114 protein-coding genes, 2 tRNA genes, 3 rRNA genes and 1 riboswitch are annotated in these 115343 nt (G+C 41.9%); of the genes, 50 read left to right on the plus strand and 69 right to left on the minus strand.

The features are described 5' to 3' along the window. The 6 genes from AC4E92_RS01875 to pulA form a co-directional block, all read right to left on the minus strand. On the minus strand, positions 1–1062 hold a 1062-nt coding region (locus AC4E92_RS01875), incomplete at its 3' end, for a sensor histidine kinase (protein WP_490238893.1). A 166-nt stretch (positions 1063–1228) separates the two neighbouring features. After that, positions 1229–2068 (minus strand): carbohydrate ABC transporter permease, encoded by an 840-nt coding sequence (locus tag AC4E92_RS01880; protein ID WP_490238894.1) that lies wholly within the window; start codon positions 2066–2068, stop codon positions 1229–1231. An 11-nt stretch (positions 2069–2079) separates the two neighbouring features. Beyond that, entirely contained in the window at positions 2080–2946 is an 867-nt protein-coding gene (locus tag AC4E92_RS01885; protein ID WP_490239178.1) for a carbohydrate ABC transporter permease, read from the minus strand. 52 nt (positions 2947–2998) lie between these two features. Further along, complete coding sequence (locus tag AC4E92_RS01890; RefSeq protein ID WP_490238895.1) at positions 2999–4297, minus strand: ABC transporter substrate-binding protein; 1299 nt, start codon at positions 4295–4297, stop codon at positions 2999–3001. Between the two features lie 225 nt (positions 4298–4522). Further along, a complete protein-coding gene (locus tag AC4E92_RS01895; RefSeq protein WP_490238896.1) occupies positions 4523–5140 on the minus strand; it encodes an HAD family hydrolase in 618 nt (205 codons plus the stop codon). A 17-nt stretch (positions 5141–5157) separates the two neighbouring features. After that, complete coding sequence (gene pulA / locus AC4E92_RS01900) at positions 5158–7689, minus strand: type I pullulanase (protein WP_490238897.1); 2532 nt, start codon at positions 7687–7689, stop codon at positions 5158–5160. A gap of 137 nt (positions 7690–7826) precedes the next feature. On the opposite strand from pulA, the gene AC4E92_RS01905 reads away from it, so the two are divergent. Beyond that, positions 7827–8603, plus strand: coding sequence for an MBL fold metallo-hydrolase (locus AC4E92_RS01905; protein ID WP_490238898.1), 777 nt, complete (start codon positions 7827–7829; stop codon positions 8601–8603). Positions 8604–8785: 182 nt separating this feature from the next. On the opposite strand, the gene AC4E92_RS01910 is transcribed toward AC4E92_RS01905, so the two are convergent. Then, entirely contained in the window at positions 8786–9550 is a 765-nt protein-coding gene (locus AC4E92_RS01910) for an N-acetyltransferase (protein WP_490238899.1), read from the minus strand. Positions 9551–9793: 243 nt separating this feature from the next. On the opposite strand from AC4E92_RS01910, the gene AC4E92_RS01915 reads away from it, so the two are divergent. From AC4E92_RS01915 to AC4E92_RS01940, 6 genes are all read left to right on the plus strand, one after another. Next, positions 9794–10819 carry an ABC transporter substrate-binding protein gene (locus AC4E92_RS01915; RefSeq protein WP_490238900.1) on the plus strand — a complete coding sequence of 342 codons (1026 nt, stop codon included), beginning with the start codon at positions 9794–9796 and terminating at the stop codon, positions 10817–10819. A gap of 3 nt (positions 10820–10822) precedes the next feature. Beyond that, entirely contained in the window at positions 10823–11641 is an 819-nt protein-coding gene (locus AC4E92_RS01920) for an ABC transporter permease (RefSeq protein WP_490238901.1), read from the plus strand. 100 nt (positions 11642–11741) lie between these two features. Beyond that, positions 11742–12521, plus strand: coding sequence for an ABC transporter permease (locus AC4E92_RS01925; protein WP_490238902.1), 780 nt, complete (start codon positions 11742–11744; stop codon positions 12519–12521). Between the two features lie 9 nt (positions 12522–12530). Next, positions 12531–13604 (plus strand): ABC transporter ATP-binding protein, encoded by a 1074-nt coding sequence (locus AC4E92_RS01930; protein ID WP_490238903.1) that lies wholly within the window; start codon positions 12531–12533, stop codon positions 13602–13604. Next, positions 13601–14350 carry a nucleoside phosphorylase gene (locus AC4E92_RS01935; RefSeq protein ID WP_490238904.1) on the plus strand — a complete coding sequence of 250 codons (750 nt, stop codon included), beginning with the start codon at positions 13601–13603 and terminating at the stop codon, positions 14348–14350. Before AC4E92_RS01930 ends, AC4E92_RS01935 begins: the two co-directional genes overlap by 4 nt. A 127-nt stretch (positions 14351–14477) precedes the next feature. Further along, positions 14478–15986, plus strand: coding sequence for an adenine deaminase C-terminal domain-containing protein (locus AC4E92_RS01940; protein ID WP_490238905.1), 1509 nt, complete (start codon positions 14478–14480; stop codon positions 15984–15986). 3 nt (positions 15987–15989) lie between these two features. Here AC4E92_RS01940 and AC4E92_RS01945 read toward each other — a convergent pair whose 3' ends face one another. The 5 genes from AC4E92_RS01945 to AC4E92_RS01965 form a co-directional block, all read right to left on the minus strand. Then, the gene (locus tag AC4E92_RS01945) at positions 15990–16730 is read right to left on the minus strand and encodes a tetratricopeptide repeat protein (protein WP_490238906.1); all 741 of its coding nucleotides are present in this window, start codon (positions 16728–16730) and stop codon (positions 15990–15992) included. Between the two features lie 79 nt (positions 16731–16809). Beyond that, positions 16810–17046, minus strand: a complete 237-nt coding sequence (locus tag AC4E92_RS01950; RefSeq protein WP_490238907.1) for a thioredoxin family protein — start codon at positions 17044–17046, stop codon at positions 16810–16812. Between the two features lie 16 nt (positions 17047–17062). Then, positions 17063–18151 carry a permease gene (locus AC4E92_RS01955; protein WP_490238908.1) on the minus strand — a complete coding sequence of 363 codons (1089 nt, stop codon included), beginning with the start codon at positions 18149–18151 and terminating at the stop codon, positions 17063–17065. 252 nt (positions 18152–18403) lie between these two features. Next, positions 18404–19993, minus strand: a complete 1590-nt coding sequence (locus tag AC4E92_RS01960; RefSeq protein WP_490238909.1) for a sensor domain-containing diguanylate cyclase — start codon at positions 19991–19993, stop codon at positions 18404–18406. Between the two features lie 29 nt (positions 19994–20022). Next, positions 20023–20883: a DMT family transporter gene (locus AC4E92_RS01965; RefSeq protein WP_490238910.1), complete on the minus strand. Its 861-nt coding sequence runs from the start codon at positions 20881–20883 to the stop codon at positions 20023–20025. Between the two features lie 147 nt (positions 20884–21030). On the opposite strand from AC4E92_RS01965, the gene AC4E92_RS01970 reads away from it, so the two are divergent. Then, on the plus strand, positions 21031–21756 hold the full coding sequence (locus AC4E92_RS01970) for an SDR family NAD(P)-dependent oxidoreductase (RefSeq protein ID WP_490238911.1): 726 nt from the start codon (positions 21031–21033) through the stop codon (positions 21754–21756). 1 nt (position 21757) lies between these two features. Here the strand turns inward: AC4E92_RS01970 and AC4E92_RS01975 are convergent, their stop codons facing one another. Both AC4E92_RS01975 and AC4E92_RS01980 read right to left on the minus strand, forming a co-directional pair. Further along, positions 21758–23281 (minus strand): sensor domain-containing diguanylate cyclase, encoded by a 1524-nt coding sequence (locus AC4E92_RS01975; protein WP_490238912.1) that lies wholly within the window; start codon positions 23279–23281, stop codon positions 21758–21760. Further along, positions 23282–23413 (minus strand): hypothetical protein, encoded by a 132-nt coding sequence (locus AC4E92_RS01980; protein WP_490238913.1) that lies wholly within the window; start codon positions 23411–23413, stop codon positions 23282–23284. A 139-nt stretch (positions 23414–23552) separates the two neighbouring features. Between AC4E92_RS01980 and AC4E92_RS01985 the strand changes: the two genes are divergently transcribed. From AC4E92_RS01985 to AC4E92_RS01995, 3 genes are read left to right on the plus strand one after another with little or no spacing between them, the layout of a single operon-like run. Next, positions 23553–24458: an ABC transporter substrate-binding protein gene (locus AC4E92_RS01985; RefSeq protein ID WP_490238914.1), complete on the plus strand. Its 906-nt coding sequence runs from the start codon at positions 23553–23555 to the stop codon at positions 24456–24458. After that, positions 24439–25188: an ABC transporter permease gene (locus tag AC4E92_RS01990; RefSeq protein WP_490238915.1), complete on the plus strand. Its 750-nt coding sequence runs from the start codon at positions 24439–24441 to the stop codon at positions 25186–25188. The genes AC4E92_RS01985 and AC4E92_RS01990 overlap by 20 nt, the downstream gene beginning before the upstream one ends. Then, positions 25172–25858: an ABC transporter ATP-binding protein gene (locus AC4E92_RS01995; protein WP_490238916.1), complete on the plus strand. Its 687-nt coding sequence runs from the start codon at positions 25172–25174 to the stop codon at positions 25856–25858. The genes AC4E92_RS01990 and AC4E92_RS01995 overlap by 17 nt, the downstream gene beginning before the upstream one ends. Here AC4E92_RS01995 and AC4E92_RS02000 read toward each other — a convergent pair. Then, a complete protein-coding gene (locus tag AC4E92_RS02000; RefSeq protein WP_490238917.1) occupies positions 25851–26219 on the minus strand; it encodes a GIY-YIG nuclease family protein in 369 nt (122 codons plus the stop codon). The genes AC4E92_RS01995 and AC4E92_RS02000 overlap by 8 nt on opposite strands. Before the next feature lie 73 nt (positions 26220–26292). Between AC4E92_RS02000 and AC4E92_RS02005 the strand changes: the two genes are divergently transcribed. The 3 genes from AC4E92_RS02005 (at position 26293) to AC4E92_RS02015 (ending at position 29339) form a co-directional block, all read left to right on the plus strand. Beyond that, entirely contained in the window at positions 26293–26769 is a 477-nt protein-coding gene (locus AC4E92_RS02005) for a metallophosphoesterase (protein ID WP_490238918.1), read from the plus strand. Between the two features lie 206 nt (positions 26770–26975). After that, a complete protein-coding gene (locus AC4E92_RS02010; protein WP_490238919.1) occupies positions 26976–28550 on the plus strand; it encodes a bifunctional aspartate carbamoyltransferase catalytic subunit/aspartate carbamoyltransferase regulatory subunit in 1575 nt (524 codons plus the stop codon). An 18-nt stretch (positions 28551–28568) separates the two neighbouring features. Next, entirely contained in the window at positions 28569–29339 is a 771-nt protein-coding gene (locus AC4E92_RS02015; RefSeq protein WP_490238920.1) for an SDR family NAD(P)-dependent oxidoreductase, read from the plus strand. A gap of 2 nt (positions 29340–29341) precedes the next feature. On the opposite strand, the gene AC4E92_RS02020 is transcribed toward AC4E92_RS02015, so the two are convergent. Then, on the minus strand, positions 29342–30286 hold the full coding sequence (locus AC4E92_RS02020; RefSeq protein WP_490238921.1) for a dipeptidase: 945 nt from the start codon (positions 30284–30286) through the stop codon (positions 29342–29344). 81 nt (positions 30287–30367) lie between these two features. Beyond that, the gene (locus AC4E92_RS02025) at positions 30368–30760 is read right to left on the minus strand and encodes a GNAT family N-acetyltransferase (RefSeq protein WP_490238922.1); all 393 of its coding nucleotides are present in this window, start codon (positions 30758–30760) and stop codon (positions 30368–30370) included. A gap of 208 nt (positions 30761–30968) precedes the next feature. On the opposite strand from AC4E92_RS02025, the gene AC4E92_RS02030 reads away from it, so the two are divergent. Continuing rightward, the gene (locus AC4E92_RS02030; protein ID WP_490238923.1) at positions 30969–31454 is read left to right on the plus strand and encodes an adenosine-specific kinase; all 486 of its coding nucleotides are present in this window, start codon (positions 30969–30971) and stop codon (positions 31452–31454) included. A 60-nt stretch (positions 31455–31514) separates the two neighbouring features. Here the strand turns inward: AC4E92_RS02030 and AC4E92_RS02035 are convergent, their stop codons facing one another. Further along, the gene (locus AC4E92_RS02035; RefSeq protein ID WP_490238924.1) at positions 31515–32771 is read right to left on the minus strand and encodes a hypothetical protein; all 1257 of its coding nucleotides are present in this window, start codon (positions 32769–32771) and stop codon (positions 31515–31517) included. A gap of 198 nt (positions 32772–32969) precedes the next feature. Between AC4E92_RS02035 and AC4E92_RS02040 the strand changes: the two genes are divergently transcribed. Next, the gene (locus AC4E92_RS02040; RefSeq protein WP_490238925.1) at positions 32970–33137 is read left to right on the plus strand and encodes a hypothetical protein; all 168 of its coding nucleotides are present in this window, start codon (positions 32970–32972) and stop codon (positions 33135–33137) included. Here the strand turns inward: AC4E92_RS02040 and AC4E92_RS02045 are convergent. Continuing rightward, a complete protein-coding gene (locus tag AC4E92_RS02045; RefSeq protein WP_490238926.1) occupies positions 33128–33607 on the minus strand; it encodes a flavodoxin domain-containing protein in 480 nt (159 codons plus the stop codon). The genes AC4E92_RS02040 and AC4E92_RS02045 overlap by 10 nt on opposite strands. Positions 33608–33682: 75 nt before the next feature. Between AC4E92_RS02045 and AC4E92_RS02050 the strand changes: the two genes are divergently transcribed. Beyond that, positions 33683–34789: an MFS transporter gene (locus AC4E92_RS02050; RefSeq protein ID WP_490238927.1), complete on the plus strand. Its 1107-nt coding sequence runs from the start codon at positions 33683–33685 to the stop codon at positions 34787–34789. 46 nt (positions 34790–34835) lie between these two features. Here AC4E92_RS02050 and AC4E92_RS02055 read toward each other — a convergent pair whose 3' ends face one another. The 11 genes from AC4E92_RS02055 to AC4E92_RS02105 form a co-directional block, all read right to left on the minus strand. Next, a complete protein-coding gene (locus AC4E92_RS02055) occupies positions 34836–35720 on the minus strand; it encodes a hypothetical protein (protein ID WP_490238928.1) in 885 nt (294 codons plus the stop codon). Then, positions 35714–37492, minus strand: coding sequence for a cobalamin B12-binding domain-containing protein (locus tag AC4E92_RS02060; RefSeq protein WP_490238929.1), 1779 nt, complete (start codon positions 37490–37492; stop codon positions 35714–35716). The genes AC4E92_RS02055 and AC4E92_RS02060 overlap by 7 nt, the downstream gene beginning before the upstream one ends. Beyond that, positions 37489–37719 (minus strand): hypothetical protein, encoded by a 231-nt coding sequence (locus AC4E92_RS02065; RefSeq protein ID WP_490238930.1) that lies wholly within the window; start codon positions 37717–37719, stop codon positions 37489–37491. The genes AC4E92_RS02060 and AC4E92_RS02065 overlap by 4 nt, the downstream gene beginning before the upstream one ends. Positions 37720–37728: 9 nt before the next feature. Further along, positions 37729–38577, minus strand: coding sequence for a diaminopimelate epimerase (gene dapF, locus AC4E92_RS02070; protein WP_490238931.1), 849 nt, complete (start codon positions 38575–38577; stop codon positions 37729–37731). 85 nt (positions 38578–38662) lie between these two features. Beyond that, complete coding sequence (locus AC4E92_RS02075) at positions 38663–39571, minus strand: diaminopimelate dehydrogenase (protein WP_490238932.1); 909 nt, start codon at positions 39569–39571, stop codon at positions 38663–38665. A 63-nt stretch (positions 39572–39634) separates the two neighbouring features. Further along, complete coding sequence (locus AC4E92_RS02080) at positions 39635–41011, minus strand: hypothetical protein (RefSeq protein WP_490238933.1); 1377 nt, start codon at positions 41009–41011, stop codon at positions 39635–39637. A gap of 15 nt (positions 41012–41026) precedes the next feature. Beyond that, the gene (locus tag AC4E92_RS02085) at positions 41027–42316 is read right to left on the minus strand and encodes an FAD-dependent oxidoreductase (RefSeq protein WP_490238934.1); all 1290 of its coding nucleotides are present in this window, start codon (positions 42314–42316) and stop codon (positions 41027–41029) included. A 34-nt stretch (positions 42317–42350) separates the two neighbouring features. Beyond that, positions 42351–43805: a hypothetical protein gene (locus AC4E92_RS02090; protein ID WP_490238935.1), complete on the minus strand. Its 1455-nt coding sequence runs from the start codon at positions 43803–43805 to the stop codon at positions 42351–42353. Positions 43806–43821: 16 nt separating this feature from the next. Further along, on the minus strand, positions 43822–44256 hold the full coding sequence (locus tag AC4E92_RS02095) for a DUF6917 domain-containing protein (RefSeq protein WP_490238936.1): 435 nt from the start codon (positions 44254–44256) through the stop codon (positions 43822–43824). A gap of 5 nt (positions 44257–44261) precedes the next feature. Beyond that, complete coding sequence (locus tag AC4E92_RS02100; RefSeq protein WP_490238937.1) at positions 44262–44639, minus strand: RidA family protein; 378 nt, start codon at positions 44637–44639, stop codon at positions 44262–44264. A 13-nt stretch (positions 44640–44652) separates the two neighbouring features. After that, complete coding sequence (locus AC4E92_RS02105; protein ID WP_490238938.1) at positions 44653–45324, minus strand: helix-turn-helix transcriptional regulator; 672 nt, start codon at positions 45322–45324, stop codon at positions 44653–44655. A 235-nt stretch (positions 45325–45559) separates the two neighbouring features. On the opposite strand from AC4E92_RS02105, the gene AC4E92_RS02110 reads away from it, so the two are divergent. From AC4E92_RS02110 to AC4E92_RS02130, 5 genes are read left to right on the plus strand one after another with little or no spacing between them, the layout of a single operon-like run. Further along, positions 45560–46192, plus strand: a complete 633-nt coding sequence (locus AC4E92_RS02110) for a lactate utilization protein (RefSeq protein WP_490238939.1) — start codon at positions 45560–45562, stop codon at positions 46190–46192. A gap of 10 nt (positions 46193–46202) precedes the next feature. Next, the gene (locus AC4E92_RS02115) at positions 46203–47282 is read left to right on the plus strand and encodes a M20 family metallopeptidase (protein WP_490238940.1); all 1080 of its coding nucleotides are present in this window, start codon (positions 46203–46205) and stop codon (positions 47280–47282) included. A 4-nt stretch (positions 47283–47286) separates the two neighbouring features. Then, positions 47287–48669 (plus strand): pyruvate carboxylase subunit B, encoded by a 1383-nt coding sequence (locus AC4E92_RS02120; RefSeq protein ID WP_490238941.1) that lies wholly within the window; start codon positions 47287–47289, stop codon positions 48667–48669. After that, positions 48666–49472: a 2-amino-4-hydroxy-6-hydroxymethyldihydropteridine diphosphokinase gene (folK, locus tag AC4E92_RS02125; RefSeq protein WP_490238942.1), complete on the plus strand. Its 807-nt coding sequence runs from the start codon at positions 48666–48668 to the stop codon at positions 49470–49472. Before AC4E92_RS02120 ends, folK begins: the two co-directional genes overlap by 4 nt. Continuing rightward, positions 49445–49756 (plus strand): hypothetical protein, encoded by a 312-nt coding sequence (locus AC4E92_RS02130; protein WP_490238943.1) that lies wholly within the window; start codon positions 49445–49447, stop codon positions 49754–49756. Before folK ends, AC4E92_RS02130 begins: the two co-directional genes overlap by 28 nt. Before the next feature lie 24 nt (positions 49757–49780). Here AC4E92_RS02130 and AC4E92_RS02135 read toward each other — a convergent pair whose 3' ends face one another. The 5 genes from AC4E92_RS02135 to AC4E92_RS02155 form a co-directional block, all read right to left on the minus strand. Beyond that, a complete protein-coding gene (locus tag AC4E92_RS02135) occupies positions 49781–51031 on the minus strand; it encodes a Glu/Leu/Phe/Val family dehydrogenase (protein WP_490238944.1) in 1251 nt (416 codons plus the stop codon). Positions 51032–51295: 264 nt separating this feature from the next. After that, complete coding sequence (locus AC4E92_RS02140) at positions 51296–52543, minus strand: LeuA family protein (protein WP_490238945.1); 1248 nt, start codon at positions 52541–52543, stop codon at positions 51296–51298. 5 nt (positions 52544–52548) lie between these two features. After that, complete coding sequence (locus AC4E92_RS02145) at positions 52549–54489, minus strand: sodium:solute symporter family transporter (RefSeq protein ID WP_490238946.1); 1941 nt, start codon at positions 54487–54489, stop codon at positions 52549–52551. A 17-nt stretch (positions 54490–54506) separates the two neighbouring features. Next, positions 54507–55271 (minus strand): cyclase family protein, encoded by a 765-nt coding sequence (locus tag AC4E92_RS02150; RefSeq protein WP_490238947.1) that lies wholly within the window; start codon positions 55269–55271, stop codon positions 54507–54509. Positions 55272–55408: 137 nt separating this feature from the next. Continuing rightward, positions 55409–56107 carry a GntR family transcriptional regulator gene (locus AC4E92_RS02155; RefSeq protein ID WP_490238948.1) on the minus strand — a complete coding sequence of 233 codons (699 nt, stop codon included), beginning with the start codon at positions 56105–56107 and terminating at the stop codon, positions 55409–55411. 106 nt (positions 56108–56213) lie between these two features. Here AC4E92_RS02155 and AC4E92_RS02160 point away from each other — a divergent pair, with 106 nt between their 5' ends. The 4 genes from AC4E92_RS02160 to AC4E92_RS02175 are packed head-to-tail and all read left to right on the plus strand — an operon-like array spanning position 56214 to position 59391. Further along, positions 56214–56828, plus strand: coding sequence for a response regulator (locus AC4E92_RS02160; protein ID WP_490238949.1), 615 nt, complete (start codon positions 56214–56216; stop codon positions 56826–56828). Further along, positions 56812–57243 carry a potassium channel family protein gene (locus tag AC4E92_RS02165; protein WP_490238950.1) on the plus strand — a complete coding sequence of 144 codons (432 nt, stop codon included), beginning with the start codon at positions 56812–56814 and terminating at the stop codon, positions 57241–57243. Before AC4E92_RS02160 ends, AC4E92_RS02165 begins: the two co-directional genes overlap by 17 nt. After that, on the plus strand, positions 57240–57899 hold the full coding sequence (locus AC4E92_RS02170; protein ID WP_490238951.1) for a potassium channel family protein: 660 nt from the start codon (positions 57240–57242) through the stop codon (positions 57897–57899). Before AC4E92_RS02165 ends, AC4E92_RS02170 begins: the two co-directional genes overlap by 4 nt. Position 57900: 1 nt before the next feature. Continuing rightward, complete coding sequence (locus AC4E92_RS02175) at positions 57901–59391, plus strand: TrkH family potassium uptake protein (protein ID WP_490238952.1); 1491 nt, start codon at positions 57901–57903, stop codon at positions 59389–59391. Here the strand turns inward: AC4E92_RS02175 and AC4E92_RS02180 are convergent. Then, positions 59356–61287, minus strand: a complete 1932-nt coding sequence (locus AC4E92_RS02180) for an outer membrane protein assembly factor BamB family protein (RefSeq protein ID WP_490238953.1) — start codon at positions 61285–61287, stop codon at positions 59356–59358. The two genes, AC4E92_RS02175 and AC4E92_RS02180, sit on opposite strands and share 36 nt — an antisense overlap. Before the next feature lie 31 nt (positions 61288–61318). Further along, positions 61319–62461: an MFS transporter gene (locus tag AC4E92_RS02185; protein ID WP_490238954.1), complete on the minus strand. Its 1143-nt coding sequence runs from the start codon at positions 62459–62461 to the stop codon at positions 61319–61321. 127 nt (positions 62462–62588) lie between these two features. After that, a riboswitch (cobalamin riboswitch) is annotated at positions 62589–62756 on the plus strand. A 57-nt stretch (positions 62757–62813) separates the two neighbouring features. Here AC4E92_RS02185 and cobT point away from each other — a divergent pair. The 11 genes from cobT to AC4E92_RS02240 are packed head-to-tail and all read left to right on the plus strand — an operon-like array spanning position 62814 to position 71957. Beyond that, on the plus strand, positions 62814–63851 hold the full coding sequence (gene cobT / locus AC4E92_RS02190; RefSeq protein WP_490238955.1) for a nicotinate-nucleotide--dimethylbenzimidazole phosphoribosyltransferase: 1038 nt from the start codon (positions 62814–62816) through the stop codon (positions 63849–63851). Continuing rightward, the gene (cobU, locus tag AC4E92_RS02195) at positions 63848–64354 is read left to right on the plus strand and encodes a bifunctional adenosylcobinamide kinase/adenosylcobinamide-phosphate guanylyltransferase (protein WP_490238956.1); all 507 of its coding nucleotides are present in this window, start codon (positions 63848–63850) and stop codon (positions 64352–64354) included. Before cobT ends, cobU begins: the two co-directional genes overlap by 4 nt. Before the next feature lie 13 nt (positions 64355–64367). Further along, on the plus strand, positions 64368–65000 hold the full coding sequence (gene cbiR / locus AC4E92_RS02200) for a cobamide remodeling phosphodiesterase CbiR (protein ID WP_490238957.1): 633 nt from the start codon (positions 64368–64370) through the stop codon (positions 64998–65000). A gap of 9 nt (positions 65001–65009) precedes the next feature. Then, positions 65010–65735, plus strand: coding sequence for an adenosylcobinamide-GDP ribazoletransferase (locus AC4E92_RS02205; RefSeq protein ID WP_490238958.1), 726 nt, complete (start codon positions 65010–65012; stop codon positions 65733–65735). Next, entirely contained in the window at positions 65735–66643 is a 909-nt protein-coding gene (cbiB, locus tag AC4E92_RS02210) for an adenosylcobinamide-phosphate synthase CbiB (protein WP_490238959.1), read from the plus strand. The genes AC4E92_RS02205 and cbiB overlap by 1 nt, the downstream gene beginning before the upstream one ends. Next, positions 66636–67664: an aminotransferase class I/II-fold pyridoxal phosphate-dependent enzyme gene (locus AC4E92_RS02215; RefSeq protein ID WP_490238960.1), complete on the plus strand. Its 1029-nt coding sequence runs from the start codon at positions 66636–66638 to the stop codon at positions 67662–67664. Before cbiB ends, AC4E92_RS02215 begins: the two co-directional genes overlap by 8 nt. Next, the gene (locus AC4E92_RS02220) at positions 67657–69156 is read left to right on the plus strand and encodes a cobyric acid synthase (RefSeq protein ID WP_490238961.1); all 1500 of its coding nucleotides are present in this window, start codon (positions 67657–67659) and stop codon (positions 69154–69156) included. The genes AC4E92_RS02215 and AC4E92_RS02220 overlap by 8 nt, the downstream gene beginning before the upstream one ends. A gap of 30 nt (positions 69157–69186) precedes the next feature. Then, positions 69187–70116: a GTP 3',8-cyclase MoaA gene (moaA, locus tag AC4E92_RS02225; protein ID WP_490238962.1), complete on the plus strand. Its 930-nt coding sequence runs from the start codon at positions 69187–69189 to the stop codon at positions 70114–70116. A 2-nt stretch (positions 70117–70118) separates the two neighbouring features. Next, positions 70119–70598, plus strand: coding sequence for a cyclic pyranopterin monophosphate synthase MoaC (gene moaC / locus AC4E92_RS02230; protein WP_490238963.1), 480 nt, complete (start codon positions 70119–70121; stop codon positions 70596–70598). After that, entirely contained in the window at positions 70579–71037 is a 459-nt protein-coding gene (locus AC4E92_RS02235) for an MOSC domain-containing protein (RefSeq protein WP_490238964.1), read from the plus strand. The genes moaC and AC4E92_RS02235 overlap by 20 nt, the downstream gene beginning before the upstream one ends. A gap of 14 nt (positions 71038–71051) precedes the next feature. After that, positions 71052–71957: an alpha/beta hydrolase family protein gene (locus AC4E92_RS02240; protein ID WP_490238965.1), complete on the plus strand. Its 906-nt coding sequence runs from the start codon at positions 71052–71054 to the stop codon at positions 71955–71957. Positions 71958–71961: 4 nt separating this feature from the next. Here AC4E92_RS02240 and AC4E92_RS02245 read toward each other — a convergent pair whose 3' ends face one another. The 9 genes from AC4E92_RS02245 to AC4E92_RS02285 all read right to left on the minus strand — a co-directional run bounded on the left by AC4E92_RS02245 (position 71962) and on the right by AC4E92_RS02285 (position 80686). Continuing rightward, positions 71962–72807 carry a class II fructose-bisphosphate aldolase gene (locus AC4E92_RS02245; protein WP_490238966.1) on the minus strand — a complete coding sequence of 282 codons (846 nt, stop codon included), beginning with the start codon at positions 72805–72807 and terminating at the stop codon, positions 71962–71964. A gap of 12 nt (positions 72808–72819) precedes the next feature. Further along, positions 72820–74244, minus strand: a complete 1425-nt coding sequence (locus AC4E92_RS02250) for an FGGY-family carbohydrate kinase (protein ID WP_490238967.1) — start codon at positions 74242–74244, stop codon at positions 72820–72822. After that, positions 74241–75176, minus strand: a complete 936-nt coding sequence (locus AC4E92_RS02255) for a 1-phosphofructokinase family hexose kinase (RefSeq protein WP_490238968.1) — start codon at positions 75174–75176, stop codon at positions 74241–74243. Before AC4E92_RS02255 ends, AC4E92_RS02250 begins: the two co-directional genes overlap by 4 nt. An 8-nt stretch (positions 75177–75184) precedes the next feature. After that, positions 75185–76153 (minus strand): sugar-binding transcriptional regulator, encoded by a 969-nt coding sequence (locus tag AC4E92_RS02260; RefSeq protein ID WP_490238969.1) that lies wholly within the window; start codon positions 76151–76153, stop codon positions 75185–75187. Beyond that, a complete protein-coding gene (locus AC4E92_RS02265; protein WP_490238970.1) occupies positions 76150–76986 on the minus strand; it encodes a carbohydrate ABC transporter permease in 837 nt (278 codons plus the stop codon). The genes AC4E92_RS02260 and AC4E92_RS02265 overlap by 4 nt, the downstream gene beginning before the upstream one ends. Continuing rightward, complete coding sequence (locus AC4E92_RS02270; RefSeq protein WP_490238971.1) at positions 76986–77840, minus strand: carbohydrate ABC transporter permease; 855 nt, start codon at positions 77838–77840, stop codon at positions 76986–76988. The genes AC4E92_RS02265 and AC4E92_RS02270 overlap by 1 nt, the downstream gene beginning before the upstream one ends. Positions 77841–77888: 48 nt before the next feature. Then, on the minus strand, positions 77889–79124 hold the full coding sequence (locus tag AC4E92_RS02275) for an ABC transporter substrate-binding protein (RefSeq protein ID WP_490238972.1): 1236 nt from the start codon (positions 79122–79124) through the stop codon (positions 77889–77891). Positions 79125–79272: 148 nt separating this feature from the next. After that, on the minus strand, positions 79273–80055 hold the full coding sequence (locus AC4E92_RS02280) for a sensor histidine kinase (RefSeq protein ID WP_490238973.1): 783 nt from the start codon (positions 80053–80055) through the stop codon (positions 79273–79275). Next, on the minus strand, positions 80033–80686 hold the full coding sequence (locus tag AC4E92_RS02285; protein WP_490238974.1) for a response regulator transcription factor: 654 nt from the start codon (positions 80684–80686) through the stop codon (positions 80033–80035). Before AC4E92_RS02285 ends, AC4E92_RS02280 begins: the two co-directional genes overlap by 23 nt. A 108-nt stretch (positions 80687–80794) precedes the next feature. On the opposite strand from AC4E92_RS02285, the gene AC4E92_RS02290 reads away from it, so the two are divergent. From AC4E92_RS02290 to AC4E92_RS02335, 10 genes are all read left to right on the plus strand, one after another. Next, a complete protein-coding gene (locus tag AC4E92_RS02290) occupies positions 80795–81631 on the plus strand; it encodes a phosphate ABC transporter substrate-binding protein PstS family protein (RefSeq protein WP_490238975.1) in 837 nt (278 codons plus the stop codon). After that, on the plus strand, positions 81631–82497 hold the full coding sequence (locus AC4E92_RS02295) for a PstC family ABC transporter permease (RefSeq protein ID WP_490238976.1): 867 nt from the start codon (positions 81631–81633) through the stop codon (positions 82495–82497). The genes AC4E92_RS02290 and AC4E92_RS02295 overlap by 1 nt, the downstream gene beginning before the upstream one ends. A 4-nt stretch (positions 82498–82501) precedes the next feature. Further along, the gene (locus AC4E92_RS02300; RefSeq protein WP_490238977.1) at positions 82502–83305 is read left to right on the plus strand and encodes a PstA family ABC transporter permease; all 804 of its coding nucleotides are present in this window, start codon (positions 82502–82504) and stop codon (positions 83303–83305) included. Next, a complete protein-coding gene (gene pstB, locus AC4E92_RS02305; protein ID WP_490238978.1) occupies positions 83298–84053 on the plus strand; it encodes a phosphate ABC transporter ATP-binding protein PstB in 756 nt (251 codons plus the stop codon). The genes AC4E92_RS02300 and pstB overlap by 8 nt, the downstream gene beginning before the upstream one ends. 13 nt (positions 84054–84066) lie before the next feature. Then, the gene (gene phoU / locus AC4E92_RS02310) at positions 84067–84777 is read left to right on the plus strand and encodes a phosphate signaling complex protein PhoU (RefSeq protein ID WP_490238979.1); all 711 of its coding nucleotides are present in this window, start codon (positions 84067–84069) and stop codon (positions 84775–84777) included. A 143-nt stretch (positions 84778–84920) separates the two neighbouring features. After that, positions 84921–86429 (plus strand): ABC transporter substrate-binding protein, encoded by a 1509-nt coding sequence (locus tag AC4E92_RS02315; protein WP_490238980.1) that lies wholly within the window; start codon positions 84921–84923, stop codon positions 86427–86429. Between the two features lie 66 nt (positions 86430–86495). Beyond that, entirely contained in the window at positions 86496–87503 is a 1008-nt protein-coding gene (locus AC4E92_RS02320) for an ABC transporter permease (protein ID WP_490238981.1), read from the plus strand. Positions 87504–87535: 32 nt separating this feature from the next. Continuing rightward, complete coding sequence (locus AC4E92_RS02325) at positions 87536–88393, plus strand: ABC transporter permease (RefSeq protein WP_490239179.1); 858 nt, start codon at positions 87536–87538, stop codon at positions 88391–88393. Between the two features lie 6 nt (positions 88394–88399). Next, positions 88400–89368, plus strand: a complete 969-nt coding sequence (locus AC4E92_RS02330) for an ABC transporter ATP-binding protein (protein ID WP_490238982.1) — start codon at positions 88400–88402, stop codon at positions 89366–89368. A 13-nt stretch (positions 89369–89381) separates the two neighbouring features. Further along, a complete protein-coding gene (locus tag AC4E92_RS02335; RefSeq protein WP_490238983.1) occupies positions 89382–90374 on the plus strand; it encodes an ABC transporter ATP-binding protein in 993 nt (330 codons plus the stop codon). 89 nt (positions 90375–90463) lie between these two features. Here the strand turns inward: AC4E92_RS02335 and rrf are convergent. The 10 genes from rrf to AC4E92_RS02385 form a co-directional block, all read right to left on the minus strand. Then, a 5S ribosomal RNA gene (gene rrf / locus AC4E92_RS02340) occupies positions 90464–90580 on the minus strand. A gap of 41 nt (positions 90581–90621) precedes the next feature. Further along, positions 90622–94394, minus strand: a 23S ribosomal RNA gene (locus AC4E92_RS02345). 36 nt (positions 94395–94430) lie between these two features. After that, positions 94431–94506 (minus strand) — tRNA-Ala (locus AC4E92_RS02350). 5 nt (positions 94507–94511) lie between these two features. After that, positions 94512–94588 (minus strand) — tRNA-Ile (locus AC4E92_RS02355). Positions 94589–94633: 45 nt separating this feature from the next. Beyond that, positions 94634–96181 (minus strand): 16S ribosomal RNA (locus AC4E92_RS02360). The 16S, 23S and 5S rRNA genes sit together here with 2 tRNA genes alongside, the layout of an rRNA operon. Positions 96182–96400: 219 nt before the next feature. After that, positions 96401–97105 (minus strand): ABC transporter ATP-binding protein, encoded by a 705-nt coding sequence (locus tag AC4E92_RS02365; RefSeq protein ID WP_490238984.1) that lies wholly within the window; start codon positions 97103–97105, stop codon positions 96401–96403. Beyond that, on the minus strand, positions 97092–97862 hold the full coding sequence (locus AC4E92_RS02370; protein ID WP_490239180.1) for an ABC transporter ATP-binding protein: 771 nt from the start codon (positions 97860–97862) through the stop codon (positions 97092–97094). The genes AC4E92_RS02365 and AC4E92_RS02370 overlap by 14 nt, the downstream gene beginning before the upstream one ends. Positions 97863–97871: 9 nt before the next feature. Then, on the minus strand, positions 97872–98921 hold the full coding sequence (locus AC4E92_RS02375; protein ID WP_490238985.1) for a branched-chain amino acid ABC transporter permease: 1050 nt from the start codon (positions 98919–98921) through the stop codon (positions 97872–97874). A gap of 11 nt (positions 98922–98932) precedes the next feature. Continuing rightward, positions 98933–99811, minus strand: a complete 879-nt coding sequence (locus tag AC4E92_RS02380; RefSeq protein ID WP_490238986.1) for a branched-chain amino acid ABC transporter permease — start codon at positions 99809–99811, stop codon at positions 98933–98935. Positions 99812–99856: 45 nt separating this feature from the next. Next, on the minus strand, positions 99857–100975 hold the full coding sequence (locus AC4E92_RS02385) for an ABC transporter substrate-binding protein (protein ID WP_490238987.1): 1119 nt from the start codon (positions 100973–100975) through the stop codon (positions 99857–99859). A gap of 141 nt (positions 100976–101116) precedes the next feature. Between AC4E92_RS02385 and ltaE the strand changes: the two genes are divergently transcribed. Next, entirely contained in the window at positions 101117–102148 is a 1032-nt protein-coding gene (ltaE, locus tag AC4E92_RS02390) for a low-specificity L-threonine aldolase (protein ID WP_490238988.1), read from the plus strand. Between the two features lie 22 nt (positions 102149–102170). On the opposite strand, the gene rny is transcribed toward ltaE, so the two are convergent. The 13 genes from rny to AC4E92_RS02455 are packed head-to-tail and all read right to left on the minus strand — an operon-like array spanning position 102171 to position 113446. Beyond that, positions 102171–103703 (minus strand): ribonuclease Y, encoded by a 1533-nt coding sequence (gene rny / locus AC4E92_RS02395; RefSeq protein WP_490238989.1) that lies wholly within the window; start codon positions 103701–103703, stop codon positions 102171–102173. After that, entirely contained in the window at positions 103700–104152 is a 453-nt protein-coding gene (locus AC4E92_RS02400; protein WP_490238990.1) for a regulatory protein RecX, read from the minus strand. The genes rny and AC4E92_RS02400 overlap by 4 nt, the downstream gene beginning before the upstream one ends. Next, positions 104133–105182 carry a recombinase RecA gene (recA, locus tag AC4E92_RS02405; RefSeq protein WP_490238991.1) on the minus strand — a complete coding sequence of 350 codons (1050 nt, stop codon included), beginning with the start codon at positions 105180–105182 and terminating at the stop codon, positions 104133–104135. The genes AC4E92_RS02400 and recA overlap by 20 nt, the downstream gene beginning before the upstream one ends. Beyond that, on the minus strand, positions 105175–105738 hold the full coding sequence (gene thpR / locus AC4E92_RS02410; RefSeq protein ID WP_490238992.1) for an RNA 2',3'-cyclic phosphodiesterase: 564 nt from the start codon (positions 105736–105738) through the stop codon (positions 105175–105177). Before thpR ends, recA begins: the two co-directional genes overlap by 8 nt. Positions 105739–105741: 3 nt before the next feature. Next, positions 105742–106260: a CDP-diacylglycerol--glycerol-3-phosphate 3-phosphatidyltransferase gene (gene pgsA / locus AC4E92_RS02415; protein ID WP_490238993.1), complete on the minus strand. Its 519-nt coding sequence runs from the start codon at positions 106258–106260 to the stop codon at positions 105742–105744. Further along, on the minus strand, positions 106257–107549 hold the full coding sequence (gene rimO, locus AC4E92_RS02420) for a 30S ribosomal protein S12 methylthiotransferase RimO (RefSeq protein ID WP_490238994.1): 1293 nt from the start codon (positions 107547–107549) through the stop codon (positions 106257–106259). The genes pgsA and rimO overlap by 4 nt, the downstream gene beginning before the upstream one ends. Next, on the minus strand, positions 107470–108099 hold the full coding sequence (locus tag AC4E92_RS02425) for a DUF4416 family protein (RefSeq protein WP_490238995.1): 630 nt from the start codon (positions 108097–108099) through the stop codon (positions 107470–107472). Before AC4E92_RS02425 ends, rimO begins: the two co-directional genes overlap by 80 nt. Further along, on the minus strand, positions 108087–108656 hold the full coding sequence (locus AC4E92_RS02430; RefSeq protein ID WP_490238996.1) for a helix-turn-helix domain-containing protein: 570 nt from the start codon (positions 108654–108656) through the stop codon (positions 108087–108089). The genes AC4E92_RS02425 and AC4E92_RS02430 overlap by 13 nt, the downstream gene beginning before the upstream one ends. Positions 108657–108680: 24 nt before the next feature. Beyond that, positions 108681–109355: a deoxynucleoside kinase gene (locus tag AC4E92_RS02435; protein ID WP_490238997.1), complete on the minus strand. Its 675-nt coding sequence runs from the start codon at positions 109353–109355 to the stop codon at positions 108681–108683. Further along, entirely contained in the window at positions 109348–110007 is a 660-nt protein-coding gene (locus tag AC4E92_RS02440) for a deoxynucleoside kinase (RefSeq protein ID WP_490238998.1), read from the minus strand. Before AC4E92_RS02440 ends, AC4E92_RS02435 begins: the two co-directional genes overlap by 8 nt. Then, entirely contained in the window at positions 110004–110774 is a 771-nt protein-coding gene (locus tag AC4E92_RS02445) for an inositol monophosphatase family protein (protein ID WP_490238999.1), read from the minus strand. Before AC4E92_RS02445 ends, AC4E92_RS02440 begins: the two co-directional genes overlap by 4 nt. Then, positions 110771–112732, minus strand: a complete 1962-nt coding sequence (gene uvrB / locus AC4E92_RS02450) for an excinuclease ABC subunit UvrB (protein ID WP_490239000.1) — start codon at positions 112730–112732, stop codon at positions 110771–110773. Before uvrB ends, AC4E92_RS02445 begins: the two co-directional genes overlap by 4 nt. A gap of 42 nt (positions 112733–112774) precedes the next feature. Then, entirely contained in the window at positions 112775–113446 is a 672-nt protein-coding gene (locus AC4E92_RS02455; protein WP_490239001.1) for a lipid-binding SYLF domain-containing protein, read from the minus strand. 132 nt (positions 113447–113578) lie between these two features. On the opposite strand from AC4E92_RS02455, the gene AC4E92_RS02460 reads away from it, so the two are divergent. Beyond that, positions 113579–113761: a ferredoxin gene (locus tag AC4E92_RS02460; protein ID WP_041083937.1), complete on the plus strand. Its 183-nt coding sequence runs from the start codon at positions 113579–113581 to the stop codon at positions 113759–113761. Positions 113762–113938: 177 nt separating this feature from the next. Beyond that, a complete protein-coding gene (dnaA, locus tag AC4E92_RS02465) occupies positions 113939–115267 on the plus strand; it encodes a chromosomal replication initiator protein DnaA (protein ID WP_490239002.1) in 1329 nt (442 codons plus the stop codon). Positions 115268–115343: the final 76 nt, after the last annotated feature.

The following is a 115343-nucleotide window of genomic DNA, read 5'->3' on the forward strand; positions in this document are numbered from 1 at the left end:
TGCCATCTGCTCAAGTGATTTAGCCATCTGTGCCACTTCGTCTTTGCCTTTCGCTTCAAATTTCACAGTGAGATCGCCTTTACCAAACTCCACAGCTTTCGCCGCAAGAACTTTGATGGGTTTTGCTATCGATGTGCTCACAAATACTATCAAAACAGTTATTATTGCAATGAGCACCGCAAAAACTATCAAAACCACAGTTAAAAGCCTATTTGCATCAGACAGTACCTGACTTTCTGGAACACTCACAGCAAAAGCCCATCCAGAGGTAGCCTTAATTGGAGAATAAAAGGCATAATCAACCTGACCATCGGGTCGTGTGAATTTTGCAAAACCACTTTTTCCCGAAAGCATCTGCTGCGCTATTTGTTCAACACCTTTATAACCTTCTTTTGAAGCCTGAGTGATGTTGAGTTTCATTACAACTTCTTTGTTTGGGTGAGCAAGAACCAGACCAGTTGAATCCACCACCCAGCCATAACCGGCTTTTCCTATCTTTATACCCGCTGCGATTTCGCTTATTGTGTCAAGAAGTACTGTTACACCAAACAAGCCTATGGTTTTGTTGTTTTCATCTTTAACCGCCGCTGCTATGACAAAGATATTTTTACCGGTGGCTTTCGAAACCAGTGCATCACTTATCGCTATGTCTTTGTTTTGTTTCATAATCGCCATGAAATAACCCCTGTCAGAAATCTGTGCAACACTTCCAAGTGTAGTTGGTGCACTGCCATCCGGATAAGCTATTAAAGCCATTTCAAAATACGGTTTTTGTTTCAACCTTGGCGGCAGGTAATTTTTCATCAGATCATTCCAATCGCCACTTTTGACAGCGTTTATAACTGCATTGGTTTGAGCAAGCCATACAACTTCCTTTACAAGACCGTTGATCCACTCATTTACTATGTCTGATGCCTTGCTTGATACCTCACTTGCCATGTTTTCTACAACAGATGTCACTGTACTTTTGATTTGAAAGTAAGCTATGAAGGCTATGGCACAAACAAGGACTAAGACTGGTAATAAAATCAACACAAGCATTTTGCTTCTTAAAGTTTTCATAGCAAATATTCCTCCTTTTTGAATAATTTAATTTTTTAACTAATTTATACCTGACTTATAGTTTTTTTCAGCGTTTAAAGACACTGACACAAATTATATACCAGTTGAACTGGCAAGTCAATGAGTAAAAAAATTACGGCTCTTTGAGAAATTTTTTTAGACTATTCTATCCCTTTAATCCACTTCCAACAAGCGATTTGACAAAAAGATCCTGGAGGGCGAAAAACAGGATCAGGGTAGGAGCGAGCGCAATGACAGTACCAGCCATTATGATACCCCAGTTATTTGAGGATTCTGCGTTTATGATCATATTTATTGCGACCTGAACTGTTTTCATCCTGTCTTCCATAGCCACTATCAAGGGCCAAAGGTACATATTCCACGCGTATGTGAAGTTTATTATCGCCGCTCCCGCTATGATGGGTCTTGACAGTGGAAGGATGATTTTTACAAAATACTGCATCTTGGTAGCCCCATCTATCGTTGCGGCATCTTCAAATTCTCTGGGTATCGTTCTGAAGTGCTGCTGCATTAAAAAAGTATTTGTTGCACTTGCCATGAAAGGTATTGTCATTGCCCAGTAGGTATTCGTCCAGCCAAATTTGCTCACTATTTTGAACAGAGGAACTATTAAAACAATCTCGGCAGGGATGAACAAAGTGGCAAAAAGAATGTAGAAACTTACTTTATCTCCTTTGAAGCGAAAATTCGCATACGCATATCCGGAAAGTGAACCCGTCACCAGTTTGCCAAAGGTTATCAAAACGGCTATTATCGCGCTGTTCAACATCATCCTTGCAAACGGGACTATCTTGAAGGCATCTGAATAATTTTTCACATAAAAGCCTTGAGGCAGAAATTTTGGCGGATAGGCAAAAACAAATTCCGGCGGCTGAATACTCATCACAAGTGCAAGAAAAATAGGAGCAAAGATGAGCAGGCTAAAGATCAACAAAAGCACTTCAACGATTATCACTTTCAAAAGTTTTCTTTTTGATCTTCTCATTGCCAACACCTCTACTGATAGTGAACCTTTTTTTGACCGAATGCAAAGTAAATGACTGTTACAAACATCATCAGAGCGAACAGGATCACATTTTCAGCAGCAGCCAGACCTGTCTTTTGAAATCTAAAGCCGTCCATGAACAGCTTGTAGATCATATTCGTCGTATAACCTCCCGGACCACCTTTGGTCATCACATCGATGATGGCAAAAGACTGGAACATCGATGAGATTATACTCATTATGACAAGATAAAACGTGATCGGGGAAACCAGAGGAAAGATGACCTTCCATACTCGAGTCCATGAGCTGGCACCATCTATGATACTCGCCTCGATGACTTCAGAAGAGATACTCTGAAGAGCTGCAAGATAAAAAATCACGTTGAACGGCAATGTCTTCCAGATAGAAGCAAAGATCAAAGAATAAGCTGCGTATGGTTTTGTGGTCAGCCACTGTGCCTGAATACCAAACAGGATTCTGGATAGGTAGTTGACATGCCCGACAACGGGATTCAGTAAAAAACCCCAGAGAGCTCCTGCCACAGCATGTGAAACAGCGTAAGGAGCAAAGATCAGTGTCCTGTATATTCTCGCACCCGGCACCTTCTGATCGAGCAGCAGTGCGAGAAAAAAAGACAGAAAGATCGAAGCCACAACCGTTATAAATGTATAGACAAGCGTGAAATAAACAGCGCTCAAGTAGTCTTTGTCCTGAAAAAGATTCAGATAATTTTGAAACCCGACGAAGATTTTCCTGTTGCCAAAAACAGAGACACGATAAAAACTGGAGCTGAAAGATTCATAAGCAGGATAATATATGAACAAAACGATCACGATATAAGTCGGTATCAAAAGTAGATATGGCAAAGATTTTTTGATCACCAAAGCACCTCCAAAAATAAGGTGGCTGGCTTTTGCCAGCCACCATAAATCAAAAGTATTCTTTGATGGCTTTGTTTGCGTTCTTTTCTGCCTCATCAAGGGCTTGTTTTGGTGTTAGATCACCAGAGATCATTTTCTCTATGGCTGTTTCTATTGCATTTCTTACCTCTGGGAACGAACCGATTATGGCTCCATTTGTGTTGTAATTCTGCACACTGGTAAGCAGTTGCAGAATAGCAGTCAGATGATGAGGATTTTCCTTGTAATAACCCTGCGCCTGCAATTTCTGTATCGCATCAACTCTGATTGGGAAATAACCTGTTGCCTGATGCCAGGTGATCTGTGGTCCTGGTTCCGCAAGGTATTTCACAAGTTTCCATGCAGCATCGATCTCGGCTTGGTTTCTCTGTTTTATAATCCACAAACTTCCACCACCGATGATCACACCGCCACGTGCTGAGCCATCTGGAAGTGGCAGGAAAGCCGTGCCGAGTTCAAAGCCCTGCTTGGCAGACTCTGTCATGAGTAGTGCAACATCAGACGTTGAAGAAATCAGCATTCCGGTGGTTTGAGATATGAACAACTGTCTTGCCGCAGTCCAGTCGGCGCGTTTGGTGTTGATCATCAATCCTTCTTTTGTGAGAGTGTTCCACAGATTCAGGAAATTCAGACCAGCCTGATTGTTGAAAACAACCTTTGTCGCTTTGGAGGTTCTCCCGTTGTTGTTGTCCACAAGCGGTTGATTCTGCAAAGCCATGTACTCTTCAAAGAACCAGGAATAAAGAGGCCAGGTGATTCCGGTTCTGACGATATTGCCTTTTTCATCTTTTTTAACCAGTTTTCTGCAAGCCTCAATCAGTTCGCTGTATGTGCGCGGAGGATTGTTTGGATCCAGCCCGACTTCCTTGAAAAGATTTTTGTTGTAATAAAGAAGCGGTGTTGAACTGTTCCACGGCATTGAATACAGCTTTCCGCCGACTCTGTAATAATTCAAAACCTGCGGGAGGAACAAACCAACATCGAAGGACGGATCCTTATCGATCAGATCCTGAACAGGTACTATGACGCCGCTATCAACCATTTTCTGTGTGCTTATCTCGTTTAATTGAACAACGTGCGGTGGTGTACCAGCCTGAACTGCTGCGACGGTTTTTGAAAGGATCTCTTCGTAACTTCCGACATACTGCACTTCGACTTCAATGTCCGGGTTCAATTTCATAAACTCATTCACCATGTTCTGAATGACATCAATGCGCCAGCCACCCATTGCATGCCAGAACTGAATCTTGGTTTTTGCAAAAGAAAGAACTGTGAAGACAACCAGCAACAGCACAAAAGCCTTTTTCACCTTCAACCACCTCCCATTGAATTATAGTCCTGATTTTTCAAATATCTGTGAAAATCCTTAAAAAACACAAAAAACCATACCCCATTTCTGGGGTATGGTCTTCTCCAGGTCTCCGCCATACCCTCGTCCGATTCAATCTGCGTTAACCATTTTACCACAGATAAATTAATAACGCAAGCGTTTTGTTCACATTTACTTCATCAAAAGAAACATCTTCCAAAAACACTATACAATCTCACTTTTTTGTAGATCCATCAAGATGAAAAGTTTTTCCTTGAGCTGCCATGGATACGGCAAATGTATCGTTTTAAAACCAAATTCCTGTGCTGTTTTGATGTTTTCCCACTTGTCATCTATAAAAAGACTTTCCTGTGGTATCAGATTGTATCTTTTTATCAATTTGAGATATATTTCTCTTTCCGGTTTGATGGCTTTCACATCCGATGAAATTATCATCCCATCGAATAACTTGAAAAAATCGTACTTCTCATAGACCATTTTGAAATTGTTTTCACTGAAATTGGAAAGGACATAGAGCTTGAAGCCCTTTTGCTTGAGAATACCTGCAATTTCTACATTTTCCTCAATGGGTGTTAAAAGTTGTGGTGACTTTTCTTTCATGTGCAAAATATACTGCGCATACTCGGGAAGTTCTTCGATCTTTTTCTGCCATAGCTGGTTTTCTGAGATAATGCCTTTGTCCATTAACTGCCAGTCCTGATGCTCAAATATTTCTCTGTTGAGTTTATCTGCCACATCCTTTGGGAAATGTTTCAACATATACTCGTACGGTTCCCAGTTTATAAGAACTCTGCCAAGGTCGAAGACGATATTTTTTATCAAGCTATCTACCCTCCATCTCAATTTCTGTACATCACCATAGCAGACAGTGCTGGAATCTTTATATTTCCACTGACCGTGTAAAGCGTTTCCAATCCGGCATTTTCTTTATCAACAACGACATTCCATTCACCATCCGGCAAAGAAATACTCTGTTCATTGATGTCTCCATTGTAGATCACCAGAATCTCTTTCCACGGATCGTTGTTTGCATGATCGGTTATCATAAAGGCAACCATCTTTTTTGGTGTATCAACAAACTGTATGTGCTTTTTTATATCATCTGCTGTTCGCATTCTGAACGCAGGATGCTGTTTTCTGAGATTTATCAATCCCTTGTGATACTCAAAAACATCTATAAACTGGGCTTTTCTTTCATAATCAAGTGCATTCACAGAGATAGGTGCATTGTATGAGTTCTCGTTGAATTGCTTGGTTCTGCAAAAATCCTGACCTGCGTGAAAGAAAGGAACGCCCTGCGAAGTCAGCAATATGGCTGCCGCAAGTTTTTGAGCCGATTTTAATTCTTCTTCACTCCAGTCTCTTTTGTCAGATTTTGCAGCCAGCACATTTTTATCCCACAGTGTGTGGTTGTCGTGGCATGCGGCGTAATTGATTGTCTGTTCCGGACTGCTGGCAAAATCGACGATCAATTTATTGTCGTAGTTGATACTTCCAACCACACCTCTTTTGATCCTGACCTCTCTGCCTATGGATCCCATGACAAATCCCTTTGCCTTTGGATCAAAAACAGAACCCCTTATACCATCTCTTATACCGTCATTGAAAACTGCTATTCTCAAATCCAGTAGCTGTGATTTTCCAAACCTGGGCTGAACTCCCCATCCTCCCCACGGTTCACCATAGATGATCACACTCGGATTGATCTGTCTGAGAGTCTTTTCAACAAGCACCATGGTTTCACGGTCTATGAGCCCCATCTGGTCGAACCTGAAACCATCCACGTGGTATTCCTCGGACCAGTAAACAACCGCGTCAAGAATATACCTTCTCATCATGAGCCTTTCACTGTTTGTCGTGTTGCCGCAACCGCTTTCATTCAAATACTGACCCATTTTTCCGATTCTGTAATAATAATAAGGAACTGCCTGATCAAACACGGAAAGCTCTCCAACACCGTAAGTATGTGGAAAAACCATGTCTAATATCACACCTATACCATTTTTGTGAAATGCCTGGACCATTTTTTTGACTTCGTAAATCCTTGCCCTTGGATCCGAAGGATTTGAACTGTAACATCCTTCCGGTACCATGTAGTGATATGGGTCATATCCCCAGTTGTACTGATGTTCAAAATCCTTTTTCAGTTCATCACCTGTGTAGAAGTCGTAGATTGGCAATATATGAACATGTGTCACACCAAGTTCCTTGATGTGCTCAAAGCCTGTTGTAACACCACCAGGTCCATGCGTGTTCTCTTCAACAAGACCAAGGTATGAACATTTGTTTTTCACACCACTTGTTGGAGAACCCGTCATATCTGCAACGTGTATTTCATAAATTATCGCATCGACGTACGAATCCAGCTCAACGTAATGGTCTTTTTCCCATTCTGATGGATTGGTCTTTTTCATATCGACTATTGCACCAAGTTTTCCCTGCAGCGACAGAGCTCTGGCGTATGGATCAACCCCTTCTTTCTTGGAGCCATAGCTTTCATAGCGATACTTATAAAACCAGCCGTCCAAGTTGCCGTCGATTTTTGCATACCACACACCTTTTTTCTGCCTGTCCATTTTAAAAACAATCTCTGGTTGATCTTGTTCAGCCGTTCGATACAAAAGCAACTCCACCGATCTACTCACAGGTGACCACACATAAAATTCCGTATAAAATGGCGTGTAAATTGCACCCAAAGGACCATCATAATAGAGATGATCCAGAACTTCTACTGCAAAAACCCTTGATTTACTGAACCCATCGATTTGTAAAAAGATATCCTTCGATAGATCTTCTTCACGCAAAGGATCGGAAAGCTTCACCTTGAAATAGTTTGTTCTGGTTATATCAGTTGGGTCGGCTTTCTCAAGTTTAGAAACCGCAACGTACTGATCATCCACAGTGACCTTGACCTTTTCAATATATGTTTTTAGATCTATGGCATTTGTCGTGTAAGCTTCTATTGTTGAAAAATCCACTAATTTTGCGAAAAACACTCTTGGACTCGTATCTGGTTTTGAGGTGTAGATCTGTTCATCATTTTGAAGAATATAAACCTCTGCCTTGCCGTCTTTTATTTCTATAAACCTGTCTTTTGCCACATCCTTTTCCTCCCATTCTCTCAGTCTGACTATTATACCAACCTCGGTCAGATCAAGGGGTATTTCAACGGTTGCCTTTACACCAAAGTCATCCACTTCGGTGAATTGATAAGCCTTACCTTCAAAAGAAACAGGCTTAACGGGCCATATCCAAAGATTCCATCCTTCGTACTTTCCATCATACCTGTGATAGTGTACTACAATCGTCGTGGAGGCAAAAATCACCGCACAAAAACTCAGAAGAAACAAAAACAAGAACTTTTTCACCATCAAACCACACCTTTCTGAAAAATGAAGATGGGTGTACCTTTCATGCTTTCAAAACTATTTTAGCCTTTCTACTACGGAAAACAAAGAAGCTTGATCTGAAACAGAAAACAGGCTATGATACAGTCAGGTGATTGGAAATGATAAAAACCACATCGGTGAAATTTTCAATCCTGTGTGATGATAGATTGGCTGCACCGCTTTTTTCAGAGCACGGTTTTTCAGTTATTGTTGAGAAAGATCAGGATCCACCAATTGTTTTTGATACAGGTAGCAGCGATGTCTTCATAAAAAATGCCGAAATTCTTGGAAAAGATCTGACAAAAGTTGAAAAAATAATCATAAGCCATGGTCATTACGATCATGCCGGCGGGCTGAGATATCTTTCAAAGTTCGGCAAAAAGTTCAAAGTATACGTCAGACAGGAGATATTCACACCAAAATACAGCGATGAAAGATTCATAGGTCTGGATTGGAAAGATCTACGCGGATCATTTGAATTTGCAACAATCACGCAAAAAGTAACTGAAATAACCCGTGGTGTCTATGCTTTTGGTCCTGCAGAGATGAAAAATGATTTTGAACAGCCAGATACATATTTTTATATTCTCAAAGATGGACAAAAAATCAAAGATTTTTTCGATGATGAATTGAGCCTGGTTATAGATGAAGACGATGGCATAGTACTCATAACAGGCTGTGCACACAGGGGTATTGTGAACATTGTAGAAGATGCCACCAAAACTTTTGGCAAAAAGATAAAGGTTCTTATAGGAGGCTTTCATTTATACAAATCACCATTGTCGAAGATAGAAAAGACGCTCAACGCTTTGAAAGCTTTTGGTATAAAAAGGATAATGCCGTATCACTGTACGGGAGATCAGGCAATACAGATCATTAACTCTTTCAAAATGTGATACCAAAACAGACAAAGCTTCAGAAATTGTTGAATTTGCCCAATTCATAGCATAGAGGGCACAGAGAAATTAACAAAAGAATAAGCCATAAAATAACCACAACCATTAGATAAGAGCCATGTATAATTTGGCATAAGAAAGTTGATGTATGATCTGAAAACCCATGAAATAGCAGGAGAATTTTAAACAGTTTCTTTTTCTTTGTAATAGCTTTGATTTTGCAGAAGTTGCTCCTGTGGAACGTCTTTTATCTCTTTTGCAGGAATTCCTGCGTATACCTTTCTGGGCGGCACATTTTTTGTGACCACAGCACCTGCGGCGATCAAGGCATCCTCACCAATTTCCACACCAGGTAAAATAGTGGCATTTGCACCTATTCTTGCACCTTTTCGGATCGACGGACCCTTGAAATATTTCTTTCTCTCCTCAGTTCTACCGAGAAAATTGTCGTTTGTGAAAGTAACTTCTGGTGCTATGAAACAGTAATCCTCTATGAGTGACATAGCTGTGATATAGGCTTCTGTCTCTATTTTTACATATTTTCCTATCGTTGTTTTGTTTTCAATAGCAACACCTCTACCAATCACAGTGTGTTCACCAATTATTACATCCTCTCTGATGCTTGCAAGATCACCAACAAAAACATATTCTTTGAGAACTGCTCCCCGGTAAATAACACAATTGGCACCTATTGTTACATACTTTCCTATAACCAGTGGCGGCAGAGGTTTATTCTCGGTTGTCGCTGATATAGTGGCTCTGAATGGTTCCTTGCCCAGGATAGTGTTGTCTGAAATCACACAACCATTACCAATCACAGTATCTTTTTTGATCACCACATTGTGTCCGATAATCACATCATCATAAATAATCACACCATCTTCAACCACAACATTATAACCAAAGACCACATTTTCAGCAATTTTCGCGTTTGGTGAAATGTACATCCTCATCACCCTATACAGAATGATAACACAGGTTATCTGTGAAGATAAAAATGCTCATCACAGTTCCATGAGTAGAATGAAGACAGATTGTGTTTGAGAAATTTAATAATAAAACGGTAGTGGAGTAGAGGCTATAAAAAAGGATATTGCTAATTGTTTCACCAAAAGTCTGATATTGCCAACTCAATTTGTTTTTGATAAAATATCTATAAAGTAACTAAACTCCTGTGGGAGGTATGGAAAATGAGAAAAATTCTTGCTGGTATTTTTACCTGCCTGATCATTGTGAGTAGTTTTGGTGCCGCAAAGCTAAATGTCTCAACCTGGGGTTTCAACCTTGATTTGCTTGACAAGAATATCTCCAAACCATTCTTAGAAAAATATGGTATTGAAATTGTCAGAGAAGTCGGAAACAACTCCGTAAGGTTGACAAAGCTGATTTCTCAGAAAAACAACCCGGTAATTGATGTGGTCCATTTTGTTGATTATTATGCCATGCTCGCAGTCAAAGAAGGTCTTTTACAACCCATTGATGTGAGCAAACTAAAAAATTACGACCAGATATACGATTTTGCCAAAAACCCAATCGGAGGCAATTACGGAATTGGTTACACAGTTTACAGTATGGGCATAGTGTATCGAACCGACAAAATTAGAAGTCCAATTACATCTTGGAAGGACTTCTGGAGTAAAGAAGTAGCTGGTCACATAAGTCTACCAGATATAACAACCACACAGGGACCAGCTTTGATGATGCTTTTTAACGAAATCTACGGCGCAAATGCATATGATCCGGAACTAAAAACAGCATTTGAAAAGCTTCGCCAGTTAAAGAAAGACGTCGTTACTTTCTACAAGACTTCGTCGGAGTTAATCAATTTGTTCAAAATGGGTGAGGTCTGGATGGCACCTGTTTTGAGATTCTCGTGGGGTCAGTTCCTCGACACGGGTTTGCCCCTGGCATGGGTAACTCCCAAAGAAGGTATGCCCGGCTTTCTCAATGTGATCAGTATAATAAAAGGTGCCAAGAACCTTGAAGAAGCTTATAAATACATAGATTTTGTCATAAGCCAGGAAGTTCAATATGCAGAAGCAATGGACCTTGTGGATTCACCCGTGAATGTCAATGTTGTTGTACCTCAAGAAATAGCCGAGAAACTGACTTACGGAGCTGAACATATAAAATCACTCATTTTTTACAGGACGGACTTCATAATGGAAAATTACGACAAGTGGATCAACAAATGGAATGAGCTGATCGCACAATAAAAAATGAGAAAGTATATTGTCCTCCTTCCAGCACTGGTATTTTTGATAGTGTTTTTCATTCTACCTATTTTCTCAATAATAATTGAGAGCATATATCAACCGCAAAAAGGATGGATGGCTGGTAAGTATATTCAGTTTTTTACTCAAAGGATCTCACGCACAGCGTACACAAGAAGTCTTGTCATGGGTCTTCTTGTAACTGTCATTTCACTGGCGATTGGGTATCCATCAGCTCTGGCGATTGTCAACATAACGAATGATTCGCTCAAAAGTTTTTTAATGACTTTGGTAGTGTTTCCATTGATGACTAATTCTGTAGCAAGGACTTTTTCATGGCTTGCAGTACTCGGGCGTGAAGGTCTTATAAATAATTTATTGATCTTTCTGAAACTTACAGACAGCCCCAAAAGACTTCTTTACACTCCAGGGGCTGTCTTTTTTGGACTTTTACAGCTTTTTCTTCCTTTGATGATTATTTCCCTTGTAAGCGCTCTTGAAAATCTTCCTAAGGAAATACCACTTGCAGCAAAAAGTCTTGGAGCAAATACTTTTAATCTTTTCACAAAGGTTTATATTCCTCTCACAGTTGAAGGCATTGTTGCAGGATCTACACTGGTTTTCACTGGATGTATAACTGCATATGTCACACCGGCAGTGCTTGGCGGGAGTCGTGTAACTATGTTGAGTACCCTTTTGTACCAGAAAACCTCAGTAACTCTGGACTGGGGTATGGCTACTGTGATCGCTGTGGTTATGTTTACAACAACTCTTGCTGTAAATTACTTTTCCAGAAAGATAAGTAGTTTAGGAGTGAGTAAATAAAAGCTTATCGATTTTGTTAGACCTGGTCACGGTATTATGAGTGTTGGGAATTCCTGTGAAAGGAGGAAAAAGCGCAAAGGTATTTTTGCGCTGATGTTTGATGAAAACAAATAAATGGCTCATCTTTGTTTTGATAATAGCACTTGCCATTCTGATCGGACCATTTTTAGTGATTCTTTTTGCTTCCTTTGAACCTTCTTCTACGTTGCGATTCCCACCAACTGGATTCACTTTATCCTGGTTCAAAAAGGTCATATCCATGCCTATGTTTCAGAAAAGCTTTCTGTTTAGTTTACAGCTTGCTTTGTATTCATCTTTTCTTTCTCTACTGCTGGGAGTACCTGTTGCCTATATCACAGCAAGGTATGATTTCAAGGGTAAACGCATGATAGAACTTGTCACAACGTTGCCTATAATAATTCCGGAAATGGTTGCCGGGCTTGCGTTGTTAAGATTTTTTGTATTACTGAATGTATTCTCAGTTCAGACCACCCTGCTGATTGGTCATACCGCTGTCGTTTTACCCTACGTGGTCAGATCTACCTTAGCGAGCCTGGTAAATCTACCAGTCTCAGTTGAAGAAGCGGCACAAAGCTTGGGAGCTCATCCGCTGAAGAGCTTCTTTTTTGTAGTTCTTCCAAATATAAGGGTTGGCATAATCTCGGCTTTCATAATGACTTTTATAACTTCTTTCAATAATGTACCTATCTCTCTTTTTCTTACAGGTCCTGGTGTGAGTACTTTACCAATAATTATGATGACCTACATGGAATATTACTACAATCCAAGCATTGCAGCTCTATCAACATTATTAATAGGTGCTACATTACTGATTGTTCTGCTGGTTCAGAAAATCTTTGGTATTTCAAAACTTCTGTGAGGGATGAAAATGGCTTTTCTTGAAGTCGTAAATGTGTCGGTTGCTTACCAAAATAACGTATTAGTGTTGAAAGATCTCAATTTGAGTGTTGAGAAAGGTTTATTTCTATCACTGCTTGGTCCATCAGGATGTGGGAAAACCACAACGTTGAGAACTCTGGCTGGCTTTTTATCACCAGCAAGTGGAAAAATAATCGTGAACGGAAAAGACTACACGAGATTACCACCGCACAAGAGAAATATGGGAATCGTGTTTCAAAGCTATGCATTGTTTCCACACCTGGATGTTTTTAACAATATTGCATTTGGACTGAAAATGAGGAAGATGAGTAAATCAGAAATAAACGATAAGGTGAAAAAAGTAATAGAGCTTGTGGGACTTGCTGGATTTGAAAACAGGTTGCCGTCGCAGCTTTCTGGTGGTCAACAGCAAAGAGTCGGGATCGCAAGGGCAATTGTCATAGAACCTGATGTCCTTTTGATGGATGAACCACTGTCGAATCTGGACGCAAATCTGAGAATCGAAATGAGAAATGAAATAAGAAGAATCCAGCAAAAACTGGGAATAACTACTATTTATGTTACACATGATCAGTCAGAAGCTATTGCTTTGTCCGATCAAATTGCCGTTATGGACAAAGGCAGAATTGTGCAATTGGGTAGCCCAAAACAGGTTTTTTCAAGCCCTAAAACACAATTTGTGGCAAATTTCATGGGATTTCAGCAGATCACAAAAGGTGTCGTAGAAAAATCAGAAGGAGAGTTTGTAATGGTTAGAACAAAAGATAGGTTATTCAAAGCCCGCACGACTGTTGATTTAAAAGTGGCTGAAAAGGTTGTGTTGTGTGCCAGAGCAAAAAGAATGATAATTGACACACATGATGGTGATAACAGATTTTCAGCTCAGGTTATTTCAAAGATATTTCAAGGTGAAAATATTTCCTTAATTTTAAAAATGCCAGATGGCAATTTTGTCAGTGTTGAGGCAGAACCACCTAATGTGGAAAATCTTGTTGAAGGTGATAGAGTATTTCTGTATGTGCCTTTTGAACATCTTCTGGCAATCGAGGAGGAAAAGGAATGAGTATTCAAAAACATATCAGATGTAAAGAAAAAGATGTGGGGAAGTATGTCTTTATACCGGGTGATGAAGCAAGAGCTGCTAAAATAGCTGAAAGGCTCGAAAAAGTTCAGAAAATCTCGATGAACAGGGCTTATCATGTGTATACTGGAAAACTTTTGGATGAACCTGTAAGTGTTTGCTCAACGGGTATCGGCGGTCCATCAGCTTCAATTGCAGTTGAAGAACTGGCAAGGATAGGAGCAAAGACGTTAATTAGAGTTGGCTCTGCTGGAGGCAGGCAACCAGATATGCCAATTGGCAGCTTGGTAATAGCTACAGCAGCATACAGAGGAGACGGTACATCGTATGCTTATGCTCCTGCACCATTTCCTGCTGTAGCTGACTTGAGAGTCACACTTGCCTTAATGAGGGCTGCTGAAGAGCTGAAATATCAATATTATCACGGTATTGTTTTTACAAGGGATGCTTATTATGTTCAAGATGACCAGCTGAATAAATTTTTAACAGAATGTGGTGTCGTAGCAGCTGAGCAGGAATGTTCAACGGTATTTGTTCTCGGATCTATAAGACATCTGTCGACTGGTGCCATCCTTGCGACGGATTCAAATATCTGGCTCAATCCGCAGCCAACGCTGGAAGAAAAAGAAAAACTGTTTTACGAGGCAGAAAAGAAAATGATAGATGTCGCCGTACGAGCAGTCGAAATATTGATAGAGGAGGATCGTTCTGGAAGAAAGACTCTTTAAAAACGCAAAGATAGTCGATGTTTTTAGACAGCGAATTTTTCAAGGATGGTTTTTAGTAAGAAATAACAAATTTGAATTTGTAGAAGAAGGGCCAGTCACAAAAAACGAACCGATCGATGTTGTCGATTTGAAAAACAAATACGTGGTGCCAGGGCTTATAGACTCCCATATGCACGTTGAAAGCTCTCTTGTTAGCTGTGATAGATTTGCCCAGGTCGCTTTAAGACACGGAACAGTCGCTGTGTTGCAGGATCCCCATGAGATGGCAAATGTGTTTGGAATTAATGGGGTAAAGTTCATGATAGAAAATGGCAAAAATCAACCCTTGAAATTCTACACAGCTATTCCGAGTTGTGTTCCGACAACCCACAAGAAACTGGAAACACCGAATGCTTCCATCGAGCCTGAAGATGTTGAAAAACTTGCAAAAATAGACAACGTGATAGCCCTCGGAGAGGTAATGGATTATATAGGGGTACTGAATGGTGATGAAAAATTACTGAAGATCATTGAGATTGCAAAAAAGCACAATTTATTGATAGAAGGGCATTGTCCCACTTTGAAAGGAAAGGATCTATCAAAATATATAGCAGCTGGCATAGGATCAGATCATACTTTAACAAACCCATATAAGATCTCAGAACAGCTTTCAAAAGGCATGTGTGTGATGATTCAGAGAAAATCACTCAACCAGGAAAATGTTCAGACAATATATAGCTTAGAAGACAGATCACGCATATTGATCGTCACTGACGACACACCTCCCACAGAACTTTTAAAAGGCCATTTGAATAAAATCGTATCTATGGCAATAAGGCAAGGGTGGCCCACCTTAGATGCCATTGCATCTGCAAGTTTTAGGCCTGCTATTTATCTGAGACTACCAAATCTGGGGTCGATAGCTCCTGGAAAATATGCCAGCTTTTTCGTCACCGAAGATCTCGAGCAATTAGAACCTCTAACCACATTCATTGAAGGCGTTGAATATGAAAAACTCTCGTTTCAAGAACCTCAAGTAGAAAAGTTTTTGATAGCCTTTGATAAGAAAACTTTTAGCGAAAATGAGTTTTATCTATCGAATGTCAATGATGGGAGTAGAAAGCTGAATATAGTCGTTTGTAATGACCAAAACAGCTTCACAGAACTCGTTCAACAATCAGTTACCATCAGGAACGGCTTTGCCGTTGGAGATTACGTGAATGTAGCTGTAATTCAAAGAAAATCATTAAAGGGGCATGTTGGGCTTTTGAAGGGCTTTGGAATGGGAAGGGGGGCTTTTGCTTCAAGTTTTTCTCATGATTCTCACAATATCGTTGTGGTTGGAAAATGTGCAAAATGCATGAAAAAAGCCATTGAGGAACTTTTAAAAATCGGTGGTGGCATGGTTTACTGTGACGACTCTGATTTTGTGAGTCTGCCACTTGAAATTGGAGGAATAATAAGTACACAAAAATTGGAGGCGGTTGCTCAGAAATTTGAAAAAATCGAGAGATTACTCAAAGAAAACGGTGTTAAACACAAAAATCCCATGACCTTTCTTTCTGTACTTGCATTGAATGTGAGCCCGCTTTACAAATTTTCTGATCTTGGTATAGTTGACACAGAAAGAGCACAAATTCTTGAAAATCTCGCTTGATGGTTATTTGAGTTTTTCAATCTCCATCTGAGCGGTTTTGACTGCTTCTAAATGTGTCGCGACCAGTAATGGATGCGGTTCACTGTCGATGACCTTTTGAAACATCTGTTTTGCCTTATCTTTGTTGTTCATCTTCAGATACAGATATGCCAGTTCAAGGTAGATGTTGGAATAATTCGGCGTCAACTTCGATGCCAAAAAAAGCAGTTCTTCAGATTTTCTGTAGTCGTTAAGGGGCCATGGAACATCTCTGTATCTCATACCTGAAGCTATTAATGCGAATGTTTTATACAGTCTCTGTTCCTGATCATTTTCGTCCAGAAGGGATATCGCTTTGTTTATGTATCTATCAAAATCTCCAAGCATGAACAAGCTTTGAATAATTCCTTTGTACTGTGCAAGCCTTCCTATCGCAGCACCTGCGATGTAATTTGCCCTGCCGTTTGCATTATCCAGTTTTACGGCAAGCTCTGCGTACTTTCTTGCCTGCTCAAGTGTCTTTTCTTTCTGTTCCTTTGCAACACCCCAATCACCGTATTCAAGATAACAATCGGCAAGTATTGTGAGCAGTACAGAATTGTTTTCTAAATCACCATGCGATTCTATTGTTTTGATTATCTGCTCCATCTTTGCAATGTCTCTGTCTTTTCTTGCCTGATAGAACAGATCGTTCATCTGCTGTTCAAAAGATGCAAAAACACTAACCACAAGTGCCAAAATCACAAATAGCAGAAACTTTTTCATAAAATCCCCCCTTTGTTCATTTTAATCATAAAGAAAAACTCGCTGAATATAGAATGCAGGGCAACCAGCCCTGCAAATTTTACTGAAGCAGTTTTTTTACTTCCTCCAATGTTGGGACTTTCCCGTAAAGCACTATCTTTCCATCTACAGCTATTGCAGGTGTTGAGACTACACCTCTTGAAATTATCTGAGCTACATCTTCTACTTTTTCAACCACAGCGTCGATTTTCAGTTCTTCTAATGCCATTCTCACAATTTTCTCTGTTTGCTTGCATCTTGCACAGCCCTTACCCAGAATCTCGATTTTCTTTGCCACAGTCATACTACCTCCTTCAATTCAACACGCCATATATCATACCAAATGCCGTTGAAAATACCACCACAAGCGCAAAGTATGTGAAAGCCTTCTTTTTGCCGAGTAGTTTTGTGATGACTATCATGCTTGGTAGGCTCAGAGAATTTCCAGCCATGAGCAGCGACAGCGTTGGTCCTTTAGCCATGCCAAGATTCGTCAATGCCTGAACCACAGGCACTTCCGTCAGGGTTGCAAAGTACATGAACATACCTATTACAGAAGCTATAAAGCTTGACAGAAAATCGTTCCTGCCAAGCAGTGCTGTGACAATCTGCTGGGGCAGGAGTTTTGTCAGAACACCTGCAAAAAATACACCGATAAAAAGATACGGCAGGATCTTTTTTGCAAAATCCCATGTTTCAAATATCCACTGTTTTGTTTTATCTTTTTCAAATCCAAAAAATGCCATTGATAAGACGGATATTCCCAGTACAACCATTATGGAATATTTCACCAGGCTGTTGATGGCTATTCCGTTGAATATCAAAAAACCAAGTTGTAAAATGAAAAAGATGACGCCCTTCAAGCCATCTTCATCTTTTTCAGAAATCTGAAAACCACCTTCACCTTTCTCCTGATAGAGCAATTCCATGATCAGACCTATGAATATGGCGGCTACCATCGTTGAGATAAACCTTGCCAGTCCAAGATTCCATCCAAGGACCTTGGCGGTCAAAAATATGGCAGCGATATTTATCGCCGGTCCTGAAAACAAAAATGTCGTTGCAGGACCTATTCCCGCTCCTTTTTTGTAAATACCACCAAAAAGCGGCAAGATAGTGCAAGAGCAAACTGCCAGAATCCCACCGGATATGGCTGCAACAGGGTAGGAAATAATTCTTTTCGCATCTGGACCAAGCAGCCTGAGCACCGCTTCCTTTTTCAGCATTACCGTGATAGTTCCCGCTATGAAAAACGCCGGAACAAGACACAATAGAACGTGTTCCCGTGCATATTCCTGAAGTAGATAAAAACCATTGAGAATGCTCTGGCTAACTACTGCAGAATCAAATGGTATAAAGTAAAACAGCAGAAAAACCACAACAATTAGAAAAAATTGTGCCATTTATCTTCTCTCCTTTCCATGATGGTTTTAATCGGTGTTATTTTCAAACACTTTACTTTTTGTATAAAATAGATCCTGTTTCCTGTTAAAACTATAAGCCTGCCAGTTGCTGCTCCTGGTAGCGTATGAGAATACCGATAAACGGATTTTGAACTATTCTCTATTGATCAGAATAGTTGAAAAAAACTCATGCCGGAATGAATAACATCCAGCATGAATTTGCAGATTTATGTGGCTGGAAAAATTTTGAAATTACTGACAACCAACGACTCTGTTTTTGCCAGATTGTTTTGCTCTGTACATTGCTCTATCAACACTGATTAAAAGTTCATCTATCGTCCTGTGATTTTCTACACCGCATACTCCTATACTCACAGTGAGCTTTATATTTTCTGCAAAATTGTATCTTTCTACTTCAGATCTTATTTTTTCGCCAATAATCAGCGCATCTTTTTGATCAGTTTCAACGGATAAAACCAGAAATTCTTCTCCGCCCCACCTTGAAATCACATCTGAAGTCCTCAGCGTTCTTTTTAAGATAGCTCCCAGTTGCTGAAGTACTCTATCTCCGACTTGATGACCATACGTATCGTTCACTCTCTTGAACCAGTCTATATCTATCATGAGCAATGAAAATGGTCTTTTATAACGTTCCCATAGGTAAAAAGCTTTTCTTAGTTCTTCATCCATCTTGTGACGGTTGAACAAACCGGTAAGCTTATCAGTTATAGAGATTTTCTCAAGCTCTTCATTTATAACTTTCAATTCTTGATTTTTTCTGTAAAGTTCTTGCTGGGTCAATTTGAGTATATCGGTCGCTATAGCACCTATTTCGTTGTCGTCAAATTTATATGCTGATTGTTCATCAAAATCTCCTTTAATTATCTTGCTCACACTTTCTTTGAGTGCCGATAAAGGTGTCACGATTTTTCGACCAAATGAATTACTCATAAACCATCCCAGGATAGAAGAAGCTATGATGAACAGAAAGACCGTTGTTCCAATCCTACGAAAAATCGGTTTTATGACTTCGTCTTTGCTCACCACAGTTATCACAATCCAGCCAAGGTCTTTGATACGCGAATAATAAGCGATTTTTTCAATGCCTTCTAAGCGATACTCAAAACTGTCCTGATCCTTTTCAAAGCTAACAGGTTTGTTCAAAACATCGGACAAATTTTGATGTATATGCTGCTTTTCGTGGTGAATAATAATCTTCTGGTCTTCTCTAATCACATAGCTATGTAAAGATCTGTACCTTTCATCTGAGCCATAAAGGATGTTTTCAAGTTTTTTCAACGGCGTACCAATAGCAATTACTCCTGTCATTTCGTTTTCTTTTCCAACAAGAACTTTGCTCACCGATACCAGCCATTCTTTTGTCTTTATCTCCTGATAAGGCTCTCCCCAAGATATCTGTGGCTTTGATCTGATCGCGGCTGTGTACCAGGGACGAACGGTTGGATCATATCCTTCAGGAGGTTCATAGTCATTGATCAAAAGCATGCCGTTTTCATAACCAGAATAAATATAATTGATATCACTATCGGCTTGCTCAAACAGCTTATAAATTTCCAGAACAGCCTGACGAGCTCTTTCATCCAGATATGGTGCAAGTCGCACATTTTCGTAGTTGCTCAAAAATTCTATTGTTGTATAGAATTTCTTGAAATACCCTTCAATGAAATGAGTAACAGCTCTGTTTTTCTGTTTTATTATTTCACGGGCTGAAGATATTCCGCTGAAATAAAGAATGATAATTGATATAGAGCCGAATATCACAACTGTTGCGACTGAAAGAATCAAAATATTTATGAATAAATCTCTTCTTATAGATTTCATTTATCCCCACTCCCACGTGTATTTTTATTTTACCATTTACTTTGCTTTTTGATAGCTGTAATCAAAAGCGAGAGAATTATCAAAATCATGCCACAAATCTGCTGCAGCCCGACATGTTCGTTTCTGAAGGCAACACCGGCTATAACTGAAATAACAGTTGTGAGGTTTGAAAAAAGCGTGGTTACAATCGGAGAAGCCCTGTTGATCATGTAGTTCAAAAGAAAAAATGCTACAGATGAGGACAATACACCTAAATAAATGCCCGAACTTACAGTTTGAACATTGAGTTTTATCTCAAATTCGCCTTTTAAAACGCTTATAAGTGTGAAAAAAACTGCCCCTGCCAACATCATAAAAAAGGTTATTTCCACAGGTGAAAATTGTTTTGAAAATTTTCTTGAGTAGATACTGTACAGTGCACCTGACAGAACAGCTAAAAACATGAATGTCCTTCCTATCAATATCCCGCCTGAGAGATTGAATCGGACTATCAACACGATTCCCAGAAAACCCAGTCCAACAGCCACATAATGAAATGGATCGCCTTTTTCTTTCAACATGAATACAGCCAGAACGTTGACCACAATCGGAATTAGCGCAATGATCATTCCTGCTTCAGAAGAATTGATTTTCTGAACACCGTATGTTTCGAAAACAAAATAAAGTACTGGCTGAAACAGTATCAAAATGGACAGCTTCCAGTATGGTTTCTTTTCGAGCTTGATCACACCAAATATCAGCAATATCAGAAAAAATACAAAGGCAATGCAAAATCTATAGGAAAGAAAAGTCAGCGGAGAGAGATAATCAAGAGCGTTTTTCGTGAACAGAAACGAGAAACCAAAAATAATTGACACAAGAACACCGGCAAAAACAACTCTAAGCGGCATAAACGACCTCCTTTTGACTTTTTGATTTTATCAAAAAAATAAACACAGAAAACTTGACTTTGCCACACTTTGTACACAGACAGTCTCTGGTGAATGTTCTTGCTTATAATAATTATGAGATTTTACCGGATAAAGAAGGTGAGAAAAGTGAAACAGATAAAGGTAGCTGTAATAAGTGGAGGAGCCAAAAATATTGGCAAAGGAATTGCCCTTAAATTCTTAAACAACGGCTGGAAGGTGGGAATTATTGATTTAGATGAGCAGGCACTGAGTGAATTTCCCGTCAAAGACGGTGTCTTTCTCTACTCAGGTGATGTCTCAGACGAATGTGCGGTGAAAGAATTCTACGGTCAGTTGAAAATGAAATTCGGCAGACTTGATGTTGTTGTTAACAACGCGGCGGTTGGTGGGTTCAAAGATTTTTTGCAACTCACCGCAGCAGAATGGAGACGGGTTATTGATATTAATCTAACAGGTTATTTTTTAATGGCACGTTTCGGTGCACCTTTGATACTGGAAAATCCCGGCAGAGGTGCGATTGTAAACATTTCTTCTACAAGAGCACTGATGTCTGAACCGGGTAATGAAGCGTACAGTGCATCGAAAGCCGGCATAATCGGTCTGACCCATGCAATGGCAAACTCTCTTGGACCAGCTATCAGGGTTAATGCCGTGTGTCCCGGCTGGATCTTGCACGAAAATGAAGCCATCAGCCAAAAGGAGCACCAGCAGCATCTCACAGGAAGAGCGGGTACAATTGAAGATATAGCCAATCTGGTTCTTTTTCTTTCAGATGAGACAAAAAGTGGCTTTATAACCGGTCAGTACTTTGTAGTTGATGGCGGTATGACCAAAAAAATGATATACGTGTGAATTACCTAACCCTTGCACATATCAGATTGTTCTTTTTTGCATAGTACATCGCAGAATCTGCATTTCTTATAAGCTGGTCTATGTCTTCACCATCCTGTGGATACTCTGCTATACCTACGTTGGCAGAAACGTGCAGGATTTTACCGTCGATATTGATCGGTTCTTCAATAAGTTCAATCAAACGCTGCACAAAACGTTCGGCTTCAGCCGCCGAACAATCATAGAGTATCATGACAAACTCATCTCCACCGAATCTTGAAACAAGATCACTGCCTCTAATTGTCTTTTCCAGCCTGCTTCCTATTATCTTGAGCACTTCATCACCAAACTGGTGTCCATACTCATCGTTGATCTTTTTGAATTTGCACAGGTCCATGAACAAAACACTCGCTTTTTTACCTTCTCTTTTTGCAAGCGAAATCATTTTCTCGCCGAATTCTTCAAACATTCTTCTGTTCGCAAGTCCCGTTAAAGCATCATGAAATGAAATGTACTCCATCAGCTCTTGCTTTTCTAAAAGCTGTTTTTCAAGATTTATCCTCTGCGTAACTATTGCAAGGTGATTTGCAAACAGTTTTGCAAGTTTCACAGATTCTTCAGTGAAGGCATCTTCTTTTTCAAAGTTATCTAAATTGAAAAGAATCACAACTTCTGATTTTATCTTAACAGGTACTATGAGAGTGGTTTTTATTTCATCTATTCGCCCGAATTTTTTGAGAATTTCCAATCTTTCTGCCGGCACATTTGACTCATCGTACTGTTTCAAATTTTTTCTTATAAAAAAATCTTCAGAGGTCCAATGGGAGACTTCTTGAACGGTGAAAGAAATTTTTGAGAGTTCCTTTAGATCATATCCGACCGCAGCCACGTAAAAATACCGCTCATTTTCCCTGACAAGAACAGTACCACCCTGAGCGCCCGGCACGATGTCTATTGCACCTTCAAGCAGTACCTGATAGGGTTTATCTATCTTTCCTTCAAGGTATTTTCCCGTCAAATCCATGATGACTTCCAGAGCCTTTCTTTCTCTTTCTGCTTTTTTAAACAAAGCTCTATGGATAGAAAATTTAACTCTGATGTCGCTCCATATAGAATACAAGAAAACTATGATCGAGACCAGCAAAGAGTTCAGAAAAGAAAAAACATCCAGATCTGAAGTTGTACGCTGATATTTCAAGCCAAACACAAAATCTTTTCCTGATTTGCTGATTTTGATATTTTTGATACCAAGAAAATCGAGTATTTCCTGGGAATCTACAACCGCGAGCACCACTTTACCGGGCATATAGAGGCTGAGATCTTCGGTATAGATATTGAATCTGATCATCAGATTCTCATCAAATGTTTCTATTTGATATAGCCTATCAGTGTACTGATTGGTCTGCAAAATCTTGAGCTCTTTTATCTGAGAAAATTCTTGCTTTATACCTGTGAAAAGTTTTTCAATAGATTGTATATCGTTTTTGGAAAACAACTCAAAGGTATAGTCTCGCTGAAAATACATGGCGCTTATGTATTTAGCCATCTATTCCACTCTGGTCGAATAAAGTGTTTTTGCCAGCTCAAGGCTGTGCTCAAATCTCTGATGGTTCATCAAGGCAAGTACAGTGAGAGCAACTACAAAGACAATGACAAACAAAAAAACCTGTCGAATCATTCAAACACTCCCTACAATCTTCTCTCAAAAGTAATATACCACTATGCTAATATGGATGATTGCCAGCACATTTTTTAGACTCGAAAAACAGTGGTCAGTTTGCTTTGAACAATGATAAAATTAAAAACGAGGTGGTTTGATGAAAACATTTGTATTACTTACATTGCTTTTTGCGGTGAGTGCCTTTTCTTTGAATGTCCTTGTTCCTGCAGGTCCAACTGTGGTAAGTGTAGCGGCTCTGCTTGAAGGTAAAGTGAGTTCAAATGTTCCACTTAAAATCGACTTCTGGCGGACACTTGATCAGGTGAATACACAAATAGTTTCCAGATCAGCTGACATAGTAATTTTGCCGGTTTCGATCGGAACCAGTTTGTATTTGAAAAAAGTGGATTTGAGACTTGCCGCCGTGACACTCTGGAGCGGTTTTTACATAGTAGCGAAAGATATCAAACTGAATTCTGTTGAAGATCTCAGCAATCAGGAAATCTATACACCTCAAGGTAAAGGACAGACAGGTGATGTTTTAATAAGGTTTTTGGTGAACAAATTCAATCTTTCAAATACTTCCATAAAATATGCTGCCCAGAATGAAATAGTAGCACTCATGAGCGCTGGAAAGGTGAAGATAGCGGTACTTCCAGAACCATTTGTCTCACTCGCATTGAATAACGCGTCTGCATCGATCGCATTTGATTTACAGCAGATCTGGTCACAACTCACAGAAAGAGCGGCTGAAGTGCCTATTACTGGCATTTTCGTCAGAGGAGAGCTGGTTCAGGATGAAAATATCCTTCAGGCGCTTGAAGCGATCAAAAAATCGATAGATTATGCTGTGCAAAATCCGGTTGAGATTTCTCAGCTTTCTGCAAAATACTTGGGTGGTATGAGTCCAGAAATCATAGCACAATCTCTGAAAAGATCTCTGTACGAGTATCGATCTGCAAAAGATCAGAAGGAAAATATCACCTTTTATCTGAACACAGTCAAGCAGATCGAACCAGAGGCAGTGCCAGAACTTCCAGACGATGCTTTCTTTGCGTTCTAAATGGTTTTTATTTGGGATAATTTTTCTTTTATGTCTCTGGTATATAGCATCGATCCTTGTTGGATCTTCTTTAATTTTCCCGGGTCCAGATCTTGTTTTTGCACAGATTTTTAAGCTCGCAAAGACCGGGCAGCTGTTCGTCTATTTATGGCAAACTTTTTACAAAGCATTTTTAGGCATGTTACTGGCTTTACTGATAGGTTTGCTTTTGGGATTTGCGATAGGCATCTCACAAAAGCTGTATGAACTGTTTCGGCCGCTTTTGATGATTGTTCGATCTGTTCCAATCGTCTCATGGCTGAGTACGGTGATACTTCTGTGGGGTATAGGATGGAAAGGTGTGGTTTTCATTGTGTGTGTTACCCTGCTGCCCGGGGTGATCTTCAACATCGCCGAAGGTGTGAGATCGGTCGATGTCAGATTGCTTGAGATGGCAAAGATATATTCAGTTCGAAAAAGAAAGATTTTCCAAAAAATCTATCTTGGTTCGATCCTGCCGTTTTTGCTGTCTGCTATAAATGTTAGTATCGGTACTATGTGGAAGGCTGCCATTGTTTCTGAATATCTGATCGGTGACAGTGGTCTTGGATTGCAGATCTTTCAATCAAAATTCTACATAGACACTCCGTCGGTTTTTGCCTTTACCATCAGCGCTGTTCTGTTTGGACTTGCACTTGAATTGATTTTTTCGTTGTTCTGGGAGAGATATTTTGGTGAAAAAAGTTCTTGAACTGTCAGGCGTGTGCAAAAACTTTGGAAAATTAGAGGTTTTGAAAAATATCAATCTGACTTTATACGAAGGTCAGTCGGTGTCAATAGTTGGTAAATCTGGCTGTGGAAAAACCACGCTTTTGAGAATCATTGCCGGTGTCGAAAATCCGACATTCGGTGAGATCAAAAGGGATTTCAACAGTATCGGCTATGTTTTTCAGGAAGATCGTCTGATACCGTGGTGCACGGCTTTTGAGAATCTGCTCTTTGTCTGTGAAGATCACGAGCAGGTAATGAACGCACTCAAATTGGTAGGGCTTGAGCAATTTAAAGATTACAAGCCAAAAAAATTGAGCGGTGGCATGAAACAACGCCTGAACTTAGCACGTGCCGTGGTTAGAAAACCCGATTTGATGCTGCTTGATGAGCCGTTCCAGAGCCTTGATCTTGTGACCAAATCCAAGTTAATAGAAGATCTAAAGCGAATTTTAAGAGAGCTTCAGACAACTTATATAATGGTAACCCACGATATAAGAGAAGCTGCATGCTTATCTGAAAAAATATACATCCTTTCTGGACAGCCGGCGATGATAGTCAAGCAAATAGATCTGGACAGAAAGATCACAGATTTATTCGATCCAGAAATTTTGAAAATCGAGCAGCAGGTTATATCTTTAAGCTCTAAGTGATTTTGTACAGATCAATGAGCAGTGCTGCCAGTTTTTCAGGATCGTCTATCTTATAGAGATTTGTCTTTACAGGTAGATCACTTGACCCAAAACCTTCTGGACCGGTGAAGTGTTTCGCAAGTTCCTTGGAAAATACAAGCTCTTTTCTTTTGTCAGGGAAAATGAAAACTGACAAAACGATCGAATCTTTCAACAAATAATCGATGTGCCAGTGAAGCTTTTTGCGAGTGCTCAAGTGTCTACAGACTCTTTTTTGCAGGTTATTCATCGCTGAACCCACATAGACATACAGACCTTTTTGAATTTGCCATTTTTTTCCACAGTCGATCTGCAAATCTTTTTTAACTTTTATCAAAAGCATGTATGTGCCTTTCAGAAAAATCTCCCCGTATTTATACTACCATCGGTGATAAAATCTTCCCGGGGGTGTTAAGATGTGGATGGTAATTTCCGATACCCATGATAACCTTGAAAAGATCAGACACTTTGTCCAGGAAGCCAACAAAAGAAATGTCACTCACGTGTTTCATTGCGGAGATATCATTTCTCCATTTGCCCTTGCCGAATTCACAAAAGGTAATTTTGATTTCCATGGAGTTTTCGGGAACAACGATGGTGAAGTGATATTGCTCAACCAAAAGTCATCCGGAAGGGTCAGAAAAGGTCCACTTGAACTTGTTATAGACGGGTACAGAGTCCTTCTGATGCACGAACCATGTGCACTCGAAGCATTACTCGAGTCTAATTACTACGATTTCATTTTCTACGGTCATATTCACAAAGTCGATATCAGAAAAAGCGTCAAGACTGTGCTCATAAACCCCGGTGATGCAAGTGGTTATCTTTCAAATCAGGCAACTGTGGTATTTGTGAACCCGCAGACCAAGGAGATAGAAGTCTACCGCGTCTAAAACAGATATTGACTTTTGTGGATTGGTGAGATAATCTAAATATCGAATATGAAAACTTTGAAAACAGTAAAAATACCGTGCCTGTTTTTTGAAATTGAACAATTATTTCAAAAAGCACATAGTTGCCAGTTGTTTTTTATTTTCAAATTCTGCACTCGATAAAGGTCAGCGAAAGCTGACCTTTTTTATTTTATGGAGGTGCTGGTATGAAAAGTTTTCGAAGCCGAACCCTTGCGGTGATCAGAGATTTCACCGTCGATGAACAGCTCTTTGTTTATCAAAAGACAAAGGAGCTGAAGCAAAAATGGCTCAAAAAAGAAGATCTGAGCGAGTTTCAGATCAAAGAAGGTGTGAATATCTACATCGTCTTTGTTGAGCCAAGCACAAGAACAAAAGAATCTTTCATAAACGCGGCAAGGTTTCACAAAAATGCCAGGGTGAATATCTTCGATGCAGAACATTCTTCTTTCAACAAAAACGAAAGCTATGTCGACACATTCAGCATGCTGACAAGCTACGGAGATTATTCGATTTTCGTTGTCAGGACAAGGCTTGAAGGTGTTCCAAGACTTTTAGAAAGAAAAGTAGGAGAATTTGCACAAAGACATGGTATAGAAAAACCCGCTTTCATAAACGGTGGCGATGGAAGACATGAACATCCAACACAGGAACTGTTAGATGAATACACCTTTCTTGAACAGAACAATTTCGACAACTCACACATCAGGATTGCTTTAATAGGAGATTTACTGCACGGCAGGACTGTGCATTCGAAAGTGGATGGTTTAAGGGTCTTCAAAAACGTCGAGGTCGATTTAATTGCCCCGGAGCAGATTCAGATGCCAGAACACTATGTCGAAAAAATGAGATCAAACGGCTTTGAAGTGAGAAAATTTTCCTCTATAGATGAATATCTCTCAAGCACAGACACCGCAAAAATATGGTATTTCACCAGATTGCAACTTGAAAGAATGGGAGAAGATATTCTTGAAAAGGAACATATTTTGAGAAAGGCTGTAACTTTCAGAAAAGACATGCTCGACAAAGTAAAAGAAGGAACGAAATTCTACCACCCTCTGCCCAGACCCAAAGTAAACCCGGAGATACCAACTTTTCTGGACGAACTGCCTCTGAACGGCTGGGAAACCCAGGCGAGAAATGGTTTCTGGGTGAGAGTTGTTTTGCTGTCAATGCTCGGTGGAGCTATCGAAATGGAGTGCGATGAGCCATCAACTGTTCAGAAAGAGGAAGACGAATACGAATTCATAATACCGGCTCAGATAGTCCACGGAACAAAAGGCGTCGCAAAGGAAGGAAAGCGCGGTATCAAGCCCATTGAAAATGGAACTGTGATAGATCACATAGCCAAAGGGAAGAGTCCCGAGGAAATTTTCAACACAGTGGTAAAGATCAGAAAAATTCTAAAGCTCTATGATTGTGATAGCGCCGATGGTATTTTCAAATCTGCCGATGGAAGCTATAAGGGTTATATCAGTTTACCGGACAGATACCTGAGCAAAAAAGAGATCAAGAAACTTTCGGCAATCGCACCAAATACAACGGTCAACATCATAAAAGATGCTTCTGTGAAAGAAAAATACCGCATCAAATTGCCTCCAAGGATATACAACTTTGACGAAATCAGATGCAAAAACGAAAACTGTATAACCCACCCGAAGAACAACGAAAATGTCGGTGCGTCATTTGTGAGAATTGGCGATAAGTTAGTCTGTGAGTACTGTGAAACACCGCATGAATACAGCGAAATATGGATAATCTGACAGCAGGAGTGGTAACATATGAATTTAGCGGATTTCAAATGGGCTCTGATCACTGGTGCTTCATCGGGAATCGGGAGAGAATTTGCCATCCAGCTTTCAAAAAAAGGTCTCAATATAATCGCGGTTGGGAAAAATGAAGAAAGATTGGCGCAAACTGTCGAAACTGTGAAAAAAATTTCAGATGTAAAGATCATCAGTTATGCAGTTGACCTTTCACTGCAGGAGAATGTCCGGTCATTGATTGTCGATCTTTCAAAATATCAGATCGATCTTTTGATCAACAACGCTGGTTTTGGTCTTTATGGAGAATTCACAGAACTTGAACTGAGTGATATTGAAAAGATGATCGAGGTTAACATCAAAACTCTGACTGTGCTCAGCCACGTTTTTTCCAAGCAAATGATCGCAAGAAAATTCGGTGGAATTATAAACATCGCTTCAGTTGCCGGGCATATACCATTACCATATTTCAGCGCCTATGCCGCAACCAAAGCTTATGTGTATAATTTCTCGCTTGGACTCTGGGCTGAGTTGAGAAAACACAACATTCATGTCCTGTGCGTTTCTCCAGGACCAACGGAAACGAGATTTTTCGAAAGGGCTTTTAGAAATCAAAATCTGCAAAAATTCGGTTCTCGCATGCAGCCAGATGAAGTTGTTTCGGGCGCGCTCAAAGCCTTTGAAAAAGGTAAAGCTGTGTATGTCCCTGGTTTGAAAAACAAACTCATCACCTTTTTGGGCAAAAAGCTTTTGCCGGATAGATTCATTGCCACAGTTGCTGGTGGCTGAACTCAAATCGTTTTTTGCAAAAAGCTGATGAAGTTGAGCCAGGCTATTTTTTCTATATCCTGTTCGTCAAAGCCATTCTTTCTGAGATACTCAATCAGGGCTGGTACTCTGGTGACATCTTCCAGCCCTGCTGTTTGTTTCCTGTTGTTGCTTGTTGGCAGATAATCAAAGAAATCAAAACCAAAGCAGATGTGATCAACTCCAATCAAACCGGCAACATAAGTTACGTGTTCAGCTACTTTTTCCATGGATGGATTTTTCAGATCCACAATTTGTGGAAGCGCGCTTATACCTATCAAACCACCTGATTGTGCCACTGCTTTGATCTGTTCGTCCTTTAAATTTCGTGGAACAGGACACAAAGAATACGCGTTCGAATGTGTTGCGATGAAAGGTCTGTCGGCAATTTTCACAACGTCCCAGAAACTTCTTTCACTCAAATGAGAAACATCAAGAACAATTTTCAGATTTTCCATGATTCTAACTGCTTTTCTGCCAAGATCGCTCAAACCTTTTGAACTATCGTCGCAACCACAACCTGCCGCAAGCAAATTCACTTCGTTCCAGGCAAGACTGATTATTCTAAACCCAAGATCATAAAGCGTTCCTATGAAATCTATATTACTTCCAATACCAACTAAACCTTCCACACTTGAAACAACTAAAATCTTTTCATCTTTCAAAGCCTCACTGATTTGCAAGCTATTTTCTACAAAAACCAGCTCATCGCTTTTTGTTTCTCTGATGTATTTTGATCTGATCCCGATCATCCGCATAAACTTTTCCGTGGGATTTTCATCCTTCGGATTTGTCCACACTGCGGCGTTTATCCCGCATATATTCCCAATCCTTAATCTCTCAAGATGATACGACAGCAATACATTTTCCCCATGATTTTTCAAATAAACATCGTACCAAATATCTGAATGACCGTCGAATACCTTCATTTATATCACCCTCTTACAATATTATGGCACTATTCAGCTCTTTCAAAGAGTGCGATTCTGAGAACATACAACAGTATTTTTTCAGGATGAAATTTTGAACGACATTCTTTCAAAACAAAATTCGCTATTGTGAATTTTTATTCTACTTTCACCGATTTTTTCAAAACCCATTCTTTTATACAGGGCTTTCGCCAGATCGTTTTGTTTTTCAACATCGAGTATTATTCTGCCACACCCCTGCTGCTTTGCAATTTTGAAAGTGTATTCAACAAGTTTCTTTCCAAGTCCCATCGATCTGAACTTTGGATAGATCGCTATATTGCTCAGGTAAAAATCACCTTTTGAATGTCTGCCCAAGGTTCGATCGATCTTGACCATAGCCAGAAGTCTGCAAAGTCCTATCTTTCTTAGTAACAACCTTCCAGTGTTGATTCTGCACCTTCTTGCATAATCGTGAGAATAACCAACTATCACTCCAAAAATTTGCCCTTCGATTAAGCCAAAATATGTACATTCGTGGCTGAAAAGGTTTTAAGGTGTTTTCAAGAAAATCTTCACCGTCATAAGAACAAGCTCGGCAAAATCATCGGCATGAGATTTTTTTGCCTTGATAAACTGTGTATACAAAAAACTCCCCCTAAAAAGTATACTCTACATAGAATAAGTTACTGGAGGTGGTTGGATGAATCTGGAAATCGTTCAGATTGATATTCCAGAGGGTGCAAATGTCATAATAGGGCATTCTCACTTCATCAAGACTGTTGAAGATCTATACGAAGTTGTGGTGACTACAAACCCGAATATGAAATTTGGGCTTGCATTCAACGAAGCAAGTGGTCCATGTTTGGTGAGATACGAAGGTAATGATCAGGATCTGATCAACACAGCAATCGAAAATGCAAAAAAGGTCGGAGCAGGACACCTTTTTGTCCTTCTGATTAAGGATGGATATCCAATTAACATATTAAACCAGATTAAAAACACTCAGGAAGTGTGCACAATCTTTGCAGCCACTGCAAATCCGCTTCAAATAATAGTGGCACAGACAGACCAGGGAAGGGCTGTTCTTGGTGTGGTCGACGGCTATTCAGTCAAAGGTGTAGAATCGGAAAAAGACAGAGAATGGAGACACAACTTCTTAAGGCAGATCACCAAATACAAAAAATAGCTGGCTGATGCCAGCTTTCATCAACATTCAACGCAGTAAACTCAATATTCACAGTCTGCTCTATTGGTGGTTGGTGGCTGGCTTGACTTTTACCAGCAACATATCTCCACCGCCGTGTGATCTTGCTCTAAATCCTGCAACATACGAATAGGACACACCGGCAACAAGATAGCTGTTATCAAGAACCTGCAGGGCATAAGCAATTTCGTCCATATCATCTCCTATGCATTTTTGCCAGACAAGATCACCTTTTTTGTCTGTCTTTACGATCCAATAATCACTCCCGTGGTGCTTTTCACCGACATCACCATCGTCAGACCAGGTTGTCCCAGCCAGAACATAACCGTCATCGGTTTCAACCACTTTCTGAGCGATATCATCAGAACTTCCACCGTATGTTTTCAAAAATTCTCTATTCGCTTTTGCATCGAATTTCATCAACACAAAATCAGCCGCGCGTGATTTACCATTTATCTGTTCAGACCAGCTCACACCGCAGACTGCAAAACCTCCATCTTTTGTTGGAATGACATTTGTTGCTTGATCCCAATCACTTCCACCAAAGGTCTTTTGCCATATCAGCTCACCCTTTTGTGAAACCTTTACAAGCCACATATCTGCGGAACCGTTGTTGAATTGAACATCTTTATCACAGGACTTTGTCATACCGACAACAACATACCCATCTTCCAGCTTTGCAAGGCTGAACGCCGTGTCCCAGTCACTACCACCAAAGGTTCTATCCCACAGAATATTGCCCTGATAATCTGTTTTGACAATCCAGAAATCTTCCGATCCACAACAGGTCGTGTAGCCGGCAAACACATATCCGTCATCCTCAATCACATCAAAAGCCGTTTCATAACCTTTTGTCCCATAACACTTTTTCCATTCAAGATTACCCTTGCTGTCGTATTTCACAAGCCACGTGTCCTGTCCACCGTACTGAACAGGAAAATCACCATCTTGAGAATCACTTATCACGGTTGCTATGAACCCACCGTCCGTTGTTGGCTTGACACAAATTGCACCGTCAGTGCCGCTGCCGCCAAGTTCCTTCTGCCAGATTAACTTCCCGTCCTTTGATAACTTAACCAATAGGGCGTTTTGATCACCATAACCGGTCCATCCGGCGACGATAATTCCATCTGAAAGCGTAGCCACGTTGTAAGCTATGTCTCTTGAAGTTTTTCCTATGAACCCAAGCCACTGAACGTTGTCTGTGCGCGTGGATCTTTCGTATGGGATCAAAAAAATCATCAGCAAAAACAGTACTCCTATGATTATCACAGTCCAGAACGCAGAAACCTTTGCCACAAAACCACCTCCCTGTTTATTTTAATACCAACCCTGCCAAAATTTCTGTGTAAAAGTATCAATATTTTTGATAGTCACTTAATTATTATTGAGAATAATCAAAATATACATCATATATATAATTAGTACTTAAAAATATTGAAAATGGACTTGACATTTTTTGAGTGCAGTGATAAAATTTTTTCGGAGGTGATATCAATGATGGAATACTTGATAGCAAAAGCAAGGATCGACGAGCTTCTGAAGGAGGCTGAAACTGAAAGAATGCTGAATCAGCTGAAAAAACAGATCAGGGTTATCAGGGGTTCAAATGTTAACAGCCAGAAAACCGCTGAACAGACAAGACATTCAAAAACTCATGTCTGATTCATCAATTTTTCTGCAAAGTCCAAAATCTTTTGAGTCCTAATACCAAACTGCGGCTTGGCTCTTTTTTCAATCTGCCTGAGTATGAATCTGAACAGAAAATTCATTCTTTGATAATTCAACTCACCTCCAAAGAAATCCTTCACCCTGACAATGCTTAAAAGTTCTCTGTCAAAATTACTGTTTATGTATTGATCAAAGTGTTTTTGTTCGCCAAGCATGCACAAATAGATACCAACTTTCTTTTCTTTGATCTTTTGAAAGTTCATAGACATGAACCTTTTGATCTTTTTACTTATGTGACCGGCGTGCACATAACTGCCAATCACAATGCAATCATAACTCTCAAGGCTGGGTAATCTTTGCTCTGAGATATTTACCATATCAGCATTTTGCAGTTTCTCGGCGATTATTTTTGCACATTTTTCAGCTGTTCCAGTATAAGTATCATAAACAATAAGAGTTTTCATACAATTACCCTGCTGCAATTATACTCTTTGCGGTACAATAATTATAAAACTGATTATGCGAAGAAGGGTTAATCGATGTTCTTTGCTCTCTGTGTTCTTGAAGCGCTTGTGTATTCGGTTATGGCTTGCTCCACGCTCATGAGCCAGTATTTTGCTTTTTCGGGGTTCTCCCCACTTCAACTTGGTTTTATCATGGCTTTACCTTCTTTGACCTCGATTTATGCCAACTTTATATACTTCAACATCGGTGCCAGATTTTCTATCAGAAAAACTGTGATGCTTTTTTCACTGTGCGCCAGTGCATCACTCTGGTTTGTATTTTTATCAAAGGGTTTTTACCTGAAATTTCTGTTCATGATCATTTTGACTTTTTTTCAGGGTGCACTATTGCCACTTATCGAATCTGCTATGATCGATTATTCACACAGTTCATCTTTATCTTACAACAAAATAAGAATCTGGGGTACTATCGGATATACCATCACTGCGTTCATCGCTGGCAGGATTGTTAAATCTGGTTTTGTGTGGTTTTTTGCGATCTTTTCAGCAATTTTCTTGATGATAAATGTTCTTTCCAGGTTACTTCATCAAAAAACTGCAGAGCGACAGAAAACAAAATTGAAAGCTGTGAGCAAAAGCTTTTTGTTGCTTTTTGCCATAGTCACAGCATGTGTCGGATTTAACCTGTTTAACAGCGTTTTTTTGCCAGTTTTAGTCAAAGAGAGATCGTATGATCCGTCGCTGGTTGGAACAACACTGTCTTTGATGGCACTCAGTGAACTACCATTTCTTTTGAACGCAGAAAAAATACGCACAAGATTGAAAAGCAATGTCCTTTTTATGACAGGCGTTTTCGTAATTGGTATGAGACTTGTTCTTGTACCTTTGAGCTGGTCTCAAACAAGTCTTATACTCATCCAGATGCTTCATGGCTGGACTTTCATAGTGATATACTATTCAACGATTCACCTGATGAGAGAAAAACTAAAAGGACAGGCTCTTTTATACACGCAGGCGCTTTTCTGGATAGCCCTTCAGGGCATAGGACCGTTGATCGGCTCGACAATCGGAGGAGTTGTTGTAGAAAAGATGGGAACAGATAACACGTATTTGCTTTTTGGAATGTTATGTCTTGGCATGGCAGTTTATTCAGTTTATTTTTTAAAAAGGCACTTTGAATAAGTGAGCTACCGTCCATCTGTGCAGGTATGGACTTTTTGCTTTGTTGCTATATATTGCATCTTCTGAGAAGCTCACACAAAAGATTCTCTTCTTTGTTTACGTCAATACAGACAACATCGAGTTCCTTTTTAAGCCTGTCAACTACCTGTGATATATCTAATTTTGATAGCTGATATCCTTCAACTCGCCGTTCTGGATAGCACGGATTGACTGTTACACACAGCAATTTTGGTTTTCTCTTCACGGCAATGTCCAGCTTTTCCAGCAACTTCTCGAGCTTTGCATAGTCATCCATTAAAATCAAGTGTATCGGTGATTCTACCAGCAAAGATTTGTCTGAGCAAGACAGTAATTTATCAACACCAACAACACCAAAAAACTGTATCCTGTTTCTGTCATCTGCTTGCGGCAGCATAAAGGCTTTTACCATAAATCTTGTTTCAGCAACGAGTTCATTCAGGTCTGTAGTTCTTGCGGCTCCCGTTGCTATAATCACATAATCCACATACTGAAACGGCACCATTCTGTTTATAGCTCCATCGACCAGCAGGAAATCTACCGCGTAGAGCTGAATCTTTTTCATCACATCTAAAAGATCATCACTTGAGTTTGGACCGACAAGCACAGCCGTACCAAGTTCTTTTACTCTGTAGATACAAATCTTTCCCATAGGGGTTTTCAGGGGCAGGTTCTCAAGCAGTTCCAACTTCGCAGTCGAATGACGTGCTGCCCGTTCACTTGTTACCACCACGGTACCTTCATCGACGACAACTTTGGGTTTTGGTAAACCTGTAACATGATCAAAGTCTTCGCCGTCAAAACCAATACTGGTTACTGCGAGTTTTTTATCGCTCAAACATCTGATAACCGCACCCAGGGCTGTCGTTTTACCTGTGTTCTTGGCTGTTCCCAGAATCCCGATCGTCAGCATTTTCTGACCGTTCCCCTGCCTGCCCTGCCGGGGTTTGCTCCTTCTTCTCTGGTTCCAAATAAACCTTCGTACAGTGATGCCACAAAATCACCGCGTTCGGCAACTTTCCTGAGAGTATCGTAGATTCCATCTTTAATCATCTGTGCATACTCAAAGGCTTGTTTTGTTGGTTCTATCTTTGTTTTTCCGAAGAATCTAAACGCATCGGCGATGGCTCTGAGACTATCTATTCTTGCAGAGGTCGTTATAGCGCCTCTTGCATAAGCTTCATCTGTTGAAGATACGGTTATAGCATCGAGCTCAAGTGATTTTCCAAGGGCTGCATGGAGGGCTGTTGTCATAGCTGATTGCACCCTATCTTCTGTATGGGTCATAAAACCGATTGGTTCTCCGGGCCATATAGGAGCGTCGATGATCTGTCTCAAAGCAAGGACTTTGCCGACATTGTAATCCACATAATTGTCCTGCATATATCCGTTTATGATGGCATCTGGAGAATAACAGAACAAAGGCTTGAGTATAGGTCTTGCGCCGAGTTTCACACCCAGGTATGCCACAACGATCATCCCTGCAAATGCCTTTGGCGCTGGAACTCCACCGAGTTCTTCGTTTGTGGGTAAATCAAACGGCATTTTGAATCTCGCCGCAAGTTTTATAGAAAAAACACCATCGACTGTGAGCCTCTCTGGATCTGTACCGCCGTTCAGTGACCCATAGACTATGTTGATCTTTGTGAGATCAGCCCCGGCTTCGTGCGCAAGTAAAACTGTCTCTGGTGTGTTAACACCTCTGTGAGCACGCACACACCACAGTGTTGAGTCATCCAGAGCAGATTTTATGAGTTTGAGATTTTCGAGCGTTATGATCGAGCCATCTTCTTCGTGTGCCAGCAACCCTTCTAACAGACCTTCGCATCTTGCACCCCAGGATGGGTCAAAGTGCAAAACTCCATCTGCACCCCAGGCTTCACTGATTTTTATGTGCATCGCATCCATGAATGGACAGCCCGTGCCGTACTGCACAAAAATCAGTGGCATTTCAGTACTATGACGCAGTGTCCTTGACTGATAGGAAATTTTACCGATCAATCGGCTTAGCTTGTCGATTTCCTCCTGAGTGATCAATCTAACACGTTTTGGAACAGTTCTTTCTCTGTAATAAGACCTGACAGGATCATCGCACAGCTTTGTATATTCATCCCAAAGATCTTCACCGCTGATGATTCTTTCTCTGATCATCGCTCTTTCAATACCCGGACTTGTTCTTTCAGACGCCCACTGAATTATCTGGTCGGTTATTTTTTCAAGAAGATCGACAAACGCGCTGTCCTTGATTTGATAGGTATATCCCTGTGTAATGTCTCTTTTGACTTTCTTTACACCATTGCCCTGCGCTGATAATTCTCTACCTTCCACATAGGCAATTACCTCTTCCCAGCGCGTTTTTTCTCCAAAACCTGCATCATAACCGAGTTCTGCGGCAAGCTCTCTGGTTATCGCTTTGCCACCAACAACAACTTTGCATCTTCTTCTCAACCCCGACGCATCCAGAAGATCTATGAACCTTCCTAAAAGTTCCGCGGCATTGTAACCAAGTGTCCTGCTGACCATTATGTAATCGGGTAATTCTTTCTGGCATATTTCGATTATCTCTTCCATTTTCATATCCGGTGGCAGCAAAATGGTCTGGTAACCTCGCCGGGAAAATTCCCGATTTAGCATCTTCAAAGCAACATCGTGAACAGGGTCCAGTGGTACCAGAACTATCTTCATTTTTCACCGCCCCCATCGATCCAGCCGTATTTATCACCCGGTCTGTACACATAAGCTCTGAGTCTGATTCTTGCAGCAAAACCATTGTGCTCCACAAAGACCACATCGACGTCCTTAAAACCAAAAGACTTCATCATCTGGATACCAATATCACGAGCCTGCTGTTCGCTTTCAGATAACAGGGTGGTTTCAACATCCACCGCATCTATTACATATTCTTCGAACATTAAATCACCTCACTCTTTTAAAGCACCATCCATGATATAACCCTGTGCCACAACTCTCGCATCGCCTTCTAAATAAATATCCTTGAAAAAAGATGAAACCATCTTGAAACCAACTTTCAAATTACCTCCTCTTGCTCGAACCAAAACTGGAGACTGCACCTTTGAAAGAAGGTGAGATACCAGACAGGAAGCGATTGAACCTGTCCCACAGGCAAGTGTTTCGTCCTCCACACCGCGCTCGTAAGTTCTTATGGTTATTTCATTTCTGCCAGAGATTTTCACGAAATTCACGTTTGTACCATTTGCAAAGACATCTGTGCAGTATCTGAGCCTTCTTCCAAGATCTTTTAAAAGATCGTCACTCATCGATTCAACATCCTGTGTATATACAACTGCATGTGGAACTCCCACAACTGCAAAATGATATTCAATCTCACCAAAGCCAAAATCGTGGTGTTGGTTCAATTTGAAAAAATTCACATCCAAGTCTGGAAAAATCACTCTCACATTCTCGCCGATGATCAGAGCCTCGTATATACCTGAAATGGTTTGAAATTTCATCCTTTCACGTGCAACACCTGAAAGATAAGCAAACTTTGAAACACATCGAGCACCATTACCGCACATTTCACCTTCGCTTCCATCTGAATTGAAATACCTCATTTTGAAGTCCGCCTTATCTGAGTTTTCAAGAATTATCAAGCCATCCGCACCTATCGATTTTCTTCTGCGGCAAACTAATCTCACAAAATCTTTTATATCCATATCAAGATCTTTGAGAATACCTTCTCTGTTGTCTATCAAAATAAAATCATTGCCAGCACCATTCATCTTCACAAATTTCACTTTCATCAACATTCAGCGCAGTCAATCTCATCTTCTGTAAGATAAAAAATGCGCTGTGTCCTCCTTTCTAAATAAACGGTGGACATTTGACTGATATTTACAGCAATCTACATAGCAAATCATCTTTTTCACCACAGAGAAAATCGATCACAGGTATCTCAGGAAGCGTGTAGCATCCGGGCTTTTGTTTCACAGTAGCCCTTGCCGCAGCAACCATTACCTGTGCTGTCGCGGCTGGATTGTTCACCCACATGTGAAATTCCATTCTCTGATTGCAGGCTTTAGCCGAAGTACCTTTGCGCTCTATCTTTACACAGTGACCCATATCCACCAGTCTGCTCACATCATTCACCTGATTTATGTAAAGCTCATCGTGTGAGAAATAGGGGTCTTGGGCTATTTTCTTTGCGACATCTGCAAAATCATATCCCTCTTTCAACTGAACATAAACAACCCTTGAATGCATTCCCATGCCTTTTGGATAGGTTATCGAAATGGCATCTTTTACACCTTCTATACGTTTCACAGCCACAGTATGACCCATGCTCATACCGGGTCCGAAATTCGTCCAGGTGATACCTTTTGGAGCTATTATTTCAAAAATCACCCTTATGATCGAATCAGTTCCAGGATCCCAGCCGGCAGATATGATCGAAACGGCACCGCTTTCTTTTGCGATTTTGTCAAGGTCTTTCTTTAAACGTATAGCACCCTCTGCACCGTGTATATCGTAAGCATCGACGGTGTTTATGCCTCTTCTCAGATACTGCGGTGCAATATGCGGAACAGCTCTACTGTCAATTGCCAGAATGGCGACATCGGGTTTGATAAAATTTTCAACGCTGTCGGATATGGGTATGTTTTTGAATTCTTCTTTTAGCAAATTGATTTTCTCAGATATCTCAACTATGCCGACCAACTCCATATCTTCGCTCTGAGAAATACAATCAAAGACAGCACGCCCAACATTACCCATGCCGACAATCGCAACTTTTATCCTGCTCATTAATTCATTCTCCTTTCCAAGGCTGATTGGTTCTTTTAAAGGGGGACAAAAGTCCCCCTTTTATCACATGAGTATCATCGCCACTATCGTTGCACCAACAAATCCGAGAATAACTGGTACGAAGTTTTTCCTTGCAATTTCTTCTGGCTTTGTTTTACAAACAGCAGCCACTGCGATTAAAGCCCATGGAACTATGGTACCTCCACCGGTGTTAACAGCCGTGAGCTGTCCAAGAGCCGCAAGAACAGATGACTTTACTTTGGCTGCGGCGCCAAGTCCTCCTGCAAGGGTACCCATCAGGGGTAAGCCTGAAAATCCCGAACCGTCAAGACCTGTGATTGCACCAATAACAGCCTGCATTGGAGCAACAGCAAATCTATTAAGTGGTACCTTGGCAGCGAGTGCATTGCTCAAATCAAAAAGTAAAGGTCTGCCAGCACTTCCAAATATTTGTGCTGCAGGACCACCACCCATGTAGAACAAAGCGGCTATGACAAAAACTGGTGCAAAGATTTTCACACCGAACATGAATCCTTCTCTGAGAAAATCAACACCAAGTTCAAGGCCCTCTGTTTTGTACTGTACGAGCGTGAATACGAGTAAAAGCAATGCCGCTGTACCACCAAGTAGTGCCGTCGCATCCCCGCCACGAAGTTTCAGAGCGAGCATGAGTACTATATCGAGTAAAAATGCCATAGTCACTACAACAGCCTCGGCTTTTGCAAAAGCACTGTGCTCAGTACTTTTACTCTTTACAACGCTTTCTCCAAAAATCTCTATATCTTTCTTTGGATCATACCCTTTGTTCGCCTTCATCGTGAAATAGTAAGTGAGTGGAATTGCAATCACTGCCCAAACGATGATCAATGGTACCATGGAACTCATAACTGTACCAACAGGTAATCCCGCCGCCTTAGCCGTCAGTGTTGGCGCACCTTGAATTACAAAATCCGTTGTCAGTGATATACCATAAGCAAACATGGCTATCGCTACGCCCGCTCCCACTGGAGATAGTCCGGCACTAACCGCAACTGGAACCAGCAAGCTTCCTATCAGAGCAACTGCGGGGGTGGGCCATATAAAGAGAGCGAGAATGGCTGTGATGATACCTACGAACCAAAAGGCAGAATTCGGTCCTTTAATGGGTTTCCCAAGCGTTCTTATCAATACAGCTGCGGCTCCGCTTTTCTCCATCTGCTTGGAAAGGGCAACCATCAAAGAAATAACCACAACAATGCCCATCAGTTCATTTGCCGTGACCACAATAGCATTGAAAACTGACTGAACTGCACCCAAGAAAGAGCCCGTCACTGCCCAGCCAACACACAGAGCGCCAATGATACAAATGAGTGGGGTGTCCTTTCTCAGAAACATGGTTACCACAACTGCAGCCATGAAAAATAAATACAACCAGTGAGCCAATGTGAGCTCCACCGCCATAACCCCTTCACCTCCTCACAAAAGCTTGATATTGAAAATTGATTTCAACCCAGCTTTTTTCACCCTTTCTTTTATGATTGAGATATCTGTTGTATACAGATTTTTCTGGATCATCCTTTTGAAATAAATGGAACCAGAGAAGGTGTATTTGTACTGACGACCCTCTTCTTTTTTCATTTCGGCTATCACGTGATTTACAAAATCTCCAACGGCAAGTTCGTCTGGAAGCCTAAGAAGTTTTTCGCCCAGAACCTGCCTGACCGCATTATGTCCAGCCAAGGTTCCGGATACTATTGCCTCTGTGTGACCCACCATTGCACCTGCCTTTTCACCGGCGCAGAATAAATTGTCAACAGAACCTATTGCCTGAAGCTCGTCAGTACAGTTGGCAAAGCCAAAATACCTCATTGAATTACCTTTACCACCTGCTATCGGATCTTCATACCTTGCTTTTTCCATACCTGGTACTTTTCTGAGCCTTTCAAGAGGGAAAAATGGTGTCATCAATTTAACAGGACCGGTGTCCAGTAAAACCAGATTTCCGATGAATTCCTCAAGCGCATACTGTTGACATGCTTTCATACTAAGAAGTTTTTCTTCTTCGCGAACTTCAGGTGGTACTGGAACGAGTGCTGAGCCTTTTTCCTCAAGTTCCCTGACAATCTGTGGATCTATAGAATCTTTGCAGAGTTTACAGGACCCGCTCATTGCCCCAACAGTGCCATCTGGTTTCTTTCCAACCCATTCTTCAACACCGACTTTAGTGGTTATGCTCACTCTTGGTCCAAAACTGTGGCACCTGAGAATGCACATTGCACAACCATTACCATATTTGGTGCAATTTGCCGGTACTGCTGAAGTCCCCGTTGCGTCGACAAAAGCATCTGCCCTGATTGGTTCGAGCCCTTCAACAACAACGCAGGAAATCTTCTTCCCCTCTCTTGCCACATCGATAACTCTGGCTTTTGTGAAAATTTGTACGCCGAGTCTTCCCAGGTATTCTCTTACAGCGGGCTCAATTTTATAAACGTTGTACAGACTGGCGTGTTTGTGACCTGGAAATTCGACATTTGTGTGAGTGACACAGTTATCCATCACAGAGAAGATATCCGCTCCCATTTCGAGCATTTCCTCAGCCGCCGTAAATCTACCATTGTTTCTGAAGATCCCTCCAACCAATCCCGTCCCAAGAAGCATATCTGTTCTTTCAAGTAATATCACTTCAGCACCGGCTTTGCGGGCTGACGCAGCAGCGGCACAGCCACCCCAGCCCCCTCCTACTACGACGATCTTTGGCGCATGCATTAGCTCACCCCCTTATTGTCGTATTGTCCTGTGATCAAATCAAACCAGAGTACTTTGCCACGATTTCGATCAATCTCACAAGACCTCTCACAGCGAGTCTTGCTTTGTCTTCGATTATTTCACCATTTTCATCAGTTGTACCGAGCCCAAGTGATATGAATATGTTTGCATCATAAGCAACTGTCTGTACAATTCCCATTACATCTGTTCCTGATTGCAGTATGTTCGTTCCCGCATACATGTCTTCGATTGAGAAAATCGGGAATGGGACTCCTTTTTCCCAGCAATCATCGTAGTTTATCTCGACCGCACCGGAGTTGTAGCTTTTGGAAATTTTGAATATATGTCTTATCTTGCTGTCAAGTTTGGAAAATTCTTCAACTGTTATCTCATACAACCTATCAACACCCGCTCTGTACTTATCTGCTTTTTGCCTCAATGCTTTTAGAGCCGCTATCGCTCCGGCAAGAGATTCTTTACCTGGATCAAAGGTCACATAGGCTGCCTTACCGTATGAAGACCATGTCCCGCTTCTATCACCATGTGTTCCCATCGCGCGTCTGATGGGTACCATCACATCTTCCCGACCGATTATCAAACCACAGGTGGGCGCACCGGCTGCTTTGTCCATGCTGTACGTCATAACCCATGCACCGGTCTTTCTCAAATCTGTTCCTATGAATGGCACACCCCAGGCGTTGTCAACGATGTAAGGAACATTGTAATACTGTGCAAGTTCACCGATTTTTTTCTGAAGTACAGGTGTTCCATCTTTGTCTTTTTCTCCATAGCCGTAACCAGCCGTGTCGTACCCAAGCGAGGAAAAACCAGCCAGTGTGTCGGCATATCTTTCGGCGTACTCTTTGATTCTACTTGCCGTGCCCTGGGCGTCGACACCGCTCAGCAAAATAACGGGATGGTACTTGATGCCGTGAACAGGATATCGTCCTCCAGCCATGGGAACGATGACTACATCAACATTCTCAAGCCTTTTTCCATAAAATCCAAGCTCTCCTGCTGTACAGCCTCTGTCTGCGAAGATGTCTTTGTACTGAGGTGGAATGGGTCTTCCATAACCGCCGTGGTGATGAAGATGCCTTTCATAGGGTACGATGTACCTGCTTCGGTATTTTTCACCTCTTCCAGTGAATGGTGGGGAAACAAGAACATCAAAACTCAGCCAGAGCGCAGCTTCACAGGTGCTCACAAGCAGTGCATCGTAATCGTCTCCGTAGTAATCTTTCACGATATCTCTTATTTCATCTGCAAAGACTTTGTTCGGAATGACTTCTCTTGAAACTTTGCTTATGGCTTCATCGACTTCTTTTGAGATAAGCCCGTGACAGCCGGATATCGCACCAGTCAAACCAAACTTGCCTCGCCATTCCTGCGGTATACCTATTTCATCCGCTGCTTTCTTGGCTTCCTCGAAAATCTTTGGCATTGATTGTTTGAGATGTCTGTAAAGATGATACTTGTTTTTGAACATACAAAATCCCTCCTTTTTAGTCTCTTGTGAAATAAATCAGATCATTTAAATTCAGATTCATTTCCTCGCCGGTTACAAGCTGATCTGTGACAATCACTATATTCTGATGGTTTGGCATATGAGTTTCATCAAAACCAGCCAGACTACCAATGCATTTTCCATTCGAAAGCTTTACTTTGTCTTTGAAGACCACCACACCAGGACTTATGACCTCTACGAAAGCCAGATATGCTATTTTGTTCACACTCTTGCCCGGTGATGCATCCTGCTCATCTGTCAGAATGAGCTCGTGGATCTCGCCATTTCTCAGAGCCCTTGACCAGGGGGATATCAAAGACAAATTTCTGTTGCTCAACTTTCCACGAAGCACTGCTACTACTCTTCCAACAACAGTCGTTTTTTTTGCATACAGATCTTTTTTGACAATCTCAGATGCATACGGATCCATCATCTATGTCACTCCCTGACCGCAATGACCTCGACTTCAATTTGAGCACCTCTGGGTAAACCGGCAACTTGAACAAAGGACCTTGCAGGCTTGTGCTCACCAAAGTACTGGCTGTAAACTTCATTGACTGCGGTAAAATTAGACAGATCTGTCACAAAAACCGTGACTTTTACTGTGTTTTTAAGATCACAACCGCTCGCTTTGAGTATGGCTTTTATGTTTTCAAAAACTCTTGCGGCTTGCTTTTTTATATCTCCATTCACCAGTTCACCCGTTACTGGATCAAGCGGGATCTGCCCGGAAACAAAAACAAATCCGCTGGCTTCAACTGCCTGAGAATATGGTCCTATTGCCTTGGGTGCCTGATCTGTACTGATAGTTCTCACACGCATTCCTCCTTCACACAATATTGGCATCTGATTTATTTCTTGCCTCACGAAGATATGCATACACGGTGAACTTGGAATTTCCCATTTCCTTTGCGAGTAAATCAACTGCACCTTTGAGCAGGAAAAAACCTTTTTCGTCGAGCTTTCTGAGAACATTTATTTTTTCTTCTTTGGTTGCATATCTCAAAGGCTTTCCCGTCAGAGACTTGACCTGTTGAACCGCTTCATTAAGAAGCTCTTCAACTCTGCCTGCGAATTTTTCGTGGTTTGCTCCTGCAAGGTCTTCCAGTTTCTGAAAAGACAATTGCTGATCGATCACCTGCTTAAACATGGAAATTTTAGTTGTATCGAAGTTGATACACAGAAAACCTATGATCTTTTCACTTTCATCGCGTATGAATATTGTCGTTGAACGCAGGATCCTGCCGTCTGAAGTTGTGGTCATGTAATTTGGCACCACATCAACATTTTTGAACTTCTCAGATCTGAGTATGTATAGTCCCAAATCTGTTAAAGGTGCTCCAACCTTTCTTCCTGTGATATGACCGTTTTCGATAGCTATAACAGAATGCTCCGGGTCGGTTATATCATGAAGAACAATTTCATAGTCAGGACCCAGCATCTGTGCAAGACCTCTGGCAACTGGTATGAAAGCCTTTAAAATGGGATGAATCTTTTTCATAATCTCAACCCCCTTCTATCATACAAAAATTTGTACTGTAATACAATAGTTTTTTTAATAAGATACAAGAATTTGTACAAAGCAAGTACCAGGATCACAGATCTTTGTGCCGAAAAATCAACCAATTTGCCAGATTTTGCCAAAAAACCATCTATTTCAGCCTAAGGTTGACAGCAACAACTTGCCGTTCAGATTATGCATTCTGTGAGGTAAAATAATAATAGAGGTGAGAGTTTTGAGAGAAGAACTCTACAGATTCAAATACAAATCTTTGTGCGAAAAGATCAAGCCAATTTTGGAAAGAAAAGCCTTTGAGGTGCACATAGTTGAAAATGCCGAGCAGGCAAAGAAACTGGTTGAAGAATTGATTCCGCAGGGATCGGTTGTAAGCTCAGGTGGATCAGTCACTTTGAGCGATTGCGGAATACTGGACTTACTCAGAAGCGGAAGATACAAATTTTTAGATCGATACAACAGCGTTGATAGAAGAAAAACGGAACTCGAATCTTTCGACAGCGATTATTATCTTTGCAGTGCCAATGCAATTACGATGAACGGTGAACTTGTCTTCATGGACGGTTTTGGCAACAGAGTGGCTTCGCTGACCTATGGACCAAAGAACGTCATTCTAATCGTGAGTGCAAATAAAATTGTGAATGATCTGCAAGCCGCAAGAGAGAGAATCAGATACATAGCACCGATGAATGCAAAAAGACTTTCTCTTTCAACTCCATGTGCAAATACCGGCATCTGCCAGGACTGTGATTCGCCACAGAGAATTTGCAGACATTTTCATGTTATATATGATTCGCGCAATTTACCAAGAAGGATAAAGATCATCTTTGTGCTTCAAGAACTTGGACTGTGAGGGATTTATCATGGAAGAAAAATGGCTGAAGCTTTACCAGAAACTCGTCAACACCGATACCGGTTTTGACATCGACTTTCCAACAAAACTCAAAAGAACTTCTTTCATAGCCGAAATACTGAGTGAACTTGGCTTTGATGTTCATCAAGAAGAAGCGGCACACGTTGCCGTTATGGGAAAGGAACCGTATTTGACTCTAATAGGTCATCTTGATACGGTTTTTAAGGAAGGAGAATCACAGGCAAGACCGTTTTCTATAAAAGAAAATATAGTTTATGGACCGGGTGTTGCAGACATGAAAGGTGGAATAATCACCCTGCTTGCGACTGTTGAACTTGCAAGAAAAAACGGCATTAAAGACCTGTGTGTGATACTCAACGTCGATGAAGAGCTTGGTTCAAAAACAAGCAGAGAGACTTTTTACAGATACGCCAGAAAAAGTGTGTGCTGCCTTTCTTTCGAACCAGGAGGCATCAATGGTGAAATCGTGGTGAGCAGAAAAGGCATAGCTTCGATGAATCTCACTGTTAAGGGAAAAAAAGCTCATGCATCGAGACTCAACGAAGGTGCGAATGCGCTGGTGGAGGCATGTCGAAAGATAGATGAAATATACTCTTTAAACGGCACATTTGGAGATTTGACATTAAATCCAACGATAATCAGTGCAGGAGAAAAATCAAATATCACACCAGATCTGTGCAACGTATATTTTGATGTGAGATTTTCTTCAAAAAAAGAGCTCGAAGATTGCAAAAATGCCATTATAAAAATATGTTCTAACACCTCAATAGAAGGTACAAGCTGTGAGTTTTCTCTTCAGGAACGAAGACCCGCGATGGGATTTAATCCGCAAATAAAGGTTGCTCTTGAAAAGGCTTTTGAAAAAATCGGTAAAAGATTCGAATTGGAGCATTCAAGCGGAGGCGCAGACAGTGCATTTTTCTATGAATCAGGTGTTCCGGCAATAGATGGTCTTGGCATAACAGGTGCAAGGTTTCACTCAGAACAGGAGTATGCCCTGCTTGATAGTTTTGAACCAAGAGTCATGTTATCCATGGAAATTTTAAGGTATTTTGATCAAAAGAGGTGATTGGATGAAATTCGTAGATACAACTTTAAGAGACGGACACCAGTCTTTGATAGCTACCAGAATGTCAACAAAAGACATGATTCCAGCTCTTGAAGCCATGGACAGGGTTGGTTTCTATTCCATGGAAATGTGGGGTGGAGCCACCTTCGACGTGGCAGTGAGATTTTTAAATGAAGATCCATGGGAAAGGTTGAGAAAGATCAGAGAAAAAATCAAAAACACAAAGCTCCAGATGCTTCTTCGCGGGCAAAATCTGGTTGGCTATCGTCACTACGCAGATGATACGGTAAGACTCTTTGTCAAAAAAATGGTCGAAAACGGCATAGACATAATAAGAATCTTTGACGCACTGAATGACGAGAGAAATCTTGTGGTAGCCATAGATGAAGCCAAAAAAATGAAAGCGCATGTACAGGGTGCCATTTCTTACACAGTCAGTCCGGTGCACACTCTGGATTATTATCTGAACTACGCAAGAAAACTGGTAGAACTCGGTGTTGATTCGATCTGCATAAAAGACATGGCAGGGTTATTAACCCCCAAAGAAACCTATGACCTTGTGAGTTCGCTGAAAAAACAGTTCTCACTGCCCGTAGATGTCCATTCACACTGCACCTGCGGACTTGCAGTTGCAAGTTATCAAGCCGCAATTGACGCCGGTGCAGACATAATAGACACTGCTCTTTCACCGTTTGCGCTCGGCACTTCTCAGCCTCCTTTTGAGCCGTTTTATTATTCTCTGAGCAAGCAGAATATCGTACCACCATCAGACTGGGATACTCTGAACTTTTTGATAGAATACTTCACCAAAGTCAGAGAAAAATATTCAGCCTTCGATGTGAAGATGACAACAATCGATCCAAAGATACTGTACGCACAGGTACCGGGGGGAATGTATTCAAATATGGTCAAGCAACTTCAGGAGCAGAAGATGTCCCACAAAATGAAAGAAGTACTCGAGGAAATCCCCAGAGTTCAAAAAGATCTTGGCTATCCACCGCTTGTCACACCCACAAGCCAGATAGTTGGTGTTCAGGCAGTTTTGAATGTCATGACAGGTGAAAGATATTCAAAGGTGACAAAAGAAGTCAGAGAATATGTCAAAGGATTCTACGGTCGACCACCAGCACCAATCGATCCGGAATTGATAAAAAAGATACTAAAAGACGAGAAACCAATCGACGTTCGACCCGGAGAAATCATTCCACCCGAAGTGGAAAAGGCAAGAAAAGATCTTGGTTTACTTGCCAAAAGCGATGAGGATGTGCTGATATATGTCATACTCGGGGAAGTAGGCAAAAAATACCTGCAAAAACGCTATATCGATCAGTTAAAGGTAGACTTTGATCTTGTAGAAGAATTTGAAGCACCGGTTTATCCAGTATGATTATCGGTGTGGGTGTTGATGTTGTAAAGATCGAAAGAATAAATGAAAATATCTACAGAAGGATCCTTGGTCCAAAAGAATTGCAGGAATTTGAGCAAATCAAGAACAAAAAGGTCTATCTTTCCAGTCGTTTTGCGGCAAAGGAAGCTTTCTTCAAAGCACTTGGTACTGGTATCAGAAATTTTTCGTTCAAAGACATTGAAATCATTCACGACAGATTTGGCAAACCTGTATTTGTTTTTCACAGAGATTTTGCTTTCAATTTTGCTCATTTGAGCATAGCACACGATTATCTGGCTTTCGCACAAGTTGCCCTTGAAAAATCCGATGGAAAGATTTACATAGGTCTTGGTTCCAATCTTGGTAATAGATTGATAAATATCCAAAGGGCATGCAATCTATTAGAGATTTTCGGGATTGATGTTGTGAAAAAATCATCCGTTTATGAAACCAGACCGTACGGTGTGACAGACCAGCCGAATTTTCTCAACTGCGTTGTCGAAGTGAATACAAACCTGACACCGCATCAGCTGCTCGACAAACTCCTGCAGATAGAACAGATCATGGGTCGAGTCAGAGAAAAACGGTGGGGACCAAGGATAATAGATCTGGATATACTTTTGTATGGTAATTTGGTGTACGAATCAGATGATCTGTCCATACCACACTACGATATGCTCAACAGACAATTTGTCATAACTCCGCTTGTCGAGATAGATGCAATTGATCATCCAGTTGAAGGCAGTCTGAAAAGGTTTTTGAAAGAAGGTGAAGAATGCAAACTGATTACGAGCAACTGGTAAGGCAAATAGAACAACAAATAGATGAATCGATAGAAAACCAGCAATATGAACAGCTATTACCGCTCCTTGAAAAGCGCGAACAGATCCTGAGATCTTTTGAAAAAATAGATGAAAAATTTGCACAGTCCATATTGCAAGCAGACGAAAAAAGAATTGAAAAAATAAAATCACAGATGGAAAAACTCGCTCAGGATGCACTGCAGATGAAAAAATCCCAGGCAGCTATCAAAAGCTATAAAGATTTCACTCAAGCTCAGGGAACAAGATTGGACAAAAAAATCTAAAAAGGGCGCTTTCGCGCCCTTTTTTCATGGATAAATACCTCTTAGTTTTACTGCCTGTGCTACTCTGTCAATCGCGACTATGTAAGCTGCCGTTCTGAAATCTACATTGTACTTTTCTTTGGTCTTTGCCACTTCAGCGAATGCGGCTTTCATCATCTTTGTGAGTTTTGCTCTTATATCATCAAGGTCCCAGAAGAATGATTGCAAATCCTGCACCCACTCAAAGTAAGAAACGGTCACTCCACCGGAATTGGCAAGGATATCTGGAATAACAGTGACGCCTTTTGAAAGGAGTATTTTGTCTGCCTCCGGTGTGACTGGTCCGTTTGCTCCTTCGACAATGAGTTTTGCCCTGATTTTGTCGGCATTTTTCTCTGTGATGGCATTTTCCAGTGCTGCAGGAACCAGTATATCCACATCAAGCTCGAGCAGTTCTTCGTGCTTTATTTTCTTTGCCTTTGGATATCCATCGATGAATCCTTTGTGACTGTCCCTGTAAGCGATCAGATCATTGATATCCAGACCATTTGGATCATAATAAGCAGCAGATACGTCGCTTACGGCAACAACCTTTGCTTTGAAATCTTCGTGTAAAATTTTCGCGGAGAAAGAACCGACATTTCCAAAACCCTGCACAGCCACCGTTGCTTTTGAAATGTCTTTCCCCAGAACTTTGCATGCCTCGGCAGCCACTACGGCTACACCACGTCCTGTGGCTTCATTTCTTCCAACAGAGCCTCCTATCTCCACAGGCTTTCCAGTCACAACACCCAGTGCAGGATAACCCGTATGCATGGTGTAGGTATCAACAAACCATGCCATCACCTGGGCATTTGTATTCACGTCTGGAGCCGGGATATCCTTTTTCTCGCCTATGAAGTTGGATATTTCATAGAAGAACCTTCTTGAGAGCCTTTCCAGTTCGTGTTTGGAAAGTTTGGAAGGATCTACTTTGACTCCGCCTTTTCCTCCACCATATGGGAGGTTCAAAAGCGAGCATTTCCATGTCATCCAGAAAGCCAGAGTCTGTACCTCATCGAGTGTGACATCGGGATGGTATCTTATACCACCCTTTGCCGGACCCCTGGCTGTACTGTGCTGACAGCGATACCCTGTGAACATTTCTACTCTACCATCATCCATCACAACTGGGAACTCCACGATCAGAGTACGCTGAGGCCTTTCAAGAAATTTTCTGATGTTTGGATCAAGGTTCATGACATCTGCGGCATGCCCGAAAACCTCAAGCGCCTGTTGATATAACGATTTGGCCATAAAAAAGCCTCCTTTCACGTAGGTTAAAGATCTTGCTCTATCTAGTCGAAAATTAGTGAACTACTTCACATTTTTATTTTAACATTCATTGCTCACGAAAGAAACTGCCACAAACACAAATTTTTTCGGCTCAAAAGTCATTTAGCTCCAAAAAAATGCTGTTTGCTCTTTTATACACACTAAATCGCAAGCATGCATGAATATGCGTATTAAAAAAGCAAAAAGCCCACCGTTGACGGCGGGCTTTAAAAAATCATCTGGAGATCATTGAAGAACTAACCTGATGATCCTATCGATTTGATCATCGTCCAGATAATTTTTGAGTACTATACTCTGTTTCTTAACTCTCACCAATATCTCTTCCACCTGAGCATCAGTTGCTTTTAAACCTTTTTTCTGCAAATAGAGCTTTATAAAAGCCCTTCCACTTTTTTTACCACCCACGTATCTGAGCTCTCTTCCAAAGTATTTCGGATTATAAGGAAACATGGAATAATCGATGCCCGTTCCTTTACTCATTTTTTCATTAGCATCTATCACTATTCCAGATTCACTGTAGAATATCCTGTCACCAACAATTGGTTTATTTGGTGCCACATTTACCTTTGATATCTCCTGAATGAATTTTGAAACTTTATACAGTTCTGCACAGTTAATTCCAGTTTTTAAACCAAGTATCATCTCCAAGCCAGCTACAACTTCCTCTGTTGAAGCATTACCGGTCCTCTCACCAAGGCAATTGAAAGACGTCTCGACAGCTTCTGCACCCGATGCTACCGCCATGAGTGCGGTAGCTGTGGCAAGTCCATAATCGTTGTGCACGTGTATGGCAAGAGGAACATCTGGAAACCACTCTTTCATCTTTCTAACCAGGAAATTAACTGTGAATGGATGTGCCTGACCAAATGTATCGGATATACCTATTTGATCAACTTCTACATTTTTCAAAAGTTCCGTATAAACTGTTTTTATCCATTCAAGGTTATTGATTCTAAAAGTGTCCCAACCACAAAACTCAACAAACATTCCTAATTCTTTTGCGAGCTTTGCACCCCTGATTATTCTGTTGATGAACTCTTTTGAATCAAGACCCAGAACATGCTTCACAAAATATGGGTTAATACCCGTTTCATAGAACAATCCATCGGCACCACATTCTGCGGCAAGCTTGACGTCTTCTTCCATAATCCTTGCAAGAGCTATCTTTTTTGCTTTCAAATTCATCTTTGACAGTCTTTTGAAAGCCCTCTGGTCTTCCTCAGAAACCGCAGGTGTGCCTATTTCGATCATGTGAATACCTATCCTGTCAAGCTCCTGAGCTATGAACACTTTTTCATCTTCTGTGAACACAACACCAGCCATCTGTTCACCATCTCTCAGCGTAACATCGTGAATCAGGACTTTCTCAGGTAAGTGCATTTTTGATCGAACTTCCTCGATAAAGTTCAATGGTGAAACCCAGCTGTTGTTCAGAATGAACGGCTCACAACCTTCCAATTCGCTGGAATACATTCTCATCATCTCCTTGAGTATTTTGAGAGTAACTCATTTCCTTTTTGAGTAATAGAAACCGTTCTTCTCCAGATACCACCTTCGCTCAGATAACCTCGTCTGACAAGTGAATTTACAATAGTTGCCAGCGCCATGGAATTCAATCCGGTCTCCTTGGACAATTCATCTGCCAGAATTCCAGATTTTCCACGTACATGTTCAAGAATCTTGATTCCTATTTCATCCACACCTTCGAAGATCTCATTTTCCTTAATTTTTGTTGGTAATGTTCTACCAAAATCTGTTATTCTAAACATATAAAAACCCGACCCGCCACTCGAAAATCTCTCTACTGCCCCGGCTTTCTCAAGCGCCAGAACCAATTCGCTGCTCTTAGACGAGTCAATATCCAGTAAATCAGTTATTTCAGCCATTGTGTTATATCCTTTTCTTATTATGTCAAGGACTTTGATTTCCTCATCAGTTAAATTAGATCTCTTCTGCACAGCAAAGTCGTACTTCGACTTTCCAAAAAAGTTGGCTATTATAGCAGCACCGATAGATACAATGATACCTGGAATTACCATGTGACCAAATTTGCTGGTCAGTGGATATATCTTTGTCAAATCTAACAGAGTCCAAACAGACATGAATATTAAGCCAACCAAACCTCCCACAAATGCCCCTGTAGTTGAAAATTTCTTCGTGTAAAGACCAAGAATTACGATCACTGCCGTTGGAGCAAGCCATGCTGTTGCGAAAGCAAACAAATAAACCGGTCCTCCCGGGAAGAAACAAAGCAGAAGAGCCGCTATACCAAACAAAGCATTAACAATCATCGATGGTTTTACAAGCTGTTCTGATTTTGCATTCGGTTTGAAAAACCTTTGATAGATATCCCTGACTATGACAGAACTTCCAGCCATGTAATAAGTTGTTGCTGTCGAGACAGAAGCAGCCATTGTGGTGAGCAGAAAATAAGCGGCAAGAACAGACGGCGTATCCCTTAAAAATATGCCAAAGGCGGCTGCTGGTGCGGCTGTTCCACGTGGTGCAAACATTTCAGGATGGGCTGCACCAACATAAGCACCAAGAAGCGGATACATGAATCCATTTGCAAGAAACAGTATAACAGCAGCCCACAGATATGAGAGTTTAGCTACTCTTTCACTCCTGACCGAACTCACCCTGATCCAGTAGCTGTTAGATCCCCAGACCAAAGCCATACCATACAAGAAAAATGCAACAAGGACACTCGGATAGAACACTGAAAACCAGGGAAAAGTTTTACCAGCTATACCGTTTGCCCACACATTCCCTGCTGGCCAATTTTGATTTAAGAAAGATAGTCCTCCATATTTCATAAGTAGAAATATTATAAGAACTGGTATTGCAAAAGTGCACAGAACTCCCTGGATGAAGTCCGTTAAAGTTACCGCCCACATACCGCCCAAAACAGTGAAGAACAGAAAGATCAAAAACGTGAGCAAAATTGTTGATGAAATTGACCATTTCGTAAACCCTGTTATAATCGTCGCCATTGAGAGAATATTATTTGCCGTTATACCAAGCATAGCAACTACCGTAACAAGTGTTATTACAAACCTGACTTTTCTATCGTATCTTATCTCGAGCCATTCTGGTAGAGTGTGTGCCCCTGTTCTTCTTGCTACGGGCGCTATAAGAAAGGCATAGGATATAATTCCTGTCAAAGAATAAGCCACACCAAGCATGAAGATACTCTTCGTGAGCCCACCCATCAAAGTGAAAGCAGGTGCAAGAGTCAGTGTGGTCCCTGCATAACCTATCGCGGTGACACCCAAAATGTTCACCAAAAGATTGATCTGCCTGCCCGCCACCAGATAATCAGTACTTCTTCCAATCCACTTTCTGGTTATCCATCCGACCCAAACCATTACAAAGCCGAAGATAGCAAAAAATACCGTGAAGATACCGACGGTACCCATAATTCCACCCTCCCTTTCTAATCCTCAACAATGGCTACAGCGCGGACCCACCCGGCGCTTGCCTTGAATATTTTTATGGGGAAAACTGCCACTTTGAAGCCAAAAGATCTTGGAATTTTATCGAGATTTGCCAACTTTTCTATGTGACAATATTCTTTTTCAATCGAAGCAAAATGAGCAGGCCATATATACGAACCATCCTTAGTTTCTTGATAGTCTTTTGACATACTGGAAAAAGGTCTGTCCCATGTATAAGCATCAATACCTGTAATTTTTACGCCCTGTTCAAGCAACCACAATGTAGCTTCTCTGCTCATGCCAGGCTGGAGAAAATAATCTTTCGTCCCCATTCTTTTGTCTGCGCCGGTCATTATCAAAACAATGTCAAATGGTTTTATACTATAATTGATCCTTTCAAGCTCTTTTTTAAGATCGTCAATCGTTATGAATTCACCGTAGTTTTTATGACGCATATCGAGGACAACCCCGTCCGAAAAGCACCATTCTAAAGGTATTTCATCGATAGTTTTTGATATTTTACCCTCGCTCATTGGATGATAATGCCATGGGGCATCCATGTGTGTACCTGTGTGAGTCATCGCCTCGATGAATTCATAGGACCAACCTAAACCATTCGAAAAAACAAGATCTTTTGGATCGACACCAAATCGCTCTCTCATTTCCTGGGAACCTGCTCTGTGGTCGAGATAGGTTATCTTGGCTGGCCATGGTTCGGAAGGAGAATTCGGTACAATAGTTTCACTTAAGTCAATTAATCTCACCCCATATGATGTCACCCCCTGTATTTTCGATTATCGATAATACATAAAACTGTATTGAAAAACAAAACCAAGAGGAATTCATATAAAGCAGTAAAACCAAGAAAACCCCAGGGAAACCTTTAAAAATTGTGAAAATCTCACTGAATCTCGTTTTTACTTGATTTTTCTTTGCATTTCGATAACATGTCGTTATAATATTGTTGAACAACAGCGGCACTAAAGCGAATGTACTCTGCTATCAATTCAGCAGCTTTTTGTGAATCTCTTTTCTCCAATGTGAAAATTATTTGTGTGAAATATTGCGAAGAGATCCTGAGATTATCATCATATTTCATGCTCAGATATCTGTACCTTTTTGCCTGATCTTCAGTTGCTTTAAGCAGAGAAACGAGTTTTTTAGACCCACATCCTTCCAAAATCACATCTGTGAACTGAAAGTTCGCTTCGAAAGCTTTGTCAATATCATACTCTATGTAAGCATCTCTGAATTCTTTTACAAACTGCTTAGCCCTCTGAATCTGTTCTTCGGTGGCTCTTTCGGCAAACCATGCAAATGCCAGTGACCACAGCTTTTCCTTTATCTTCCATATATCCAAAAGTTCTCGAAGGTCTATTTCCGTGACGATGTAACCTTTGCGAGGAAATTCAGTCACAAGGTCAGATTTCTCTAAAATCTTCAATGCCTCCCTTACAGAAGTCTGACTCACACCAAAACGCTTCGCAAGATCCATGATTTTTATACGTTCGCCCGGCTTGTAGAAACCTTTTATTATCTCCTGCTTTAATTGTTGTGCTATGCTCTCACAAACCTTCGGCGGTTTTTGATATACCTCCATTTGGCTTTTCCATCCTCCTGTGCAAATATTTTTCAACTTTATTATAGCTCATCTTGTTCAACCACACTGTGAACTGTGGTAAACTTATGTCCATGGTGAGAATTATATGGCTAATATACTCGTAGTTGACGATGAAAGAAATGTGAGAACCCTGATAAAGAGAATTCTCGAGCAGAGAGATCATTCGGTTGTTGCAGTTGCAACCGCTGAAGAAGCTTTTGTAGAACTCCGCCGCCAGGTGTTTGATCTTGTGACACTGGATCTGAAATTGCCCGGAATATCCGGCATAGAGTTCCTCAAGAAAATGAGACAGGAAGGATATGAAATACCAGTTCTGGTTATATCGGCGATAACCAATGCAATACCCATTGTTGAAGCGATGAAAAATGGAGCAAGTGATTATCTATCTAAACCATTCCCTGCCCAGGATCTTGTAAAAAAAGTGGAAGAGCTTTTGAACAGAGAAGAGATAACTTTTGAAAAGCTTGAAAGAAAAATTGAAGAAAAGATTTCCCAGGGCAAACTGGATATCGCAGAGCGCATGGCAAGAGAGTTGTTTTCAATTCACCCTTCTGCCGATGCACATTTCATCTACGCAATGGTAATGGAACGATTGGGGAACACTGAACTTGCATACAAACACTTGAAAGCAGCCATTGCTTTGGATCCGGATCACAAGAAAGCGATTAAGGAGATTGCTCGTTATGAAAAAAAGGACTGAGGGGCTCTATATAATCATCATAGGGTGCGGGAAAATAGGCTCTATAGTCGCATCATACATGTCTGCTATTGGCAACAATGTGGTTGTTATAGACAATAAAGAAACAGCTTTCGACAACCTTTCGGAAGAGTTCACAGGATTCAAAGTCCTGGGCGATGCCACAGAGATAGTTCATCTAAAAGAAGCAAAAATCGAAAGGGCAAATGTTGTCTTGGCTCTAACAGGAGACGATAACACCAACTTCATGGTGTCAACCGTTGCAAAGCAGTACTTCGGTGTTAAAGAGGTTGTGGCTCGAGTAAACGATCCAGAAAATGAAGACATATTTAAAGAGTTCGACATAGAAGTTGTTTCACCAACTGCACTTGTAGCAGACAGAATTATACAGATAGTTGATGCGGAGGGACAGGGTTGAAAATCGTCATAATAGGTGGATATCGTATCGCATACCATCTGGCTCGATCGATGATTTCCAAGGGGTATCATGTCTATATCGTAAACAAAGATCCGCAGGTATGTGAAGAACTGGCTAAGAAACTTTCGGTCGTTGTAATCAACGGAGATGGGAGCAAGAAAAACATCCTGGATCAGTTGGAGCTTTCGCAGAACGATATAGTTGTTATACTGACCAACACCGATCGAGATAGCCTGATAATCTCACAGATGATCAGAAAATATTACGGTGTGGAAAGAATAGTCACTCTGGTAAACGATCCGGAGAACATAGAAATCTTCAACAGACTCGGAGTAAAGGTGGCGGTCAGCCCGACCTCTTTGTTGAGTCAAACAATACAGAGCCTTTTGCTTGTTGAAGAAATGGAAGAATTCTTTCCAGTCGAAGAAGGTAAGCTGGTCTTTCTAAGACTCGAGATACCAGACAGTTCTCCTTCTGCCGGCAAAAAGCTCAAAGAAATAAACCTTCCAAACGAATGCATCATCGGTGGAATTCTGCGGCAAAACAACGTGGTGATTCCCAGGGGCGAAACAGAGTTACTGCCGAAAGATCGTGTTTTCATCATATGCGAACCAAAGGTGCAAACGCAGGTAATAAAATACCTGGTAGGTGAATGAAATGCCCTCGTATCTATGGGCAAGTTATGCGGTCATACTCAAAGTTTTGAGCAGTATTTTGGCGCTTTTTTCTTTGATTTTGCTTATTCCTGTGGGTTTTTCTCTTGTGTATCGTGAGTTTTCTGTCATACCCGCTTTTTTGATAAGTTCAGGTCTTTCATTAGTTCTCTATTTTATCTTTCGTATTAAACAGCGTTCAAGAAAGATGGATGTGATAACTTCAAAAGAAGGCGCTGTGATCGTACTTCTTTCATGGCTGCTTGTGATATTTCTGTCAGCAATGCCGTATGTCCTTGCAAAAATTCTCAGTCTTTCCCGAGCCATTTTTGAGGCAACAAGCGGCTGGACAACGACAGGACTTACAGTGATCTACGATGTTGAATCCGCACCAAGGACAATACTTTTCTGGCGCAGTCTCACTCAGTTTCTTGGTGGAGCTGGATTTGCAATTATCGTCATGGGAGCAATAATAGGGCCAACAGGACTTGGACTGTACCAAGCCGAAGGGCGAGTGGATAATATAGTACCGAATATCAGACACTCAGCCAGAATCATCATGATATTTTATGTTGTTTATGCCGGTGCTGGAACAATCGCTCTGAAGATAGCAGGTATGAATCTTTTTGATGCTTTAAACCACTCTTTGACCGCGCTTGCCACAGGTGGATTTTCAACAAAAAACAACAGCATTGGTTTTTTTAACAACGTAGGTGTTGAAATAGTCACAATGATTCTGATGTGGCTTGGAGCAACCGGATTTGGTATTCACTACGCATTCTGGCAGAGAAACTGGCAGGCTTTGAAGAAAAATCCCGAGCCAAAACAGATGGCTTTTCTCACCGCTACTTCGGTTTTAATCCTCACCAGTGCCGGTCTGGGAAGAGTTTTTCCCAACATCTGTGAAGGCTTTAGACACACACTGTTTCAGGTTGTTTCAGCGCTCACCGGTACAGGTTTTTCAACAGTAGATCTGAGAAAATGGCTTGATTTTCCACCTGCAATATTCATCCTGACCGTTCTCATGCTACTCGGTGGTTGCATGGATTCCACTTCAGGTGGTATAAAACAATACAGAATAGCTGTGTTATTGAAGGCACTGGTTCTTTCAGTCAAAAGATTTGTGCTTCCAAGAAATGCAGTGGTGCAGATTGAAATATGGAAAGGCAGTAACAAAAGATACCTGGATGACTCTCTGATTAAAGAAGCTTTTTTGGTGTCGAACCTTTATATTCTTTCTTTTGTAATCGGTTCGGCAGTTTTAACGACGTACGGTTATAGAATCTCTGAATCTATCTTCGAATTCGCCTCGGCACTTGCCGGTGTGGGACTTTCAACTGGAATCACAAGTTATTCGATGCCAGATGGCGTGCTCTGGACTCTGGTAAGCGGTATGTTTCTTGGAAGATTGGAATTTCTGGTGATCATCTATGCGCTCAGTAAGATATTGAGAGACATTTCAATGGCTCTTCAGCGACAAAAAACTGCTGTGTGATTGATCTTTTAAATACATCGCCCATCCTGCCGCCGGTCTGTCATCAACAGAATACAAAATCAACCGGTCATTTGACAGGACATAGACCGTTCCGTCTTTTGACATCACCGGGTGGGCTGTCGGTGACCAGGTAAGTACCTGACTGTCGATTATTCTGAAATTTTGATCGAGCAATATGATCTCTTTTTTCGTAAAGACGATTACCCTGTCTTTTTCAGTGAGAATGATACTGATAGGATCTTCAAATCTTCTTGTTCCAGTAACTTTACCAGACAGATCAATTGAATACACCGTCCCCATCTGGTCAAAACAGAATATCGATCTGCCGTTACTGACAGCGTAATTTACAAGTGAGCTGTCCGCTGAAAACGTCCAGAGCACCTTGGCAGAAGAAAGGTCGACAGCGTACAGCTTTGAATTGTTCACCACAAAGGCATTTTTCTCAGTTAAAGCAATGGCACCCCGTTTGCTGAACTCTAAGTAAACTGTCCAGACTAAATTGCCAGAAAAATCCGTCAATCTCAATATACCAAGCCAATCAAGTGTGAGTATTCCAAAACTCTCATGAACCGCAGCAGGACACACAAGCCAGTTCCCCATGTTGAATCTCCACAGTTCATTTCCAGCAGAATCAAAATGTACGAGTAAACCTTCATCATCTGCGATTACAAATCCCTGAGGTGTGATTGAAGCCGGAAGACTTATGTTTGCACTGGTTTTGAGTCTTGTGATCTTTTCTCCGATTAAATAGACGCTTTTATCCCACGATCCTGTTATCACAGTACCATCTTGCATCAAAACTGGGTCACTTGTGGTGATAAAACAAACCTTCTGCGAAGAAGTTTTCGCGGTATCCAAGTTGAGAGTTATCAACTCGCCGGTCATGGTAGTTGAATAAACATTCCTGTCATAGACAGCACAGGATGTGTTCACAGAAAATGGAAGCTTGTATTCGGCAATTTTCTCGATCTGCTTTCTTTCAGCTTTGGGGATTTCAACTGGCTCAATTTTCTTTTGTTCAGTCGTCTGTGGTTTTGCTGTTATAGACACCGTCTTTGAAAACACCACATTTGAAGAAAAACTCTGCAGTAACTTCATGCTCGAAAACAGAACATTCACAATCCTTATGTTCCCATCCTTTGTGACGGCATAGACATAATCATTGTAAGAACTGATGAATTTTGCATTAACGGCAAGTGTATCCGAGATCTTGAAGGTTTGTAAAGGCACCAATCTGAGAATTCCATTCAAGTCCAGTAAAAGTAAACTGTCTCTGATTTTGATCACCTGACTAAAAACACCATTGAAATTACTCTCTTTTTCATAAACTGGATATCCATCGTTGAATCTCATCATATAAAATCTGTTCTTGGTCCACGCAAAAAGATAATCATCAACAACCTGAATGCCCAAAAATGAGTCCGATCCAGACAGCTCCCAGACTCTGTTCATAGTCTTCGTATAACCCACTATCTTGCCGCTTGAGTGGAGTATGATGATGAAATTTGCGTAAGAATCTACTCTGAGAACCTTTTCAGCAAAGGTATAACTGCGTTGCAAAATCAGGTCTTTTGTGTACATCGACATCCTGTATTCAGAGAAAACATACAGATTGTCTAAAAGCAGTATATCAAAAGCCTTTTCATTCAAAGTGACACTGTTGATTTTTTTGAGAGAAGAATCGTACGATTCTATCTGAGATTGAGACAGAACATAAATCGTATCTGATTGATTGACGGCTTTGATGGGATTATTCACCTGTACAGAAGCCGTCTTTAAAGGCACAAGAGGTATCGAAATATCGTAAAGCTCAAGGCTTGAATCAGTTGCGACCAGCAGGTATTGTCCAAAAGCCATAACCGCCAACAGGGAAAAGAATAGAACGGCTGATCTCATAAGCGCACCTCGAAAACAAATTTCTCTTTGATTATACACGATCATATTTTGTACTCAAAACCATTTTCTTATGCAACGAATAAGTCAAAAGTGCATTCATTAGATAAAACATGGCGCTTATCAAGAGCAGTTTTTTGTAATCGGAGCTGTCATTCACTATATAACCATATAAAAGTGCAGCAACAGCACGTGATGAATTGTTCAAAAGATTACCAATTCCATTTGTTATGGAAAGATACTGCACAGGCAGATTGGAGAAAATAAGGACTGAAAAAATGGGACTGACCATATTCATCAGCATGAATCTAATTATATAAAGCAAACAGAATATAACTGGATTTCTAATAAAGGCTAAAGAAATCATCAATGGAACAACGAAGGTATAACAGAAAAGCAGAACCCTCGTCGATCCAAAACGCTTTTCAAGAGAATGGTTCATCACCCCACCAACTCCAGTTGCCACCTGGGTCAGCGCCATCACAAGACCGATAATAGTCGTTGACATGGCAAAAAGGTCGTTGAGCATGAGATTGCCAAAACTTATGAACAGACCGGCTCCAAAACCAACGAATAGATTGGAGAGCAGGTAATACCACAGGATATCTTTTTGAAGAGAACTGAACTGAATCTTCTCCAGAATCTGCTGATTGGTCGTTGAGAGTTTTTTCACTGTCAAAAAACTCGTGCTGTAGATAATGGCACCCAGTAACATCGTTGATCTTAAACCAACAACATCGCTGATTGCACCGCCAAGCAAATTTCCAAACACTCCCGTGATCATCGAAATAGAGAAATTGGAGCCGAAAAGAACAACCCTGTTCTTTGCAGGAGTCGAAACGATCATTGAAGCTGTTATGATAATCGATATCGCCGAAGATACAGCGCCAGATGCAAAATTCAAAACCACCTGCCACTCTGCACTGAGCAGGAAAATCCTGAGAAACTGAGTCAGCACCTGAACAAGCAGCAAAAACTGTAAAAACCTTTTCTTGTCGACCTTATCGATGAGAAAAGAAAGGAATGTACCAAGAACTGCCGAACCCCACAGTCCAGCCGAAGTAACCTTCCCTATTTCAAGATTGCTCAAACCACTATATCTCAAAAACAAATTGAAAACCACACCGTAGATCTGTCCTGCAAAACTTGTTATGGCCGTGAATATGTAGAAGTACACTATCAAAACACTCCCTGACAGTTGAAATTATACTTTTTATGTGAAGACCTGAAGGTTGCAAAAGAAAAAAATTCATATTGCAACTAAAATTTCCAATATGTTGATTTAAAATATAATACAGAAAAACAATATAGAAAATACTCAGGGTCAAGGGAACACCGGTGAAAATCCGGGACTGCCCAGCAACCGTGAGCAGGGACGAAAGCCACACAATGCCACTGGCTGAACGGCTGGGAAGGCGTGGTCAGTAGGAAGATCTGCGAGTCGGGAGACCTGCCCTGAGTAATCTTGTTCCCGAGAGCTTGGGCTCGATGGGAAATTTCGTTTTTTAAGCACAGAGCGAGGTGAAAAAATGTTTGATCAAGAGTCTTTTAAAAAGTCAATCGTTGAGAGACTGAACAGTTTAACAAAACCAGTTAAAAGCTTGGGGTATCTTGAAGAGATTGCGATAAAAATTGGACTCATCCAAAGAAAGGTTATTCCCGACCTGCCAAAAGACAAAAGAGTCTATGTTTTTGCAGCAGATCATGGTGTTGCTGTGAATGGTGTCTCAGCCTATCCGAAAGAAGTCACATATCAGATGGTACTCAATTTTCTCAACAAAGGAGCGGCTATAAACGTGTTTTCAAAGCATGTGGGGGCAAGTGTTTACGTTGTTGACGCGGGTGTCGATGCAGATTTTGATATACAGGACAGATATTTTATTCGAGCGAAAATCGACTATGGAACAAGAGATTTCACAAAAGGTTCGGCTATGACGGCAGATCAAGCAGAAAAATGCATCGAATACGGTAAAAAAATAGCCAAACAAGCCATTGATGAAGGCGCAGATCTTTTGATTGTAGGTGATATGGGAATAGGAAATACAACTACTGCCTCGGCAATAGCTGTGGCTTTTGGGTTTGATGTCGAAGATATTCTGGATATTGGAACACCTCTCGATGAAAGAGGCTTAAAGATCAAAAAAGAAGCAATTTTAAAAGCCATAGAAAAAAACAGACCGAACAAAAATGATCCACTCGACGTGCTTAAAAAAGTTGGTGGTTTTTGCATCGGACAAATGGCTGGCTTTATCCTTGAAGCAACAGAAAGATCTATCCCGGTGGTAGTAGATGGTTTTCCAACGACGGCAGGTCTTTTGATTGCCTGGAAGATGAAACCACAGGTCAGTGATTATGTTTTTGCCGGGCACAAATCGGCTGTCAGAGGTCACAAAATCCTGCTTGATGCTATGGGATTGAGACCAATACTGGACCTTGATATGAGACTCGGTGAAGGTACAGGCGCTGTGTTATCGGTTCCAATTATCGAAGCAGCGATAAAAATGATCAGAGAAATGGCGACATTCGAAAGCGCTAAGGTTTCCAAAGGAAGTGATCAATCGATATGATCACTCTCATAACAGGTGGAATAAAATCTGGAAAAAGCTCATTTGCTCTAAGGTATATTCTGGGGAAAAACTACAGAAAAAGGGCATTTTTGGCAACAGGAGTTGCCTCTGATGAGGAAATGAAACAAAGAATAGAGAAGCACAGAAAAGAACGTCTGAATCTGTTTGAAACCTTTGAAGAGCCTATAAATGTCCCGGATGTATTGGAAAATATCGACAGCCAGTATGATGTCGTGCTTTTTGAATGTCTCACAACTTATCTTGGAAATCTGTACCATTATCAGTTAGATGCTGAAAAATACCTCGAAAAATTCATCAAAGTAATTCAAAATATGAAGTCAGATATAGTCGTGGTTACGAATGAAGTCGGATGGTCAATCGTACCGGAAAACGAACTCGCTCGAAAATACGCAGAAGAACTTGGAAAAACAAATTCAAAGATTGCCCAAATTGCCGATGAAGTGTATACGGTTATCTGTGGAATAGAGCTTAAAATCAAATGATTGGGTGGAAACGATGTCAAAACAGTTGATCGGGACAACCTCCTGGCTCGTACCAGGTACTTACTATGAAAACGCAAGATTGGTCGCCCAGATAGTGGACTTTGTTGAATTACTCGTCTACACATGGGATGAAAAAACCTTCCAGTTGGTTCATTCTGAAATAGATAAACTCAATTCATTAACAGAGAAATTCGATTTGTTCTACACCGTGCATCTTCCAACCGATAACGCAGAAAATGCCATCTCGGCGTACGATTATTTTTCAAAATCGAAGATGAAAATACTCAATTACGTTCTTCACCCGATGGATGGTGCACAAAACCTGCTGTATAAACACGCAAAACAGATATCACTTGAAAATCTGAAGGAAAAAATAGAATATCACCAGAACATGACATTTGATGTTGGTCATCATATTCTTGGCAAGAAATTTCCAAGAGAATTCGTCAAGAACGTCAAAGAGATTCACCTGATGGGAGTAGCAGAAAACAAAGATCATCTGAGGTTAAATGAAAGGGCACTCAATGAAGTTAAGAATCTTTTCAAGGAAAAAATCAAAGAGGTACCGCTTCTTTGTTTTGAAGTTTTCGACATCAAAGACATGATTGACTCAGTCAACTTTTTTGTTGCAGCATTTGATAAATAATGGGGAGTGATGTATCTGTTCATCGATCTTGTTCTGGCATTATCGTTCATATCACGACTGCCAGTAAGGGTCAGATATCTTGAAGACTTTCAAGATCGGATTAAGAGAATCCCCCGCTACTTCACGCTGATCGGTTATCTTCCAGGAATTGTATATTTCCTGAGCTGTGCTTTTGCTGAAAATACAGTGCTCAGAATCGCAGGTATAGCAATCGGTTTTTATTTTTTCGATCTTTTTCATTTCGACGGTCTTCTTGATATGCTTGATGGGTTTTTGAACCAGTCATCAAAAGAAAAGAGGCTTGAAATAATGTCAAAGGGTGATGTCGGACCATTCGCGGTTTTTTACGGTACGTTATTCGTACTGGCATTTTACGACCTTTTTCGCCTTGTGAAACCCATTGACTTTCTTTTTGCCTCTGTTTTTGGAAGGTACACGATGACAACACTGATAAGCATATCAAAACCAGCCAAGGGCACTGGACTTGGCGCGCTGTTTTTCCCACCAAACAGGGTAAATATACTCGTGTCTGGTACGTTTTTGATTCCATTACTGTTTTTTGGACCGGTGAAATTCGCCCTTTGTGTCGGAATGTCAGTCGCGGCAGCAGTACTGGTAAAAGTTATTTCACACAGGAAGATATCGGGTGTGACAGGTGACGTAATAGGTGGTAGTTGCTTGATAAGCCAGATGTTGATTCTGATGGTTCTTTATCTATCTGAAAAATGGGGGTAGTGAACAAATTGATCACAGCAAAAACGTTAATGTTGATCTTTGCCGTAATCGTCGATATCACGATGGGTGAATATCCATCAATCATTCATCCAGTCGTATACATGGGCAAGATGGGCAAGGTTTTTGACCGATTTGCCAACACGAATATCAAAAACAACCTGCTCAAATTCATATCGGGTGGCTTTGCTGAAGTCGCTGAGATTTTTTTGTGGATTTTTGGAATATTTTTGACGTTCAACCTGCTGCAAGCCGTTGGACACCTGGCTCATTACATTTTTCTTGTGTATCTACTCAAATCGACATTTTCCATCAAAGGACTTTTTGACCACGTTAAGAGATGCTACACCGATAACGAAGAAGAATTGAGAAAATCGGTATCGATGATCGTCAGCAGAAATACAAGCGAACTCGACAAACCCCATCTTTATTCAGCAGCTATTGAAAGCCTGGCAGAAAATATATCAGATAGCATCACTGGCCCGTTATTCTACTATGTTTTATTTGGCTTGATCGGAGCATTCATTTACCGTATAGTCAACACGTACGACGCACTCTTTGGTTACAGAAACGAAAGATACGAATGGTTTGGAAAATTCTGTGCGAGATTTGATGATCTGTTGAATTACATTCCCGCTCGATTGACAGCACTTTTTATTCTGCTGTTTAACCCAAAAGGTGCTCTCAAATATTTGAAAAAATACAGAAAAATAAAGATAAATGCCACATATCCAATGAGTGCATTTGCAGGTGTACTGTCAATTGGACTGGAAAAAATGGGATACTACAAATTTGATGGACCACTTCCGGTGAAAGAAGATGTTAAAACAGCGTTGAAGTTATACAGAAAAGTTGTTTTTATCATCGTTGTCGTCTCAATTATTCTCAGTGAGGTGCTGAAAATTGGATGAAATCAACAGAGTTTTTCATGGTGGTATCAAAGACAGCAGCTTTACAGACTTTTCTATATCAGTGAACCCTATAAGTCCACCATTTGTGGACAAACTCTTTTCCAAACAGGCGATGAAAGTGAACCAGAGATATACTTACATCGAGTGGATTGAAGATAGTTTCAGACAAAGATACGGAGAGGACACTGTGGTTTTAGCCGGTGCAACAGAGGCATTCCAGATCATCGGGTTCACCCTGATGAAAGATTCAGAAGTTGTCATACCAAAACCAAATTACGGTGAATACAGTAGAGTAGCGCATTTTTCGGCAGAAAAGACGCATTTTGTGGATATTCTGGACATCGATGGAAAAAGGTTAGATTACTCCAGATTGTTTGAGTACATTCAAAAGGAAAATAAAAAAAGTCGAAAGATAACGGTGATATTCTCAAATCCGAACAACCCCACCGGGTACTTTGAATCTGATCTTATAAATTACATAAAATCTTTTCAGGCATTTGAGAACATTTTATTCATCGTCGATGAGGTTTTCTTGGATTTCTTGCCAGAAGAAGAAAGAACAGATTTGAGCTTTCTTGAAAATGTCATCTGCGTCAGGACATTCACAAAGTTCTATGGTCTTCCCGGTATTCGCGTTGGTTATGTCAAAACCACCAGATACAGAAAACTCTTTGAAACTTTTCGTGCACCGTGGGCAACAGGTGGGTGTGGTTATCTTTTTTTGAAACTGCTGCTGCAGGAAAGCAGTGAAAACCTCAAGTTATTTGAAAAAAGAACTATTGAATTCATCAAAACAGAAAGGCAAAAGTTTCAAAGATACATCTACTTTCCATCAAAAACGAATTATTTCACAGTTAAAATACCAGACTTGGACGAATTCATGGATAAATTGCACAGGAACAAAATACACATAAGAACACTGCACGATATGGGAATGCCGCAATTTGTAAGAATAGGGATAAAAGATCAAAAGTCAAACGAAAAGCTACTCAAAATTATGGGTGAGGTGCTGAATGCTTAGCAAAACCCTTATGGTAGTTGGCACGATGTCATCTGTTGGGAAAAGTTTTTTAGTTACCGGTCTGTGCAGGATATTTGCAAAAAAAGGTGTTAAAGTTGCTCCGTTCAAAGCCCAAAACATGTCAAACAACGCGGCAGTTTGCAAAAATGGTGGAGAAATCGCAAGAGCACAGTATTTACAGGCACTTGCGTGCAAAACAGAACCACTGGTGGAAATGAATCCCGTTTTGTTAAAACCAGAGAAAGACTCAAGATCTCAAATAGTTGTTCTTGGAAAGGTATGGAACAGTTTAGAAGCTAAAAACTACTACCAGAAAAAACAGGAGCTATGGAATGTGGTTAGAGACTCTCTTGATTTTCTCAGAAAAAGGTACGATCTAATCATCATTGAAGGAGCAGGAAGCCCTGTTGAACTCAATTTGAAACAAAACGACATCGTGAACATGGCGGTTGCAAAGTACGTGAATGCACCAACACTGCTCGTCGGTGATATTGACAGAGGCGGAATTTTTGCACAACTACTTGGAACTTACTGGCTTTTGGAAGAAGATGAAAGAAAACTTGTAAAAGGTTTTGTGGTGAACAAATTCAGAGGCGATATAGAGCTTTTCAAAGACGGGATCACAATACTTGAAAACAGATCCAAGGTCCCCGTCCTGGGAGTGATACCCTATCTGAAAGACCTTCTGCTTCCAGAAGAAGATGGAGCCATAATCGATGAGATAGCCAAAAACAGCGAATTTAAAAAAGACCAGATAGATATATGCGTCATTGCCTACCCACATATATCGAATTTCGATGACTTTGATGCACTGAAAATGGAAAGTGGAGTGAAAGTGAGATTCATAAGATCAATCGAAAACTTCAAAAACCCCGACGTGGTTGTACTTCCAGGTACTAAAAGTACTATCCTGGACCTTCTCTGGATGAGACAGACGGGTTTTGACAAACTGGTACTGGACTACGCCAGTAGTGGAGGAAAAGTAGTTGGTATCTGTGGCGGATATCAGATGCTTGGAAAGAAAATCTACGATGAACTTCACACAGAAAGCGATATTGACCAGGTAGATGGACTTGGATTGCTCGATACAGTGACGCATTTTAAAAAGCAAAAGAGTACATTTCAAATAAAAGCAAAAGTCTTAAACTCTGAATTAGAACTCAAGGTAGAAGAGATCCTGATTGGCTATGAGATCCACTCTGGCATCACCGAAGTTTTGAACGGTAGCTATCTGTTCCAGATAATACAGAGAAATCTTGAGCCGGTTTTCATTTTAGATGGCACCATGAACCAGAAAGGCAATGTCTGGGGCACATATATACACGGAATTTTCAACAACGATGCATTCAGGAGAAACTGGCTGAAAACCCTTGGATGGAAGCACAGTTCAGAAATAGAATATGAAAAGACGATTGAAAATTCCATAGAAAAACTGGCTGATGTGATACAAAAAAGCATCGATATGGATAAATTGATCAAAATGATTCAGTGAAATTGTGTATAATTTTTATGAGGTGTACACATGTTTGACAAATACAACCGCAGGATAGATTATCTGAGATTTTCCATAACTGACAGGTGCAACCATCGATGCTTTTACTGCATGACACCAGATACTAAATTCCTGCCATATGATAGCTTGATGACAATAGATGAAATAAAGATCTTGGCAGATGTGTTCTGTGATCTTGGTATAAAACAAGTTCGAATAACAGGAGGAGAACCGCTACTCAGAGAAGACGTGGTTGGTATAACAAAAAAACTGTCAGAATACTTTCGAGTTTCAATGACCACAAACGGTAGCAAACTCAAAGAATTTGCAAAACCACTCAAAGAAGCAGGATTGGTTTCGGTGAATGTGAGTCTCAACAGTCTGAACCAAGATCGATTTTACCTAATCACAAAAAGTCATCTAAAACCCGTTCTTGAAGGGATAGATGCCGCGATAGAATGCGGATTATTTGTGAAGATAAACACAGTTGTCAATCAGATGAATATGGACGAACTGTGCGATCTGGTTGATTTTTCAACCAAAAAAGGTATTCCCATAAGATTCATCGAGCTGATGCCCGTGGGAAAACAAAATAAAACTATTTTTGAAGATCAGATACTCGAAAAACTCTCAGACTTTGACCTAAAGCCTGTACAGATTAAACTCGGCGTAGGACCTGCAAGATATTTCATCACAAAATACGGTAGCTATGTGGGAATAATATCTGCTTTGAGCAAATCTTTCTGTGAAAACTGCAACAAATTGAGACTTTCCTGTGACGGAAAACTCTATCCGTGTTTGGGATCGACCTATCATGTAGACCTTCTGAAAGCCATCAGATCTGGATTTTCAACTGAACAGGTTGCCGATATGATCAAAGCCGCTGTGGATAAAAAGCCTTTCAGTCATCACATGAAAGATTCACAGGTGAATAACCAGATGAACAAACTGGGGGGATGAAAATGAGCCAGAAATTGACTCATATAGACGAAGATGGAAATCTTCACATGGTCGATATAACCGGCAAAAACGACACAGAAAGAACCGCTGTAGCACACGGTCTGATAAAAATGGATGGTAAAACTCTAAAAGCCATAAGCTCTGGAAACGTGAAAAAAGGCGATGTTCTTACTGCGGCAAAGATCGCAGGCATAATGGCTGCTAAAAAAACATCCGAGCTGATTCCCCTTTGCCACAATATAAACTTAACCAGTGTAGATATGCAATTCAAAGTAAACCATCAAAAGTCTCTAATAGAGATAGTTTCAACTGTCAAGTGCGTTGGAAAAACCGGTGCAGAGATGGAAGCGCTCACCGCTGTGATTGTTGCGGCATTGACGATATACGATATGTGTAAAGCCATGGACAGAAGTATGGTCATAGAACAAATATACCTTGTAGAAAAATCAGGAGGTAAATCCGGTGTCTGGAAAAGAGAATAGATTAGAAGCAAAAGTTGTTTCGGTGAATATTTCAGAAACAAAAGGCGTGAAAAAAACACCTGTAAAAGAAATCGAGTTGATCGAAAATTACGGTGTTAAAAAAGATGCCCATGCCGGAAACTGGTACAGACAGGTGTCGATGCTTTCCACGATCAGTATAGAGAAAGCAAGAAAATGGGGTATAGATGCTGGTTTTGGAGATTTTGCAGAAAACATCACAGTAGAAGGCATAGAGTTGTGGAAACTTCCTGTTGGTACCAGAGTATTTGGAAAAGACGTAGAGCTTGTGGTGACCCAGATAGGTAAAGAGTGCCACGACGGTTGTGCCATAGCAAAGGCAACAGGAAAATGCGTTATGCCAAAAGAAGGCATATTTTTGAAAGTCATAAAAGGGGGAAAAATAAAAGCCGGTGACACTCTTATCTTTGTCATTCCATAGGAAGTGATCTGATCTTGAAAACTACCTCAAAAAAATACAGATTGTTTTTCAAATACATATTGATATCTTTTGCCTTTTTTCTTGTGTTTTTCAATCTCAACCTGTTCTTTTTGATCGTTTTTATAACAAACATACCCCTGATCAGAAAATCGATCTTTGGAAAGTTAGCGCTCGATACAAAAAAACCCCCCTGGTCCAAGGTTGAAACATACCAGTACACACCAAAAAGATTTCTCGACGTATTCTACCCGAAAGGTGAAAAAATAAAGGGTGTAGTGGTCTTTGCCCACGGCGGTGGATGGATCAGTGGTTATAGAAGACAGCCCAATAACATGTCTTGGTACAGATTTCTGGTATCGCAGGGTTTCATAGTAGCAGCAATAGGATACAGTAGAGGCTATATTCAGCAGATAGAAAAATTAGTCGAAGAGCTGACCGACGCGATATTGTTTTTGAAAAAAAAGATTCATGGTCCCGAATTTTGTCTGATGGGTTTATCTGCAGGTGGACACCTTGCGCTTTTGACTGGTTTGAGACATTTCAATCTTGTTGATAAAATAGTAGCATACTACACACCGTGCGATCTTGCGGATATCTGGGAATCTGAATCAATCTTCGCACGTTTTTCTTTAATGGCAACGATCAAAAGATTGCCAAGTAGATCCAAAGAAATCTATGAAAAATATTCTCCGGTGAATTATGTAACATCAACATGTCCCAAAATCCTTTTAGTTCACGGAATGAAAGACTCGGTGGTTCCATACACCAGTTCTGTGAAAATGTTCAAAAAACTCAGAGAAAACGGATGCACAGCAAAATTACTGCTGCATCCCAAGGCTGATCATGGTTTTGAATTCGTGCTGAAAGACCACAGAACAATAGAAATACTGAAAAAAACCATTGAATTTTTGATGATCTGAGCCTTCAAGACTTTTGGTCGCTGTTGAGCAGTTTTATCTTGTGTTTTACCATCTCGGTTACAGCAACAGATGCTTGCTGAAGTAACTTGATCTGGTCTTTGAGCTGCGGTTGTTCCTGCAGTATCTTTCGAATCTCATCAACATAAACTGTTTTCAATACAGTGCCGATATTTATCTTTCCAAATCTCATCCTGCTGATTCTTGTGAGATCTTCATCGGGTACACCGCTTGATCCATGCAGAACCAAAGGTACATCTACAACCTTCTGTATCTGCTCGACCCGCTCAAAGTTTATCTGTGCCTCCTGTTTTTGCATCGCGTGAGCGGTACCCACAGCTACTGCGAGTGCATCAACCTGTGTCTGTTCAAAGAAAGCTCTGGCAATCTCTGGTTCTGTTAAAATCTGGTCAAGCTGTTCGCCTTCTTCTGATTTTCCGACTCTGCCTATTTCTGCTTCGACCGATACACCAAAAGACCTTGCAACCTTCACAACAAATTTCGTGTTCTGAACATTTTCCTCAAAGCTCAAAATCGATCCATCATACATGACAGAAGTAAAGCCGGCTTTCATTGCTTTAAAAATGATGTCCAGATCTGTTGCGTGATCCAAGTGCGATACAACAGGTATCTTTGCGTTTTCGGCAAGTTCATTCATAATACAAGCCGCAACTTTCACACCTAAGTGTTTGATTGCACTGGGTGAAGCCATCAGTATAACGGGCGATCTCATTTGCTCAGCACCTTTGACAATTGCTACCGCATCCTCGTATGTGTGAATGTTAAAGGCTGGCACTGCATAATCTGATTTGTAAGCTTTTTGGACAAGTTCCTTCAATGTAACCAGTGGCATCTGAAATCCTCCTCATCTCAAGAGTCTGCTGTAACCTTCCTTCATTTTTTCATAGAGTTGATCCATTTGCTTACACATCTCAGGATCAGGAGTTACTCTCTGAAAAACCACGTTTTTCTTCAAAGAATCGAGTACTTGTTCATCCTGTGAACCCTTAATCGCCGATATTGCCGCTCCAAGCGCGGTTAGCTCAGTTGTATTCAGATAGTAAAGATCTCTGCACAGCATAGAGGCTTTATATTTCATGAAAAGATCGTTGCTGATCAAGGCTCCACCGACGATTACGGGAAGCTCTCCAACATACCTGTTGAGATTTTCTATGGTTATTCTGCTGGTGTAACATAGATACTGATAAACAGCCTGAAGGATCTCTTCTTGTGTACAATCAACGGGAATCTCAGCGAAATTGATACCCTGGCAACTTTCGCCAACTATATTGTCACCGTTGCTGTAAATGTAGAAATTCGTTTTCTGAGGCATTGTTTTGATTTTTTCGTTTATGACCCTGAATCTCTTAGACGAAACTGTCATACCAAAGGTTCTCAGGACCAACTCGATCAACTTCCCATGGTATCTGACACCGGAGGCAAGATAATACTGACCATCTTTGAAACCTATCCCGACAAGACCACCGTTTTTCATGAAAGGTTCTTTCATGTGCATATTTTCGTCTTTTTCATGGGATATGGCTGTTATCAGAGAAGCTGTTCCCATTGAATCATATATCAGCTCACTTCCATACAATGAAACCAAACCAAAGGTTCCTGTCAGATGATCGTGACCAGCTAAGAATACAGGTACCTTGCCATAATAACCAACAAAACTGCCCGTGTAATCCAATCTCCCCAACTGGTCTTCCAGTATTTCAAAATGACTGATTAAATTTCTGTTCCAGCATCTTTTGTGTACATCAACCATATGACTTCGACAGGCTTGAGTCATATCCCAAACGGCATTTGCTGTTAATCTGTACAGGATATAAGAACACACTGGAAGCCATTTTTCCACCTGATCTGGCTTGACAATGCCATTTTCGTACATGTAGAGTATTTTGTACAGCGAAAAATAATATATGTCCCTTGAGCCAGAAATTTCATAAGGTGCAAGCTCAGCAACGAGTTTTTCGTATTTTTGCTGAATTGTTTTTGTACATGTATCGTACCAGACTATTGGATCATGCAACTTTTTACCTTTCGAAACTGGTACGACCGATTCCCCAAAACTCGTGCAGCTCAAGCCGGCTATGCTGTACTCCTCTTGCAACTGAGAAATAGCCTTCTTAAGACTGTATTCAAGCTTATCAAGGTCAAAGTATTCAACATCATTCAACGTTTTCTTTGGTGTTTTAACCTTTATGATTTTCTCTATGCCGTTTTCACCAACCGCTATGATCTTCGTATTCGTCGTCCCAAGATCTATACCGATATATACTCTCATAACTTTTCCTCCACAATATCCACATTTGAAAGCTGACTTTCCAGATCTTTCAAATCGAAAATCGCAGCACCGTACTTGAGGGTATTTGCCGTGCCACAAGCCGTTGCGAAGGCAAGTTTTTGTTGAATAGGTTTGTTCAAAGACTCAAAGTAGAGATAACCTGCGAAAAATGAATCTCCTGAGCCTACTGAATAATCTGAATGGACAGTTCTGGGTCTTGCGCGAATGATTCTATCATCCGCGAGTGTCACAGATCCATCTTTGCCGTATGTTACACACAGTACTTTTATTCTGTAATTGTTCTTGATATGCCACAGCTCTTTAATATTCAGCTCCTGAAGGTCCAAGGCAATTTTCAACTCATCGGCATTTACCTTTACCATATCAGGCTCAAAATTCAAAAGCTCTTTCAGCCAATCTCCAGATATATCTATCATCAACCTACAGGAATTTTCCCTGGCAAGTTGTGCTATTTTCGACATATCTTTACTTCCAAAACCCCTTGGTGCACTTCCAGAGATCACCAGTGTGCTGTTTTTCTTTAAAACAGATGAGAAAAACTCAAAAAATTTTTCTACTTCGTCTTTTTGCATGACTGGACCAGGTTCGTTGATCATGAGCATCCTCTTTTCATACTCATAAACAACAGCTGTATTTATTCTGTTTTCATCTTTAATCCAGAATTCCAGAGTCTTAATACCATCTTCTTCACATTTTGCGTGGATGATCTTTCCCACATCACCCCCAAGAATATTTATGCAAATATAATCCTCAAAACCAAGTGTGTTAAAAACTCTTGCTATATTCAACCCTTTTCCGTCTACGAGTTTTACGACACGCTCTCCTCTCAACACATTTGGAGTTCTCGGTGGTTTTGAAATAATCACCCAGTGATCATAACATGGATTCAGGTTCAGTATTTGAATGCTCAAGGTTAACACTACCTCCAGTTCTTTTCGGATACGTATTCGATGATATTTCTCGCGGTATTTGTATCCGTTATCAACAAATCTACTAGATTCCCTCTCAACAGACCGACGATGCTTTCTATCTTGTGAAAACCTCCGGCAACGACTATTCTGTGTTTGGCTTTCAGATACTGTTCCATCGTTATGTTGTTGACCTTTTTCATGAAATCAAGGTCATGTATCCTACCATTGATATCAAAATAATGTGTTAAGATATCACCAACTATGCCGAGCTTTTCAAGTCTGTCGAGAACTGAACCATCGAAGACATTTTGGCGGAACAAAGGTGAACGAGAAATGGAATATCCAACACTGCAGATCACAATGTCCAGATTATCCCAGATCGAGTTTATATATCTGAATTCTTCGGTCTTCTGTAGTTGCCCTCTTTGTTCCTGATTATCCATCAAAAATGGAAAATAGACCGGAATCATTCTCGCGCCCAATCTATCTGCAAAGTTCTGGGCTATGAAATTGGAATCGAAATGCTTGTCTGACAACTTGAAAGTTCCACCAGAGAGAGGTAATACATTCCACTTCGGTTTTTCAGTTCTAAAATCAGATGTTGCCAGTGTGAACATCGTTGTACCCCAGCCTATGCCGATGTTCATTGAATCGTTTGGCAGATCAGATAAGTACTCCCAGGCTTTTCTTGCGAGTGATTGTAAAAGCAGTTGATTGTTCGTGTGCCCTGTTGCAAGCAAAAGCTTTTTCAAACCAAATTTCTGCTTGAACAACAAATCATACTCTGATTCCAGTTTCTGTGGAACCTTTGGTGGTACCACTTCAATGCGTACGATCTTTCTCTCAACAGCCATCTTAAGGTATTTACTCACCTGAACTCTGGATACACCGAGCTTTTTTGCTATATCCTTTTGCAACACATTTTTGATGTAATAATCGTATGCCACCTCAAACAACAAATCATCGCTGATTGTCATTCCTTCACCGCCCCGCTCACCAGACCAGAGATGAAATATCTCTGAAGCAATATGAACACGACTAATGGAGGTAATGTGGCAAAAACAGAACCTGCAAACAATGGACCCCAGCGAGTTTGATACTGCCCAACGAAGACGGAGAGAAAAGTCGGTATTGTTTGAAGACTCTTGCTCGTCAACAGCGACATTGAATAGAGTAACTCACTCCATGCAAACAAAAACGCATAGACACCCACTGCGGCTATGCCAGGCAATGTTACGGGGAAAATCACCTTAAAAAATGCCTTTGTTCTGGTACAGCCATCTATCAATGCCGCCTCTTCAAGTGACTTAGGCACGGATAAGAAAAAACTCCTCAAAAAAACAATTGTTATAGGTGTCGTGAATGGAATATAAGCTAAAATAAGGCCAATATGTGTATCGAGCAGCTTTATCCAGTCAAGAAACCTGAATATAGGTACTAAGAAAACAACCATGGGAAACATCTGAAAGATCAAAACACTGACCATCAGTTCACTTTTCCACCTGAACGAGTACCGTGAAAAAGCATAGGCAGGGAATATACCTATCAAAAGTGAAAAAACCATCGTTCCAACACCAACTACTACACTGTTTAGAAAGTAGTTTTTAAAATCCAGACTCGATATCTTTTGATAATGTTCAAGTGTCCAGCTCTTTGGCAGGTATATTATAGGATAACTGTATATTTCTTGATAAGTCTTGAAAGAGGTCAAAACGAGCCATATGAAAGGAAATGCTATGACAAGCGATATGAAAGTCAAAAGGATATATGACACAAATTTCATCGTTTTTTTCTTAGTGCTCCTTTTCATCACGCCGCCACTTCCTTTGACATTCTTCGAGTGAAAAGGTATGCTATCGTGAAAACAATCAAGAACAATATATTTGAAAGCGCGGCGGCTTTGTTGTACTCCAGGAATCTAAGGCTTAACCTGTAGATGTAGGTCACTATGGTTTCAGTTCCATAGTTTGGTCCACCGGCAGTCATCACATAAATGAGGGGAAAATAGTTTATAGTCCAGATGATCGTGAACATAAGGGTCGTAACCAAAACGGGTTTCAATTGAGGTATAGTCACATTCCAAAAACGTCTGTAAGCATTCGCACCGTCTATTTCAGCAGCTTCATAAAGCTCCTGAGGAATTGTCTGAATGCCAGCTATGAAAAACATTCCAGACAGGCAAAAACCCTTCCAGATATTTGCAATGATCACAGCAATCATCGCCATCTTTGGAGTGGCAAGCCACGGAATATAATCTTTCACAAACCCTATTTTCACAAGAATGTCGTTCAGCACACCGTACATATCGTTGTACATCCATTTCCACATTACACCCGTAACTATGTCGAGTGTTGCCCAGGGCAATATCAGAATCACACTTCTGAAAAAAACTTGTCCACGTTTGATTTGAGTCAGCAAAAGAGCCACTGCAAGCCCAAGGGTTATCTGACCTGCAACACTCCCAAAAACCCATACACAGGTATTCAAAACAGATTTGTAGAATACACTGTCTTTGAAAATGGCTACGTAGTTTTGAAGAGTGAACTTTCCATCATCGCTCGAAAAACTCATGACGATATTTGAGATCAACAGGAAAAAGACAAAAGCCACTATGATAAAAACATACGGCATTACCATTCGCAACGCTATTTTTTCTTCTTTCAAAACCTTCACTCCTAACCATGGGCGGGCATAGCCCGCCCTGATTATAGTTTACTTTGCCTGGAGTATTTTGTTGACATTCTCTGCCGCAACTTTTATTGCTTCTTCTGGTGTTAATTCATTCAACAATACTTTTTGCACCATGATCTGGATCTGTTCGGATATTTGAGGATATTGAGGAATGGGTGGTCTTGCAACTGCATATGGGAATGTCTTGAAAATAACCTGCCACTTTGGATCATTTGCAAGTTTTGACTTTGTGCATACATCCATTCTTGTTGGCATGGGTCCACCCTTTTCTTCAACCCACTTCATCCACACGTCAAAGCTCGTCAGATACTCAGCGAGTTTCCAGGCATCCTCCTTGTTCGGGCTCGATTTCGGTATGACCAGAGCCCAGCCACCGAGCACACTTGCAGGCTGTGAATCATACGGATGGAGTGCAACAGAGTATTTCCCAACTATATTTGGATTAGCGGCTTCAATCAATGGGAATGACCATGGACCTCCTATTGACATTGCAACTCTGTTCTGAGCCATCATGTTTCTGTAATCATCTTCATGATACTGAACGGCATTTGGGCTAACACCATATTTTTTTGCCAGATCCGTGTAAAATTTCAAAGCTTTGAGCCCCTCAGGTGTGTTGAAAGCCGCTTTTGAGTAGTCATCTGTCAAAAGCTTTCCACCGGCTGCATACAGGAACATCATATAACCAAGTGTTGTGTGCTCAGTTTTTGTACCGCTTACACCGTATCCGTAAATTCTGTTTTTCGCATCGGTAATCTTTTGAGCGGCTGCTAAGAGCTCATCCCAGGTCTTTGGCGGGTTGTTTGGATCAAGACCGGCTTGCTCAAACATTGTTTTGTTGTAGAGCAAAAGTCTGCAATCGGTGTACCATGGAAGACCATATCTGACACCTTTGTAAGTGACTGTAGGCCAGAGATTGGGCCATATTTGTGGGGTACCTTCCCAGTTTTTGATCTGTTCTTCCATTGGTTCAAGCCAGCCTTTTTCCGCGAAAGTTGGAACCCATCCACCCAAATCTGCAAAGGCAAGATCTGGTCCCTTACCTGCTTGAAGAGCTGTCACGAGTTTGTCGTAATAAGTGTCAAAACCAAAGAGCTGTACTTCGACCTTAATTCCATACTTTTGCTCAAATCCCTTAATGACTGAATTCCATGTTTCATCCAGTTCCGCAACCTGTCCACCGATCCAGATCGTTAATGTTTTTCCAAAGCTCAGTACTGTTAACAAAACCAATACAGCCAAAACTACCTTCTTCACAAAAATCCCTCCCTTTTTGGTTACATAAGTAACTTACTTATGTAACCAGCAAAACTAATATAACACTTTCTTCAAGCAGGTTCAAGAAAAACAGGAAGGTGAAAACAAAAGAAAAAAAGAGCAACAAAAAGAATAATGCAGAAAATTTTCACTCACCAGTCACAGACGATGAATAAGATGGAATTTCCAGAAAAACCTTTGTCCCAATCCCCAGCACCGAATGAATTGCCCAGGAAATCGAGAGTTTTCTGAGAATGTGCTTGACAATCGCAAGTCCAAGACCTGCACCTGAATAACTCCTTGCATTACTTGCCCTGTAAAAGCGAGATGTGATGTTCTTGAGATCTTCTTGCGGTATACCAACACCATGATCCTGAATCACCAACAAGCCCTTTTGCGAAAATATTTCAATGGCACCGCCTTCTTTTGAGTATTTTATCGCGTTCGACACCAAGTTTCTGATGACTATCTTGAAAGCCTCTGGATCGGCTTCAATGGATTTATTCGTTTTTATCTCAACAGATAGACCCTTTTGCTCTATTTTTTCCTCATATTCCACCAGTATCTCACGCAGCAGTTTTTTAAGACTCAATCTCTGGTTGTGTGGAATGTACTCATGCTGTTCCAGTTTTGAGAGCAAAACCAGCTGTTCAATGATCCTCTGCATTTTTTTAAGATGTCTTTCCATTTTCAAAAGACTTTCCTGGACATACTCACCTTCTTTTGCAATTTCCAAAAGCCCAAGCATCGCAGTGATGGGCGTGAAAAGTTCATGAGCCACCGCATTTACAAAAAAGGTTTTAGAGTCACTCAGTACCTGCTCTTTTGATGAAACATCTCCTTGATCAGGGTAGAAAAGTATTCGATCTGGTTTTAAGAGAATCAGAGGCTTACAATTGTTTATCACTTCATCCCAGTTTGTATCCAACACCGTGAACAGTCACCAACCTTTCTTTTCCCAATTTTTTTCTGAGCATACTCATATAAACATCAACAATCCTTTCAGTTCTATCTTCTTGCTGCCAGACCGCATCGAGTATTTCACTGCGAGTAAAGACCTTTTTTGGATTTTCGAAAAGCAAAAGCAAGATCTCGAATTCCTTTGCAGACAGTTTTATTTCCTCGTCGTTTATCAGCAAAACTCTTTCATGAACCAGAAGTTTCATATCTTTGTGTGTTATTTCTCGTTCTGCAAACATGTTCTTCCTTCTAAACATTGCACGGACTCGGGCAACAAGTTCACGCGGATGGAATGGTTTGGTCACGTAATCATCTGCTCCCATCTCAAGACCAAGAATTTTGTTCTTGTCTTCTCTTATTGCCGTCAGCACTATTATGAATGTCTTTGGGCACGACACACGAATAGTTGGTATTTCTTCCATTGCATCTCCATCCGGAAGCATCAAATCGAGAATTATCAGATCGAAACATGTTTTCTCCAGTTCGTTGTACATCTGCTCGATTGAAAAGGCAGTCCTGACCTGGTGAGAATCCATCTTTAAATACCTGCAGATGACATCACTTACATCCTGCTCATCTTCCACAACCAGTATTGAAGGCATAAAATCCCTCCATTTGAATCATGCCACAGCGGTATTAAAAAAATTTGATATTTTTTTATAACAGTTGAAAGTCAAAGAGGCATAAACAGATCAGAAGGAGGTGTTGGTATGAGAAAGTTTTTGTTTATGCTTGTGCTGGTTACTGCCGTTTTGATTTACGGCGAAACTCTGGTGATCAAAGGATCAAACACCGTTTATCCCATTGCGCAGTTGTGGATCGAACAATTTCAGAAAATGTATCCCAACGTTACAGCAACACTCGAAGGTGCCGGGTCCAGTACAGGGATCTCTGCACTGCTGAATGGAACTTGCGATATTGCAAATTCGAGCAGGTTCCTCAAAACCGCAGAAGTTGAACAAATGCACAAAGCCAACAAATATTTTGTTCCAGTAATCATTGCGTACGACGGCATAGCCGTGATTGTAAATCCAAACCTTGGCATTGATTCAATATCAATCGAAACACTTTACAAAATCTACACAGGACAAATAACCGAGTGGAATCAGGTTGATCCCAAATTACCAAAAAGACCCATCGTCGCATATTCAAGGAATACGGCTTCCGGGACCTTTGAAGTATGGCTTGAGAAGGTTTTAAAAGGGGACAAGCTCTCACCAAGAGTTCAGATGCTGGAATCTTCACAGGCTGAGATAGAAAGTGTTGCGAAAAATCAATATGCGATCGCATATACGGGAATGGGATATGTGACAAACCAGGTGAGAGCATTGAAAGTAAATGGAATTGATCCAACAGTTGAAAATGTTTTGAATGGCAAGTACCCGCTGAGTAGACCGTTGTTTGTGTTCTTCGACTTGAGCAGATTTGGCAATATCTGGCCCGAAGGCAATATCATCGCCGATTACATAAGATTCATACTCTCCCCCGAGGGACAAAAACTCGTTGAAAAAGCTGGTTATATACCGGCTTACGGGACGGCAAGATGATGAAAAAGATAAGTGCTTGGCTTTTCAATTTCATCGTTTTCACAGCTGCCACACTGGTGGTGGCTGCACTTTTTGGTATAGTTTTCTTTCTGTTTTTTGAATCCATCAGAGCCATCAAAGAAGTGGGATGGGGTCTTTTCTCATCAGAGTGGTTCCCGGTGTGGAAAGAACCAGAATTCGGCATAAGGACTATGCTGTTAAATTCGCTCATTCTGACCTCATGGACGAGTTTCATCGTTTTTGTGATCGGTATTACAGTTGCTCTTTACCTGCACAGTTACGCAAACGGGAAAGAAAAAAAATTCATGCTCAGGGTATTCGAGTACATGAGTGGTATCCCGTCTGTTGTGTTGGGATTTTTTGGTGTCGTGATCGTAGCACCAGTACTGCTCAAAGCTGGTGCTTGGACCGGACAAAATTTTTTCAACGCCTCTTTCATGCTCTGCGTCCTGACACTGCCGTTTATGATAAGCCTATCCTATCAATCCTTGGAAAAAGTACCAGAAGAAATTTCTCAAGCCGCTGTCTCAATAGGTGCAAAACAGTTCTCTGTGATGATGGTTGAAATAAGATACGCAATGCCAGCAATAGTGAATGCGGCGATGAGCGTTTTCAACAGGATTTTTGGTGAAACCATGATTGTCCTGATGGTCGCTGGTGGAAGCAATCTACTAATGAAGTCATTTTTTAACCCGATCAGACCATTGACAGCAGCGCTGGGAAGTGAACTGGGTGAAGTAGAAGTGAAAAGTCTGCATTACAGTGCGCTGTTTTTCATAGGATTCTTACTGCTGACTCTTTCTTTAGTCATAACGGTGCTGACAAATTACATCGTGAGATGGCGCGAGAAATGGATAAGGAGATGATCAAATGAAATGGCTTTTTAGACTCATAAGCTACAGTGTTTTGATTCTAATGTTAGTAATTATCTTGCTCATAGTCCTTCCAGGTATGAGATTTCTGTTTCAACCAGGTTTTTTCACGCAATTTCCAAAATCTTCTATGACAGAAGGTGGTGTATTTCCTGCCATCGTCGGTTCACTACTTTTGATGCTTTTAGTTTTTATCATAGTGACACCACTTGGTCTACTCGGAGCCATTTTCATCGCCGAATTTGCAAGCAAAAGATTATCTATTATTCTTCAATCTCTTGCTGGAACGATGAACAGCATCCCGTCAATAGTGTATGGACTGTTTGGTCTGAGCTTTTTCTGTGTAAGCCTTGGGTTTAGGACCTCGTTGATATCTGCATCACTCACTCTGTCAACAATGGCAATACCTTTCTTTATAAACAGTGCCGTCGAGTTTCTCCGGGCGGTACCTAAAGAGCTTCGTGAAGGGGTAATAGCGCTCGGTGCCAGTAGATTTCAAACAACTCTGATGGTAATCAAATCAAGCAAGAATGGCATTTTAACGACGTTGATGTTGACTCTTGGTAGGGCTTTCAGCGAGACAGCTCCTATATTGATCACAGGTGCTGTTTTCTACGCAACCAAACTCCCGACAAGACTGACCGATCCAATCATGACTTTACCCACGAGTATTTACGCAATAGTCATGAATCTGGGAGAAAGATCTCAGTGGATGGCACGCGGAATGGCGAGTTTGATGACTCTGGTCATGATCCTGATCTATTCCGTTGTGCAGGTTTTGAGGGGGCGAAAAGATGGATGAAATCATTTTTGAGATAAAAGATCTATGCGCATACTATGGTACCCACAGGGTGCTTGATCATATCAACGTGAAAATAAAATCGAAAAAGATAACTGCCATCATGGGTCCTTCTGGATGTGGCAAAAGTACTCTTTTGAGGTCTTTGAACAGGCTCAATGACCTGATAGAGGATTTTTCCATCACAGGGCAGATACTGTACAAAAGTCAGGATATTTACACAATCAAAGATCTGAGTACGTATCGTCGCAAAGTAACAATGGTATTTCAAAAACCCAATCCATTTCCGATGTCGATCTTTGACAATGTCGCATATGGATTGAAATTAATGGGAATTAAAGACAGAGATGTGCTCAAAAGGAAAGTTGAAGACGCTTTGAAAAAAGCCGCACTCTGGGATGAAGTCAAAGACAAATTGAAAAAACCCGCAGTTCAGCTATCAGGTGGTCAGCAACAAAGACTGTGCATAGCAAGGGCACTTGCCATAGAGCCAGAGGTCATCCTGCTTGATGAACCAACGTCAGCCCTCGATCCAATCGCCACCACCAGAATAGAAAGATTGCTCGAGACATTGGCTGAGCAGTACACAGTTATCATAGTAACACACAGCATGGGACAGGCTCTGAGAGTAAGTGATGAGTTGATTTTTCTTTATCAGGGACGTTTGATAGAATACGGTATGACATCCGATGTGGTTAAGGCTCCAAATCACGAGATGACCAGACAATTTTTAACAGGGAAAATTGGTTAAAGGAGAGATATTGATGACCCAAAGAACTCTTCATTATGAGAAAGAGATAAATTTTTTGAACGATAAACTCAGGGAATTTTTGAATGGTGTTGAGCATCTGTTTGAAAAAACACTATTTGCAATTCAATCAGGTGACGAAAATCTGATAAACGATATAGAATCAATGGACGATTATTTCGATTCGCTTGACCTTGAAATCCAGACGACGGCTTTTGACATCATTGGAAAATTTCAACCACTCGCAGATGATTTGAGATTTGTCGTTGCGATGATAGGATTATCGATTGATCTTGAAAGGATTGCAGACGAATGTGTCAACATCGCACAGCTCAGCAGACATGTTCAAAGAGGAATAGAAAGTTTCACATCCTGGAAGACACTGAATGAGATGATCAAAATAATTCTGGTCATGTTCAAAGAAACCATACAAGCCGTTGAACACAGAGATCTTGATCTTGCAATCAAAGTGTGGAAAAAAGACGATGATGTTGATTCTTTGCACAACACTGGTCATGAAAACCTTATAGACCTCGCGTGTAAAGAAACAAATCCAAAGATGATGAGATTGTACTTAGAGGAAGCCTTCCTGATAAGACACTTTGAAAGAATAGCAGATCACCTAACAAATATTTGTGAAAAACTCTATTTCATGAGCACCGGAAAACAACTAAAAGAACTTCTGAAAAAGCCAAAAGCATCGACTGGCCACGGTTTGTCTGTTTAACACACATTTTGCAAGAAGTCTCCATCTTCTACAAGATGAAGATGAATTGTGATTGATAAATAAGTGGATGGTAGTTCACTTTATTCTGCTATTAACTGTGGTATAATACAGCTCAAGAAAACTCTTATCAGGGAGGGAAGGGTATGAAGAGGTATTTCGTGCTGTTGTTTGTTTTGTTGGTCGTTGTAGCGTTTTCTGCACAATTCATTGTGGTCGGTACCACAGACAAAATTCGAACACTTGATCCTGCCAATTGTTATGATTATTTCTCCAGCAACATTCTTCAAAATATCCTGGCTGGACCTGTGGATTACAAATTGGGAACAGCCGAGATCACACCGTGGTTATTTGAAAACTGGAGCGTTTCAGATGACGGGCTCACTTACACTTTTTCCATCAGGAAAGGAGCGATGTTTGAGGACGGTACACCAATCGACGCAGAAGTGTTCAAATGGTCATGGGAACGTGTACTCAGGCTGAATGGAGATCCTGCATTTTTACTGGGAGATGTCATTGATAAAATCCAAGTGGTTGACCAGTACACATTAAAAGTGACGCTCAAATACAAATTTTCAGCCTTTGTTTCAGTGCTTGGTTATACCGTCGCCTTCCCGGTTAATCCAAAAACTACTCCGGAGAATCAATTCTTAGATGGAGTGCCACAGGCTTCAGGTCCTTACAGAGTTACAGAATGGCAGAGAGATGTCAGAATAGTCCTTGAAGCCAATCCAAAATATTTCGGACCCGCTCCAAAAACTCCAAAAATAATCATTCAATTCTTCGAAAACTCCGCACAACTGAGAATGGCTCTTGAAACAGGACAAATAGATATCGCATACAGGCACATGGATCCAAGAGATATTCTCGATCTGAAGAATATGGAATCACAGCTTGGGATAAAAGTTTATTTAGGAACAAGTCCTCAGATTCGCTACCTGGTTATAAATGTTAAACAGCAACCCTTTGACAACGTTTACGTGAGACAGGCATTGTCTTATGCCGTTGACAGAGATGTGATTACAAAAACTGTCTTCTCCGATCTGGCAAAACCTCTGTATTCCATGATTCCAATGGGATGGTGGAGCCACATCGATGCCATGCCGAAACGCGATATAAACATGGCAGTTGAACTGTTGAAAAAAGCAGGTTATTCTTCTTCAAAACCCTTGCAGATTGATCTATGGTATACACCTTCGCATTATGGCTCCACGGAAGCCGATGTCGCACAGCTTTTGAAAAGATCCCTTGAGGAGACAAAAGCGATAAAAGTGAATATCAAATACGCCGAATGGTCAACGTATGTTGAATACTTTTTGAACGGAACCATGGGGTTGTTCCTGCTTGGATGGTACCCAGACTATCTAGATCCGGATGACTATGTCTGGCCATTCTTGAGCGAGAGTGGAGCCAAATCACTTGGCAGTTTTTACAGCAACATGGAAGTTGAAAATCTGATGATGCAAGCGCGCGGGATTGAATCAACACAAGAAAGATCAAAGCTCTATGAACAGGTTCAGAAAATCTTAGCCCAGGATGTTCCATACATACCACTCTGGCAGGGTTTTGCAGATTGTGAGGCAAAGGCAAACATATCCGGTATAATCCTTGAACCCACACAGATATTCAGATACTATGTACTTGAGAAAAAATAACCTCTTCTTTGACCTATAAAGCCCGCCTGTGTGCGGGCTTTTTTGCAGAGCTGTGAGGTGATTGCTTTGTCATTGAAAAGTTATATAATAACAAGGATAATTCTTGCCCTTCCAATGGTTTTCATCTTGCTTGCCGTTATATTTTTTATTCTCAGAATCATACCCGGAGATCCTGTGCTTGCTATCCTGGGCGGTAAAGCTCCCATCGAAGTCATCCAGCAAAAACGCCACGAATTGGGTCTGGATAAGCCCGTTTTAATTCAGTTTTTCGACTATCTCAAAGCAGTTGTGACCGGTAATCTCGGTACATCCACACTCACCAACAGACCTGTTCTTGAAGAACTCAAAGATCGTTTTCCAGCAACCTTGGAGCTCACGATCTTTTCTTTTTTAATAGCTCTCCTGATCGGGTTATTCTGGGGAGCAGAAAGTGCCTGGAGAAAAGATGAGGCATTGGACATCACGGCAAGGGTTTATTCGCTACTACTGTATGCGATACCCGTCTTCTGGCTTGGTCTGATTCTGCAACTGGTGTTCGCTTCCTATTTAAGATGGCTCCCTGTTGGTGGAAGAATCTCTGCCACAGCCGAATTCAAGATTGTCACAGGACTCTACATTCTGGACGCCATTCTCTCAAGAGACTGGCATGGACTGGTCGACGTTCTTCGCTATTTAACACTGCCAAGCATAACACTGGGTATGGTCATCTCCAGTGTATTTTTACGGATGGTCCGCAACAACACCGTTTTGATGTTATCAAAAGATTTTGTGAAAGCTGCCAGAGCAAGAGGCTTGAGAAAGAGGATAGTTCTTTATGGGCACGCTGTGAGAAATGCCTTTGTCCCGATATTCACGATCATGGGTATGGAATTTGCCATATTGCTCGCAGGTGCTATTCTAACAGAAACGACTTTCTCCTGGCCTGGTATAGGCAGTTACCTGGTTATGAAAATACGTTACAGAGATTTTCCTGCAATTCAGGGCACCATAGTCTTCTTCGCATTATTCATAGTGGTGATAAGCATCATCATAGATATAGTGAATGCGCTGGTTGATCCAAGAGTCAGGTATTGAGGGGTGGTCAGGTGGTTAAAAGCAGGACCTTTCTGAGCGAAAAAATAGGTGAATTCATAAAAGATTTAACAGGTTCTGGAACCGGCAGATTGACAATCGTTGGCTCTTGCATTCTCATTTTTTTCATCATTTTAGCCATCTTTGCGCCATACATAGCGCCGTATGATCCAACAGAAAAGGTTGGTCTGTCTCTGGAACCACCTTCGAAACAATTCTGGTTTGGAACGGATAATTTGGGAAGGGACATATTGAGCAGAGTCATATATGGCTCAAGAATAGCTTTGAGTATTTCTTTTATGGGAGTTGCAATAGCCTTTGCCGTAGGTGTCCCGCTGGGATTGATTTCCGGATACCTGGGTGGATGGATTGACAGGATCTTAACTCTGATAATGGACGCAATGTACATTTTTCCCGGACTGGTTCTTGCCATAGCTATCGCTGCCGTTCTGGGACCGGGTGTGATAAACATATCACTTTCAATTGCCGTTGTTTATGCACCTACATATTTCAGAATCATCAGAAATCAGGTGACATCAATCAAAAGTGAACTCTACGTGGAAGCTGCCAAGGCTCTTGGTGCCAAAAACTGGGAAATACTTGTCAGGTATATCTTTCCGAATGTTCTGCCGTCTGTTGTTGTCGTTCTATCGATGAATCTTGCGGATGCACTCATGACAGAAGCCGGTTTGTCCTTTCTGGGACTTGGCATAGCTCCTCCGACTCCGGACTGGGGATTTGATTTGAGCAGCGGACAGAGATTTGTCCTGAGCAGAGCCTGGTGGGGAATAATGTTTCCCGGACTTGCAATTGTTTGTGCGGCTCTTGGCTTTTCCATGTTCAGCGAAGGAATTAACGAGCTGCTGAATCCAACAATTCGCGAAAGAAGGTGATAAAACATGAGCCACAGCGAAGAAGAAACTGTACTGAAAGCTGAAAACCTCAAAATACATTATCACACCCAAAAAGGATACGTAAGAGCCGTCGACGGTATAGACCTTGCACTGAAAAAAGGCAAAACGATAGGTATTGTTGGAGAATCCGGATGCGGAAAGTCCACTTTTGGCCAGGGTATACTGAAACTGCTACCTGCGAAAACGAAATATGAAGGCAAATTATCAGTTGGAAAAATCGATGTAATTCCATTGAACGAAAAAGAGATGAAAAAAGTACGTGGAAAAGTTGTGGGAATGATTTTTCAAGACCCAATGACATCTCTCAATCCAGTGGTAAAAGTCGAAAAATTGTTCTACGAAACACTCAAAGAGCACGAACCGGATATATCTTTTGACACAGCACGGGAAAGAACAGCGAAAATCTTAGAAAAAGTCGGCATCGAACCAGAGAGAATGCGAGAATATCCATTTCAATTCAGCGGTGGAATGCGTCAGAGGGTCATGATAGCTCTCGCACTTGTTTTGAATCCAGACATAATAATCGCAGATGAGCCCACAACATCGCTCGATGTGATCGTTCAGGCGCAAATTCTGGAACTCTTAGATGAACTCAGGCAAAGCTACAATACCTCTATCATACTGATCACACACGATCTTGGAGTAGTCGCCCAGATGGCTGACATAATAGCTGTCATGTATGCTGGACAGATAGTAGAACAAAACATCAAAAGCAAAATTTACTACGAGCCGAAACATCCATACACAAAATTACTTTTAAAAAGCATCCCAAATACCAATCCAAAAGATCTTCAACTCAATTTCATTGCAGGATCACCTCCATCGTTGCTCAATGTACCGCAAGGATGTCGTTTTGCCAGTAGATGTCCGTTCAAGATGACTATCTGCGAAAAAGATCCACCCATCTTTAATGTGGACGAAGGACAGGTTAAGTGCTGGCTGTATCGCTCTTGAAGGAGTGAGAAAAGTGAGTTTGCTGCGCGTCTCGAAATTGAAAAAATATTTCGCCGTTAAAAGAAGTGTGGGAGAAGTACTGATGAGAATTCCGCAGAAATTTGTCAAAGCCGTCGATGGTATTTCTTTTGAGATAGAACAGGGGGAAACCTTTGGGTTAGTGGGAGAATCGGGAAGCGGGAAAACCACAACAGGCAGGCTTGTGCTCAAGTTGATAGAGCCAACTGAAGGAACCATAGAATTTGATGGAGTTGATATCACCAAACTAACCAGCAACGAGATAAGACCGCTTAGAAAGAAAATGCAGATAATCTTTCAAGATCCCATGGCTGCTTTAAATCCATATATGAAAATAGGAGATGCCATCAAACACGGTTTGGAAATACACAACATTGGAAAAAGCGAACAGGAAAGAAGAAAAATGGTTTTTGAAATGCTTGAAAAAGTCAATCTTCAACCGGAAATTTATTCTCGTTACCCTCATGAACTTTCCGGTGGTCAGAGACAGCGGGTGGTGATAGCCCGAGCATTGATTCTAAAACCAAAATTCGTTGTCGCCGATGAAGCACTTGCCATGCTCGATGTCTCTGTGAGATCGCAGTTATTAAAGCTCCTGATCGATCTGAAAAAAGAAATGAATTTGACATTTTTGTTCATAACTCACGACCTTGCAACCACCAAATACATCTGCAACAAGATAGGAGTAATGTACCTTGGAAAATTCGTCGAAATAGGTACATATAACCACATCTACGAATCTCCCATGCATCCGTACACCAAGGCTCTAATATCAGCCATTCCAGAACCAGATCCAGAGATCATGAGTTCAAAAAAAAGATTCATTCCCCAGGGAGAAGTCCCAAATCCGATCAATCCACCAAATGGTTGCAGGTTTCACCCAAGATGTCCTTTTTCGATGGATATCTGTAGTTCAGTTGAACCACAGCTTGTTAAAATGAAAGATGGCAGAATGATCGCATGCCATCTGTATCAATCTGACATGTGAACTACCATCCACCTAAAGAGGTAATGGAGTCTTCTTGCTTATTTTTTTTGATAAAAAAAGAGGCTGCTTTAAAGCAGCCTCTTTAAATCCCCGGGCACTACCTACTCTCACATGGAGTCGCCTCCATACTACCATCGGCCCAGAACGGCTTAACGGCCGGGTTCGGAATGGGACCGGGTGTTTCCCGTTCTGGTATCGGCACCCGAGGAAACCTCGAAGAATCACTGGAAACTGCATAGGAAGCTACAAGGTCAAGGCCTCGGCCTATTAGTACCGGTTGGCTCAACACCTTGCGGTGCTTACACCACCAGCCTATCAAGGTCCTGTTCTCGGACCGGCCTTACTCCCTTAACGGGATGGGAGGTCTAATCTTGGGACGTGCTTCCCGCTTAGATGCCTTCAGCGGTTATCACTCATGGGCATAGCTACCCGGCGTATGCCCCTGGCAGGACAGCCGGTACACCAGAGGCCCACTCTCCCCGGTCCTCTCGTACAAGGGGAGACCTCCCGCAAACCTCCTACGCCTGCGGCCGATAGGGACCGACCTGTCTTACGACGGTCTGAACCCAGCTCACGTACCCCTTTAATAGGCGGACAGCCTAACCCTTGGGACCTGCTTCAGCCCCAGGATGGGATGAGCCGACATCGAGGTGCCGATCCTCGCCGTCGATGTGAACTCTCGGGCGAGACTAGCCTGTTATCCCCGGGGTAACTTTTGTCCGTTGTCGACGACCCTTCCACTCGGAAGTCGTCGGGTCACTAGGACCGACTTTCGTCTCTGCTCGACCCGTCGGTCTCACAGTCAGGCCGGCTTATGCCCTTGCACTCGTCGGTGGATTTCCAACCCACCTGAGCCGACCTTCGCGCGCCTCCGTTACATTTTAGGAGGCGACCGCCCCAGTCAAACTGCCCACCTGGCACTGTCCCCAACCTGCTCTTCACAGGTTCAGGTTAGAATTCCGACACACCGAGGGTGGTATCCCACCGACGGCTCCCCCGACCCTGACGAGCCGGGTTCACAGCCTCCCACCTATCCTGTACACGATGTGTCAGAATCCAATACCAGGCTACAGTAAAGCTCCACGGGGTCTTTCCGTCTAGCCGCAGGATGAGGGCATCTTCACCCCCGTTGAAATTTCACCGGGTCCCCCGCCGAGACAGTGCCCCAGTCGTTACGCCATTCATGCAGGCCAGAACTTACCTGGCAAGGTATTTCGCTACCTTAGGACCGTTCGTTGATATTCTTCATTCACCTCGTTTCGAGGTTATCCCATTTTGGGCCCCATGTTACCACAGGGGTTGGACCATATCATCATCCATGGGTCGGCGGCTCATCCCCGTTTGGGGTCAAACCCATGTGATGCTCGGCGTATGGTCTCTGAGGATCCTCACCTAAGCTATCTAAGATTTCCTGATCGGTGTGTTTTCGCTTTGAGCGATCATTACTCATTTGATTTCTCAAAGACAGTATTTTCTCAATTCCTTCCTTTGTCGTGTGCTCAGATCTTTCGATTATCTCCACGATCTTTTTGAATTTCGAATACGAGTTCTTTTTGATCGCAGAAAGAAATCTGAACCTGTCAAAGAAAGGTATCACATTTTCCTTAATCGCATTGAAATTGCTTACCTCGTAGTACCACACACCATCCTTACGCTGTCGGAGAGTTCCACAGTTCAAATACCTCTTAAAAAGAGCAAGTATAACTTTGTCTTTGTTTGATACGTTGAAAGCCACAGATATCTTCCAGCCATTTTTATAGTCATCCTTTTTTCTCACAACAACCATGAAGCTTCCTTCTCCATCTGCAAAACCTGCTAGATAATAACCTATCTTCAGTGGAATTTTTTTAACATCCAGCATGTAAAACTCTCCTTAGCTTAGATGAGTTTCCTGCGGGTTGTCTGGCGCTTTCGCACTCCGTGGGTTTGTTACCACATACGTGGTACCCATCGGCACTCCAGAGTTTCCCGCATACAGCCGAGTTTTTTACCGTAACTACAACGGTCTTTATAGTTACGGCCGCCGTTTACCGGGGCTTCGGTTTGGAGCTACGCCTTGCGGCCTCACCCCTCCCCTTAACCTTCCGGCACTGGGCAGGCGTCAGCCCCTATACATCCTCTTTACGAGTTTGCAGAGGCCTGTGTTTTTGGTAAACAGTCGCCAGGGCCTTGTCACTGCGACCGCTTCGGGCTCCCTCAGTTTCCAGGTTGCCCTTTCCCCTGAGTTCACCCTACTGCGGCACCCCTTCTCCCGAAGTTACGGGGTTAATTTGCCGAGTTCCTTGGCGAGGGTTGTCCCGCGCCCCTTAGCTTTCTCAGCTTGCCCACCTGTGTCGGTTTACGGAACGGGCACCTGCAATCTCAAACGGTACGCGAGGTTTTTCTTGGCAGCGTGGGGTCGGCGCCGTTGGACCCTCACGGGCCCTTCCCATCACGGCTCAGACTCCGGGTGCGGATTTACCTACACCCATCAACGCCCTAACCGCTTGGAAGGGAATGCCACTTACCCTCGGCGCTTACCCTTCTGCGTCACCCCTCATACCTCGATTGCAGATGGTGCTGGAATATTAACCAGCTTCCCTTCGGCTATCCCTTTCGGGTTCACCTTAGGGTACCGACTAACCCTGGGAGGACGACCCTTCCCCAGGTACCCTTGGGCATTCGGGGGGAGAGATTCTCACTCTCCTCTCGCATACTCATGTCCGCATTCTCACTTCCGCCTCGTCCAGTAGCCCTCGCGGGTCTACCTTCACCCTACAGCGGAAAGCTCCCCTACCGCCTGTACCTCGTCGGTACAGACCCATGGCTTCGGGGGATGGCTTGAGCCCCGTTACATCTTTGGCGCAGTACACCTCGACTGGTGAGCTGTTACGCACTCTTTAAAGGATGGCTGCTTCTAAGCCAACCTCCCAGTTGTCTGGGGTGCACCACATCCTTTCCCACTTAGCCATCTCTCCGGGCCCTTAGCCGATGGTCTGGGCTGTTTCCCTTTTGTCCATGGAGCTTATCCCCCACAGACTTCCTCCCGAGCTTTATGTGCAGGGATTCGGAGTTTGACAGGGTTCGGAGGTTACCCCCCTAGCCCTATCAGTGCTCTACCCCCTGCACAGACCACTCGAGGCCGCACCTCAATGCGTTTCGGGGAGAACCAGCTATCACCGAGTTCGGTTAGCTTTTCACTCCTACCCCCAGGTCATCCGAGGATTTTTCACTATCCATCGGTTCGGACCTCCAGTGGGGTTTAGCCCACCTTCATCCTGCCCAGGGGTAGCTCACCCGGCTTCGGGTCTGCCGCCAGTGACTTGCGCCCTATTCGGACTCGCTTTCGCTGCGGCTACGCCTCTATCGGCTTAACCTTGCCACTGACGGCAACTCGCGGACTCATTAATCAAAAGGCACGCCGTCACCCTTGCGGGCTCCGACTTAGTGTAGGCATGCGGTTTCAGGTTCTATTTCACTCCCCTCCCGGGGTTCTTTTCACCTTTCCCTCACGGTACTCGTGCACTATCGGACGATGGAGAGTATTTAGCCTTGGAGGGTGGTCCCCCCAGATTCCCGCAGGATTCCACGGGTCCCGCGGTACTCGGGAATATAGCCAAGGAGTCTTCTCCCTTTCGCCTACGGGACTTTCACCCTCTTTGGTGTGCCATCCCAAGCACTTCGGCTAGAGAGAAGATTTGTAACTCCTCGGTGCGTCCGTAGCCACACCAAGCTATATCCCACAACCCCAGTACGACAACGCCTACGGGCTTGAACATCGTACTGGTTTAGGCTCTTCCCCTTTCGATCGCCTCTACTCAGGGAATCTCGTTTGATTTCTTTTCCTCGGGGTACTGAGATGTTTCACTTCCCCCGGTTCGCGCCTTGCGGCGGCTGGTTTTGCAACCAGCCAGGTTTCCCCATTCGGGAATCCCCGGATCAACGCCTGTTTGCGGCTCCCCGAGGCTTATCGCAGCTTGCCACGCCCTTCATCGCCTTCCATCGCCAAGGCATCCACCGCATGCCCTTAGTACCTTGACCTTTCGCTTCCTATGCAGTTTTCAATGACCCTTCCATTGGTGGAGACGAGGGGATTCGAACCCCTGACTTCCTGCTTGCAAAGCAGGCGCTCTCCCAGCTGAGCTACGTCCCCGCCCATGGTGGGCTCGGGAGGAGTCGAACCTCCGACCTCACGCTTATCAGGCGTGCGCTCTCACCAACTGAGCTACGAGCCCGCTCAAGTCATTCAAAGATGGATAGCAGTCCCGATTTCTCCCTAGAAAGGAGGTGATCCAGCCGCACCTTCCAGTACGGCTACCTTGTTACGACTTAGCCCCCCTCACCAGATTCACCTTCAACGCCTTCCCTCCCTTTCGGGTTAGGATAAGCGTCTTCAGGTGCCCCCGACTCGGGTGGCTTGACGGGCGGTGTGTGCAAACCCCGGGAACGTATTCACCGCGGCGTGGCTGATCCGCGATTACTAGCGATTCCGGCTTCACGCAGGCGGGTTGCAGCCTGCGATCTGAACTGGGGGTGGTTTTCGGGATTAGCTCCCTCTCGCGAGGTAGCAGCCCTCTGTACCACCCATTGTAGCGCGTGTGTAGCCCAGGGCATAAAGGGCACGAGTACCTGACGTCGTCCCCTCCTTCCTCCGGCTCGTCGCCGGCAGTCCCCTTAGAGTGCCCGGCCGAACCGCTGGCAACTAAGGGCAGGGGTTGCGCTCGTTGCGGGACTTAACCCAACACCTCACGGCACGAGCTGACGACGGCCGTGCACCACCTGTGCAGGCTCCCTTTCCAAAAGGAAAGGTTCCCTTCCCTTTCGGGTTGGTACCACCTGCATGTCAAGCCCTGGTAAGGTTCTTGGCTTAGCATCCAATTAAACCACACGCTCCACCGCTTGTGCGGGGTCCCGCCAATTCCTTTGAGTTTCACCCTTGCGGGCGTACTCCCCAGGCGGCTCACTTAACGCGTTAGCTGCAGCACGGAGGAATAACTCCCCCACACCTAGTGAGCATCGTTTACGGCTAGGACTACCCGGGTATCTAATCCGGTTTGCTCCCCTAGCTTTCGGGCCTCAGCGTCGGGCACGGCCCAGGAGACCGGCTTCCCCACCGGCGTTCCTGCTGATATCTACGGATTTCACCCCTACACCAGCAGTTCCATCTCCCTCTACCGGCCCCAAACCCGGTAGTTTCGGGCGCAATTCCACGGTTGAGCCGTGGGATTTCACACCCGACACACCGAGTCGCCTACGCCCCCTTTACGCCCAGTGAATCCGGGTAACGCTCGCCCCCTACGTATTACCGCGGCTGCTGGCACGTAGTTAGCCGGGGCTTTCTCGTGAGGTACCGTCATCGACCTGGCATTTCCTCCAGATCTTATTCGTCCCTCACAACAGGGGTTTACACCCCGAAGGGCTTCGTCCCCCACGCGGCGTCGCTGGATCAGGCTTTCGCCCATTGTCCAAAATTCCCCACTGCTGCCTCCCGTAGGAGTAGGGCCCGTGTCTCAGTGCCCTTGTGGCCGGCCACCCTCTCAGGTCGGCTACCCGTCGTAGGCTTGGTGAGCCGTTACCTCACCAACTACCTGATGGGACGCAGGCCCATCCTTCAGCGAAGCAAACGCTTCTTTCATCCAACAGCCGTCGCCGTTGGATCGTATGGGGCATTAGCTGGAGTTTCCCCCAGTTATTCCCCTCTGAAGGGCAGGTTACCTACGTGTTACTCACCCGTGCGCCGCTGGTACCCTTGCGGATACCCGCTCGACTTGCATGTGTTAAGCACGCCGCCAGCGTTCACCCTGAGCCAAGATCAAACCCTCCACAAAACTTGTAAGAAGGTTTTGATTCTTGACTTTAGAATTTGCGGGACTGCTATCCATATTTCAATGACCCGAGGACAAAATACCTTGAGCCTTATTCAGACTCCAATCACTTTTATTTATTTTCCAAGACCCTTCATCTTTTGCCTGCTCTCTTGCGAGCGACCAGGTATCATAGTATCACCTGTCGTCAACCATGTCAAGTTACGAAAAAGTAAACACAACTCAACCACCCAGATAAGCCTTTCTTACCATCTCATTACCGAGCAACTCTTTACCAGTTCCCTGTAAGACTATCTGGCCCGTCTCAAGCACGTACCCATAATCGGCTATGTTGAGTGCCGCATAGGCATTTTGCTCTATCAAAAGGATCGTTTTGCCTTCCTGATGAATTTTTTCAATGACCTGGAAGAGTTCTTCGACGATTATCGGTGCAAGTCCCAAAGACGGCTCATCGAGCATGAGAAGATCCGGTCTGCTCATGAGAGCCCTTCCAATGGCAAGCATCTGTTGTTCTCCGCCAGAAAGTGTACCACCCTTCTGGTTGATTCTCTCTTTGAGTCTTGGGAAAAGCGTGAACACCCATTCCATATCCTGTTTTATGCCTTCTTTGTCCTTTCTCTGAAACGCACCGACCAGAAGGTTTTCCTGGACTGTCAAGTTTGGAAAAATTCTCCTGCCTTCGGGCACCATCGTGATTTTTTTAGAAACAATCTCATTGGTCGGTCTGTTCGCTATATTCTCACCTTCGAGCAAAATCTGCCCGGATTTCACCTTCACAAGACCACAGATTGCTTTCAAAGTTGTGGTTTTCCCGGCTCCATTTGAGCCTATCAGAGTTACAATGGAACCTTTTTCGACTTTAAAGGAGATTCCCTTCAACGCTTTTATCGCTCCGTAACTCACATGCAAATCCTTAACCTCTAACATACGCACTACTCCCCAGATAAGCTTTGATTACTTCCGGATTACTCTGTATTTCACTTGGTGAACCTCTCGCAATCACACACCCGTGATCAAGAACGGTTATTCTTTCACAGATTCCCATCACCACCTTCATATCATGTTCAATCAGCAAAATCGTCAAACCAAACTCATCTTTGATCCTTTTTATGAATCTCATCAATTCAGAAGTTTCCTCAGGATTCATTCCCGCAGCGGGTTCGTCGAGTAACAGAATCTTGGGTTTTGTAGCCAGTGCCCTGGCTATTTCGAGTTTTCTTTGATGCCCGTAAGGAAGAGAACTTGCCTTTTCGTTTCTCAAATTGTAAAGTCCAACTGCTTGGAGTAATTTCAACGACTCGGCTGTCATTTGCTCTTCCTCTTTTATGTATTTGGGTAAGTCAAAAACGGCAGAGAAAATAGACGATCTCAATCGGTAATGACATGCCACACGCACATTGTCAATAACACTCATCGTACCAAAAAGCTTTATGTTCTGAAAAGTTCTCGCTATACCCAGGGCTGCTATTTCGTGAGGCTTTTTTTTAGTGATATCCTGATCCATGAACAGTATTTTCCCTGAATCAACAGGATAAACACCGGTTATTAAATTGAAAATAGTTGTCTTGCCGGCACCGTTTGGTCCAATGAGACCTGCAAGTTCACCCTGCTCAAGTTCAAGAGAAACATCGTTCACGGCTATCAATCCACCAAATCTTTTGGTTACCTTGTCGAGTTTCAGGATAGCCACGGTTCATTCTCCTTCCGCTGAATGTCGCTTTTTAAAAGCGGAAAAAATTCCTTCCCATGAAAACTCCCTGTCGCCAAGTATGCCGTGTCTGAAAAAAAGTACTGCGATCATGAGTATCACAGAGAAGATAAGCATCCTCATGCCAGAAATACCTGGAATTGTTATACCAAAAATTTTCATCGGAGTTTCCACTATTCTGAGCCATTCCATCAAAAATGCAATCAGAACACCTGAAATCACAGTCCCTGTTATGCTCCCAAGTCCACCAAGCAGAACAATCAGCACAATCTGAAAGGTAAGCATTATGTTGAAGGCATTCGGATCGATCGTCATGACAAGGCTCCCAAGTAAACCACCTGCTATACCGGCGAAAAAGGCACCCACCACGAAGGCAAGAGTCTTGTGGCGGAAGAGATTCACACCCATTGCCTCAGCAGCTTCTTCGTTGTCTCTGATTGCCTTCAGTGCCCTTCCATAACTCGAATCGATCAATCTTTTTATGAAAAACACGGTGAACACTGCCCAGCCCCAGCTCCACCACAGATTTGTGTAAGTAGGCAAGCCCTTCAATCCCAGAGGGCCATTGGTTATGCTCTGTAAGTTGTTGAACAAAACTCTTATTATTTCAGAAAAACCGTATGTCACTATCGCGAGATAGTCACCTTTGACCCTCATGCACGGTGCACCAACTAAAAACCCTGCACACGCAGCGAGAAATCCTCCTATTAGCAGCGATGGGAAAAACGGCAGTTGAATCTGATTCAGTGGCCATATCAACGGTTTTATGAAAAAATTCATTGCCTTCAAATCGGGTGACATGTAGAGCAAAGCAGATGTATAAGCACCTATTGCCATAAATCCCGCATGGCCCAGAGAAAATTGTCCGGTGAATCCATTTATCAGGTTGAGACTCACACCGAGAATGACATATATCGCAGCGACATTCATTATTCTTATGATGTATGCGTCAAAGTGCGTTTGAGCATATCCAATGAATAAGAAAAACAGAAAAAGTGAAAAAACCGTGAGCCAGAAGGATCGCTTTTTATACACATCTATACCTCCTATGCCTCACCAAACAGACCGGTTGGTTTGAAAAGTAGTACGAAAACCAGCATGATGAAAATGAATGCGTCGCGATAACCTGCCAGATCTGGAAGGAATGCAACGAGCAAGATAGAAATCATTCCAATCAGGAACCCGCCCGTCATAGCTCCTTTAATACTACCAATTCCGCCTATTATTGCAGCCGTAAAAGCACGCCACCCTGGAAAAACACCCATGAATGGCCATATCTGTGGATATCGCAGAGCCCAGAATATCGCGCTTACTGCTGCCAAGCTTGAACCAACTGCAAATGTAAAAGTAATGGTTCTGTCTACATTTATTCCCATGAGCCTTGCCGTATCAAAATCATGGGCAAGAGCTCTCATTGCAAGCCCCATTTTAGTTCTGTACACCAGATAATTCAAAAACAAAAGAGCGGCTATCGAAACAACTATTGTCACGATAGTCACAAGCTGTATTTTCACTCCTCCAATATCCAGAGTTTTGTTTAAAACCTGTGGCTGATAAAACGGTTTCTGCCTGCCACCAAAAACAACCGTGGCAAAGTTTTCAAGCAGAAACGACATGCCTATAGCAGAACACAGTGAAGAGATTCGAGGAGCATTTCTCAAAGGTTTGTAAGCGACCTTCTCTATTGAAATTCCAAGTATTGCTGTCAGCAATATTGCGAATATGAATGACAACCACCACGGGAAAGAGAAAATAACTATTCCATAATAAACAAAAAAGGTAGCCATCATGAATATATCACCGTGGGCAAAATTCACCAGCTTTACGACACCATAAACAAGTGTGTAACCGATGGCAACAAGACCAAAAACAAACCCAAGCGCGACTCCGTTGGCAAGATGCTGCAAAAACAGTGACCAACTCATCCATGCACCTCCAGAAAATGCGCAGGCAAAAGCCTGCGCATTCTTTTATTCTGTTGGTCTTACGGTTGTCACATAGACAAACTTTCCATCTTTTACAACTCTTATAACGGCGTCCTTTATGGCATCTCCATTTTGATCGAGTGTGATATAACCAGTTGCACCTTCAAAATTCTTGGTTGAAGCAAGGGCATCCCTTATAGCCTTTGGATCTGCTGATCCAGCTCTTCTTATTGCATCCACTACCAGCATATACGCATCGTATCCAAGCGCAGCAAATGCACTGGGATCTTTACCGTATTTTTCTCTGAACGATTTTATGAATTCTGCCGCCCTGGGTGTAGTAGTAGCTTCTGTATCAAAATGCGTGCTGAAATAACAGCCTTCAACTGCTTTGCCACCGACCTGGAGAAATTCAGGTGCTTCCCAGGTGTCGCCGCCAAGGAAAATCTGTTTCATTCCAAGTTCACGGGCTTGTTTTATGATCAGAGCAGCTTCGCCATACGCTGCAGCAGGTATGAAAATCACGTCTGGATTCTTGCTGTTTGCAAAGGTGAGCTGTGCAGTGAAATCCTGATCCCCCGTTTGATAAGAGATAACCCCCAAAACGGCCTTGTTGTTCTTGGTAAGCTTTTTGAATGCTTCCTGGAAGTAATGCGACAGTCCCACAGAGTAGTCAGAAGCTATGTCCTGAATGACAACGGCTGTTTTTGCTTTGAGCTTTTCAACGGCAAACTGTGCCATAACGGTACCCTGGAATGGATCGATAAAGCATACTCTGAAAGCATAAGGCTTGCCAAGAGTCACCAATGGATTTGTTGGAGAGCATCCAACCATTGGAACTCCAAGCTTGTTGGCAACCTCACTACCAGGTATTGCCACTGCGCTTCCATAACTACCGATGATCGCAACTGCTTTGTGGTATTCAATCAATCTGGCAACGGCATTGGAAGCTTCCACTTTGTCACTTTTGTTGTCGACAAGTACAAGCTCAATAGGTCTTCCGAGTACTTCTTTAACCTGCTCGTGCGCAAGGTAAATACCTTCCATGGTCATCTGACCACCTGCAGCATAGGGACCTGTCATTGGCTCATACACGCCTATCACAATTGGTTCAGCAGCAAGGACTAAGGATGCAACCAAAAGCAGAGGAATAACCCATTTCATAAAAACACCCCCTTTTGTGAAAAAAATCTCACCATTGTTAACAAAGTTACCCAGCCGATAAAAAGTATAACACATTTTTTCTACTTCAAGTACTCCACTAAACCTTTGTCATGTTAAAATTTCGAAAAAGGGGGAATGAAGATGAAAATCATAGATATTCGAAGTGATACCGTCACAACTCCCACAGAGAAAATGAGAGAGGCAATGTACCAAGCACAGGTCGGCGATGATGTCTATCATGACGATCCAACGGTGAACGAACTTGAAGAATTGGCAGCACAGATAATCGGCAAACAGGCTGCTATCTTTGTACCTTCAGGCACCTTTGGAAATCAACTTGCGATACTCACTCACACCCTCAGAGGCGATGAAGTGATAATTCCATCTTCAAACCACATCTTTGTTCATGAAGCTGGTGCGCCAGCGGTGATATCGAATGTTCAGCTACATCTGCTGGATGATCCATACGGGATGCCACCGATAGAGAAAATAGAAAAAGCCATAAGAGACGAAGACATTCATTTTCCAAGAACCGGTCTGATCTGCATGGAAAACGCCCATTCCAGTGGAAAGGTTGTGCCTGTGGATTATCTTGAAAAAGTCCACCAGTTAGCCATAAAGCATAACATACCAGTTCATTTAGATGGCGCAAGAATATTCAATGCAGCGATAGCTCTGAATGTTGATGTAAAACAAATTTCAGCCACAGCAGATTCTGTCATGTTCTGTCTATCCAAAGGTCTGGCAGCACCTGTTGGTTCAATTCTAGCTGGAACAAAAGAATTCATCGAAAAGGCTCGAAGGGGAAGAAAATTAATGGGAGGCGGAATGAGACAGGCAGGTATTTTAGCTGCGGCTGGAATTGTGGCACTCACACAGATGATAGACAGACTCAAAGAAGATCATGAGAATGCAAAAATACTTGCACACCTTTTGAGCAATATACCCCATGTGAAAGTCTTTGAGGATCAACTGGACATAAATATGGTCTTTTTCAAATTCGATCTGATTCCAGCTCAGATTTTTGTAAATGAGATGCTCAAAAGAGGCATAAAAATAAATCCACCATTCGACGGAGTCTATCGTTTTGTGACTCACAAAGACATTTCAAAACAGGATCTGTACACAATCACCAACGCTTTTGAACAAATTGTCAAATCGTTCACCAAATGAAAAAGGGGCAAAAGCCCCTTTTTCATTTTGCATACGCAACTGAACGTTTTTCTCTTATCACAACAACCTTGAGAACGCCTGGATATTCAACTTCCTCTTCGATTTTTTTGGCGATTTCATAGGCGATTTTATCTGCCTGGGCATCGTCTATTTTTTCCGGCTCGACTATAACTCTGACTTCTCTTCCTGCCTGTATCGCATAAGCTTTTTCAACATTTTTGAAGCTCATCGCAATTTTTTCCATCTTCACAAGTCTTCTTATGTAAGTCTCCAGGCTTTCTCTTCTTGCTCCAGGTCTTGCCGCTGAAAGTGCATCTGCTGCGGCAACCAGAACAGATTCCGGACAGATTGGCTCCTGTTCACCGTGGTGGCTCATTATCATGTTTATGATATAGTCAGATTCTCCGTAGCGCTTTGCAATCTCTGCACCAATCTCCGTGTGAGAACCTTCAACTTCGTGATCGAGTGCTTTACCTATGTCGTGCAGTAAACCACCACGCCTGGTCCTGTCGACATCGAGTCCAAGTTCTTCAGCCATTAATCCGGCAAGCTGAGCAACTTCGATTGAATGATCAAGCACATTCTGTCCATAACTCGTCCTGAACTTCAGCTTTCCCAATAATTTCACCAGTTCTGGATGTAGTCCCGTCACACCTGTTGCAAAAGTTGCTTCCTGTCCCGCGTCTTTTATCATTTTCTCAATTTCCTGTTTGGATTTTTCATACATCTCTTCGATTCGTGCTGGATGGATTCTTCCATCAACTACGAGTTTCTCAAGGGTGAGTCTTGCTATCTCTCTTCTTATTGGATTAAAACTCGATAGCACAACGACTTCGGGAGTGTCGTCGATTATCAAATCCACCCCTGTTATTTTTTCAAATGTCCTTATGTTTCTACCTTCCCTGCCTATGATTCTGCCCTTCATGTCATCGGACGGCAGGCTCACAGTGGATACAGTTATCTCACCGACATACTCAGGCGCATACCTTTGAACGGCTATCGCTATGATTCTTTTTGCTTCTTTTTCAGCTTCTTCTTCATATCTATCTTTTATTTGCTTGTAAAGGATTGCAAGGTCGTGCTCGTATTTCTGCCTTGCTTCTTCCATAACAATTTCTCTGGCTTCTTCGACAGTCATACCAGCCAGTTTATTGAATCTCTCATCCAGTTCCTTCTCGCGCTGCTCCACTTTTTTCTTCAATGCTTCAAGTTGAACTCTCAGTTGCTCGACTGCTACTTCTTTTTTATCAACTATCTCTTCACGCTTTGAAATCATTTCTTCACGCTTGAGAAGTCTTTCTTCAAGTGATCTCAGCTCTGCTTCACGTTTCCTTTTTTCGTTCTCGATTTCTTCTTTGATCCTGTGCGCTTCTTCTCTGGCTTCGATCACTGCTTTTCTCTTTATTTCCTGTGCTTCCTGCTCTGCTTTCTTCAAGATTGATTCTGCATCCTGCTGAGCTTTTCTATTTTTTTGTTCTATTTGTGATTTACTTAAAAAATATCCCACAGCCAGACCAACCAGAGCTGTAATAACACAGACTACGACAGTTATCATTCACTGGCACCTCCTTCTATGTCAAATGATCTCAAATACTCAGTTGAGAATCCCCTTCTGTAAAGGAATTCTCGCACATTTTCACTGTCCACCTTATGCAGATGAACGATCTTTTTCATAACAGAAACAAGGTCAACTTCTTTCATAACTTTATCGATAGCTTCATTTATCAGATGCTCTGGCACTCCAAGTTGCTTCAATTTTGCCTTTATCCTGTGCGGACCAAAACCCTGTACTGTGAGCATATCGTATGCAAAAAGGTATGCAAATTTTTCATCATCGATCAACCCTGTTTTCTCAAGATTTTCTATCACATCCTGCACTATCTGGTCTGAGAAACCTTTTTGCAACAATCTTTCGTGTAATTCTTTTTTCGATCTGACTCTGAATCTGAGCAATGTTTTTGCATAACTCAGAGCCCGCTGAAGGTCATTGTGTACTTTTTTCATCAGATGCCTCCACTGGTAGATTGTATTTCTGTCTTATTTTCATTTCAATTTCCTTTGCTATCGAAGGATTTTCGACAAAATAACTCACGACATTGCTCTTTCCTTGACCGAGTGAATACTCTTTTCCATCGTCCGCAACATAGAAAAACCAGCTTCCCTTTCGCTGTATAAATCCTTCGGCGAGTCCCACGTTGAAAAGTTCATTTTCTTTCACAATGCCTTTTCCGTAGATGATATCAAAATCTGCCTTTTTAAAAGGCGGTGCAACTTTGTTCTTAACAACCTTCGCAGTAACGGTGTTCCCAACGATATCATTACCTTCTTTGATCACCTCACCTCTTCTCACTTCTATTCTCATTGTTGCGTAGAACTTGAGCGCAAGCCCGCCAGTTGTTGTTTCTGGATTACCGAACATGACACCTATTTTCATCCTTATCTGGTTTGTGAATATGACGATCGCTTTAGATCTATTTACATTACCTGCGATCTTTCTCAAAGCCTGTGACATGAGCCTTGCCTGAAGACCCACCTGCATGTCACCCATACTGCCTTCAATCTCAACCCTTGGAACCAGTGCGGCAACAGAATCGACAACCACAAGGTCCACTGCGTTGCTTCTGACCAATTCATCCACTATTTCCAGAGCCTGTTCACCGTAATCCGGCTGTGATATAAGCAGCGTTTTAAGGTCAATGCCAAGTGCTTTTGCGTAAGCTGGATCGAGTGAATGTTCTGCATCAACAATGGCAGCTATTCCACCACGCTTCTGCACCTCGGCAATGGCGTGAAGTGCTATGGTGGTCTTACCGCTGGATTCCGGTCCGTAAATCTCTACAATTCTTCCTCTTGGATACCCACCAACACCTGTGGCAATATCCAAAGATAAAGAGCCGGTTGGTACAACCTCGACTGGTGTAACCTGACCCTCTTCACCGAGAATCATTATCGAGCCTTTTCCAAAATTACTTTCAATTTTCTTAATTGCCTTTTCAAGCACCTCGGCTTTCGCTTTCTGTTCTTTTTCATTCATTTCTGATCAGTCCTCCTTCAAATCTGCACTCATAGATCTTTTTATAGATTGGTCCAGACGGTGTCAATACAGATGAATAAACGCTGAAGCGATCAACTGCAACAATTATTGGTTCGAAGGTGATGTCTTCGATCAAAGCCTGCCATGCACTGGGAAAGTCTTTAACCCTACCTATTGTGATGTGAGGCGAGAATCTTTCCTCAAAAGAAAAGCTGTGTTTTACCAGTTCTGCTTTCATTTCCTCGTATAATTTCTGCAGGCTTTGATTTGATTTCACACCAAGCCATATCACTCTTGGTTGATTTCCTTTTGAAAAATAACCTATTTTCTCAACTGTGTACGAAAAAGACGGAAAACCTATAACTCTGTGGCACAGATGCTCCGCTACTTCATCGATCTGTTTTTGGGAAACCTCTCCAAGAAAGAACAACGTCAGATGAACATTTTCTCTGCTCACCCAGTTCGCTTTGAAGCCTCTTTTCATCAGTTTTTCAACAGATTGCTGTGCTACATCACGAACAGCATCATTCACATCGATCGCGATGAATGTTCTCAAAATTCATCCCCCCAGTACCTTTCTGTTTTGCAAAACATATATTAAAGCAGAAACAAAGGTGAAGAAAGCACAGGAATAAACGAAGAGCTCCTCAATAAACTGAATTCTATTTAAAAAGGTGTTTTCAAAAAAAACAAAAGCGATCAAAGCCATCTGCAGTAAGGTTTTGACCTTTCCCCAGATATTTGCCTGAATCACATTGCCGCTGCTTGCTGCCAGGATTCTCACGGCACTCACAACACTATCTCTTGAAACGATGAGCGCGACCAACCACGCCGGTATCTGAGGTATCATCGCAACCATTATGGAGCTTACAAAAACTTTATCGGCGATTTGATCCAGAACCTTTCCGCTTCTTGTAACCTGATTCAATTTTCTGGCAAAAAAACCATCCAGATAATCGGTCAAAGCACCTATCAAAAATATCAGCAAAGCCCATTGCCATTTTCCCAAAACTATAAGTATAAAAACAGGAACTGTCAGAACAACTCTTATGAGCGTCAGGGTGTTTGGCAGATTCATACCAGTACTCCCTCCATGTCATACTCGTTTGCACTGACTATTCGAACTTTATAATAATCTGGGACCTTGATTTTCCGTTCTTTACTGAGGAACACATTTCCGTCGATTTCAGGTGCGTCCAGATGACTTCTTGCTATGTACCTGTCCTTTTGCCGCTGTTCTACAAGAACTGTCAGAACACGTCCGACAAATCTGTTAAGCCTCTCATACGAGATCTGGCTTTGAAAAATCAAGAGCTCTTCATACCTTTCCTGTGCTGTCTGAATTGGTACTTTTTCATCGATCAAAGCTGCGGCTGTGCCTTCTTCGTCCGAATACACAAAAGCGCCCAGCCTGTCAAATTGCGCCTGCTTCAAAAAATGCAAAAGCTCCTCAAAATCCCTGTCTGTTTCGCCGGGAAAGCCCACGATGATACTCGTTCTTATCGCCGCATCCACGTTCAGATTTCTTATCTTTTCAATTAACCTGAGCAGTTCTTCACTTGTTCTGGATCTTCCCATTCTCTTTAAAATGTCATCACTGCCATGCTGAACGGGCATATCAAAATAAGGCAACAACTTTTCACAGGATAAAATCGCTTCGATGATTTTCTCGTCGATGTGATCTGGATGCAAATACAGAACCCTGATTTTGAACTCGCCATTCAGAAGATTCAGTCTCTTCAACAATAAATCCAGTGAAGGCTTTCCGTACAGATCAATTCCATAGGCTGTTGTATCCTGAGCAACCAGAATGATTTCCTTGATATTATTCTGAACCAGCCTTTTCACTTCTTCTTCGATGGTTTCAATGTTTCTACTTTTGAAACCGCCCTTGAAGGATGGTATAGCGCAAAAGGTACAGTTTCTATCACAGCCATCAGCGATTTTGACATAGGCAAAAGAACCCCTGCACGTTCTTGTAGTGTCATCGTAAACCGTTTGAGGCTGATCTACAAGGAAGGGCAGTTTTTTCTCAATGGCATCGGCAATCTGAGAAGGAGTGAGCACACCATACCAGGCATCTACTTCTGGTATTTCCAAGCGCAACTGATGTGGATATCTTTGAACAAGACATCCTTTCACGCACAGGAAAAAGTTGTGCTTTTTCTTGTAATTGGCAAAATTTAAAATCTCTTCTATAGATTCCCTTTTTGCCGACTCTATGAATCCGCATGTATCTATTATGACTACCTCTGCCTGATCAACATCTTTTACAATCTGATGCCCTCTACTCTTTAAGATCCCCTCCAGAACCTCGCAGTCGGCTTCGTTTTTCGGACAACCCAGTATCCTCAAACCTATTTTCATCGATCTTCTCACCCTTTAAAATTTTTCTTCTTTTACTTAAATACAGTTCACGGACATGTTCAAGTTCCTTTTTGTAATCTTCGCTTCTGTAATTTGGATATGTAAATTCCCAGTGTCTGAACTCTCCAGACAGATAGAGCAAAGTCACTTCTGCGTAAATGCCATTTTTCAGATAAATGCGGTTCCCCCATGGTTTAGTCGAAGCCAAGACAAAATTCGAATGATGAACATAGCCCGGGTCCATGTTGAACTTTCTCTTTCCCTCGACTGCATATTTTTCTTCCAATCGATTTGTTAGCACCTTTACATCAGCCAGCAGTGAAGGATGTATGAGTCTCTCAAAACTCACAAGTTTACCCTTCAAATCAGAGCCCATCTCACGGTCATAATATGCCGTGTACAGGCTAAACGGCAGTTCCTTTGATATGTAATCTATCTTTCCAAAACAGGCTTCCAGCTCCGCACTGAGATTGGGCAACCAGTAATCGAGGTGTTGTGAAAAAACAAAGATCACCAAATTAACCGGTTCCACTCTCTTTATTTCCCCCACACAACCACCTCGAAGTTTTCAACGCGAATTTTCCATTCTTTTCCAGCCGAAACAACTGAACAGATACCAGTATTTCCGATAACTCTATAGCGTTTGCCAGGCTGAAGAACAACACTTTCACCAGATGCAAGAGCCATCTCATTGAAGTATACTGGATGATCAGACTTATTCACCAACTGAACCTTCGGGGTGTTGATAACGCTGAAAAATTTCCAGGCAGAATATGTGAAAAACACCGCCGATGCCACAAAAATAACTACAAGCAGAAAAGATGTGAAACTTCCGTTCACAACAGCTTTTCTGCTTTTTTGAGATTCAACTGGTTTTGCTTCAAACTGTCCCAAAAGCTCCTGAGGATCTAAACCCAAAAATTCTGCACATTTTCTTATGTAATATTTTACATAAAATGGTGCATCTACTCTGTCAAATTTCCCCTCTTCAATGAGTCTGATCTTCCATTCTGGAATTTGTACATTTTGAGCAAGTTCCTCTATACTCATTTCTTTGGATTCTCTTGCCTGTCTGAGGGTTTCTCCAATTTTCACCCATTTTTCCATAAAGACCACACCCTGTCAGGTAATCTACACATTATTATACCAGTTCGCCTGATGTCTCAGACCTTTTTCATCGAGAAAGTGGATACCATGAGAATCTATACATTTATCAATGGAATCGAGTACAAGATCTCTATGCGACTCTTTTTCCACAAAATCTATCTGATCTCCATCGATAACCAGCACGTTGCTGTTTGAACCATCAAGAAATGTTTTATCGTAGTAATAACACAACTGCTCCCAGTATGATCTTTCCACACCGATCTCGTAATTTCTACCTCTTTTTTCAATTCGCGAAATAGCAGTTTGAACAGAACATTTTATGTAAACCAGTAATTTCGGCTGCGGTGATATTTCAAACATCGTTTTGAAAAAATTCTCATAAACAGAATACTCAACAGACTGTAGAAAACCCATTTTTCTCTGCATCTTCACAAAGACAAAATCGCCAGCCATAGAACGATCCATCACGGCTCTTTCGGTCTGGCTCGCCTGTTTGATTTGCAAAAAGCGTTTGTGCAAAAAATAAAGTTCCATGGTCAAACACCATCTGTGCTTATCTTGGTAGTATTTTTCAAGAATCTTGTCTGCCAGCTCATCACTCATCTCATAAAATCCGTTCATCGATCTGTACTTTTCTAAAATCTCTACCAGCGTTGTTTTGCCCGCGCCGACGGTCCCTTCTACGACAATCTCAAGCACCCGCAACACTCCTTGTGAGAAACTTTCCATCGTACTGATAGATTGATTTTCCGCGATCTTTCAGAACCTGTTGAATCACCGTATCGATCTGACTGAAATTTTCATCGATCAGATCTGTATCGATTATCAAAAGAGTAGAAAGATCGTAATGTGAAAAGAAATTCTCATATTCCTGATTCAGTATTTCCCAGTATCCTTCATCAATCTGAAGTTCCCAAAGCCTGCCGCGTTTTTTGATCCTATCAATAGCCGTTTTTGTCGAACATCTCAGGTATATCATCAATTCTGGTGGAGACGACAGTTCAACCAGCTGACTGTGCAGTTGTTCGTATATCAGATACTCAAGTTCTGTCATTTCACCTCTTTTTAGCAGTACCTTTGGAAAGATATGGTCGCAGAAAATGGAACGATCCATTATCACATCGATCTTTTTACATCCAAGCTTCATCTGTTCAAATCTCTTTGTTAAAAAATAAATCTGTAACTGAAACCCCCATTTTGTCGGATCGGCATAGAATCTCTCCAGTATCTGCATCAGATGCTGGTCTGTAAGCTCGTACAGAGGTTCCAAAGACAACTTCTGCGCCAGACAGTTTATGAAGGTTGTCTTGCCGGCACCGACTGTTCCCTCAACTATGATTTTTGGTCTCATCGTCCGATCTCTCTCAGTATTTTTCTCAGATTCTGGTGAATCGAAGGAACAGCCGCCACAATTTCACCCGATTCAAGATCATAATCTTTCTCCAATCCCGTGACGATAACACCTGCCTCCTGTGCAATCAGAACCCCGCCGGCTGTGTCCCACGGTTTGAGACCAACTTCCCAGTAACCGTCAAGCTTACCGCATGCAAGATAGCACAGTTCAGCCGCAGAAGAGCCGAGTATTCTAATCTCCTGAGTAACTCTGGCAAGTCTTTCTATGGTCCTGATTGTCCAGTCGAACAAAGATTCGTCATACGGCCAGCCAGTAACAAGAAATGATCTTTCCAGTGATGGACTGTTTTTGTTGACAATCTGGACCCCGTTCAAAAAAGCGCCAGAACCCTTTTTGGCATAAAACAGCTCACCGCTCATGGGCAAATAAACAGCCGCCTCTGCTATCTGACCGTAATCTATTCTGGCTATGCTGACCGCAAAATATGGAAGAGAATGGGCATAATTCAAAGTGCCATCGATCGGATCAACCACAAAAATGCACTCGGCATCGGGTATCTTTGTATTAACATCTTCTTCCTCAAGGACGAATTTTGCATGCGGAAGGTGCTTTAAGATAGTATCCACAATGATCTTCTGGCATGCCAAATCAACCTCTGTTACCACATCGGAGACCCTGGTTTTTATATTGATCGTATGCTCGCTTTCAAATCTCTCTTTCGCATAGTCTCCCGCCCTTTTTGCCGCTTCACAGATCAGTTTCATTTTCTCAGCTCCTCTCTCAATCTGAAAATCTCATCTCTCAGCTTTGCCGCATCTTCATATCGAAGCTCACTCGCCGCTCTGTACATCTCCTGTTCAAGTAAAGCGATGTATTCTTCTTTTGTAAGATCATTGGCAAAATCGGCATAATCGATTTTTTCAGGCTGATCCATGTATTTTTCGAATATCTCTATTTCAAGTGGTTTAACGATCGTTTTAGGTGTTATACCGTGTTCCTGATTATACTGTATTTGTATCCTTCTTCTTCGATTTGTTTCGTCTATTGCTCTTTGCATTGCCGGTGTTATCTTATCTGCGTACATGAGAACCTTGCCGTTGAGATTTCTGGCAACCCTTCCGATAATCTGTATCAGTGTAGTCTCAGATCTCAAAAAACCTTCCTTATCAGAATCGAGTATGGCAACCAGCGACACCTCAGGAAGGTCAAGACCTTCTCTGAGCAGGTTTATGCCGACAACCACATCCACATCACCGCGGCGGAGCTTTTTGAGCACCTCGATCCTTTCAATCGCATCGAGTTCAGAATGAATGTACAGAGATCTTATACCAAGTTCTGTGAGATATTCGCTCAACCTCTCGGCAGTCTTTTTTGTCAGCACAGTCACAAGTGCTCTTTCCTTTCTTTCGGTGACCTTTCTTATCTCGTTGACAAGATCATCAATCTGATACTTAGTCGGTCTCACTTCTACCTGTGGATCAACAAGACCTGTCGGTCGAATTATCTGCTCAACCATCTGCTCACTCACCTGATATTCAAATGGACCGGGTGTTGCCGATACAAATACTACCTGTGGAACCTTTTTCAAAAATTCCTCGAAGGTTAAAGGTCTGTTATCAAAAGCAGATGGGAGCCTGAAACCATAATCCACAAGATTCTTTTTTCTGGAATAATCACCTCTCCACATTGCTCTCAACTGTGGCACGGCAATATGAGACTCATCGATGAAAACTATAAAATCTCTGTCAAAATAATCCAAAAGTGTATAAGGCGGCTCACCCGGTGCTCTACCGTCAAAATGTCTGGAATAATTTTCAATACCAGTGCAATAGCCAAGAGTTGACAACAATTCCAAATCGTGCATCGTTCTCTGTTCAAGCCTCTGTGCTTCTAAAAGTTTACCCTGGTCCTTCAGCTCGCTCAATCTCTGCTTTAGTTCAATCTTAATCGATTCAATGGCTCTTTTGAGTTTTTCTTCTGTTGTTATGAATTCCACAGCAGGGTAGATTATCAGCTTTGAAAATTCTTCCAAAAAAGACCTGTTCATTTTATCAAAAGACTCTATTTTTTCTATAGTCGATCCGAAAAACTCAATTCTTATACCCTCATCCTGATAAGTCGGATAAATCTCCAGCACATCTCCACTCAATCTGAAGCAACCTTTAACCGTTATCTCACTGCTTCTTGTGTACCCTATCCTTGCAAGTTGCTGTGCAACAGTGTGTGGAGAAATCTTTTGACCTACATAGAGCTGGATGTTCATTTTATCAAAATCATCCGGATCACCTGAAGCGTATATACTTGAAACACTTGCCACCACAACAACGTCCCGTCTGGTTCTGACAGATTTCAGTGTGGACATCCTCATTCGAACAAGGACATCGTTTATATCCGCATTTTTTTCTATGTACAGGTCCTTAGTTGGTATATACGCCTCCGGTTGATAATAATCGTAATAACTGATGAAATACTCAACCCTGTTATAAGGAAAAAAGCCCTTGAACTCGCCGTAAAGCTGTGCGGCAAGTGTTTTATTAGGAGAAATGACAAGGGCTGGTTTGTTCAAAAGAGCTATGACATTTGCCATCGTGAAAGTTTTGCCACTACCAGTTACGCCAACCAGCGTCTGAAATCTGTAACCCTTCTTAATACCATCGACAAGCTTATCTATTGCCTGAGGTTGATCGCCAGTCGGCTGATATTCACTTACAAGTTTGAACACTGCCAGTACCTCCAAAAAATCACAGCGTGTGCTTTAAAAAAATCAGGTGCCGGGTTGCAGGTAAATCAAGCTGTTTAGATAATTAACTAAATCGATGGCTTCCTTTGTCTTTGGTTCTAAATTCAAAATATCAAGAGGCGAAATCGATGAACCATAAAATTGCCTGTTTGCTTCCTCGTCAACCTGAACAACAGAACCCTGCAATGAGACTCCTGCGAAGAAACCTTTGCTGACCGAATACGAGTAGATAGATGCCTGAAGTTTGTAATCTGTATCGGCTGAAAGAGATCTTCCCATAGGTCCTGCTGCAATACTGACATTACCTCCGAGCGTCACATTGCTCGATGTAAAACTCTTCACGCTATCTTCGTTCATCAGCACAAGTACCAGACCCACATTCTGTATTCCAATCTGTGCGCCTATACTCAGACCGCTCAGCTTCACAAACAGAGGACCAAACCATCTGCCGGATGCAACGTTTCTTTTGAAAACCACACCTTCACCGTACTGACCACCGATTACAATGCCAACTTTGATCAAAGATGGGTAGATAGCTATGCCTTCAGACTGGCGAAGAAGATCGAGAAAAGCACCGGAATCTGGTATGTTTGAAAGCTCCCTGATAATTGACAGAGCGCTGGTCAGTCGTTCTACTGGCGTTGCCGCAAAAACAAAGGGTGGAACCAGGAGCAACACAAGAACGATTTTTTTCATACTTACACCTCCAGTGTTTTTATTTTACCACGATTTTACAATCCACCGGTTGAATACAAACAGCTTTCACACCTATTTGAGAGTGTATAATAACAGTTGGGTTGTGCCCTAACATTTAGAGGAGGTGCTCTCATGAAAGTTAGAGTTGATGAAGCAACATGCATCGGTTGTGGAGTTTGCGAAAGCCTGTGTCCAGAAGTTTTCAAGCTTGCCGATGATGGCAAAGCAAAGGTTCTTCAACCTGAAACTGAACTCGATTGTGCCAAGGATGCCGCAGACAGTTGTCCAACCGGCGCAATCAGTGTTGAAGAGTGAAAAAAGAGGCGGACACCCGCCTCTTTTTCTTAATTTAACAGAAAAATCGCCAACAAATAGGAAAGTTTTTAGAAGATAAACAATTCTGTTCCTTGAACTTTTTGAATGTAGTGTTCATAATATTATCTGTACCTGCCTGGTATTGTGTAAATCTGGCTTCGTGGGGAGCATATCTTTATGAGAGAGAAAATAATCGAATCTCTAAAATCGAAACTCAATCGTCGGGTTTGGGAAAGCTGGTTTGGAACATTTGATGTCAAAGAAATTGGTGCTGAACGTGTGGTTTTCCAAGTGGGAAACCTGTTCATCAGAGACTGGCTCGAAAAAAAATATGGCTCTCTGATATCAAAAACACTGCGTGAATTATTTGGAAAGCAAATGGATTTTCAGATAGAATATGCTCCAATCCAATCGCAGGAAGAATCCGAACAGGACGAGCCTTTGGTGAAAAAAAGACCCCTGATCCTCACTCCTCTCAATCCAATTCTGACCTTTGAAAATTTCGTCGTGGGTCCAAACAACATGTTCGCATACAGCACAGCTCTTGAAGTCGCTAAAAATCCAGGAAAGTATAATCCACTATTTTTGCACGGTGGTGTTGGACTTGGAAAAACACACCTGATACAGGCAATTGGACACTATTTGTTCAAAAACGAACCAGATCTCAGGGTGATATACCTCACCAGTGAAAGGTTCTTGAATGAACTTGTAGACTCAATCAAAAAGAACAAAGTACAGGAATTCAGAGAAAGATTTAGAAATAAAATCGACGTTTTATTGCTCGATGACGTACAGTTTTTGATAGGCAAATCCGGGATACAAACGGAGTTATTTCACACTTTCAACGAGCTGTACAATTGTGGCAAGCAAATAGTGGTATGTTCCGACCGCGATCCCCAACAGCTTGAAAAGTTTCAGGACAGACTCATATCCCGATTCCAGATGGGTGTCATCGCCAAAATAGAAAAACCAGACGAAGAAACCTGCTTGAAAATAGCAAATAAAATGGTACAGCTCGAAGGCGCTCAATTGAGAGAAGATGTACTGAAATTGGTGGCAAACCATTTTTCGGACAACCTGAGAAGACTGCGCGGTGCACTGATAAAACTCATCATGTACCAGCAAATTTCCAACGAAGTAGTAGACGTTCAAAAAGCAGTAGAACTGCTCGATGTATCATCATTTCAGGTGAAAAAAGCCCTACCAGAAGAAAAGTTGATCGATGCGCTGTGCAAAACCTTTGGCGTGACTGAGCAGGAAATTCTTGGCAGGAGCAGAAAGCAGACAGTAACCAACGCAAGACAAATTGGAATGTTCATTGCAAAAAACCATTTTGGTCTTTCGCTCAGGCAGGTCGCAGAATTGTTCAACAGATCCCACCCAACCGTCTCGCACACAATACAAAAAGTAGAAGAACTGCTCAACAGCGGAAACATCGCTGTGAAAAACCAGATCGATCAGCTCGTCAAATACTTAACAGACCGCGTCTCAAACCAGTCTGTTTGAGCTTCCTCTGAAAATTCTCAGTGATTTTCTTTTTTTGTGTATAATTATTTTGTAAAAATCATCTGCTGAAATTTGA

Origin of the sequence: Pseudothermotoga sp. (assembly GCF_031962025.1) — a bacterium.
GTDB lineage: Bacteria > Thermotogota > Thermotogae > Thermotogales > DSM-5069 > Pseudothermotoga_B.

Excerpts from the sequence above, each read along its gene's own strand:
- AC4E92_RS01880 (WP_490238894.1), bottom strand. The coding sequence starts at position 2,068 with ATGAGAAGATCAAAAAGAAAACTTTTGAAAGTGATAATCGTTGAAGTG.
- pulA (WP_490238897.1), bottom strand. The coding sequence starts at position 7,689 with ATGGTGAAAAAGTTCTTGTTTTTGTTTCTTCTGAGTTTTTGTGCGGTG.
- AC4E92_RS01905 (WP_490238898.1), top strand. The coding sequence starts at position 7,827 with ATGATAAAAACCACATCGGTGAAATTTTCAATCCTGTGTGATGATAGA.
- AC4E92_RS01910 (WP_490238899.1), bottom strand. The coding sequence starts at position 9,550 with ATGTACATTTCACCAAACGCGAAAATTGCTGAAAATGTGGTCTTTGGT.
- AC4E92_RS01915 (WP_490238900.1), top strand. The coding sequence starts at position 9,794 with ATGAGAAAAATTCTTGCTGGTATTTTTACCTGCCTGATCATTGTGAGT.
- AC4E92_RS01920 (WP_490238901.1), top strand. The coding sequence starts at position 10,823 with ATGAGAAAGTATATTGTCCTCCTTCCAGCACTGGTATTTTTGATAGTG.
- AC4E92_RS01925 (WP_490238902.1), top strand. The coding sequence starts at position 11,742 with ATGAAAACAAATAAATGGCTCATCTTTGTTTTGATAATAGCACTTGCC.
- AC4E92_RS01930 (WP_490238903.1), top strand. The coding sequence starts at position 12,531 with ATGGCTTTTCTTGAAGTCGTAAATGTGTCGGTTGCTTACCAAAATAAC.
- AC4E92_RS01935 (WP_490238904.1), top strand. The coding sequence starts at position 13,601 with ATGAGTATTCAAAAACATATCAGATGTAAAGAAAAAGATGTGGGGAAG.
- AC4E92_RS01945 (WP_490238906.1), bottom strand. The coding sequence starts at position 16,730 with ATGAAAAAGTTTCTGCTATTTGTGATTTTGGCACTTGTGGTTAGTGTT.
- AC4E92_RS01955 (WP_490238908.1), bottom strand. The coding sequence starts at position 18,151 with ATGGCACAATTTTTTCTAATTGTTGTGGTTTTTCTGCTGTTTTACTTT.
- AC4E92_RS01960 (WP_490238909.1), bottom strand. The coding sequence starts at position 19,993 with ATGAAATCTATAAGAAGAGATTTATTCATAAATATTTTGATTCTTTCA.
- AC4E92_RS01965 (WP_490238910.1), bottom strand. The coding sequence starts at position 20,883 with ATGCCGCTTAGAGTTGTTTTTGCCGGTGTTCTTGTGTCAATTATTTTT.
- AC4E92_RS01975 (WP_490238912.1), bottom strand. The coding sequence starts at position 23,281 with ATGGCTAAATACATAAGCGCCATGTATTTTCAGCGAGACTATACCTTT.
- AC4E92_RS01980 (WP_490238913.1), bottom strand. The coding sequence starts at position 23,413 with ATGATTCGACAGGTTTTTTTGTTTGTCATTGTCTTTGTAGTTGCTCTC.
- AC4E92_RS01985 (WP_490238914.1), top strand. The coding sequence starts at position 23,553 with ATGAAAACATTTGTATTACTTACATTGCTTTTTGCGGTGAGTGCCTTT.
- AC4E92_RS01990 (WP_490238915.1), top strand. The coding sequence starts at position 24,439 with ATGCTTTCTTTGCGTTCTAAATGGTTTTTATTTGGGATAATTTTTCTT.
- AC4E92_RS02000 (WP_490238917.1), bottom strand. The coding sequence starts at position 26,219 with ATGCTTTTGATAAAAGTTAAAAAAGATTTGCAGATCGACTGTGGAAAA.
- AC4E92_RS02005 (WP_490238918.1), top strand. The coding sequence starts at position 26,293 with ATGTGGATGGTAATTTCCGATACCCATGATAACCTTGAAAAGATCAGA.
- AC4E92_RS02010 (WP_490238919.1), top strand. The coding sequence starts at position 26,976 with ATGAAAAGTTTTCGAAGCCGAACCCTTGCGGTGATCAGAGATTTCACC.
- AC4E92_RS02015 (WP_490238920.1), top strand. The coding sequence starts at position 28,569 with ATGAATTTAGCGGATTTCAAATGGGCTCTGATCACTGGTGCTTCATCG.
- AC4E92_RS02020 (WP_490238921.1), bottom strand. The coding sequence starts at position 30,286 with ATGAAGGTATTCGACGGTCATTCAGATATTTGGTACGATGTTTATTTG.
- AC4E92_RS02030 (WP_490238923.1), top strand. The coding sequence starts at position 30,969 with ATGAATCTGGAAATCGTTCAGATTGATATTCCAGAGGGTGCAAATGTC.
- AC4E92_RS02040 (WP_490238925.1), top strand. The coding sequence starts at position 32,970 with ATGATGGAATACTTGATAGCAAAAGCAAGGATCGACGAGCTTCTGAAG.
- AC4E92_RS02045 (WP_490238926.1), bottom strand. The coding sequence starts at position 33,607 with ATGAAAACTCTTATTGTTTATGATACTTATACTGGAACAGCTGAAAAA.
- AC4E92_RS02050 (WP_490238927.1), top strand. The coding sequence starts at position 33,683 with ATGTTCTTTGCTCTCTGTGTTCTTGAAGCGCTTGTGTATTCGGTTATG.
- AC4E92_RS02055 (WP_490238928.1), bottom strand. The coding sequence starts at position 35,720 with ATGCTGACGATCGGGATTCTGGGAACAGCCAAGAACACAGGTAAAACG.
- AC4E92_RS02060 (WP_490238929.1), bottom strand. The coding sequence starts at position 37,492 with ATGAAGATAGTTCTGGTACCACTGGACCCTGTTCACGATGTTGCTTTG.
- AC4E92_RS02065 (WP_490238930.1), bottom strand. The coding sequence starts at position 37,719 with ATGTTCGAAGAATATGTAATAGATGCGGTGGATGTTGAAACCACCCTG.
- dapF (WP_490238931.1), bottom strand. The coding sequence starts at position 38,577 with ATGTTGATGAAAGTGAAATTTGTGAAGATGAATGGTGCTGGCAATGAT.
- AC4E92_RS02075 (WP_490238932.1), bottom strand. The coding sequence starts at position 39,571 with ATGAGCAGGATAAAAGTTGCGATTGTCGGCATGGGTAATGTTGGGCGT.
- AC4E92_RS02080 (WP_490238933.1), bottom strand. The coding sequence starts at position 41,011 with ATGGCGGTGGAGCTCACATTGGCTCACTGGTTGTATTTATTTTTCATG.
- AC4E92_RS02085 (WP_490238934.1), bottom strand. The coding sequence starts at position 42,316 with ATGCATGCGCCAAAGATCGTCGTAGTAGGAGGGGGCTGGGGTGGCTGT.
- AC4E92_RS02090 (WP_490238935.1), bottom strand. The coding sequence starts at position 43,805 with ATGTTCAAAAACAAGTATCATCTTTACAGACATCTCAAACAATCAATG.
- AC4E92_RS02095 (WP_490238936.1), bottom strand. The coding sequence starts at position 44,256 with ATGATGGATCCGTATGCATCTGAGATTGTCAAAAAAGATCTGTATGCA.
- AC4E92_RS02105 (WP_490238938.1), bottom strand. The coding sequence starts at position 45,324 with ATGAAAAAGATTCATCCCATTTTAAAGGCTTTCATACCAGTTGCCAGA.
- AC4E92_RS02115 (WP_490238940.1), top strand. The coding sequence starts at position 46,203 with ATGGAAGAAAAATGGCTGAAGCTTTACCAGAAACTCGTCAACACCGAT.
- AC4E92_RS02120 (WP_490238941.1), top strand. The coding sequence starts at position 47,287 with ATGAAATTCGTAGATACAACTTTAAGAGACGGACACCAGTCTTTGATA.
- folK (WP_490238942.1), top strand. The coding sequence starts at position 48,666 with ATGATTATCGGTGTGGGTGTTGATGTTGTAAAGATCGAAAGAATAAAT.
- AC4E92_RS02130 (WP_490238943.1), top strand. The coding sequence starts at position 49,445 with ATGCAAACTGATTACGAGCAACTGGTAAGGCAAATAGAACAACAAATA.
- AC4E92_RS02135 (WP_490238944.1), bottom strand. The coding sequence starts at position 51,031 with ATGGCCAAATCGTTATATCAACAGGCGCTTGAGGTTTTCGGGCATGCC.
- AC4E92_RS02140 (WP_490238945.1), bottom strand. The coding sequence starts at position 52,543 with ATGTATTCCAGCGAATTGGAAGGTTGTGAGCCGTTCATTCTGAACAAC.
- AC4E92_RS02145 (WP_490238946.1), bottom strand. The coding sequence starts at position 54,489 with ATGGGTACCGTCGGTATCTTCACGGTATTTTTTGCTATCTTCGGCTTT.
- AC4E92_RS02155 (WP_490238948.1), bottom strand. The coding sequence starts at position 56,107 with ATGGAGGTATATCAAAAACCGCCGAAGGTTTGTGAGAGCATAGCACAA.
- AC4E92_RS02160 (WP_490238949.1), top strand. The coding sequence starts at position 56,214 with ATGGCTAATATACTCGTAGTTGACGATGAAAGAAATGTGAGAACCCTG.
- AC4E92_RS02165 (WP_490238950.1), top strand. The coding sequence starts at position 56,812 with ATGAAAAAAAGGACTGAGGGGCTCTATATAATCATCATAGGGTGCGGG.
- AC4E92_RS02175 (WP_490238952.1), top strand. The coding sequence starts at position 57,901 with ATGCCCTCGTATCTATGGGCAAGTTATGCGGTCATACTCAAAGTTTTG.
- AC4E92_RS02180 (WP_490238953.1), bottom strand. The coding sequence starts at position 61,287 with ATGAGATCAGCCGTTCTATTCTTTTCCCTGTTGGCGGTTATGGCTTTT.
- cobT (WP_490238955.1), top strand. The coding sequence starts at position 62,814 with ATGTTTGATCAAGAGTCTTTTAAAAAGTCAATCGTTGAGAGACTGAAC.
- cobU (WP_490238956.1), top strand. The coding sequence starts at position 63,848 with ATGATCACTCTCATAACAGGTGGAATAAAATCTGGAAAAAGCTCATTT.
- cbiR (WP_490238957.1), top strand. The coding sequence starts at position 64,368 with ATGTCAAAACAGTTGATCGGGACAACCTCCTGGCTCGTACCAGGTACT.
- AC4E92_RS02205 (WP_490238958.1), top strand. The coding sequence starts at position 65,010 with ATGTATCTGTTCATCGATCTTGTTCTGGCATTATCGTTCATATCACGA.
- AC4E92_RS02220 (WP_490238961.1), top strand. The coding sequence starts at position 67,657 with ATGCTTAGCAAAACCCTTATGGTAGTTGGCACGATGTCATCTGTTGGG.
- moaA (WP_490238962.1), top strand. The coding sequence starts at position 69,187 with ATGTTTGACAAATACAACCGCAGGATAGATTATCTGAGATTTTCCATA.
- moaC (WP_490238963.1), top strand. The coding sequence starts at position 70,119 with ATGAGCCAGAAATTGACTCATATAGACGAAGATGGAAATCTTCACATG.
- AC4E92_RS02245 (WP_490238966.1), bottom strand. The coding sequence starts at position 72,807 with ATGCCACTGGTTACATTGAAGGAACTTGTCCAAAAAGCTTACAAATCA.
- AC4E92_RS02250 (WP_490238967.1), bottom strand. The coding sequence starts at position 74,244 with ATGAGAGTATATATCGGTATAGATCTTGGGACGACGAATACGAAGATC.
- AC4E92_RS02260 (WP_490238969.1), bottom strand. The coding sequence starts at position 76,153 with ATGACAATCAGCGATGATTTGTTGTTTGAGGTGGCATACGATTATTAC.
- AC4E92_RS02265 (WP_490238970.1), bottom strand. The coding sequence starts at position 76,986 with ATGAAAAGGAGCACTAAGAAAAAAACGATGAAATTTGTGTCATATATC.
- AC4E92_RS02285 (WP_490238974.1), bottom strand. The coding sequence starts at position 80,686 with ATGCCTTCAATACTGGTTGTGGAAGATGAGCAGGATGTAAGTGATGTC.
- AC4E92_RS02290 (WP_490238975.1), top strand. The coding sequence starts at position 80,795 with ATGAGAAAGTTTTTGTTTATGCTTGTGCTGGTTACTGCCGTTTTGATT.
- AC4E92_RS02295 (WP_490238976.1), top strand. The coding sequence starts at position 81,631 with ATGAAAAAGATAAGTGCTTGGCTTTTCAATTTCATCGTTTTCACAGCT.
- AC4E92_RS02300 (WP_490238977.1), top strand. The coding sequence starts at position 82,502 with ATGAAATGGCTTTTTAGACTCATAAGCTACAGTGTTTTGATTCTAATG.
- pstB (WP_490238978.1), top strand. The coding sequence starts at position 83,298 with ATGGATGAAATCATTTTTGAGATAAAAGATCTATGCGCATACTATGGT.
- phoU (WP_490238979.1), top strand. The coding sequence starts at position 84,067 with ATGACCCAAAGAACTCTTCATTATGAGAAAGAGATAAATTTTTTGAAC.
- AC4E92_RS02315 (WP_490238980.1), top strand. The coding sequence starts at position 84,921 with ATGAAGAGGTATTTCGTGCTGTTGTTTGTTTTGTTGGTCGTTGTAGCG.
- AC4E92_RS02330 (WP_490238982.1), top strand. The coding sequence starts at position 88,400 with ATGAGCCACAGCGAAGAAGAAACTGTACTGAAAGCTGAAAACCTCAAA.
- AC4E92_RS02365 (WP_490238984.1), bottom strand. The coding sequence starts at position 97,105 with ATGTTAGAGGTTAAGGATTTGCATGTGAGTTACGGAGCGATAAAAGCG.
- AC4E92_RS02380 (WP_490238986.1), bottom strand. The coding sequence starts at position 99,811 with ATGAGTTGGTCACTGTTTTTGCAGCATCTTGCCAACGGAGTCGCGCTT.
- AC4E92_RS02385 (WP_490238987.1), bottom strand. The coding sequence starts at position 100,975 with ATGAAATGGGTTATTCCTCTGCTTTTGGTTGCATCCTTAGTCCTTGCT.
- ltaE (WP_490238988.1), top strand. The coding sequence starts at position 101,117 with ATGAAAATCATAGATATTCGAAGTGATACCGTCACAACTCCCACAGAG.
- rny (WP_490238989.1), bottom strand. The coding sequence starts at position 103,703 with ATGATAACTGTCGTAGTCTGTGTTATTACAGCTCTGGTTGGTCTGGCT.
- AC4E92_RS02400 (WP_490238990.1), bottom strand. The coding sequence starts at position 104,152 with ATGAAAAAAGTACACAATGACCTTCAGCGGGCTCTGAGTTATGCAAAA.
- recA (WP_490238991.1), bottom strand. The coding sequence starts at position 105,182 with ATGAATGAAAAAGAACAGAAAGCGAAAGCCGAGGTGCTTGAAAAGGCA.
- pgsA (WP_490238993.1), bottom strand. The coding sequence starts at position 106,260 with ATGAATCTGCCAAACACCCTGACGCTCATAAGAGTTGTTCTGACAGTT.
- rimO (WP_490238994.1), bottom strand. The coding sequence starts at position 107,549 with ATGAAAATAGGTTTGAGGATACTGGGTTGTCCGAAAAACGAAGCCGAC.
- AC4E92_RS02430 (WP_490238996.1), bottom strand. The coding sequence starts at position 108,656 with ATGGAAAAATGGGTGAAAATTGGAGAAACCCTCAGACAGGCAAGAGAA.
- AC4E92_RS02440 (WP_490238998.1), bottom strand. The coding sequence starts at position 110,007 with ATGAGACCAAAAATCATAGTTGAGGGAACAGTCGGTGCCGGCAAGACA.
- AC4E92_RS02445 (WP_490238999.1), bottom strand. The coding sequence starts at position 110,774 with ATGAAACTGATCTGTGAAGCGGCAAAAAGGGCGGGAGACTATGCGAAA.
- AC4E92_RS02455 (WP_490239001.1), bottom strand. The coding sequence starts at position 113,446 with ATGAAAAAAATCGTTCTTGTGTTGCTCCTGGTTCCACCCTTTGTTTTT.
- AC4E92_RS02460 (WP_041083937.1), top strand. The coding sequence starts at position 113,579 with ATGAAAGTTAGAGTTGATGAAGCAACATGCATCGGTTGTGGAGTTTGC.
- dnaA (WP_490239002.1), top strand. The coding sequence starts at position 113,939 with ATGAGAGAGAAAATAATCGAATCTCTAAAATCGAAACTCAATCGTCGG.